Here is a 114,043-nt window from a genome sequence, read left to right as displayed (position 1 = left end):
CCGCCGCCATCCACCTGAGCCCCGAGGCGCTGGCCGACGGGCCCATCGCCCGCGTGATGGACGGCGACTGGATCACGCTCGACTGCGAGCGCGGCGTGCTGGAGCTGGAAGTGGACGCCGCCACCCTGGCCGCGCGCAGCGCCGTGCATCCCGACCTCAGCCACAACGCCCACGGCACCGGCCGCGAACTGTTTGGCCTGTTCCGCGCGCACGCGAGCACCGCTGAGTCGGGCGCGTCTCCGCTCTTCGGTGACCGCCCATAAATTGGACACAGACATGACCACCACCTGCTTCTCCCGCCCCGCTTTCCAGTCCCGCGTCGTGCCCGTCATCGTGCTCAGCGACCCGGCCCACGCCGTGCCGCTGGCCCACGCCTTGCTCGAAGGCGGCATCGACGTGATGGAGATCACCCTGCGTTCTGATGCGGCGCTCGCCAGCATCGAAGCCGTGGCCAAGGCCGTGCCGCAGATGCACCTGGGCGCGGGCACCGTCACGCGCGTGGCCGAGGTGCAGCGCGTCATCGACGCCGGGGCCACCTTCGCCCTGTCCCCCGGCGCCACCGATGCGCTGGTCGAAGCCGTCAAGGCCGCCAGACTGCCCTTCATCCCCGGCGTGATGACGCCCGGCGAGGTCATGCACCGCCGCGAGCAGGGCTTCAGTCTCATGAAGCTGTTCCCGGCCCAGCAGGCCGGCGGCCTGGGCATGCTCAAGGCGCTGGGCGCTCCGATCCCGGACGTGATGTTCTGCCCCACCGGCGGCGTCAGCCCCGAGAACCTGAAAGAATTCCTGAAGCTGCCCAACGTGGCCATGGCCGGCGGCAGCTGGCTCACGCCGGCCGAGGCGCTCGCCGCGGGCGACTGGAAACGCATCACACAGCTGGCGCGCGGAGCGACCGAACTCGCCGCGGGGTAATTCCCCCCCGCGCCGCTTCGGATCACCGCGATGCCAGCGGCCCGGCGAAGCCGGTTCCGCGGCATCCTGGCCCGTCTCGCTCCACCGCTGCCACGTTGAAAGCCGAACTGGCGAGCATGCGAAACTCAAACATCCACAGGGATCGCACATGACCAACCCCACCCAATTCCCCGTCTGGCAAAAGCTCGCCACGCTCGCCGCCGAACCCCAACCCCACCTGCGCGACCGCCTCGACGAGCCCGGCCGCGAACAGCAGATGCAGGCCAGCGCCGCCGGCACCGGCATCCGGATCGACTTCAGCCGCCAGGCGCTGGACGGCGCCGTGTGGGACGCGCTCATGGACCTGGCCCGCCAGGCCGGCGTGGAGCGCCAGCGCGACGCCATGTTCCGCGGCGACGTGATCAACACCTCCGAACAGCGCGCCGTGTTGCACGTGGCGTTGCGCGGCACGCCCGGCGCCAGCGGCAGCGATGCGCCCTGGGGCGATCACATCCAGCAACTGGTGCAAAACGAACTCGACCGCGTCTGCGCTTTCGCCGACCGCGTGCGCCTGGGTGTGGTCAAAGGCAGCACCGGCCTGGCCATCACCGACGTGGTGAACATCGGCATCGGCGGCTCCGACCTTGGGCCCCGCATGGCGGCCGACGCGCTGGCTCCGCTGTGCAGCGAGGGCAGGACGGGCGTGCGCGTGCACTTCGTCAGCAACCCCGACGCCTGGGCGCTGCACAGCACGCTGCGCGGTCTGGACCCGCTGACCACGCTGATCATCGTGGCCAGCAAGACCTTCACCACGCAGGAAACCATGACCAACGCCGCGTCCGCGCGGCGCTGGCTGACCGACGCCGGCATCACCGGTGCTGCGCAAAGCCCGCACCTGGTCGCCATCACCGCCTCACCACAGAAATCCGGCGCCGCCGGCTACCCGGCAGAACACACCTTCACCTTCTGGGACTGGGTCGGTGGCCGCTATTCGCTGTGGTCCGCGCTCGGCCTGCCGCTCGCGATCGCCGTCGGCTCGACAGCCTTCCGCGAATTCCTCGCTGGCGGCCAGGCCATGGACGCACACTTCCGCTCGGCCCCGCTGGGCAAGAACCTGCCCATCATCCTCGCCATGAGCGGCGTGTGGAACCGCAACTTCCTGCTCTGCCCCACCCAGCTGCTCTCCACCTACCCCAGCCGCCTGGTGCGCTTCGCGCCCTTCGTGCAGCAGATGGACATGGAAAGCAACGGCAAGCGCACCCGCAAGGACGGCCAGCCCTGCAACACACACACCGGGCCCATCATCTGGGGCGGCCTCGGCATCGACGGCCAGCACGCCTACTTCCAGCTGTTGCACCAGGGCACACACCGCGTGCCGGTGGAATTCGTCGGCGTGCTGAACGAAGACACGCCACTGCCCCTGGCCGCCGAACACCACCGCGTGGTCAACCTCAACCTGCGCGCGCAGGCACAGGCCCTGGCCGTTGGCCGCGACGAAGCCTCCACCCTGCAGGCGCTCATGGCCGAAGGCATGAGCGCCGAGCAGGCCGAAGTGTTCGTGAGCCAGCGCAGCTTCAAGGGCGACGTGCCCAGCAGCACCATATGGCTCGATGCCCTCACCCCGCACAGCCTGGGCGCGCTGATCGCGCTGTACGAACACAAGGTGTTCACGCAAGCCGCCATCTGGGGCATCAACGCCTACGACCAGTGGGGCGTGGAGCTGGGCAAGACGATGGCCAAACAAATGGAAAAACAGTGACCCCCAAGCGTCTCCCCGCCTTCGGCGTGGAACCGGGGCTCCGCCGCTGCGCGGGTCGCTGCCCCCCGGGGGGGCTGATCCGGCTTGGGGCGGCCCGGCGCCGGATCGCCGCAGGATGAATCACATGCGCATCGCCCTCATCGCCCACGACAAGAAGAAAGACGCCATCGTCGCCCTGGCCAGCGGGTTCGCGGCCCTGCTGCGGCAACACACGCTCATGGCCACCGGCACCACCGGCGGGCGCCTTCAATCCGAAGTGGGGTTGAACGTGGAACGCCTGCTCAGCGGCCCGCTCGGCGGCGACCTGCAGATCGGCTCACGCCTCGCCATGGGCGAGGTGGACATCGTGATCTTCCTGCGCGACCCCATGACCGCCCAGCCCCACGAACCCGACATCAGCGCGCTGCTGCGCGCCTGCGATGTGCACAACGTGCCGTGTGCGACGAACGTGGCGACGGCTCGGCTGCTGCTGGACGATCTGGCGCGGCGCTGAAGGCTCACGCCTGGCGTTGAACGTTGGTGGTTGAACGACCGGCCGCCCGGCTGAGTTGGGCCGCTTCCGAGACGAGGCGAATGGCGGTCTCCTGGAGGAAGGGCGTGCCCTCCTTCAGCTCCAGGGTGGCCATCTGGTATTTCCCGCCAGGCCTCAGGCGGGGCTCGATGTGCCGCAGGTGCTGCCCCTGCCAGAAGCCGAACAAGACGCGGGAGGGTTCCGCCCGAATGAGCAGCACCGGGCCGTGGGCGAAGTAGACGATGTGACCCCACTTCAGCCGCTCGTCCAGCTCGGGTGCGGCGTGGCGAACCACCCCGCGCAGGGCCTGCGCACAGCGTTGTTGCCAGCCGCTCAGACAGGCGATGTACCCATCGGGATCCGTCGCCGACGTCAGGACCATCTTCATCTTGTCTTCCCAGACCTCACACCCGAATCAAACCCCGGAAGCCCCTGGCCGCGTAGTACGACTGCACGCCGTTGTGATAGACGAACACCCGGCCATAACGCCGGTCGCCAAAAAGCGCCCCACCGAGCGCCCTGACCTCGGGCGGTGTCTGGAGCCAGCTGGAGGTCTTCAGATCAAACTCGCCGTGCACCTGCAACGCCCGGTACTGCGCTTTCGTCAGCAGCTCGATGCCCATCGCGGCCGCCATCTCGCCCGCGCTGTTCTCGGGCCTGTGTTCTTTTCGGGCGGCACGCGCCTCGCCGTCGTAGCAGGTGCTTCTGCGCCCTGTGGGGCTTTCCAGGGAGCAGTCACAGAAGATGACGTGGCCGGACTCCTGGGCCTCACCGATGACGTCCGGCTCACCCCCCGTGGCCTCCATCGCTTGCAGCGCCTTCAGCGCATCAGGATGGTCTTCGAGTCGGGCGAGCACGTCCGACCAAACCGTCCCGGCATGCCGGTGCATGTGCTTCTCGAAGCGGATCTTGAGCACCTGGATCAACGCTTCGCGTTCTGTGGTCTTCATGGTCACCCTGCTTTCTCGATCTTCGGCAACACACCCTCATGGCCCCCGGCAGCACCGGCGAGGCGCCCGGCCGTGGGCGAGGTAAACGGCGGCATCTTCCTACGGGAGCCCTTGGCCGCGCAACCCCGCGAGCCCGACACCAGCGCGCTGGTGCGGACCTTCGGCGTGCACCAGGTGCCGTGCGCGACGACTGAAACCCGAACCCGCTTGGCGCTGGAGGGCCCTCATCCCGGTTCGCGGTGGCTGTTGCTCGCCAGAAAGGCCTGGACCTCTTGCGCCAGCGCGTGGCCCAGCGCTTCGCGCCGACGGCTGTGATCGCGGAATTGTCCCGAACGGTGTTCCCACTCCGGGTGGGCACGCGCCTGCTGCAGCGCGCCCAGCAGGCCGAGCAAGGCCTGGCGGTACGAACTGGACGGTGCCAGGCGCAGCTCGATGGTGTCCTGGGCGGCATGGCCGCGAACCTGCAGCACCTGGCACAGATGCGTCAGACGATCGGCCAGCACCACAAGCACGTCGTTGTCGAGCGTCAGCTCCTCGACCCCCCGAATTCGGTTGAACACCATTCGCGGCGCCTGGCCCCAGCCCTGCCCCACCGCCCCGCCGATGGCCGCGCCCAGCGCTGTGGCCGCGCCCAGCGACAGGCCGGCCAGCGCGAGGTCGAGCGTCAAACCCACAGCCGCGCCAGCGGCTGCGCCTTTTCCCAGCAGGCGCCCGACCGTGGCCAGGGTCTCCGGGTTGAACAGGTCCGAGGCCCAGCGGTCATGGGTCCACGGCAACACCTCCAGCCTCGCGTCATCTCGCTCAAAGCCGTGCATCTGCAGCAGATCGTGCACGCAACGGCGCACGCCATCCACCAGTTCGCCCCGGAAGGCTTCGACAAAGGCTTGCCTGGCCCGCGGGTCGGCCTGTGTTTCAGGCGGGATCTCGCGCCGCATGGCCGCGGCGGAGATCAGTGTGTCGGCCACGCGCTGCGCGCAGGCGGTGCGGCGCTCGGCTGCCTGCCGATCCAGATCAAGCAGCACCGCCTGCAGCGTGGTCTTGTGCTGGCGCATGAGCACGCTCAGGTCCTCGTAGAGCTGGCGCTCAGCCCCGACAAAGGGCGCCACCGCGTCGAACAGCACCGCGGCGTGCAGGCCATAGGCGGCCAGCAACTCGCGCCACTCGGGTTCGCGGCTGTGCTCGCTGCGCACGAAGTTGAGCACCGGCATGATGGGCCGGGCACAGGTGTTGAGCACCTCGATCTCGCTGCGGTATTTCGGCAACAGGGGTTCGCGGCAGTCGATCACGTAGATGGCTGCGCTGGAGGCCAGCATCTGACGCAGCACTTTGGCCTCCTGCTCGAACACGCCGCGCGCCTCCGGCCCGCTGAGCAGGGCGCGCACACGCTCGGGCGGCGTGAGCGTCTCGGGCATCTGCTTGAGGTGGTACTGCAGTGCGACCGAGTCTTCCAGACCCGGTGTGTCGAAATAGCGCAGCACCGTCCGCCCACCGATGTCGAGGCCAATCGCCTCGACATGCCGGGTGGTGCCGGGCCGGTCGGACACCTGGCCAAAGTGCACCTGCCGCGTCAGCGTGCGCAGCAGCGAGGTTTTGCCTGCATTGGTGTGGCCTACAACGGCGATGTCGATCGGGCCAGGCGATCCGTTGCGTTCAACCACGGTGATGCTCCATCCACTGCCGCGCATCGGTCGCGGTGGCGCAGAAAGTCACCGCCTGCAGATCGCTCGCGGCCAGCCAGTCGGCCCAGCGCTGCGGCTTGTCCGCGGCACTGTTTCCCTCGCTGCCAAGGGGCAGCAGCGCGCAGCCAACCGACTCGGCGCAGACCTGGCGCAGAAAACGTCCGGCACCCCGATCCGGGCTTGCCGCCGCCGAACAGACCACCAAGGCGCGCACGCCGGGCGCTGCAGCCAGCGCGGTCAGCAAGCTCAGCCGCTCGGCCATGGTTCCTCGAATGGTGTGCACCTGATCGGCCAGCGCAGACAAGCCATCCGGTGGCCAACGCAGGCTGTCGGGCAGCTCAAACCCGATCAACACCACCGGCGAGGCCCGGCCGGGTGTGTGGGGTCGAAAGAGCGGGGTCTTCTGGTGCGGTGCAGCGTGTTCGGCGTCCACCACCGAGGCGGCAGCCATCGACGCAAAGCGGGTGGCGATCTGGCGAAAGTACGGGTCGCGCGTGTCTAGACCCAGATGGCGGGCGCGCCGCCGCCAGACGGCGGCACAGACCACCAGCGCAATCAGCCGGGGCAGCAGACCGTAGAGCAAGGCGCTGGCGAGCAGCCACCATGCAATGGCCTGAGAATCCGCTGCGCTGGGCGTGGCGTGCACGACCGCCTGCGCCGGCACCGAAAAGCCCAGCGCGCGCGGCAGCCAGCCGGTGACGCGCAGAAAACCGTCGAAGAAAGCCGGACTCAGGATGGTGGTTTCCCAGGTCAGCTGGTAGGCCTGAAACGAGAACAGCACCATCAGCGTAACCAGCGTCAAGGCAAACGCCAGCGCCCAAACCCCGTGGCTGATCGCCCCGAAGACACAGAGGGAGAGCCGCTGCTGGCGCAGCACGGCATTGGCGCCGCGCAGCAGGGCCAGCGAGTGGGGACCGTGCAGCCAGGGCATGCGGGCGGCCAGCGCCAGCATCATCTGGCCCAGCGACCAAGGTGCCGCTCCCTGACCGGACATCGCTGAACCCAGCGCCCACAGCAGCCAGACCAGCAACGCCAGCAACGGCACCCCCAGCATGGCGACGAAGGCCCACGCGGCGTTCAGCGTCTGCCCGCTGCCCACCGCGCGGGTGAGCAGGCCACCGGCCAGCAGATAGGCCAGCAGCACCAGCAGACCGGCCGCGATCCACAGCCCCGATTTCAGGCGCGCCCAGTCGTCCAGCAAGCCCAGGCGGCGCCCCAGCAACCGGGCGCGCTCCAGGATGCGGTCCTGCTCGTTGTGCTGCCGCACATGGGCCAGCGTCATCTCGCCGGCATCGTCGAGCGCGCCGGCCTCCTCCATCAGTTGCAGGGTGTGGGCGAGAGTGACATCGCGGAAGGAAGCGGGGGACGACATCAGGGTTTGCTGGCTGTGTGTTGTTATCCGCGCCGTGAACAATAGGCCAGTGCGGTGGGCTGGGGAAGGCGCCAGCCTTGCCGGGTTGGCGCAAAGCCTATGCTACCCGGCAGTTTGCTACCCATAGGCCTGCAATCACGCCAGAGATGCAGGACAACTTCAGGGCAACCGATATGGATGCGCTCGTGTGCCTGAGATCCTGGCCGCCGGCAGGCCCGTGTTCGGCGTCGTGGAGCGGGAGAAGTTCTTCATCCGGCGCACGCCGCTGGGGGCCCGACGGGCTCTGGTCTGACCCGTTGTCAGCGATGGTTCCGCATCGCAGGAAGCCGCTGATCCGGCAGAACCCCTGGCCAAGCGCCCACTCGGACACAGCCGTCGGGAGCGCGTCTCTCGTGGCGTTGCACTGACTGGGTGGAGAGGGCGGGCGCGCAGCCGGGAAGGGGCAGCGCCAGCAAGGCCCACAGCCAAGGTTCAAACATCGCGAACTCCCGCCCACCAGCCGCTCATCAACCCCTCGGGCTTTTCTCGGGCGCACACCCGGGCGCTGGATTCCCATGCCTCCATCTGCACATTCAGGCCGGCAAAGACGCCATACCCGGCGCCCGCCCGGATGGTCTCGAACGTGCTCAGGCTTTCGCCAGAGCGGATGGCACCCCGCGCCTGGATGGCCCCTGCGGCCTTGATGCCCCAACCCGCCTCCAGGTGCATGCCGCAATCGATCTCCGCGCCGGCCGAGATGCCGCCGCTGGCACGGACGCTGTCGACGGCCACCAGGCTGCCTCCGGCCACCAGGCCCTTCCCGCATTCGACAGGTCCTTGGACGAACACGTCGCGACCGACCGAGGCATGACCGCCCAGGCTCAGGCGCCCCCCGCAGCGAACATCCCAGGCGGCCTGAAGATCCGCCTTGACGGTGAGGTCTCCGCCCGTCTCGATGCCCCAGCCGGCCTTGAGGCGCCCGCCTGAAGCCAGCGTGCCATGGCTGCGGATGTTCCCGTCGCAGCGAATGTCGTCGCCCGAGACCAATGCCTCGCCCACGAGGATGCTGCCGCCTGAATGGATGCGCTGTCCGACCCGGACGACCGAGTCGACGTCGATGTTGCCGCGCACGCGCAGTGAACCCGCGAACACGATGGCGGCGGCGGAAACATGATCGACGGTCAGGGTCTCGTTGGTGGGGCCGAACTGTTCGAGCAGCCAGCAAGCGTCGTTGACGCGGCCCGCGTCGACCAGGGCGTCCAGCAGGTCCTGGTAGTTGCTGCCATCCTGGCAGTGGCGCAAGAACCAGCGGAAGCCATCGGCACAGGGCTGTTTGGTCTTGATGAAATGTTTGGTGAGGTCCATGGCGTTCTCAATGCTCGTTTTCTGTGTTCGTGGCACCGCGCGGTGGATCGAGTGGAGCGATCAGCACATCGCCGGCAGACCACCGGGCCAGGCGCTGGGCCACGCTGCCGGTGAAAAACTGCGCCCAGGGCGAACGGCGTCGCTGGCCCACCACGACCAGCTCGGCTTGTGTGGCCTGCTGGTGCAGTGCCGCCGAGTAGGCCGGGTCGCCATTGCCGACGTCGTAAGCCAGCGGGTGGCCCTGTGATCCAGGTGGGGGCGTGTCCAGCGCGCCGATGAGCTGTGCCAGGCGGTCCCTGGCCTGCCGGCGTGAGCCGAACCGGTGGGCCTGAATCGCTTCAGGCGAGACATTGACCGAACGCAGCCTGGTGTCTTCGATCGTGTCGACGGCGTGAAACAGTTTCAGCACCGTGGGCGTTGAAAACCGGCCCGCGAAGTCGATCAACGGCTTCGATCGTGGCGACAGGTCGATGGCCACCAGCACCCGCTCATACGGCCTGACCGGTGCCTGCTTGACCACCAGCAGCGGACTGACGCTGCCGTGCACCGCCTGGTCAAGCGTCGTGCCACGGTGAAACCGCTTCCAGCTGCGCTGCGACAGCGGCCCCATCACCAGCAGGGTGGAGGCACGGGCCTCGGCCAGCACCGCCTCCAGCGAAGCCGACTGCTCCATCGCATGCACCGCGATCTCGTGGCGCCTGGCCAGCTGGCGCGCCCGCAGTCCCAGGCGCGCGAGGGGGTCGGCAAGGAAGGTGTGCGAACCCTCGGCGAGGTGGATCAGCCGCAGCGTGATCTGGTGTTGCCGGGCAAGCAGGGCCGCGCGTTCCAACACGTGCGTTGACTGCGCCGTGAAGTCGGAGACGGCGAGGATGGAGTCGAATTTCATGGCAATTCCTGGACGAACGAAAGCCCGCCCCGCAGCACAAGGCATGCGGGGCGTGATCGGATGTGACGAAGCGGCTAGGTGGTGTAGTCGCCGCTGGCTTCGGGCTGGAACAGCAGCGCGGCGATCTCGGCCGCGCATTCGTCTCCATTGGGTGTTCGCCAGCGGGCGGTGGCGCCCACGCGCTGCCCGAGCAGGCTGGCACCCACCGGCGAAAGCACGGAGATGAAGCCCAGGTGCGGCTCGGCGTCAGCGGGGTAACAAAGGGTGAGCCTCTGTCGTTTTCCCGAGGCGAGGTCTTCCACGATGACCTGCGAATACATCGTGACCACGTCGGGCGGGATCTCGCGCGAGGGAACAAGGTCCAGCGAATCGAGCGTGTCGACCAGCTCGGGCGGGAATTGTGTGCCGCTCAGGTTGTTCAGGCGGGCGAAATCGATCTCGGTGAGCAGCCGCTCACCACCAAGGGTCTTGTGCATGTGGCACTCCAACTGGTGCAGACGTGCCGCAAAAGGCGACGCCCGCTATCGCGCTGGGCTTGGGGCCCGGCGATAGATGGATGCGCAGAAAGAAGGAAGGGGTATCGCCGGGCTCAGGAATGTGCGGCCGGCTGGCGCAGTCCCGCCGAACCCATCAGCTTGCGACCGGCCACGGCGTCACCTGCCACGAGGGGCAAGCAAGCTGCCGGGTGGGCAGTGATGGTCAGGGAGATAGCCATCCTTGCATTGTAAGGCGAGGTGCGGCGGGAAGCCAGCATGCCCCTACTTTTGCGCAGCGTGGGTTGCCGCCCGGACGCGGGATATCCAGAGGGGTTTGCCAGCTTTTTTTCGCTTGGCAGGCACGGTTGGCTGAGCAGAAATTGCTGGACCGGGGCGGATGGTGCCGCCCGACGCCGGGCTGTCGCCACCGCCACCGCTCCGCCTCGGGTTCACGCCCGGGCTGGACGGACTTCGGTGACGGTGGACCGGACAAACCGCCCTGCAGGGGCCGAGTGGTCCCAGCGCTCGATGAGGCAGCACCCGGGCCTGGTGCCAGCATCCCAGCGCAGCAGGTTCACCGACTGGGGCACCGCCGGGCGCACCCGCGACGAGACCGCCGTGCCCGCCTGCACGGCCCACAGGGGCCGCGCCAGGCCCTGAAGCGGCGCCACATAGGGCAGATGGATGTGACCACCCAGCACCAGGTCGGCGCCGGCACTGGCCCAGCGCTGCAGCGCCTCGGTGTGTCCGCGCAACCGGTGCACGGCGTCTTCGGCGCGCACCACCACCACTGGCTGGTGCACCACCACCACGCGCAACTGCGCAGCGCTCGCACCCGCCAGCTCGCGGGCCACGCGCTGAATCTGCGGGCCCGACACTTCACCGTGTTTGTGGCGCCAGGCGCGGGTGGTGTTGACCCCCACCACCAGCAGCCCGGCCGAGCGGTGCACCGGTTCGAGTTCGGCGCCGAAGGCCGCGGCATAACGGGCATAGGGCGCACTCAAGCGTGCCCAGAGATCGAACAGCGGAATGTCGTGGTTGCCGGGAATGGCCAGAACCGGCGCGCCCAGCCGGTCCACGAAGGCACGGGCGGCGCTGAACTGCGCCGGCCGCGCGCGCTGCGTGATGTCGCCCGACAGCACCACCAGATCGGGCCGCTGTTGCTCTGCCAGCTTCACCAATGCCTCGACCACAGCCGGGACTTCGGTGCCGAAGTGCGTGTCTGAAATGTGGAGGACGACGCTCACCGGTCCGCCTCACGGTCCGCGTCCTGGCCCGCGGGGGTCGCCGTGTCGATCGGCCTCGGTTTCATGAGGTACAGCGGTTGATCCAGCACCCGGAAATCCAGCGGTGCCCGCATGCGCGTGACCTCGCCATCAAAGGCCACTTTCACACCCCGGCGGCGGCCCGTGAAACCCGGGCGAACCACCAGGTGGCGGAATTCGAAGCGCTCCACGCTGTGTGCCTCGCCGAGCGTGCCCATGGCGCCGTGCAGCATGAGGCGCAGCATCGCCAGTGTGCCGATGGGTTTGAGCACCACGGCGGTGATGCGCTCGTCGAGTCGTGCTTCGGGGGTGTCGCTGTCACCCCGCACTGGCGCCGCCACACCGAGCTGCTCCAGCTGCAGCCGGTTGTTGCCGACGAACAGGGTCAGCGTGCGCAGGTCGCGGACCCGGTCGCCCAGCTCGATGTGCAGGCGCAGTTGCCGCTGCGCGCGCAGCAGCGTGACGGCCCCCGCCCACAGCGCGACCCAGCGGCTGCGGCCGAAACGGGCCTTGAAGGCCTCCCGGTCTTCCAGCAGATCGGGGTACAGGCCCAGGCTCGCGTTGACCAGAAACACGCGATCGTTGATGGCCGCCACCCGCACCGGCAAGGGCTGGGCAGACAGCAACACCGCCACGGCCTGCGCCGGATCGGCGGGAATGCCGTGCGTGCGCGCAAAGTAGTTGAAGGTGCCTTGCGGCACCACGCCGATCGCGCAGCCCACCGCGTGGGCGGCCTGCGCCACGGTGTTGATGGTGCCGTCGCCGCCGACGGCCACCACGGCGGTGTGCGTGGCGTGCGCCTTGTCGGCGGCCTGTCGCACCAGGCTGGCCAGCTGGCCCGCCTGGCAAAAGTGCAGATCACCACGGCGCCCGCCTGCATGCAGCCCAGCCTCGATGGTGTCACGCAAGGCGTCTGCGTCGCTGCTGCCCGCCGCCGCATTGACCACGAACTGGATCGCCGAGCCCGGGTCGATGACCGGGAGGTCGGGCATGGGGGACCGGTCTGGGGTCAAACGGGAGCACCGCCAGGGGCCAGCAGGGCCTTGGCCGCGTCGATGCGCAGGGCCAGCGCCACCGTGGGGTCGTTCATCACGTCGAGCAGGAAGCGGCGGGGGTCCTGGTAAGGACCGTTCAGGGCGGTGTGGGACGGGCTGGCGGCCGGCGGCTGCACCGGCAACGCAGCGGGCGCCACGGCCTGCAGTTGCGCCAGCGCCGCCTGCCACGCATCCGGCGGGATGCTCGCGAGGCGGCTGAGCTGCTCGGCCTGCGCGTCGTCCACTGGCTGGAAATCGAGCGAGGGATCGTCGCCAAAGACAGCGGGCAGGTCGGGCGCCACAAAGGCGGACCAGCGACCGGTGGCGGGGTGCAGTGCGGGAATGCGCGATGGATCTGGCGACGCCGATGGAACCACCGCGTCAGGCCAGAGCCGCAGGCGCGCGGGCTTAACGTCGGCCAGGTAGCGCAGGCGCAGGCCCTGCAGAAAAGCGGCCGCCTCGGCCACCGGCACCGGTTCGGCCAGCGAGAACCAGAGTTCAAACGCGTCGACCCCGTTGACGGCGATGGCCGGGGCCGGCAGCTCCAGGTCGGACTGCACGCCGCGCCACAGCGGCGAGAGCGCGTCCCAGTCGGCTGGTCGGCTGAGCGCGAGCACCAGGGCCCTGACGCGTCCGTCGGCGCCGATCAGGCCCGGGGTTTCGGCGCTGTCTGCGCTGGCTCCGGGTGGCAGGTAGAGGCGCTGGTATTCGGTTTGCAGTCGGGTCATGCGGGCATGTTACCCGCCGCTCAGCGCAGCACCGGGCTATGCAACAGCGCCAGAGCGCCGGTAGACCCGTATGGACCAGGAGTGTCCGCCATGATTGACCGCACGGGAGGCCTCTGCCAGGGTGTAGCGGCTGTCGAGCTGGCGCCAGATCTTGCGCGACTTCATCATGTCGAACATGGAGACCACAATCACGCCCTCCCCATTGAGGTAGGGTTCGTATCGCATCACCGTCGCCAGCGGATCCTTCAAGTAGTAGAGAACTTCGTTGAAAAGGATGACGTCGTAGCCCCCTTTGGGCTGAAAGGTCTCGACATTGCCTTGCTCGAATTGGCTCTTTTCGTCTGCTTTGCTCATCGCCAAAGCAATCGCATCATGCGACAGGTCCACGCCAAGGTATTGGGAGTAACGGGCCGCGTTGAGATGTTGTTTCAGGATGCCTTCACCGCAGCCGTGGTCCAGCACAGGGCCACCGAGTGAAAAAAAATGGCAAAAACTCGCGATGGTGCCGTAACGGGCCAGTTCACTGGAGCGGTTGAGATACGCCCAATGCCCTTCGGTGTATCCCTGGTTCCAGTTTGCCTGGCTGTGCACCTGAATCCGATAGGGCAACCGATCCACCACCCAATTCGGGGCGTAGGCAGCCAATGTGCATTTGAGGAGCCGTTTCCAACGCTTGATACGGGTGCTCATGGATACCGCTCTTCGCCCTGTTTGTTCGGTTGATACGAATGGATACCGCTGGCGGGAAATCGGAACTGATTCCCACGCCAGAAGGCGCCGATTGTCACATTGGAAAGGAACAGATGCCTCGAAAGTTGCGCCGAAGCAACTCTCTGCAAGACCCTATTGCAGAGGCCTGAAAGGGAAGGTCAGCCGTGTGTCTGATTGAGCTGGCGGGCGATGATGTCGTGGTTGAGCCAGAGCACCGGGCCGCCGGGTTCCGAACACTCGCGGAACATCAGGGCGCCCGAGGCTTCGATCACGAGCGCGCTGAGCAGGTCGGTGATGAGCGCGCTGCGCTCCTTGTGCAGCGCGACCATGTCGTCAGAGGCGCCGATCATCAGGTCGGCCAGGCCCTGGCTGTTGGGCATGGGCCAGGCGGCGAAGTCACCGTAGCCCTTCATCACATCGCTGGCGTAGAAGTCGGCGATGCGCTGCATCACCACGGCCAGGCCGGCCTCGCCGTCGTTCAACAAACCGGCGCAGGCGGCCCACTGGGCTTCGGCCCAGGCACCGCCGTTTTCCTTGCGCAGGGCGCGCAACAGCGAGAACAGGGGCAGCTCCACGCCGGCAAAGATGTCCGACGAGTTGGTGCGGATCTCGGGGCAGTTGAAGACGGTGGCGCGAACGCCCTGCTCCCACGCGGCCTGGGCGATGCGCTCCAGGCGCATCTTGGCGTAGCCCTGGGTGTAGTTGCTGTAGGTCTGCCACTGGTACTGATCGCCGATGAGGATGCCAGTGCCGTGGTAGCCGTAGGCGCTGTAACGCACCTGGCCACCGGTGCGCTCGGCGCGCTCGCGGATGGCAGCGCTGGCTTCGATGAGGTGGCCCAAGGTGTTGGCCGAGACTTCGTCGAAGTTCTGCAGGATGAGCTTGCCCAGGTCGCTGTCGAGCAGCACCTGCGAAGACTGGTGGCGCTCGCCCCGGCCCTTGTAGACGCGGTTGGCGATGGCGAGGAAGACCTTGGCCTTGGGGATGCCGCCGGCCATGGTGTGGGCGAAGAAGACGTTGCGGCCGTCGGGGATCATGCCGTCGAGCGTGGCCATGACCTGGGCCAGCGAGGTCTTGAAGCGCTCGACACCGATCTCGCGGCATTGGGCGATGTGGTCCCAGTCGAGCTGGTCTTCGGTCCAGGACTTGAGGGTGAGCTTGCCCAGCATTTCGGTGGGCGTGGGCGTGCCGGCGGGCGCGTCCATGTCAAACCCGGCCATCAGGGGCACGTTGATGATCTTGCCGCCCAGGTTGTCTTCGGCGGCGGCGAGCTCTTCGTCGTTGAGCGGGCGCAGCGTGCCGTCGGCCTCGCGGCGGCCCACGGTGATACCGATGATGCTCATGCCCGCCTTACGGGCTTCGTTGACGAGGCCGTTGGCGTAGCCGCGGCCGAAAAGCTCACCGAACAGCACGAACACGTCGCCGGCGCGAAAGATGTTTTTCTGGGGGAGTTGATTCAGGGCGATAGGACCGTTCATGTCGATTCTGTGGGTGTGTGAAGGGGGAACACCACGGCTGGGGCCGGGTCGGTCAGGACAGTCGGGAGCGGCCAAAGCCTCCCCCATAAAGAGGACCGTTCAAGGGGCGTACTCTACCGGAGAGCGGGCGCCGCCGTTTCCGGCCGGTTACCGACCCATCGGCAGAGGACGCTCAGGCGCTGAGCACCCGTTCCAGCTCGCGCCGCATCACGCCGCGGTCCACATCCACCCCGGTCCAGAGCCGGATCGCAATCGCGCCCTGGTTCACCAGCATGCCCAGGCCGTCGAGCACGGTGCAGCCCGCCGCCTCGGCGGTTCGGATCAGGTGGGTGCGGGGCGGGTTGGGGATGGCGTCGGCCACCACCATGCCGGGGCGCAGCGTGGACCAGTCCACGTCGAGCTGGTCGTCCACCGCCGGGTACAGGCCGATGGCCGTGGCGTTGACCACGATGCCGGTACCCGGCGGGATGGGCATGGCCGGGCTCCAGTGGGTGTATTCGGCGGAGGCGCCTGTTTTGGAGGCGATGAGATCGGCCAGTTCCTGCCCGCGTGGACGCGAGCGGTTGATCACGGTGATGTGCGCAGCGCCGGCCAGCGCCAGCTCCACGGCCACGGCGCGCGCCGCACCGCCGGCGCCGAACAGCGTCACGCGCTGGCCTTCGAGCTCACACACCGGGCGCAGCGCCTCCACGAAACCCTGGCCATCGGTGTTCTCGCCGATCCACAGGCCGTCGCGCATCACCACGGTGTTGACCGCGCCGATGATCTCGGCCGATGGCGCCAGCCCGTCCAGGTGCTCGATCACCGTCAGCTTGTGCGGCAGCGAGCAGTTGAACCCGGCCCAGCCCATGGCGCGCGCGCCGCGCACGGCCGCGGCCAAGTGCTCGGGCGCCACCTCGCAGTTGACGTAGCGCCATTCGAGGCCGTGGTGCCGGTAGGCGGCTTCGATCATGGCCACGGTCGGGTTCTCGGCGGCGGGCTGGGCAAAGGAGCCGGTGAGCGCGTGCAGGAAGTTCATGGCGGATCCTCGGGTGGGCGAAAAGGCGCCCCATCACAACAAAAAAGCCGGCCTTGGGCAAGGCCGGCTTTCCCGGGGTGGTGGGCGAGGGCTTATTTGCTGGCGCGCGCCTGGGCCACAGCGCCCTGCACCTCTTTCCACAGGCCTTCGCCCACGTTCGCCGAAATGCTGGCGTTGATGGCGCCCAGCTTGTCACGCATGCGGCCGGCTTCGGCTGGCGAGAGCTCGTTGACCTGCATGCCCTTGCCGCGCAGGTCGGCCAGGGCCTTGTCGGCTTCGGCGCGCGTGTCCTGGCGTTCGAAGTCGCGGCTCTTCTTCGCGGCGTCGAGCAGGACCTTCTGCTCGTCTTTCGACAGGCCGTCCCACCACTTCTTGCTCACCAGCACGATCCACGGGCTGTAGACGTGGTTGGTCACGGTCAGGTACTTCTGCACCTCGTAGAACTTGCTCGACAGGATGGTGTTGTAGGGGTTCTCCTGACCGTCGACCGTCTTGGTTTCCAGCGCGGTGAACAGCTCCGAGAACGGCAACGGCACGGCGTTGGCGCCCAGCGTCTTGAAGCTGTCGATGAACACGGTGTTCTGCATCACGCGCAGCTTGATGCCGTCCATGTCTTCGAGCTTGGTGACGGCGCGCTTGTTGTTGGTGAGGTTGCGGAAACCGTTTTCCCAGTACACCAGGCCCACCAGGCCTTTTTCCTGCAGCTTGTCCATCACCTTCTGGCCGACCGGGCCGTCGAGCACGGCATCGGCCTCTTTGGCGTTGTTGAACAGGAAGGGGGTGTCCCAGATCGCCATCTCCTTGGTGATGCCGACCAGCGTGGCGGTGGAGCCAACCATCATTTCCTGCGCGCCGCCGATCAGGGCCTGCTGCATCTGCACGTCCGAGCCCAGCGCGGCGGCGCCGATGGCGCGCACCTTCATCTTGTTGCCCGTGGCCTTGGCCACTTCGTCGGTGAACACCTTGGCGGCGCGGCCCTGGTTGGACACTTCGTTGAGGCCGTAGCCGAAGCGGATCAGGCGCGGCTTGATGTCTTGCGCCTGCGCGATGCCGGCACCGAGCGTGGCCAGCGTGAGGGCAGCCGTGAGCGCGAGTTGTCTGAATTTCATGAGGGATCTCCTTCTGGGTGGATGGGCACAAGGCCTCGGGGGTGAACGGAAAACAAACGGGAACGGGCGCGGCTCAGAACATCAGCTTGAGCGGGCCCAGCACGATGGACGGGAAGATGATCAGCAGGGCCAGCATGGCGAAATACACCGCCAGGAACGGCATCACGCCCTTGATCACGGGCTCCATGCGCAGCCGGCCCACGCCGGCCACCACGTTGAGCACCGTGCCCACCGGCGGCGTGAGCAGGCCCAGGCAGCCAACGAAGATGAAGACGAAGCCGAAATAGACCGGGTCGATGCCGGCCTTGGCGGCGAGCGGCGCCAGCACCGGCGCCAGGATCAGGATGGTGGGCGTGAGGTCCATCACCATGCCCACGGCCAGCAGGAACAGGCAGACCACGGCCATGAACAGCATGGGGCTCTGCAGCAGCGGGCCCATGCTCTCGGCGAGCTGGCTGGGCAGGTCGGCCAGGGTGATCATGTAGGACGCTGCCGTGGCCGCGCCGCAGAGGAACATCACCACGCCGGTGGTGCGCGCGGCGTCCACCATCACGCGGTACAGGCGCTGCAGGTTCAGCTCGCGGTAGATGAAGGTGGCCACCAGCAGCGCGTACACCGCGGCGACGACGGCCGCCTCGGTGGGCGTGAACAGGCCGAAGCGCAGTCCGCCGATGATGATCACCGGCATCATCAGCGCCCAGGCGCTCTCGCCCAGCACGCCGCGGCGCTCGGTCCAACTGCTCTTCTGGGCCACCGGCAGCTGCTTCTTGCGCGCAATGCCGCGCCACACCATCACCAGCGCCACGGCCATCAGGATGCCGGGCACGATGCCGGCCAGGAACAGCTTGCTGATAGAGGTGTTGGTCGTCACGCCGTAGATCACCATCGGCATGGACGGCGGCACGATGGGCGCGATGATGCCGCCCGAGGCGATCAGGCCGGCGCTCGACCCGTCGGGGTAGTTCTGCTTGCGCATCATCGGCAGCAGCAGCGTGGCCAGGGCGGCGGTGTCGGCGATCGCCGAGCCGCTCATGGACGCCAGCATCAGCGACGCTGCAATGGCCACGTAGCCCAGGCCGCCGGGGATGTGCCCCACCAGCGAGCGCGCCAGGTCGATGATGCGGCGGCTCAGGCCTCCGGCGTTCATCAGCTCACCCGCCAGGATGAAGAAAGGCACGGCCAGCAGCGGGAAGCTGTCAAACCCGGCCTGCACGTTCTGCGCCAGCAGCTGCGCGTCGAAGAAGTCCAGGTGCACCATGAGCGCCAGCGCGGTCAGCATAAGCGCGAAGGCAATGGGCACACCCACCGTCATGGTGGCGAAGAGCACCAGCAGGAAGATGGCGACGGTCATGCCTGCGCCCCTTCGTCGGTGTGCCCGGCGTCTGGCGGCGTGTGGCCACGCAGCTCGTTCCAGCTCTGCAGCAACAGCAGCACCGCCATGCAGCCGCCCATGACCAGCGTGCCCGCCGCCGCCACGGCCAGCGGGTAGTTCATCACCGGGCTGCGGCTGTCCATGCCCACCAGCACCTGCGCCCAGGAGCCGGTGATCAGGTAATACAGCGCGATGGCGATCAACGCCCGCGTGAGCCAGCGGAACACCAGCGCCTTGACGCCGGTCAGGCGCGCGGTCACGAGGTCGAAGCCCAGGTGTTTGCCTTCACCGAACGCGAGCGTGGCCGACAGGCACACCAGCCACACGAACAGCAGGCGCGAGAGTTCTTCCGACACCACCCAGCCGGTGCCCCAGAAGTAACGCAGCAGCACGTTGCCGAACACGGCGACCACCATGCCAAACAGGCACAGGGCCATCAGGCCTTCGACCAGGTGTTTGAGCGCTTGTCCCATGGTTTTCATGATTCAGGCCTCCGCAGATGAAACGGGTGCCGTGCCGCGCACCCAGCGCACCACGTCGCTCGTCAGCGCGTCAAGCGCGCGGGTGGCATCGAGCCGCAACACGCCGGGCTCGGCGCTCGGGTCTTCGAGCGTGGCGAACTGGCTCGCCACCAGGCTCACCGGAAACAGGTGCGCCGAACGGGCCGCCACACGCTCGCGGGCCTGGGCCTGCGTCAGGTCGAGAAACACGAACCGCAGGCCCGGTGCTGCGGCGCGCAGGCGGTCGCGGTAACGCTGCTTGAGCGCCGAACAGGTCAGCACCACGCCTTGCGGATGGGCCTGCAGCTGGGCCGCCAGCGTGTCAAGCCAGGCGGCGCGGTCGTCGTCGCTCAGGGGCGTGCCGCTGCGCATCTTGCCCACGTTGGCATCGGAGTGGAAATCGTCGCCTTCCAGCAGGGGGATCCCTAGCGCCAGGGCACAACGCTGGCCGAGGCTGGACTTGCCGCAACCGGCAACGCCCATCACGACCAGCGAGGCATTTTCAGGTGTTTCAGGCATATGGATAGCGCTATCCCAAACAAAACAAAAAAAGACCTTCGACTTCGAATCGGTACCCGTTTGAAAATGCCTTGTTGCAGCGCAAGGGCAGCGGGAGAATCAGGGTAAATTCGGGTGTCGACAGGCTATGGACAGCGCTATCCTAACGGCAACAAAACCCATGCAGATACAGGGAAAACCCTTGAAACCCATCGAACGCAAGCGCCGCCACAGCGGCCGAGTCACCCTCAGCACCGTCGCCCAGGCGGCCGGCGTCAGCCCCATCACCGCCTCGCGCGCCCTGCGCGGCGAACGGGGCGTGGCCGCCGATCTGGTGGAGCGCGTGAAGCAGGCGGCCGACCAGCTGGGCTATGTGCCCGACCCGGCCGCCCGGGCGCTGGCTTCGCAGCGCAGCACGCAGGTGCCGGTGCTGGTGCCGCTGCTGTCGAACGCGCTGTTTGTCGATGTGCTCGAAGCGGTGCACCGCACCCTGCTCCCGCACGGTTACCAGACGCTGATCGGCGTGACGCACTACGAGCCCGAGGAAGAAGAGCAGTTGCTGCGCAGCTACCTGGCTCACCGGCCGGCCGGCCTGCTGCTCACCGGCTTTGACCGCACCGAAGCCGCGCGCGCCCTGATCGCGGCCAGCGGCGTGCCCTGCGTGCACCTGATGGAACTGACCAGCGCACCCGGCGTGCACTGCGTGGGCTTCTCGCAGATCGACGCCGGCAGCGCCATCACCGAACACCTGCTGCAGCGCGGACACCGTCGCATCGCCTTCGTGGCTGCGCAGCTGGATCCGCGCACCATGCAACGGGCCGAAGGCTACCGCCGCTGCCTGCGCCAGCACGGCGTCTACGACGCGCGGCTGGAGCTGCTGAGCCCGCAGCCCTCCTCGATGCGGCTCGGTGGCGAACTGCTCGAAGACCTGCTGCGCACCCGCCCCGAGGTGGACGCCGTGTTCTTCTGCAACGACGACCTCGCGCAAGGTGGGCTGCTGGCCGCGCTGCGCCTGAAAATAGCCGTGCCCGGGCGCATCGCCGTGGCCGGCTTCAACGACCTCTCGGGCAGCGACCAGATGGTGCCGGCGCTGACCACGGTGCGCACCCCGCGCCGGGCCATCGGTGAGGCCAGCGCGCAGATGCTGCTGGGCCTCATGCGGGGCGAAACGCCGGCCCGCAACGCCATCGATCTCGGCTTCGAGCTGATGGTGCGCGACAGCAGCTGAGCCCCGCCGGCCCAACGCGGCCACCGAACGCATGATCGCGCACCGTGAACCTCGGATTGTGGCGTGCGGGCGGGCGTTGGCGCGATGGGCGCACCCGGGCGAAGGACGCTCGGGCGCTCAGCCCTTGCCCAGCGGCGGCCGGCCAAACAGGCTCGACGCGTTGCTGATCGGGCCCAGTTCGGCGGCCGCGGCCAGCAGGGCCGGCGCGAGTTCGTGCATGCGCGCCGATGTCAGGCGGATGCGGGGCCCGGCGATGCTGATGACACCGATGGCGTCCTTGCGCCGCAGCACGGGCGCGGCCATGGCGCTCATGCCGGGCGCGAACACCTCGTCGATCATCGCGTAGCCGCGCACCCGCGCCGCGTGCAGGTATCCCAGCAAGGCCTTGACGGTGGTCGGGGCCTTGGGGCCATAGTCCGCCGGGGAGCCGAAGCCCTGCCGGGCGACCCGTTCCATCGCCTTTTCATCACTCATGGTCAGCAGCCAGGCATGGCCCGAAGCGGTGCAGGACAGGCGCGCGTCCATGCCCATGTCGGGGTCGTAACGCAGGCCCTGGCGCATGCCCTGGGCCTTGGCGATCCAGGTCAGCCGGTCTTCGTCGACGATGGACAGCCGCACCAGTTCGCCGGACTTTTGGGCCAGACGTTCCAGCAGCGGCTCGGCGATGTCCACGATGCCCGCGTTGCTGAGGTACCCCAGCCCCATCGACACCACCTTGGTGGTGAGCACGTAGTCCCCCTGCTTGCGTGCCTGGCGCACGTAGCCGCGCCGCTGCAGGTCGCCCAGCAGGCGGTGGCAGGCGCTCAGCGGAATGTCCAGCTCCGAGGCCATCAGCGCCAGGGGCAAGCCACCGGGGTGAGCGGCCAGGTGTTCCAGCAGCGAAAGTCCGCGGTCCAGTGCAAGGCTCATGTTCGATGATTTTTCATATCAAGAAATTAATTTCCAATCTGGAAAGACTTTCTCATGGCGACCCAAGAATCGGCACATGGGAGGGTCCGTTCCATGGACCCGCCGGAACACCTGAGGAAGGAAATGTATGCGCAGCAGCCTGAAAGGGATAGGCCGATGGCTGGAGCACCGGCCATGAGCGACACCGTCTACATCCTCAACGGACCGAACCTGAACCTGCTCGGGGTGCGCGAGCCCCACCTGTACGGCAGCACCACGCTGGCGCAGGTCGAGCAGATGTGCCGGCGCGTGGCCGGTGAACTGGGCCTGGCGTGCGAGTTTCGCCAGTCCAACCACGAAGGCGTGCTGGTGGACTGGGTGCAGGAGGCGCGCGAGCGCGGTGCCGCGGTCGTCATCAACCCGGCGGGCCTGTCGTTCCGCTCGATTCCCCTGCTCGACGCGCTCAAGACCCTGGAGCGGCCGATCGCGGAAGTCCATGTCACCAACATCCACCGCCGCGATGCGCTCTACCAGCACTCGCTGGTTTCGCTCGCAGCCACCGGCGTGATCTGCGGCTTCGGCCCCTTCGGCTACGAGCTGGCGATCCGCGCGGTGGCGCAGCAACTGGCCACGGCGGCGCATGCACCCGCCTGACCGATCAACCCATTCCCCGGCGCTTTCACCTCACCCCACAACAGGAGACATCACCATGAACATCCCCACCAACCGCCGCGCCGCGCTCTGTGCCGGCGCCTCGCTCGCCGCTGCCGCCATGATGCCGGCCTGGGCACAGGCCCAGCCCACCCTGCGCTTCGCCGCCGTGTTCTCCGACAAGGACATCCGCGCCGACATGATGAAGATGTTCGCCAAGGACATCGAGGCCGACTTCAAGGTCGAGGTGTTCCTCAACTCCACCCTGTTCAAGCAGGGCACCGAGCTGGTGGCCCTGCAGCGCAACAACCTCGAAATGGGCAACATCGGACCGCAGGACATCTCCAAGCAGATCCCGGCCTGGTCGCTGCTCACCTCGGCCTACCTGTTCCGCGACGCCAACCACCTCAACAACTTCTTCGCCAGCGACATGGGCGCGCAGATGAAGAAGATGGTCGAGGACCAGCTCAAGATCAAGATCCTGGGCCCGACCTTCTTCGGCACCCGCCAGGTCGGCCTCAAGAGCAAGAAAAAGATCAACGTGCCCGCCGATCTGGCGGGCGTGAAACTGCGCATGCCGCCGGGCGACAGCTGGCAGCTGCTGGGCCGTTCCATCGGTGCCAACCCCACACCCATGGCCTACGCCGAAACCTACACCGGCCTGCAGACCGGCGCCATCGACGGGCAGGACAACCCGCTGCCCAACGTGCAGAACATGAAGTTCGACGAGGTGATGTCGCAGATCGTGCTGACCTCGCACCTGGTGGGCTACGACCTGCTCGCCGTCAACATGAAAACCTGGGACAGCATGACGCCGGCCAGGCAGCAGGCCTTCCAGGCCGCCGCCAGCAAGGCCATCGCCTGGAGCACCGCGGAACACCTGAAGCGCGAGGCGGAGCTCGCCAACGGCTTCAAGAGCAAGGGACTGGACGTGTACACGCCCAACGTGGCCGCCTTCCGCGAACATGCACAAAAGGTTTATCTGGCATCGGACGAAGCCAGGAACTGGCCGACCGGCATGCTCGACAAGATCAACGCCATGAAGTGAGATGCCCAGAACCCGCCTGTCTTCCCTGCACCGCGTGGCCGAGGCGGTGGCCGCCGGCCTGCTGGCCATCATCTTCGTCGCCTTCATCCTCCAGATCGTCCTGCGCTACGTCTTCAACTGGCCCGTGGGCTGGACTGCCGAACTCTCCGTGGCGGCCTGGCTCTGGCTGGTGCTCTGGGGCGCTGCCTTCGTGCTCAAGGACCACGAGGAGATCCGCATCGACTTCGTGTCGGTGCACGCCGGGCGGCGTGCGCGCATCGCCATGGGCATTGTGGGCTCGGCCAGCATGGTGGTGCTGTTCGGCATGTCGCTGCCCGCGGCCTGGGACTACGTGAGCTTCATGAAGGTCGAGAAAAGCTCGTACATGAACATCCGGTTCGATGTGCTGTTCTCGATCTACATCCTGTTTTCGGTGGCCGTGATCGCCCGCCACCTCTGGACCCTCGGCCAGCTCCTGCGCGGCAAAGATCCCGCCAACGTCGAAGCCCAGCCCGCCCCATGAACTTCACCAGTCCCTTCTCGCTGGCCCTCGGCGCCATCGTCGTGCTCAGCCTGCTCGGCGTGCCGATCGGCCAGGCCATGATCGGTGGCTCGGTGCTGTACCTGTACCTCAAGGGCATGGACATGGGCACCGCGGCCGAGCAGTTGCTCAACGGCACCTACTCCAGCTTCCTGCTGCTGGCGATCCCGCTGTTCATCCTGGCGGCCACCATCATGAGCACCGGCAGCATCCTGGACCGCCTGCTGCGCTTCTGCAACGCCATCGTCGGGCGCTTCCCCGGCGGACTGGCGCAGGTCAACGTGCTGCAGAGCATTGTGTTTGCCAGCATGTCGGGCTCCGCCCTGGCGGACGCGGCCGGCTCGGGCAAGATGATGCTGGCCATGATGACGCGCAACGGCCAGTACACGCGCGGCTTTGCCGCCGCGCTGACCGCCGTCTCGGCCGTCATCGGTCCCATTCTTCCGCCCTCGATCCCGCTGGTGCTGTATGCCCTGGTCTCGGGCGCCTCCATCGGCTACCTGTTCATCGCCGGCGTGTTGCCCGGCCTGCTGCTGGGCGCCGTGCAGATGGGCCTGATCTACTTCCTCGCCAAGCGCCGGAACTATCCGGTCGAGGCCAGGGTGGCCCTGCGGGAGATGCCGGCCATCACGCGCGCGGCGTTTCCGGCCCTGATGCTGCCGGTCATCCTGCTGGGCTGCCTCTACAGCGGCATCACCACGCCGACCGAGGCCGCGGGCCTGGCGGCGGCCTATGCCCTGCTGATCTCGGTGCTGCTCTACCGCAGCATCGGCTGGCGCGACATGTACGACGCCCTGCTCACCAGCGCGCGCACCAGCATCTCCATCGGCATGCTGATCGCTGGCGCCCTGGTCTTCAACTTCGTCATCACGGCGGAGAACATTCCCGCATCGCTCAGCGAGATCCTCAAGACCCTGGACCTGTCGCCACAGGGTTTCCTGTTGCTGGTCAACCTCATGCTGCTGGTGCTGGGCTGTTTTCTGGAAGGCTCCACCATCATCCTGGTGATCCTGCCGGTGCTGCTGCCCACGGCGACGGCGCTCGGCATCGACCCGGTTCACTTTGGCGTGGTGGCGGTGCTCAACATCATGATCGGGCTCGTGACCCCGCCCTACGGCCTGCTGCTGTTCATGATGACCCGGATCGCCGACGTGTCGCTCGTGGAACTGGTGCGCGAGGTGATGCCTTTCCTCGGGGTCATGCTGGGCGCACTGGTGCTGATCACGCTCTGGCCCGACCTGGTGCTGTTCCTGCCGCGCCTGGCGGGCTACTCGGGCTGAGCGATTCCGCTGGCTGAGTGCACCGTGCCCGACGCAGCATGTTGCGTGCTCGCGGCCAGCGCGTCTGCCACCAGTATCCCCTGTGCAGGGTGCTGCAACACCTGGGCTCGCTGAGGCGGTCATCCGGGCCCGCGCCAGCCGCCCGCTAACATAGCGCCAATGCCACCCGCTTACGCCCTCCACCGCCTGCTCGCCTGCACCGTCCTGCTGCTGGCACTGGCTTTCGTGGCGTGGCACGGCGGGGCGCAGGCCTCGAGCGGCGAGCAGGACGTGACGCTGCGGGCCCACTACTGGGTGGACCCGACCGGCGAGGCCGGCATTGACAAGGTGGCGCAGGCGCCGGCCACCCAGTTTCAGCCCATGGAGGGTCACCGAACCTTCAAGCTGGGCGATGGCGCACTCTGGATGCGGCTGGATCTGCCCGCCATGGACCCGGCCCAGCGCTGGTTCCTCATGCTCGACAGCTCCGCCTTCACCGACCACGCAAGCTTTTTCCAGCCCCGCCCCGGTGGTGGCTGGCGAGAGCAGCGCGCGGGCGACCACCTGGCGGTGTCGCAGTGGTCCAATCCCGACCGCTCGCCGGTGTTCGCACTGGACGACACCTCGGCACCGCTCAGCGTGTGGCTGCGGCTGGACAACAAACCCGCGCCGCTGAGCCCGCGCACCACCCTGCTGAGTGCAGCAGATCTGCAGCAGAAGCGCTCGTGGACACACCTGCTGGTGGGTGTCTACCTCGGCTTCGGCCTGCTGGTGCTGTTCCTTGGCTGGGTGCATGCGCGCCTGTACGGCGACCGCGCCTTTGTGGCCTATGTGGTGTACGTGAGCTGCATGCTGGGTTTCCAGGTGGCGTTCACCGGCATCGGGGGCCTGTTTTTCTGGCCCGACTGGGCGTGGTGGAACAGCGCGGCACCCGCGGTTTTCATGCTCTGGCTCACGGGCTCGGGCATCTGGTTCGTGCGCGAGGTGTGCGCCATTTCGCGCCACCACCGCGGGCTCGACCGTTTTGCGCTGGCGTGGTCGGTGTTCGGCCTGCTGTATCCGGTGGCCTACCTCACGCTGCAGAGCGCTGCGGCGCTGGCGGTGCTCAACCTGTACGGCCTGCTCTCGGTGCTGTTGAGCATCGGCCTGTGCCTGTGGGCCTGGCGCCAGGGGGAGCGTTATGCGGGCTGGATGGTGCTGGGTTTTCTGCCGGTGCACCTGGGTTACCCGTTTCCGGCGCTGCGCGCGGCCGGCGTATTGTCCGACAGTTGGGGCGCGCAGTACGCGGTGCTGATCGGCTCGGCAATCGAGATCCCGCTGCTGCTCTACATCCTGCACCGCCGTGCCAAGCACTTCAGCGAAAACCGGGCGCGCCTGCGGGCGCTCGATTCCACCGATCCGCTGACCGGTCTGACCAACGTGCCGGTGCTGGACCTGCGGCTGCGCGATGCGATCCGCCGCGCGCGGCGCTACGGCCACCACTGCGCTCTGCTGCTGGTGGAGCTGTCCAACCACGCCGACCTTCGCCTGCGCCTGGGGCAGGACACGGGTGACCGCGCGCTGGTGCTGGCAGCGGCGCGGCTCACGCGCGTGGTGCGCGATGTGGACACGGTGTGTCGCGTGACCGACACGCGTTTTGCGATCCTGGTGGAAGGACCCCAGCGACCGGAACACCTCAAGCTGCTGGCGCAGCACATTGTGGCCAAGGGGCTGGAGCCGGCGTCCATCCTGCCCGACGACGCCACGCTGCGGTTTCGCCTGGTCTCCACCCTGCTGCCGGCCGACCGCGAGATCGCCGCCGAAGAAGAGGAACGCGTGGAGTCCCGGCGCGCACTGCAACGCCTGCACCGCGCGCTGGACCAGCTGGCCGACGAACCCCGCAAAGCGGTGTGGCACCTGCCGCGTGAGCAGCCGGTGAACCCGGCGCTGGCCGGCACCCCGGGTCAGGGCGGTGCGGTCGGGCAGCCGCTGCCGGGCGCGGCCCCCAGATAAGGCATCAGGGTCGGCCCCATCGATCCCAGGATCTGCACCGGCAGGCCCGACGTGAAACGGTAGCGCGCGGCATCGGGACCGACCACATAGGCGGTAAGGCTGCCGAAATAGCGCGGACCGAGGTGAAAGACAAAGGTGGCGGTGCGGTTGAGCGCCAGCGTGGCGCGTCCGCGCACGACCACGCGGTTGTCGCCGGTGCCGGTCTTGCCACCGGGCGACAGGTCTTCGCCACCCGGGGTGCGGAAACTGCCGGCCAGGCGGCGCGCGGTGCCGCGCTCCACCACTTCGGACAAGGCTTGTTGCAGCGCCCGCGCCACCTCGGGCGCCATGACCCGCTCGCCCTTCACGGGCGTGTTCCCCAGCGCGGTGGCCCAGGGTGTGTCGCTGGCGAACTGCACGCCCGTGAGGAGGCGGGTGGGCAGTCGCACACCGTCGTTGAGGATGATGCCCATCAGCTCGGCGAGCGCCGCGGGCCGGTCGCCGGAGCTGCCCAGTGCGGTGGCCAGCGAGGGCACGAGGTGGCCAAACGGGTAGCCCAGCCGGGCCCAGCGCTGGTGGATGTCCAGGAAGGCTTCGACTTCCAGCAGGGTGTAGATGCGGATGTCTTGCGCGCTCTTGACGCGCGTGCGGAAGAGCCAGCCGTAGACCGCCTGCCGCTCGCTCTGGCTGGCGCTGATGGCCTCGCCCAGGGTTGCCTTCGGGTGCTGCAGGCGAAAGGCGACAAGCCAGAGTTCGAGCGGGTGTACGCCGGCCACATAGCCGCGGTCGGGCAGGTCGAGGGCGTCTGGCGCGTAGCGGCTGTAGAGGCTCTGCACGCGGGCCGTGTCGGGCGCTTTCTCGCCGATGCGCTCGCGCAGAAACCGGCCCAGCGCTTCGGGCGTTGCCGCTGGTTCGAGGTAGCGAAACACGGCGGTGAGGCGCTCGGGTGTGGGGCGCAGGCCTTCAAGCAGCACCGAACGCAACTCGTCGGTGCTGCGCCGATCGGTCTTGCGCCAGAAGCGTCGCAGGAAAGCCTGGCCCTCGCGGTCGGCGAAGCGGGCAAGGTAGGCCTCGCGGCGAGGGTCGCTGTCGTCTTCAAGCAGGCGCGCGGTGCTGCCGGGCACCTGGTACATGGTGTGGCGCACGACTTCGCGCAGCACGCGCACGAACGGCAGGTTGATGGAAGCCTGCATGGCTTCGCGCACGGTGGGCGAGCGGCCGTTGTCGCTGTCGTTGAAGTTGTTGAAGCTGTGCACACCGCCGCCGGTGAAGAAGCGCTCGCCGGGATCGGCCGAAAACCGGCGCTCCAGGGCGGCGAGCAGCATGGTGTCGAGGCTGCGGTCTTTGGCGCTGGCAAGGTGCTGTACGGCCCAGCGCGTGAGCGTGTCCTGCCGGTCGAAGGCGGTGGCGCGCAGGGCTTTCGGCTCCAGCGGGGCAAGTCGCGCATGCAGCTCGGCGACCAGCTCCAGATAGGTCGCCAGGACGCGCAGCTTGGCGGTGGAACCGAGTTCGAGCTTGCTGCCTTCGTTGATGTCCAGCGGCTGCGTGGTGGTGTCGGTCTGCACGCGCACCAGGTTGCCCAGGGGCGTGCGCTCCAGCAGGGTGAAGCTGTAACTCACCTTGCCAAGCGAGGCGGGCTGCAGCAGGCGCTCGCCGATGAGGCGCTGCGAGCGGGCAATGGCCGGATCGGCGAGGCGACCGAGGTAGTCGCTGACGGTGTCCTGCAGCTCACCGTGCAGCGTGGTGTCGACGCTGGCATCGAGCCGGTCGAGGCTGTAGAGCGAGGTGCCCAGCCACCCGGCCAGGCGGCTGCGCGCGGCGGTGCTGCCTTTGCCATGGCTGGTCGGCTCCAGCGGCGGGTAGCGGACCATGTCCCGGAACGCCAGCCGCTGCCGCAGGGCGGCATCGCGCCAGCCGGTGTCAATGATGCCCTCCGTGGCCAGCAGGCGCAGGTAGGCGTCGGTGGTTTCGTCGAGGTCTTTGCGACCCTGGGCGAGGTACCACGAGGGGCGGCGGTGCGCCACCATGAGGGCCACCACCTGGCGCAGGACCTGGCCGCGCTCGGTCTGGTTCTCGTTCAGGCTCTCCCCCGGCGTGAGCAGGAAGCGGGCGCGGTCGAGCTCGGTCCCGAACCACACCCACAAACCATCGGCCAGCCCGTGCACCTCGCCGTGCCGCGGCGCGGCCGACAGCGGAACGGTGTTGAGGTAGTCGAGCAGGATCTGGCGGCGCACCGGCAGCGTGTCCTCGCCCTGCTGGTAGGCGCGCACGGCGGCCGACACCATCTGGCGCAACTTCTCGCGCTCGTTGTGGGTGATGCCCCCGGGTGAATGGCGGAATTTTTCAATCTGGGTGGCCAGGGTGCTGCCACCGGGGGTGTCGAACCCGTCATTGATCCGGCTGCCGATCTGCCCGAGCACGGCGCGGGTGAAGCGCACCCAGTCAACGGCCGGGTTCAGGTGCGGCCGGTCGGGGTCGAGCAGGTCGCGGTTTTCGATGAACAGCAGCGCCTGAGCGACCACCGGGGGCACGCTCCCCAGGCGGTCGAACTGGCGGTGGGGGTAGCTGAAGCTGTGGATCGGCGCGCGGCGGCAATCGAACACGGTCAGGCCGGCCTGGGCCTTTTCGGCGTAAGGGGCGGACAGGCCGCGGTCCAGATGCACGAGCAGGGCCTCGCTGTGCCGGGCCTGCGCCGTGACCTCGTAGCCGCGGGATTGCAGGCTGGCAACGAAGGCGGGGATATGGGTGTAACCCAGGCGTTCATCAAACGGGCCGTGCTTCGGGAAACGGATGTGCTCGCTGGGCCCGGGAGCCACCTCAAAACCGAGCGGTGCGGCATAGCGGCCCAGCGCCCAGGTCTGCAGGCGGGACGTGCGTGCCTCGTAGCGCAGCAGGACCGCGGCTGCAGTGCCCAGCAAGAGCAACGCGGCGACACCCAGCCACCACAGGCGAAAGCGCCCGCGGCGCCCGGGCTCGGAGGCTTGGCCGCTGGAGACCGTGGGGTCGTTCTCCCTGAAGGGTTTTTCTGTCATGGGGGGCTCTATCTGCTGCGTCGCAGCAATTGTGGGCCGTCAAGCGAGAAACCAGTGTGTCGAGAACCATGATGGCACATTCGGTTACGCCCCGTTCATCTGCGGCATACCCGGGCACCGGATAATCCCTACCCATGTCATTGCGTCATTCGCGCCGCCTGTTTCTCAGCCTGGCGCTCATCATCCCTGCCCCGCTGCTGCTGACCGCGTCCGTGGTTCAAGCGTCCACTTTCGATCTGCCGCCGATCGACCGGATCGTCAATTACCAGCCCAAACTGCCGCTGCAGGTGTTCACCGCCGACGGCGTGGAGCTGGCACAGTTCGGTGCCGAACGGCGCGAATACGTGCCGCTCTCGCGCACCCCAAAGCGGCTGCAGGACGCCGTGCTGGCGGTGGAGGACGCGCGTTTTCGCGAACACTCGGGCGTTGACCCGAAGGGCATGGCGCGGGCGGTGGTGGCGGCGCTGACCGGGGGTCGCCGGCAGGGCGCCAGCACCATCACGCAGCAGCTCGTGCGCACCATGCTGCTGACGCGCGAGTTTTCGGTCGAGCGCAAGGCCAAGGAAATCGTGCTCGCCTTCAAGGTGGAAGACGCGCTCTCGAAAGACCGCATCCTGGAGATCTACCTCAACGAAATCTTCCTGGGCCAGCGCGCCTATGGTTTCGCGGCCGCCGCGCAGACCTACTTCGGCAAGTCCATGGACCAGCTCTCGCTGGCCGAAACCGCGATGCTCGCGGGCCTGCCCCAGAACCCTTATTACGCGAACCCGGTGGCCAATTTCGAGCGCGCCGTGCAGCGCCAGCGCGTGGTGCTGCAGCGCATGCTCGCGGTGGGCGCCATCACCGAGCAGCAACTGGCCGCCGCGCGCGCCGAAAAACTGAGCTTGCGGTCGCCCGGGCAACGCAGCGTGCACGCCGCCCACGTGGCCGAAATGGCGCGCCGCGTGGTGGTGGAGCGCTTTGGCACCGAGGCCTATTCCACCGGTCTGCGGGTCACGACCTCGCTGCGTGCGGCCGACCAGCGCGCGGCACACGACGCGGTGCAGCGCGGCGTGCTGGCGTTCGACCGGCGCGGCAGCTGGCGCGGACCGGAAGGCCAGGAAACCCTGCCGTCCGGCAACGGCGCCGAGCTGGAACGTGCCGCGGCTGAAGCACTGAAGGACCACCACGACGACGAAACGCTGCGCGTGGCCATCGTTGTGACGGCCAGCGCGAAAGAGGTGCGTGCCCAGCTGGCCACGGGCGAGCGCATCACCCTCCAGGGCGAAGGCCTGCGCTGGGTGCAGCGCGCGCTCCAGCCCGCGGCCAAGGCCCCGCTGAAGCTGCAGCGGGGCTCGGTGGTGCGGGTGGTCAAGAACGGCAAGAACTGGGCGATCTCACAATGGCCCGAAGCCGAGGCGGCGCTGGTGGCACTGGACACCCGCACCGGCCGCGTGCGCGCGCTGGTCGGTGGTTTCGACTTCACGCGCCAACCCTTCAACCACGTCACCCAGGGCTGGCGCCAGCCGGGATCGGCGATCAAGCCGCTGCTGGTGTCGGCCGCGCTCGAAGAGCGCGTGATGCCCGCCACCATCGTGGACGACCTGCCCTTCACCGCAGCCAACGGCTGGAGCCCGGACAACAGCAGCGGCGACTACAGCGGCCCGATCACGCTGCGCGAAGGCCTGGCGAAATCGAGCAACCTGGTGAGCGTGCGCGTGTTGCAGCATGTGGGCACCCAACGTGCACGCGACTGGACCACCCGCTTCGGCCTCGACGCCAACCGCCAGCCCGACAACCTGACACTGGCACTGGGCACCGGCCTCGTGACGCCGCTGCAGATGGCACGGGCCTACGCCACACTGGCCAACGGCGGCTGGCGCGTGGAACCGGTGGTGGTGGAGAAGATCACCGACGCGCACGGCAAGGTGCTGTTTGAAGCGCCGCCCCCGGCACCACTGACGGACGAAAGCCGCGCGATCCCCGGGCGCAACGCCTTCGTGATGAGCAGCCTGCTGAACGACGTGACGCGCACCGGCACCGCCGCCCGTGCCCAGGCGCAGCTGAAACGCAACGACGTCTACGGCAAGACCGGCACCACCGACGACGCGGTGGACGCCTGGTTCACCGGCTACCACCCCACGCTGGCCACGGCCGTCTGGATGGGCTACGACAAACCGCGCAGCCTGGGTGGCCGCGAATCGGGCGGCCGGGCCGCCCTGCCGATCTGGATGGACTACATGGGCGCCGCGCTCAAGGGTGTGCCGGAGACTGCGCCGGGCGAGACCCCCGCCGGGCTGGCGTACGCCAACGGCGACTGGCTCTACAGCGAATGGACCAACGGCGGCTGGGCCGAACGCATCGCCGACGACACGGGTGTGCAATACGCACAGCCACCGGGTTTGCTCGAATCGTTCCGCCCATCGTCCTTGCTGGAGCTGATCCAGAACGCGATCAGACCCTGATCCGGTCACGTGATCGCTCCATGCAAAAGGCCGACTCTGCAGTCGGCCTTTTTTGTGGGTGCAGGGGCTCAACCCATGCAGATGCGGGCCTTGGCCTCGGCGTATTCGCGCTTGAAGCGGGCCACCAGATCGGCCGCCGGCAGCACCTCACGGATCGCGCCGATGCCCTGGCCGCAACCCCAGATGTCCTTCCAGGCCTTGGCGGCGTTGGCGCCTTCGCCGGTGGAAAAGTTCATCTTGCTCGGGTCGCTCTCGGGCAGGTGGTCCGGATCCATGCCGGCGTTCTGGATGCTGCCCTTCAGGTAGTTGCCATGGATGCCGGTGTAGAAGTTGCTGTAGACGATGTCGTCCGAATTGCTCTCGGTGATCATCTGCTTGTAGCCGTCCACCGCGCGCGCTTCTTCGGTGGCGATGAAGGCCGAACCGATGTAGGCGAAGTCGGCGCCCATGGCCTGCGCGGCCAGGATCGCGCCGCCCGAAGCGATGGAACCCGAGAGCGCCACCGGGCCGTCGAACCACTCGCGGATCTCCTGCACCATGGCAAACGGGCTCTTCACGCTGGCGTGGCCACCGGCACCGGCAGCCACAGGGATCAGGCCGTCGGCGCCCTTCTCGATCGCCTTGTGTGCGAACACGTTGTTGATCACGTCGTGCAGCACCACGCCGCCCCAGCTGTGCACGGCCTGGTTCACGTCTTCGCGCGCGCCGAGGCTGGTGATGACGATCGGCACCTTGTACTTGGCGCACAGGCCCATGTCGTGCTCCAGCCGGTCGTTGCTCTTGTGCACGATCTGGTTGATGGCAAACGGTGCGGCCTTGTTGTCCGGGTTCGCAGCGTCGTGCGCAGCCAGCGCCTCGGTGATCTCGGCCAGCCAGTCTTCCAGCTGCGCGGCCGGGCGCGCGTTGAGCGCGGGCATGGCGCCGACCACGCCGGCCTTGCACTGGGCAATGACGAGCTGGGGGTTGCTGATGATGAACAGCGGCGAGCCGATCACCGGGAACCGGATGTTCTTCAGCACCGGGGGCAGGTAGCGTTGGCGGATGGTCATGTTGTCTCCGAATGTGTTCGAGAAGCTGGCTGGATTCTGGGTCAGCCAGCGTGGACACCCTGTCGCCGCAGCAACAGGGTGCAGCGGTTTCAGAAAGCCTCGACGGCCATGGCCGTGACCGCGTCGGCACCTTCGCAGATGCTGTCGCGCACGCCAGGCACGCGGCTCAGGATGTGGTCGGCGTAGAAGCGCGCGGTGGTGATCTTGGCCTGCATGAAGGCCGCGTCGGTGCCGGCGGCCAGCTGGTCTTCGGCCACCAGCAGCGCGCGCGCCAGCTGCCAGCCCGCTACCACGTTGCCCGCGAGCATGAGGTAGGGCACGCTGCCGGCGAAGGCGGCGTTGGGGTTGCTCCGGGTGTTGGCGGCGATGAACTCGACCACGTCCACAAAGGCCTCGCGCGCGGCGGTGAGGCGCTTGGCCACGGCCAGCGCATTCACGCTGCCACGCTGCACCAGCTCGGCTTCGGTCTTTTCAATCTGCGCCGCGATGGCCTTTGCATTGGTGCCACCGTCGCGCGACGTCTTGCGGCCCACGAGGTCGTTGGCCTGGATCGCGGTCGTGCCTTCGTAGATGGTGAGGATCTTGGCGTCGCGGTAGTACTGCGCCGCGCCGGTTTCTTCGATGAAGCCCATGCCGCCGTGCACCTGCACGCCCAGCGAGGTCACTTCCAGGCTCATCTCGGTGCTGTAGCCCTTGACCAGTGGCACCAGGTATTCGTAGAACGCCGCGTTGTCCTTGCGCGCATCGGCGTCGGGGTGGTGGTGGGCCGCGTCGTAGGCGGCGGCGGCCACTGCAGCCATGGCGCGGCAGCCTTCGGTGCTGGCGCGCATGGTCATGAGCATGCGCTTCACATCGGGGTGGTGGATGATGGGCGCGGCGGCGCTGAGCGAACCGTCGACCGGGCGGCTCTGCACGCGGTCCTTCGCGTAGCCCACGGCCTTCTGGTAGGCGCGCTCGGCGATCGCGATGCCCTGCACGCCCACGGCGTAGCGCGCGGCGTTCATCATGATGAACATGTATTCGAGGCCACGGTTTTCCTGACCCACGAGGTAGCCGACGGCGCCGCCGTGGTCGCCGTACTGCAGCACGGCGGTGGGCGATGCCTTGATGCCCATCTTGTGTTCGATGCTCACGCAATGCACGTCGTTGCGTGCGCCGAGCGAGCCATCGGCGTTGACCATGAACTTCGGCACCACGAACAGGCTGATGCCCTTCACGCCTTCGGGCGCGCCGGTCACGCGCGCGAGCACGAGGTGCACGATGTTCTGTGCCATGTCGTGTTCACCGTAGGTGATGAAGATCTTGGTGCCGAACACCTTGTAGCTGCCGTCGGGCTGGGGCTCGGCACGGCTGCGCACCGCCGCCAGATCGCTGCCGGCCTGCGGCTCGGTCAGGTTCATGGTGCCGGTCCATTCGCCGCTCACCAGCTTCTCCAGGTAAACGGCTTTGAGCTCGTCGCTGCCGGCGGTGATCAGCGCTTCGATGGCACCGTCGGTCAGCAGCGGGCAGAGCGCGAAGCTCATGTTGGCGCTGTTGAGGATTTCCCCGCAGGCCGCACCGATGGTCTTGGGCAGGCCCTGACCGCCGAAGTCCACCGGGTGCTGCAGGCCCTGCCAGCCGCCTTCGGCGTACTGTTTGAAGGCTTCCTTGAAACCGGGCGTCGTGGTGACCTTGCCGTCGTGGAAGGAAGACGGGTACTTGTCGCCCTCCCAGTTCAGCGGAGCGATCACACCTTCGTTGAGCTTGGCGCACTCCTCCAGCACGGCCTGCGCGGTGTCCAGGCCAGCATCTTCAAAACCGGGCAACGCGGACACCTGGTCGATGCGCGCCAGGTGTTCGATGTTGAACAGCATGTCCTTGAGGGGTGCGGTATAGCTCATGAAGGTCTCCTGTCTTCGAATTTGGATACAAAAAGGGCATCGCGAACGATGCCCTCGGCAGACGTGTGTGTCTTACAGCGCCTTGATCAGCTCAGGCACAGCGGTGAACAGATCGGCCTCCAGCCCGTAGTCGGCCACCGAGAAGATCGGGGCCTCGGGGTCCTTGTTGATCGCCACGATCACCTTGCTGTCCTTCATGCCGGCCAGGTGCTGGATCGCACCCGAGATGCCGCAGGCCACGTACAGCTGCGGTGCGACGATCTTGCCGGTCTGGCCGACCTGCCAGTCGTTCGGGGCGTAACCCGCGTCCACCGCGGCGCGGCTGGCGCCCAGCGCGGCGCCGAGCTTGTCGGCCAGCGGGGTCATGACCTCGTTGAACTTCTCGGCGCTGCCCAGCGCCCGGCCACCGCTGACGATGATCTTGGCGGCGGTCAGTTCGGGGCGGTCGCTCTTGGCGATCTCGCTGCCCATGAAGGTGCTCTTGCCGCTGTCGGCCTGGGCTGCCTGGGTTTCCACGGCTGCGCTGCCACCGGTGGCGGCGGCCGGGTCGAAACCGGTGGTGCGCACGGTGATGACCTGGGTGGCCTCGGTGCTCTGCACGGTGGCAATGGCGTTGCCGGCGTAGATCGGACGTTCAAACGTGTCGGCGGCGATCACCTTGGTGATGTCGCTGATCTGGCCCACGTCGAGCTGGGCGGCCACGCGCGGGGCGATGTTCTTGCCGCTGGCCGTGGCCGGGAACAGGATGTGGCTGTAGTTCGATGCGATGGCCAGCACCTGCGCGGCCATGTTCTCGGCCAGGCCGTGCGCGAGGTACTCGGCGTCGGCGTGGATGACTTTGGCGACGCCGGCGATCTGGGCCGCGGCTGCGGCTGCGCCAGCGGCGTTGTGGCCGGCGATGAGCACGTGCACCTCACCCCCGCACTGGGCGGCGGCGGTGACGGTGTTGAGCGTGGCGCCCTTGAGGCTGGCGTTGTCGTGTTCGGCAATGACGAGTGCGGTCATGTTCTGTGTTCCTCTGGATCGTTGATGTCAGCGGTCTTCAGATGACCTTGGCTTCGTTCTTGAGTTTTTCGACGAGCGTTGCGACGTCCGGCACCTTGATGCCGGCACCGCGCTTGGGCGGCTCGCTGACCTTCAGGGTCTTGAGGCGCGGTCTCACGTCCACACCGAGGTCTTCGGGTTTGACGATGTCCATCTGCTTCTTCTTGGCCTTCATGATGTTGGGCAGCGTCACGTAACGCGGCTCGTTCAGGCGCAGGTCGGTGGTGACGATGGCCGGCAGGCTCAGGCTCAGGACTTCGAGGCCACCATCGACTTCGCGGGTGACGTTCACCTTGCCGTCCACCACTTCGACCTTGCTGGCGAAGGTGCCTTGTGGCAAATCAGCGAGAGCGGCGAGCATCTGGCCGGTCTGGTTGCAGTCGTCGTCGATGGCCTGTTTGCCCAGGATCACGAGGCCGGGCTGTTCCTTGTCCATCAGGGCCTTGAGCAGCTTGGCCACGGCCAGGGGCTGCAGCTCTTCGGCGGTTTCCACCAGGATGGCGCGGTCGGCGCCGATGGCCATGGCGGTGCGCAGGGTTTCCTGGCATTGGGTCACGCCGCAGGAGACGGCGATGACTTCGGTGACCACGCCCTTTTCTTTCAGGCGCACGGCTTCCTCGACCGCGATCTCGTCAAACGGGTTCATGCTCATCTTGACGTTGGCCAGGTCCATGCCGGACTGGTCGGCCTTGACGCGCACCTTGACGTTGTAGTCCACCACGCGTTTGACGGGGACGATGACCTTCATATTCGGTTGCTCCTGAGGGTTGTGAGAACGAAAGGAAAAACGGGATTCGAATTGACGTATACGTCAATCTGCGGATTGTATGCCCGCTCCCATAGACAGACCGCCTGGATGCACAAAAGAACACAGCAACCAAAAAAACGAACGGTCGTGCTTTTTGTAGATTATAGGCGAGGCTTCCGGATGCGCCTACTCCTATCCTCCACAAACTGCCCGGCACCGCCGCCCGGGCGATTAACCAACCAAATGGTCGGCTAATTCGGGTAAGTCTGGAGAAGAAAAAGCCGGGTATTCGCCTATAGTGAATTCTGACTGATTTACTTATGTTTAGAAACCATATTCAACCACCGTCCCGAGGATACGCTTCATGAAACTTCGCCACGTTTTTGCCGCCGCCCTGTCCACCACGGTGCTGTCCAGCGGCCTGGTGTCCGCCCAGACGGTGTTCACCGTCTCCAGCTGGCTGCCACCCACCCACACAGCGTCGACGGTTCAGAAGAACTGGTGCGACCTGCTGGAAAAAGAAAGTGCCGGCCGCATGAAGTGCAACATCCTGCCCAAGGGCGTGGCGGCTGCGCCGGGCACCTTTGACGCGGTGCGCGATGGCCTGGCCGACATTTCCTACACGGTGGACGGCTACACGCCGGGTCGCTTCGTCATGACCCAGGTCGCAGAGTTTCCTTTCCTGGGCGACAGCGCTTCCGTCACCTCGGTGGCCTACCAGCGCATCTACAGCAAGTACTTCGCGCCCCTGGGCGAGCACCGCGGTGTCAAGGCGCTGGCGGTGTTCACCCATGGCCCTGGCATCATTTTCAACAGCAAGAAGCCGGTGACCTCGGCCGCGGACGCCGCATCGCTCAAGTTCCGCATCGGTGGCGGCAACATCAACGAACTCTCCAAAGCCATGGGCTGGAACACCACGCTGAAGGCCGCGCCCGAGTCGTTCGAGTTGATGTCCACGGGCGTGATGGACGGCACCTTCTTCCCCGACGAGTCCATCGCCTCGTTCAAGCTCAGCATGGTCAAGCACGCCACCACCTTCCCCGGCGGCCTGTACAACACCAGCTTCGTGTTCATGATGAACGAGGGCAAATACAAGGCGCTGTCGCCGCAGGACAAGGCCGTGGTCGACAAGCTTTCGGGCGAAGTGGCCGCGCGCATGTTCGGCGAGGGCTGGGACAAGGTGGACGCCGCCAGCCGCGACGGCGCCCAGAAGGCCCAGGGCGTGAACCGCATCAAGGCCGACCAGGCCTTCGTCAAGGCCGTGATGGAAAAACAGGACTACCTGGAAACCAAATGGGCCGCGAGCGCACAGGTCAAGGGTCTGAAGGATCCGAAGGCGGTTCTGGCCGAGTTCCGTGCTGAAATCGCCAAGGTGAAGTAAATCCCGGTCAACCGGCCGACAATGGCCGGCCAGCCCCCGTGGGCCGATGGAACAGCAACCCTGCTGCCCATCGGCCCACTTCACATGCAGAAAGCACAACATGCACAAAACACTTGACCGGCTGCTGTACTGGTCCACCGGCGTCATGGCCGCCATGGCGTTGTTTTCGCTCATGTGGCTCACCGTGTTTGACGTGATCGGTCGCAAGTTTTTCAACAACTCGATACCCGGCGGGCTGGAGCTCACCGAGATGCTCATGGTGGTGGTGATCTTCGCGGCGCTGCCCCTGGTGTCGTGGCGCGGCGAGCACGTGGTTTTTGACACGCTGGACGCGCTGATTCCCGACTGGCTGCGCTCGATTCAGGCCCGCGTGATCCACCTGATCTGCGCCGGCACCTTTGCCTTTCTCGGCCGCCTCATGGTGATGCGGGCCGAGCGCTTTGCCGAATACGGCGACACCACGGTGCACCTCGCGATGTCCATCGCCCCGGTGGCCTGGCTGATGGCAGGCCTGCTCATGCTCACCGGGCTGGCCCATCTGCTGCTGGTGTTCGTGCGTGCCCCCACCAGCGGCCACGTGCTGGTCGAAACCCAGGGAGCGTCCACATGATTGAAGCGCTGCTGGGTTTTCTGGCCGTCTTCGGCCTCGCCTTCCTGCGCGTACCGCTGGCCGTGGCCATGTCCATCGCCGGCCTGGTGGGTCTGGGCCTGATGCGCGGCTGGCAGCCGGCCTACGCCAGCACCAGCCAGGTGATTTTCGAAACCGGCTTCCACTATGTGCTGTCGGTGATCCCGCTGTTCGTGCTGATGGGCAACTTCGTCGCCCGCGCCGGCATGGCCAAGGAGCTGTTCACCGCCGCCAACGCCTTTGTGGGCCACAAGCGCGGCGGCCTCGCCATGGCCAGCATCATCGCCTCGGGCGGTTTCGGTTCCATCTGCGGCTCGTCCATCGCCACCGCCGCCACCATGACCCGCGTGGCCTACCCGGAGATGAAAGCCCACGGTTACAAGGACACGCTGGCAACCGGCGCCATCGCCTCCGGCGGCACGCTGGGCATCCTGATCCCGCCGTCCACCATCCTCGTGATCTACGGGATCATCACCGAGACCGACATCGGCAAGCTGTTCGTCGCCGGCATCCTGCCCGGCATCGTGGCCATCACCTGCCTGTGCATGGCGGTGGTGTTCGTGACCTGGCGCGATCCGTCCGCTGGCCCACCGGCCGAACGCTTCACGTGGGCCCAGCGCTTCGCCGCCATCCGCGGCATCTGGGGCGTGGCCATCCTGTTTGCGCTGGTCATTGGCGGCATCTACGGCGGCGTGTTCACCGCCACCGAAGGCGCCGGCGTGGGGGCGGCAGGCGCCTTCATGTTCGCTTTGCTGCGCGGCACGCTGCGCCCGCGCGTGCTGCTGGAGATCCTGGTGGAGAGCACCCGCACCACCGCCATGCTGTTCATGATCCTGATCGGCGCGATGATCTTCACCAACTTCATCAACTTCACCAGCATGCCGGGCGACCTGCGCGACTTCGTGCTGCAGTTCAGCCCCCATCCGATCATGGTGGTGGTGATGATGATGGGCATCTACCTGATGCTGGGCATGGTGATGGAAGAGCTGGCCATCGTGCTGCTGACCATTCCCGTGTTTTTCCCGGTGATCACCGGACTGGGCTTCGACCCGATCTGGTTCGGCATCCTGATCGTGACCATTGTCGAGATCGGCATGATCTCGCCACCGGTGGGCCTCAACCTGTTCGTGATCAGCTCGCTGCTGCCCAAGGTGAACCTGGGCACGATTTACCGCGGCGTCTGGCCCTTCGTGATGGCCGACATTGTGCGGCTGGGCATCCTGATCGCGTTCCCGGTCATTGCACTGTGGCTGCCCGGGCTGATGACGCGTTGACGCCGCACGCCGTCACTGCCCGGCTTTCATGTGCACCACGCGTTGCGGGTAGGGGATCTCGATCCCGTGCTCGCGCAAGGCGCGCAGGATCGCCAGATTGATGTCGGAGCGCAGTCCGAGCTGACCGTTTTCCGGGTCGGCGATCCAGTAGCCCAGTGTGAACTCCAGGCCATCGGCGCCAAACGCCGAGAGTGCGGCATGGGGTGCAGGCTCCTTGAGCACGCGCTCCTGCGCCAGTGCGGCCTCCACCAGCAGGCGCCGCACCAGATCCACGTCGCTGTCGTAGGCGACCGACACGACAGTCGACAGCCACACCCGTGGATCGGCCAGGGAGAGGTTCTCCACCCGGCTGGTGATCAGGATTTCGTTGGGCACGATGGACTCGCGCCCGGCGGGCGAGCGGATCAGGGTGTAGCGCGCCGTGATGTCGGTGATGCGCCCTTCGAAGTTGTCCACCCGCACGTTGTCCCCGATGCGCATGCTGCGCTCGGCCAGGATGACGAAGCCGCTGACGTAGTTGGCGGCCAGCTTCTGCAGGCCGAAACCGATGCCCACGCCGACCGCGCCGCCGAGCACCGACAGCGCCGTCAGATCGATACCCACTGCACTGAGCGCCAGCATCAGACCGACGAACATGAGCAGCGCACGCGTCGCATTGCTCAGTGCCTTTCGCAATGACAACTGGTCGCCCACGGCGGATCTGAGCAGCCGCGACTCGATGGCGGACGACACCCAGAGCGCAACGATCAGCACCGCGCCGGCCGTGAGCGCGCCTTCGATCATGGTGCGCAGACTCATGGGACTGGAGCCGAGCGTCCAGGTGATCTGATCCAGTTCGTGGAGCACCAGTGGCAACAGTCCGCTGACCCACAGCACCATGGCCAGCCAGGCCACCCATGAAATCGTGCGCTCCAGCACGCGCACCCAGGGCGCGCTGGCAAAAGCCACCTGCAACACTTTCACGCCCACACGGATGACCACCAGCGAAACCAGCACCGGAATGGCCACCTTGAACACCGCCAGAGGCATGTAGACCAGCAAGAGCGAACGCGCGATGTAACCCAGCGTCAACAACAGCAACGGGAACATCACGCCATCGATCAGGCTGCGACCAAACATCACCGACGAGCGCTCCTCGCGCATGCCCAGCGCCCGGCGCAACACCGCCGTGAAGGCCCAGGCCAGGAGCACACAGATCACCAGCGCGGCAAACTCGAACCACACCGTGAACTGGGTGAAGCCGGCGAGCCAGGCCTGCATGTCATCAATGGGGGGTGGCGTGGGGGAGAGCGGAACAGTCGATGTCATGCGTTGTCACTGAAAAAGAAAAGTCTTTTCCCAGAACACCGTGGAACCGCCCGTCGACAGGTTCAGGACGGGCCGCGGGTGTTGCTTACGGGGGGTTGTGCGGCTGCGCACAGCGAGCGAGCAACGTTGGCCTACCAGTTCGGCGCGCGCTTCTCGATGAAGGCCTGCACACCCTCTTGCGCCACGTCGTGCGCCATGTTGCAGGCCATGGTCTGACCCGCGAGCTGGTAGGCCGACTCCATGCCGGTTTCCAGCTGGCGGTAGAACAGCGCCTTGCCCATGGCAATGGCCTCGCGCGGTTTCGCCACGATGCGGTCGACCAGCGTGGCCACGCCGGCGTCGAGCGCGTCGGCCGCCACCACCCGGTTCACCAGGCCACGCGCCTTCGCTTCGTCGGCCGAAATGAAGTCGCCGGTGAGCAGCATTTCCATGGCCTGCTTGGGCAGCATGTTGCGCGAGAGCGCCACGCTGGGCGTGGCGCAGAACAGGCCGACGTCGATGCCGTTGACGCCAAACGTGGCTTCCTGCACGGCCACCGCCAGGTCGCATTGCGCCACCATCTGGCAGCCCGCCGCCGTGGCCAGGCCCTGCACCCGCGCGATCACCGGCACCTCCAGCTTGCGGATGCCCATCATCAGCTTCGAGCAGGTGGCGAACAGCGCCTGGTAATACGCCAGCTCGGGCCTGGCCTTCATTTCCTTCAGGTCGTGCCCGGCGCAGAAGGCGCGGCCGTTGGCAGCGATCACCACGGCGCGCGCACCTGGGTCGGCCGCCACCGCGTCCAGTGCGGACTGCATCGCGCCCATCATGGCTTCGCTCAACACGTTGAAGCTGCGTGGTGCGTTCAATGTGAGCGTGTACACGCCGCGCGCATCACGGTGCGTCAACAGCAGCTCGGGGGACATGGTTTCAGACATCGGCCAGCACCCTCAGATGCGCTTCCACGCTGCGCGCCAGCGCGCTCAGGTCGTACCCGCCTTCGAGGCAGCTCACGATGCGGCCTTTGCTGTGGCGCTGCGCCACTTCCTTGATGCGCTGGGTGATCCAGGCGTAGTCGTTTTCCACCAGACCCATCTGGCCCATGTCGTCCTCGCGGTGGGCGTCGAAGCCGGCGCTGATGAAGATCATCTGCGGCTTGTGGGCATCCAGCCGGGGCAGCCACATCATGTCGACCAGCTCGCGCACGTCCATGCCCTTGGTGTAGGCCGGCACCGGCAGGTTCACCAGATTGGCGGCCGTCGAATGCTCCCAGACCGGATAGAACGGGTGCTGGTAGAAGCTGCACATGAGGATGCGCTGATCACCGGCCACGATGTCTTCGGTGCCGTTGCCATGGTGCACGTCGAAATCGATGATGGCCACGCGTTTCAGGCCGTGGCGCTCCAGCGCGTATTTGGCGGCCACGGCCACGTTGTTGACGAAGCAGAAGCCCATGGCCTGGTTGCGCGTGGCGTGGTGGCCTGGCGGGCGCACGGCACAAAAGGCATTGGCCAGTTCGCCGGCCATCACCGCGTCGGTGGCGTCGATGGCAGCGCCTGCGGCCATCAGGATCGCGTCCCACGAGTGGATGTTGATGGACGTATCGGGATCGACCTGCGCATGCGAGGGACCGCCCGCGGCAATTTCGTCACGAAGGCCGTCCGACAGGCCCCGGAGGGCCGCGAGGTGCATGCGACCATGCGCGAGTTCCAGATCGGCCAGCGACGCGGCGGTGGCCTCGCGTCGATCGAGCGCGGCGTCGAGCCCGGTGATGAGCAGACGGTCTTCGATGGCGTCGAGCCGCGCCGGGCACTCGGGGTGTCCCGCGCCCATTTCGTGTCTCCAGCAATCCTTGTGGGTGAAATAACCTGTTGCCTGGCTCATCACATTTTTACGTTAAGGTTCACGGCATGCACGCCGACGAAAAAATCCACCAACTTCTGAATCAGCTTAACACGGTGATCGTGGGCAAAGCTCCCCAAATTTCCGACTGCGTGGCCTGCCTTCTGGCCGGTGGCCACCTGCTCATCGAAGACGTGCCCGGCGTCGGCAAAACCACGCTGGCGCAGGCGCTCTCGCGCTCCTTCGGCCTGCAGTTTTCGCGCGTGCAGTTCACCGCCGACCTGATGCCGAGCGACCTGGTGGGCGTGTCGATCTATGAACGCGGCCGCGAGGGCTTCGTGTTCCACCCGGGTCCGGTGTTCGCGCAGGTGCTGCTGGCCGACGAGATCAACCGCGCCAGCCCCAAGACCCAGAGCGCCCTGCTCGAAGCCATGGAAGAGAAGCAGGTCACGGTGGAAGGCGCCACGCGTCCCCTGCCCCAACCTTTCTTCGTGATCGCCACCCAGAACCCGCACGACCAGCTCGGCACCTACGCCCTGCCCGAGTCGCAGCTCGACCGTTTCCACATGCGGCTCTCGCTGGGCTACCCGGACCGGGCCGCCGAACGCGAGCTGCTGCGCGGCCAGGACCGGCGCGGCATGCTGGAGAAACTGCAGCCGGTGCTGACGCCAGCCGATCTGGCGCGGCTGCAGCAGGCGGTGGCCAGCGTGCACACCGCCGAACCGGTACTGGAATACCTGCAGGACCTGGTCGCCGCCACGCGCTCGGGCCGCTGGTTTGCGCAGGGCCTGTCCCCCCGCGCGGCTCTGGCGGTCGTGCGTTCGGCCAAGGCCCAGGCTTTCCTGAACGGCCGCGACTATGTGGCGCCCGACGACATCGCCGCCATCCTGCCGCAGACCGTGGCGCACCGGCTCATACCGGTGAGCGACGCTGGCCGAGGCGCGGTCGAACAAGTCCGCGCCATGGTGGAAGCCACCCCTTTGCCCTGACTGCACGGCATCGGCCAGTGAACACCACATCGCCACCCATGCCCCCGTCGGGGACCGCACCCGCGTGGCGCCACCCGCTGCGCCACTTGGGCAGCCGCTTCCAGCGCTGGTTTCACAGCCGCGCGTCACGCACCGACACGCTCACGCTGACCCAGCGCAACGTCTACATCCTGCCCACGCGCGCGGGCTGGATGCTGGGGATCACGCTGCTGGTGCTGCTGGTCGGCAGCATCAACTACCAGCTCAATCTGGGTTACCTGCTCACCTTCCTGCTCGCCGGCAGCGCCGTGGTGGGCATGCACGTGTGCCACAGCAACCTGCGCGGACTCACGCTGCACCTGGCTGCACCCGCACCAGTGCACGCCGGCCAGGCGGTGGCGCTGGACATCCGCCTCGTCAGCGAACGCCCGCGGACGCGCTACGGCATCGGCCTGGGGGTGATCGCCGACAGCCGACCGGGAGACACCCACCTGGCCTGGACCGACGTGCCCGCCCGGGGCAGCGCGGTGCTGCAGGTGGCGTGGGCGACATCCCGCCGCGGCCTGCACGAGCTGCCTCCGCTCACCGCGCTCACCCTTTTCCCGCTCGGCACCTTCCGCGTCTGGACCGTCTGGCGCCCGGCCACGCAGGTGCTGGTGTACCCGGCCACCGAGATCCACCCGCCGCCGCTGCCTCCCGGCGAACCGCAGGCCGGCAGCTCGGGCAGCGCGCGCGTGCAAAGCACCGGTGAGTTCGACGGCGTGCGCGCCTACCGGCGCGGTGACCCGCAGAAAACCGTGGTCTGGAAGAAGGCCGCCCAGGCCTTCGCGGCAGGGCGCGACGATCTAGTGAGCCGCGACGCCCTGTCCACCCAGCGCCAGCAGCTCTGGCTGGATGTCGCGCACACCGGCGCCGTCGACCTGGAAGCGCGCCTCTCGCGCCTGACGGCCTGGGTGCTGATGGCCGATCACCTGGAGCTGGACTACGGCCTGCGCCTGCCCGGGCGCGAGATGGCGCCGGACCAGGGCCCGGTTCACAAAGCCCGTTGCCTGGAGGCCCTGGCGCTGTGCTGAAGACGACTCGCAACGACGAAGCAAAGGGTTTCGCCGCCGGGCCGCCCCAAGGCGAAACCCGCCCGCTCGGGGGGCAGCGACCCGCACAGCGGTGGAGCATGGGGGCATCGTCTCTGCCCCGGGACACGCGGGACACGCTGTTCCTGCTCGCCGTCATCGCCTGGGTGGTGGCCATGCAGGTGGGCCACATCCCCTGGTGGTGCACGGCCCTCACGGCCGGCGTGCTGGCCTGGCGCACCACGTTGGCCCTGCGCGGCCTGCCCCTGCCCGGCTGGATCTGGCGCGTGGGCCTGCTGGCCCTGACTTTGGGTGCAACCTGGGCAACACACCGCACCCTTTTGGGGCGCGATGCGGGCGTGACGCTCATCGTGGTGCTGCTGGCGCTCAAGACGCTGGAGCTGCGAGCACGGCGCGACGCCTTCGTGGTGTTCTTTCTGGCTTTCTTCACCCTGCTCACGCATTTTTTCTATTCGCAGTCGCTGCTCACCGCCGCCGGCATCCTGATCGCGCTGCTGGGTCTGCTGACCGCGCTGGTCAACGCCCACATGCCGGTGGGCCGCCCGCCCCTGGCCCAGGCGGCCCGCATCGCCGCGGGCATGGCGGCCATGGGCGCGCCCATCATGCTGGTGCTGTTCCTGCTGTTCCCCCGGCTGTCGCCGCTGTGGGGCATGCCCGGCCAGGACGAGACCGGCCGCAGCGGCCTCTCCAGCAGCATGCGGGTGGGCCAGTTCACCGAACTGGTGCTGGACGAGGGCATCGCGCTGCGTGTCCGGTTCGACGACGCACCACCGCCCCAGGGCCAGATGTATTTCCGCGGCCCGGTGCTCAGCGACTTCGACGGTATCGAATGGCGCGCGCTGCGTTCGGGATTTCCGGCCTCGATGGCGCTGCCGAGCGACCTCAGCGTTTCAGGCGCGCCGGTGCGCTACGAAGTCACCATGGAACCGAACCGCCGCCCCTGGCTGTTCGTGCTGGAAGCCGCCACGCAGATCCCCGAGGTGCCGGGCACGCGCGCGCGCATGAACAGCGACCTGCAGTGGCTCACCCTGCGGCCCGTGGACACGCTGCTGCGCTACCGGGCCGAGAGCTACGTGAACTTCCGCCACGGCCCGCTCACCCCGGTGGTGGCTCTGCAAGACCACATCGAACTGCCGGGCCGGTACAACCCGCGCACGCTGGCACTGGCACAGGCGCTGCGCCGCGAGCACGGCACCGGGCCGCAGTCCAGCGCCGCGCTGATCGACGCCGTGATGGAGCGCCTGCGCACCGGCGGCTACACCTACACCCTCGATCCCGGCGTCTACGGCCAGCACACCGCCGACGAATTCTGGTTCGACAGACGCGAAGGCTTTTGCGAGCACATCGCCAGCAGCTTCGTGATCCTGATGCGCGCGATGGACATTCCCGCGCGCATCGTCACCGGCTACCAGGGTGGTGAACTCAATGCCGTGGACGGCTACTGGACGGTGCGCCAGCGCGACGCCCACGCCTGGGCCGAGGTCTGGCTGCAGGGCCAGGGCTGGGTGCGGGTGGACCCGACCTCGGCCGTATCGCCGGGCCGCATCGGCTCGTTGGAGCGCCTGCGTGCGCCCGAAGGTGCCATCGCAGGGGCCATCCGCAACCTCAGCCCCACGCTCACGGCCCAGATGCGCGCCTTCTGGGAAGCGGTGAACAACCGCTGGAACCAGTGGGTGCTGAACTACACCCAGGGCAAGCAGCTCGACCTGCTGAAAAACCTGGGCTTCAACAACCCGAGCTGGTCCGATCTGGCCTACGTGCTGATCGGCGTGGTGGTGCTGGTGAGCCTGGCCGGCGCGGGCTGGACGCTCTGGGAGCGCCAGCAACACGACCCCTGGCTGCGCCTGCTGCAGCGCAGCCGCCAGCGCCTGCGCCGCCTGGGGCTGGACAGCGGCGACCACACACCACCGCGTGAACTCGCCCGGCTGGTGGAGCGTCATTTTGGCGATGCGGAATTTGCCCGCGGTGTGTGCCAGTGGCTGTTGCGACTGGAAGCCCAGCGCTACAGCAGCCAGCCCGCCGCAACGCTGGCTACACTGCAACGCGAATTTCGCCAGCTTGCCTGGCCCAATAAGGACTCCTGTTGATCTTCAAGTCTGTGTTTTCGGTGTCTGGTGGTTTCGGCAACGGTGCCCTGACCGGGCTCGCGCTGAGCCTGCTCCTGCTGCCGGCAGGGGCGTCGGCTTCCAGCACCGCCAAACGGCGCCCGGCATCCTCGGCCCCGGTGGTCGCGCCCAGCGTTTATTACGCGGACCACGAAGCCGCGATGGTTTTTGCCACCGACCTGGCGCAGCGGCGCGACCTCGACCCCGACTGGGTCCGGCAGCAGATCGGTCAGGCCCAGCACCTGCCCCAGGTGGTGCGTCTGATGACCCCCGCGCCCAGCGGCACCCCAAAAAACTGGGCCGCCTACCGTGCCCGTTTCATCGAACCGACCCGCATCGAAGCCGGCCGGCGGTTCTGGCAAGACAACCGCGCGGCGCTGGAGCGGGCCGAGGCCGAATTCGGCGTGCCGGCCAGCCTGATCGTCGGCGTGATCGGCGTGGAAACGCTCTACGGCCGCCACACCGGCACCTTCCGCGTGATCGACAGCCTGACCACGCTGGCTTTCGACTTTCCGTCCAGCCACCCCCGCGCCCAGGCCCGCACCGAGTTTTTCCGCGCCGAGCTGGAGCAATTCCTCAGCCTGGCGCACCGCACCGGCATGAACCCGCAGACCACGCGCGGCAGCTACGCCGGGGCCATGGGCTGGCCCCAGTTCATGCCCAGCAGCTGGGCCAAATACGCCATCGACTACGACCGAGACGACCGGATCGACCTGTTCAACAGCACGATCGACGTGATCGGGTCCGTGGCCAACTACTTCAAGTCCTTCGGCTGGCTGCCCGGCGTGCCCACCCACTACCCCGTCAGGCTCGCGGGCGAAGCGACCGATCTGGACACCCTGCTCGCGCCCGACATCCTGCCCAGCTTCAGCGTGCCGAGCTTCACGGCCAAGGGCGCCGTGCTCGAAGGTGAGGCGCTCGAACACACCGGCAAACTCGCCCTGGTCGAGCTGCAGAACGGGGCCAATCCGCCCAGCTACGTGGCTGGCACCGACAATTTCTACGCCGTCACCCGCTACAACTGGAGCAGCTACTACGCCCTGGCGGTGATCGAGCTCGGTGAGACGGTGGAGGCCGGGTTGCCCTGGCGCTGATGGGGTGGCCCGGCAGCAGCACGTTCCAACGGCTGGCGCATGAAACAATATTGAAATTGCCGGCTCTGACCAGATGATCTGTCCCCGCCGGCTCGCCCCCCGTACTGCCCCATGAAAAAACGCCTCAAGGCCTGGCTGCCCTCCCCCGACAGCATCCGCAACAACCGCTGGTTGCGCTGGATGGGGCCGACCCTGCACCACCCCCGCCTCTGGCACTTCAGCCGCAAGGGCATTGCCATGGGGCTGGCACTCGGCATCTTCTTCGGGCTCCTGGTACCCGTGGCGCAAATGCCCCTGTCGGCTGCAGCCGCCATCATCCTGCGGGCCAATCTGCCGATGGCGGTGGCCAGCACCCTGGTGACCAACCCGGTGACGTTTGGCCCGGTGTACTACGGGTCCTACCGTGTGGGCAAGGCCGTGCTCGGTGAGCCGCAATTGACCGAGGTCCAGGCCAGCGCCTTGCTGGAGCGGGCCATGAAGACACAGCAGGCCGAAGGGTGGAAGGACCGTCTGGACGGCGCCATGCGGCGCCTGTCCACGGTGGGCAAACCGCTGGTGGTGGGTCTGGCCATCGTGGCCACCCTGAGCGGTCTGGCGGTGTATTTCATCATCAGCGCGATCTGGATCCTGCGCGTGCGCTGGAGCCGTTCGCGCCGCCTGAAGGCCCGTGTCACCCGGCTGAACCCGTCGACCGATCAGCCCTGAGTCCGGCCCGGGTCGTCCGTGTCGGCCCAGGGCCCGATGCGGATGTCCACCGTCATGGTTTCGTCACCCCCCCCGCGGCGCAGGCCCTTGACGGGCAGGCAGGCGGTGTAGTCGGTGGCCGCGGCCAGGCGGATATGGCGTTGATCCGTCGGGCAGCGGTGGGTCACGTCCAGGCTGATCCAGCGGCGGGTCGCTGGATCGAGGCACACGTCGGCCCAGGCGTGGCTGGCGAGGTCGGGTTCGTTGGCGGCGTAGAAATAGCCACTCACGTAGCGCGCCGGCAAGCCGATGCTGCGGCACACCGCCACCATCACGTGTGCCTGGTCCTGGCACACACCGAGTTCCCAGTCAAACGCCTCGAGCGCGGTGGTCTCCACGTCGGTGCGGCCCTTGCGGTACTGCACCTTGTCAGCCACGGCGCTGGCCAGTGCCACGAGATCGGCCACGCCGGGCAGATCGCCGCGCACGCGCGCGGCCATCAGCGCAGGCACCGTTTGCAGCGCCCACATGGCCATGCGCGGGTGCGGCTCGGCCAGGGGTGTGGAGCGCAGGTAGAAGGACGGGTGCGGCAGCGCCGGCGGATCGGTGAACTCGGCCACACCATGCGTCACCACCGTGCCCATGGCCGAGATGCTGTTGTCGCGCAGGTTCTGCTCGGGCCGGGCCACCAGGCTGAAGCTGTGCACACGGTTGCCTTCGGTGTCGGGCTGGCCGTGCAGGGTGCCGGGCGTGCGGATCTCCCAGTACTCCACGGTCTGGCAGGCACTGCTGACCGGCCACAGGTGCAGCGTCTGCACCGTGTAGAGCAGCGGCAGGCTGTAGCGGTAGCGGGTGTTGTGGTGGATGACGAGTTTCATGCGGGCACCCGATACAACCGGGGACCCGCATGGTACCTGTCCACGTCAATGCACCGTTGGAACGAGGAAGTCCTGGCTGATGCGGCCGCCGAGCTCGTTCACGCGGTCGAGGAACTGCGTCAGGAAGGCGTGCAGCCCGTTGGAGAGGATCTCGTCGATCCGGGCGTACTGCAGGTCGGCCTTGAGCTTGCCGGCGCGGCGCAGCGTTTCACCCGAGGCATCGTTGGCCACCACGGCCAGGTTGTTCACCACCTCGTTCATGCTGGCGGCCAGGCTGCGCGGCATGTCGGGGCGCAGGATCAGCAGCTCGGCCACGCGTTCGGGCGTGATCACGTCGCGGTAGACCTTGCGGTAGACCTCGAAGCCGGAGACCGAGCGCAGGATCGCGCTCCAGTGGTAGAAGTCGTACTCCTGATCCTCCTCGCTGGCGGCACCGAAGAAGTCGCTCTGCACCGCGTGGAACTTCACGTCCAGCAGGCGCGCCGTGTTGTCGGCCCGCTCCAGGAACGAACCCATGCGGTAGAAGTGGAACGCCTCGTCCTGCAGCATGGTGCCCACGGCCACGCCGCGCGAGAGGTGCGAGCGGTGCTTGACCCATTCGAAGAAGGCGCCTGGATCGCGCTCGAAATCCTTGGTCTTGAGGTAACCGGCCAGCTTGAGCCAGGTGGCGTTCTGGGTCTCCCAAAGCTCGGTGGTCAGCGCGCCGCGCACGGCCCGGGCGTTTTCCCGGGCTGCGCGCAGGCAGGAACCGATGCTCGACGGATTGGACTCGTCGCGCACCATGAAGTCCATGACGTTGCGCGGCGTGATGTCCTTGCCGTACTTGGCGGTGTAGGTGGGCATCAGCTCGCTGATGACCAGCAGGCCTTCCCAGCCCACCTGCGCCACGGCAGCGGATTGCGGCAGCAACGAGGTCTGGTAGTTGATATCGAGCATGCGCGCGGTGTTTTCGGCGCGCTCGGTGTAGCGGGACATCCAGAACAGATGATCGGCGGTGCGTGAAAGCATGTGTCAGTCCTCAAGTATCCAGGTGTCTTTTGTACCGCCACCCTGTGACGAGTTGACGACCAGCGAGCCTTCTTTCAACGCCACGCGGGTCAGGCCGCCGGGCACCATCTGCACCTCCTTGCCACTCAGCACGAAGGGCCGCAGGTCGATGTGGCGCGGCGCCACGCCACTTTCCACGTAGGTCGGGCAGGTCGACAGGCTCAGCGTGGGTTGTGCGATGTAGCCCCCGGGATGGGCCCTCACCACGGCGCGAAATTCTTCGATCTCGGCTTTGGTGGACGCCGGCCCCACCAGCATGCCGTAGCCGCCGGCACCGTGCACCTCTTTGACCACCAGCTCGGCCATGTTGTCAAGCATGTATTTCAGGTCATCCGGGTTGCGCCCCATGAAGGTCGGTACGTTGTTCAGGATCGGCTTCTGGCCGAGGTAGAACTCGATCATCTTGGGCACGTAGGGGTAGATGGACTTGTCATCAGCGATGCCGGTGCCCACGGCATTGCAGATGGTCACGTTGCCGCTGCGGTACACGCCCAGCAGGCCGGCGCAGCCGAGCGTGGACGAGGGGCGGAACACCAGCGGATCGAGAAAATCGTCGTCCACGCGGCGGTAGATCACGTCCACGCGGCGCGGCCCCTTGGTGGTGCGCATGTAGACGAAGTTGTCCTTGACGAACAGGTCTTGCCCCTCGACCAGCTCCACGCCCATCTGCTGGGCGAGGAAGGCGTGTTCGAAATAGGCGCTGTTGTACATGCCGGGCGTCAGCACCACCACGGTGGGTTCGGCCGTGGTGGCCGGGCTCACCGCACGCAGCGTTTCGAGCAGGAGGTCGGGGTAGTGCGCGACCGGCGCCACACGGTTCTGGCCGAACAGGTCGGGGAAGAGCCGCATCATCATCTTGCGGTCTTCGAGCATGTAGCTCACGCCGCTGGGCACACGCAGGTTGTCCTCGAGCACGTAGTACTCGCCCTCACCTTGAGCGTTGGGCGCACGCACGATGTCCACGCCGGAAATGTGCGAGTACACGCCGCCGGGCACGTCCACGCCCATCATCTCCGGGCGGAACTGCGCGTTCTGGAAGATCTGGTCGGCCGGTACGATGCCGGCCTTGATGATTTCCTGATCGTGGTAGACGTCGTGGATGAAGCGGTTGAGCGCACTCACACGCTGCACCAGGCCTTCTTCCATGCTGCGCCACTCATGGGCAGGAATGATGCGCGGGATCAGGTCGAAGGGGATCAGGCGTTCGGTACCGGAGCCGTCTTCGTCCTTGGCGCCGTACACCGCGAAGGTGATGCCGACACGGCGAAAGATCATCTCCGCCTCTTCCCGGCGAGCGGCCATCACCTCCGGGGGTTGCTGCGCCAGCCAGCGAGCGTAGCTTTCATAGTGCGCCCGCACCTCGGTGGGCGTGGCATTCATTTCGTCAAACATGGGTCGGCTCATGGGCTTTTTTCTCCTGATGACAGCTTAGCAAGGACTGGGCCAGAAACACCACTTGCAGCCCCAAACAGGTGCATCTTTCAGTGCGTGGGTACGGAAGCGTGATCGCCTTCGGGCACCGGCTCCAGCGCCGATTCGGCCGCCGGGCTGGCGTCGCCACGGTGGTGCCAGTACCGGCGCGCCGATTCGCGCTGGCAATGGACGGTGTCGGGCGCGTCGCTGCGCCAGGTGGCGGCACCACATTCGGGTGTCGTCATCCAGCGCATGTCCCGCTGGCGGTAGCGCTCCAGCACGGCGGGCGCGGGATGTTTGAATCGGTTGCGGTAACCCGCCTGCACCAGCACCCATTGCGGCGCCAGCGTGTTGAGCAGCACGGGGCTGCTGGACGTGAGGCTGCCGTGGTGCGGCGCCAGCAGCAGGTTCGCCCTCAGGTCCGGACGCGCCAGCGCCAGCCGGGTCTCCCGATCGGCGTCGAGATCGCCACTCAGCCAGACGCTCTGCCGTGCATGACCCACCCGCAGCACACAGGACATCGCGTTGCTCGACAGGCGCCCGGCGCCGTCGGGTCCGAAGTCTTCGGGGGACGGGTGCAGGATCTCGAAGTCCACCCCGTCCCAGCTCCAGCGCTGGCCGGCGGTGCAGCGCCGGCCCGGGTCGGCATCGAAGGACGACAACCAGCGGGCCTCGGGCCATTCGGTCTGCACCGCTGCGGAACCACCGGCGTGATCGCTGTCGCGGTGGCTCACCACCACCGTGTCGGGTCGCTCGCCCAGGGCGCGCAGCAGCGGCACCACGACACGCTGCCCGGCGTCGCTGGTGGGCGAATAACGCGGCCCGGTGTCGTACAGCAGGCTGTGCCCTGCCGTGCGCACCAGCACCGCGCTGCCCTGCCCCACGTCCAGCGCCATCACATCAAACTCCCCCGGCGCCGGACGCGGCGGCTGCCAACTCAGCACCGGCCACAACAGCACCAGTCCGGCCAGCCGGGTGGCCCAGGGCCAGCGCATCACCAGCAAGGCGCCGCCCAGCACCCCGGCGAGCGCCAGCGGCAAGGGCGGTATGGGCCGGAACACAGCGGCAGAAGGCCATTGCGCGAGCCAGGCCAGCCAGCCGCCCAGTCCCTGCACCGCCAGGGCGGCCAGATCCCAGAAGGCCGGTACCGCCACCCCCAGCATCGCCAGCGGCGTGATGACCAGCGTCACCCACGGGATCGCCAGCAGGTTGGCCACCAGGCTGACGAGCGAAAACTGGCCAAACAGCAACAGCGAGAGTGGCGCCAGGGCCACCGTCACCACCGATTGTTCGCGCAGCATGCCCAGCGCCGCAGCATTGAACCGCCGGGTGCGGGTGGGTGCCTCGTGCCCGGTCAACGGCGCTGCTTCAAAGCGCACTCGCCGCCCCGGGTCGGTCGCAAACAGGATCGCCACGGCCACGAAACTGAGCCAGAAACCGGGCTGCAGCAGCGCCCAGGGATCGAGCAGCAACACCGCGGCCATGGCAACCAGCCAGACCACGGGCCACGGCCATTGACGGGCCAGCAGGCGCAAGCCCACCACAACGGCCAGCATCAGCACGGTGCGCTGCGAGGGCACGCCCCAGCCCGAAAACAGGGCGTACGCCGCCGCCAGCGCCACGCCACCGAATCCGGCGGCCCACGGCACCGGCACCGCCAGCAGGGCTCGCGGCCAGACAAACGCCAGACGGCGCCAGAGGCCACCCACCAGCCAGATCGCAAGCCAGGCGAACATGGTGACGTGCAGACCCGAGATGCTCATGAGGTGGGCCACGCCGGTGGTGCGAAAGAGGTCCCAGTCGGCGCGCTCGATGGCGCTCTGATCGCCCACCACGAGGGCCGCTAGCACACCAGCGCTGCGGGGGTCGGCCACCTGGCCGGTGATGCGCTCGCCGACCGTCTGACGCACCGCCTCCAGCGGGTACCAGCTGCTGCCCCCCAGATACTGCGGGACCGGGTCGCGCGGTCCGTTGCGCACGTAGCCGGTGGCGCCGATGCCGTTTTCCCATAGCCAGCGCTCGCGGTCAAAACCATGCGGGTTGGCGTTGCCGTGCGGACTGCGCAAACGCACGCTGAAACGCCAGCGGTCCCCCGCGCGCCAGTCGGGGCCGGGGGCAGCCCCATCGCCTTTGGACCCCGCCCGACTGAACCAGCCCAGTTGCAGCAACGGGGGCAAGCGCACCGGCCGGCCGTCGCGGGCGGCGGACTCCACCGCCAGCTCGAAACGAGCACCGTCGGCCAGTCGCTGTGGCATCGAGGCGATGCGCCCGGTGACTTCGATGTCAAGGCCCTGCAGGGCCGGGTCGAGCGCCTGCGATGCAAAGTGGGCTGCGCGCAGGCCGGTCAGGCCCGCTCCCGCCCACGCACCGGCCGCCATCGCCAGCACCAGGACCCACGCCGACCGACGCCCACCCGGTGAGCCCCGCCACAGCAGCCAGGCCATCAGCAGCCCACTGGCGAACAGCAGCCCCCCGTACCCCTGCCAAGGCCAGAGCGCGACCTGCTGCAACTGCCAGGCAACCCCGAACACCCACCCGGGCAGCCAGGCCAACGCCAGGCCCGCCATGCTCAGCCCGGTACCCTGGGCCCGCACAGGGCAGCTTTGTCACACAGCCGTGGCGCAAGACTTGCTAGCATGGCAGCAAGCCGCGACGACCCTTTTCTCGTCCGCGGACCCATCGTTTTCTTCCCCCTGTTGAAAGACACCAGCATGGCCATTCATGTTGCCCTGAGCCACATCACCCATTATCGGTACGACCGCCTGGTCAAACTCGGTCCCCAGGTGGTGCGCCTGCGCCCCGCACCGCACAGCCGCACCAAGGTGCTGTCGTACTCGCAGAAGATCGAACCGGCGGGCCACTTCATCAACTGGCAGCAGGACCCGTTCGCCAACTACCAGGCGCGCCTGGTGTTCCCCGAGCCCACCACCGAGTTCAAGGTCACGATCGACCTGGTGGTCGAGATGGCGGTGCACAACCCCTTTGACTTTTTCCTGGAGCCGCGCGCCGAAGAATTCCCGTTCAGCTACGACGCCTCGCAGCTGCAGGAACTCGCGCCCTACCTGGCCACCGCGCCACTCACCGAAGACCTCAAGGCCTACCTCGCCCAGGTGGACCTGAAGAAGCGCCGCACCATCGACTTCCTGGTCGACGTGAACCAGATGCTGCAGCGCGACATCTCGTACACCATCCGCATGGAGCCGGGCGTACAGACACCCGAAGAAACGCTCAAGCTCAAGAGCGGTTCCTGCCGCGACACCGGCTGGCTGCTGGTGCAGATGCTGCGCCACCTGGGCCTGGCCGCGCGCTTCGTCTCGGGCTACCTGATCCAGCTCGCGCCCGATGTGAAAAGCATCGACGGCCCGAGCGGCCCCGAAAAAGACTTCACCGACCTGCACGCCTGGTGCGAGGTCTTCCTGCCCGGCGCCGGCTGGATCGGGCTCGATCCCACCTCCGGCCTGCTGGCCGGTGAAGGCCACATCCCGCTGGCCTGCACGCCGCAGCCGTCCAGCGCGGCGCCGGTGGAAGGCGCCATGGACAAGTGCGAAGTCACCTTCGAGCACCACATGGGCGTGACACGTGTCTACGAATCGCCGCGCGTGACCAAGCCCTACACCGAGGAGCAGTGGGCCAGCATGGTCACGCTGGGCCAGAAGGTCGATGCCGACCTGGTGAAACACGACGTGCGCCTCACCATGGGCGGCGAACCCACCTACGTGGCCGTGACCGACCGCGACGCCGCCGAGTGGAACACCGACGCGCTCGGCCCCACCAAACGTGGCTATGCCACCGAGCTGCTGGGCCGCCTGCGCGAGCAATACGGCCACGGCGGCTTCGTGCACATGGGCCAGGGCAAGTGGTATCCCGGCGAGCAGCTGCCGCGCTGGGCGCTCTCGATCTTCTGGCGCGCCGACGGCCAGCCCTGCTGGAACAACCCGGCCCTGCTGGCCGACGAACGCGATGTGGCGGCATACGACAGCGAAGACGCGCGCCGCTTCACGCAGGCCCTCGCGCGCAAGCTGGGCGTGTCCACACAATTCATCACGCCCGGCTACGAGGACACCTGGTATTTCCTCTGGCGCGAACGCCGCCTGCCGGTGAACGTGGATCCGTTCGACGCCAAGCTCGACGACGAGCTGGAGCGCGCGCGCCTGCGCCGCGTCTTCACGCAGGGGCTGGACGCCACCGTGGGCTACGTGCTGCCGCTGCAGGCCAACGACACCGGACAGCCTTCCAGCAACGGCAAGAGCAGCTACCACCGCGTTTCCGGCACCGTCTGGTCCACCGGCCCGTGGTTCTTCCGCGACGAGCGCATGTACCTCGTGCCCGGCGATTCGCCCATGGGCTACCGCCTGCCGCTGGACTCCCTGCCCTGGGTGTCGGCGGCCGACTACCCCTACCACATCGAGCAGGACCCGCACACCGCGCGCGACCCGCTGCCGCGCGGCGCCACCGTGAAACACCAGGTGTCGCCGCACCAGGTGGGCGGTGGTTTTGCCGAAGGTGGCATGGTGTCCATGCAGGGCATGGACTTTGATGCCCCCGGCCCGGCCATCGACGGCCTGCGTCCTGGCCAGCCCGGCCCGGGCGCCGCGCCCGCGCAGGCGCTGTCGTCCAGGTTCCCGCAGCGCCACGAATCGGCCGCCTGGCTCACGCGCACCGCGCTGGTGGTCGAGTCGCGCGACCCGCACCGCGCCAACGGCCCCAAGGCCGAAAAAGCCGGTGGCGGCAAGACGCAGCACCTCTACGTGTTCATGCCGCCCATGCAGCGCCTCGAAGACTACCTGGATCTGCTCTCCGCGGTGGAAGACACGGCCGAGAAGCTGGGCATGACCATCGTGCTCGAAGGCTACCCGCCGCCGCGCGACCCGCGCCTGAAGATGCTGCAGGTCACGCCCGACCCGGGCGTCATCGAAGTCAACATCCACCCCAGCAGCAGCTGGGACGAACTGGTCGAACGCACCGAGTTCCTGTACGAGGCCGCGCACCAGACGCGCCTGTGCGCCGAGAAGTTCATGACCGATGGCCGCCACACCGGCACCGGCGGTGGCAACCACTTTGTGCTCGGCGGCGCCACGCCGGCCGACTCGCCTTTCCTGCGCCGCCCCGAACTGCTGGGCAGCCTGGTCGCCTACTGGCACAACCACCCGTCGCTCTCCTACCTGTTCAGCGGCATGTTCATCGGCCCGACCAGCCAGGCGCCGCGCGTGGACGAGGCGCGCAACGACCAGCTGTACGAGCTGGAGATCGCACTGCAAGAAATCGCCAAACAAAGCAGCCGCTACGGGCAAGGACCCGCCGCCGGGCCGCCCCAAGGCGGGGCAGCCCCCTCGGGGGGCAGCGGACCTCGCGCAGCGGGGGAGCGTGGGGGCGACAGTTTCATGCCGCCCTGGCTGGTCGACCGCACGCTGCGCAACATCCTGATCGACGTCACCGGCAACACGCACCGCAGCGAGTTCTGCATCGACAAACTGTTCTCACCCGACTCGCCCACCGGCCGCCTGGGCCTGCTGGAGCTGCGCGCGTTCGAGATGCCGCCGCACGCCCGCATGAGCATCGCCCAGCAGCTGCTGCTGCGTGCGCTGGTCTCGCGTTTCTGGCAACAGCCTTTTACGCACAAGCTCACGCGCTGGGGCACCGAGCTGCACGACCGGTTCGTGCTGCCGACCTTCATCCGCATGGACTTCGAAGACGTGCTGGCCGACCTGACCGACTTCGGCTACCCGCTGGACATGGCCTGGTTCGAGCCGCACTTCGAGTTCCGCTTCCCGCTCGTGGGCGAGGTCTCGGCGCGCGGCATCGAGCTCACGCTGCGCAGCGCGCTGGAGCCCTGGCACGTGATGGGCGAAGAAGGCGCGCCCGGCGGCACCGTGCGTTACGTCGATTCGTCGCTGGAGCGCATCGAGGTGCGCGTGAGTGGCTACAACGACAGCCGCTATGTCATCACCTGCAACGGCCGCGCCATTCCGGTGCAGAGCACCGGCACCGTGGGCGAATTCGTCGCGGGCGTGCGCTACAAGGCCTGGAGCCCGCCGTCGGCGCTGCACCCGTCGATTCCCGCGCACGCGCCGCTCACCTTCGACATCGTGGACACCTGGATGCAGCGCTCGCTGGGTGGCTGCCAGTACCACGTGGCCCACCCCGGTGGCCGCAGTTACGACACCTTCCCGATCAACGCCTACGAGGCCGAAAGCCGCCGCATGTCGCGCTTTTTCCAGATGGGCCACACGGCCGGCAAGATGGACGTGGCACCCGCCACGCCGAGCCGCGAGTTCCCGTTCACGCTGGATTTGCGCCATTGACGTGAAGGACGACACGAGGCCTCCTCCGGATCGGGTTTCGCCCCAAGGCCCTGCGAGAGAAGCGAAGGCATACTCGGACCCCGTGAATACAGATGCCTCCGATTCCCTCTTCGACGAGCTCAGCCCGGATTCCCCCGGTGACTGGGCTTTGTCGCTTTCGGTGCCCGCCGACACCGGACACCGGGACGAGTTGCGTGGCGCGCCCGCCCCCGGCGCAGAAAGCGCCGAAGCGCTCAACCCCACCTGGTCGAGTTTCTTTGACCACGTCGGGACCGATGGCCTGGCCGACCTGAACCGCCGCAACGACAACCTGCAGCGCCAGATCCGCGACAACGGCGTCACCTACAACGTCTACGCCGACGCGTCGGGCCAGGAACGCCCCTGGGCGCTCGACCTGTTCCCCATGTTGATCGGCCCCGAGGACTGGGCCTGCATCGAGACCGGCGTGCTGCAGCGCACCCGCCTGCTCAACGCCATGATGGCCGACCTGTACGGCGAACGCGAGCTGCTCAAGCGCGCCCTGCTGCCGGCCGCGCTGGTGCAGGGCCACCCCGGCTACCTGCGCGCCATGCAGGGGGTGCAGCCCGCGGGCGGCACCTGGCTGCACATCGTCGCCTTCGACCTGGCCCACGGCCCCGACGGCCGGTGGTGGGTGGTGGGCCAGCGCACGCAGGCGCCTTCGGGCCTGGGCTATTTGCTGGAAAACCGCATCGCCATCGCGCGCCAGTTCCCCAAGGCCTTTGCCGGCCTGAAGGTGCAGCGCCTGGCCGCCGCCTACCGCGCGCTCATGGACGGCATCAAGTCCATGGCGCCCGAGGGCGAAAACGCCCGCATCGCCCTGCTCACGCCCGGCCCGTACAACGAAACCTATTTCGAACACGCCTACCTGGCGCGTTACCTCGGCCTCACGCTGGTGGAGGGCAGTGACCTCACCGTGCGCGACCAGCGCCTGTACCTGAAGACGCTCAGCGGACTGGAGCCGGTGCACGCGCTGATCAAGCGGCTCGACGACGAGTGGCTCGACCCGCTGGAGCTGCGCTCCGATTCGCGCCTGGGTGTGCCCGGCCTGCTGCAGGTGCTGCGTGCGGGCAACCTGCTGCTGGCCAACGCGCCCGGCTCGGCCCCGCTCGAATCGAGCGCGCTGCTGGGCTTCCTGCCCGCCATCAGCCGCCATCTGCTGGGTGAAGAGCTGGCCCTGCCTTCACTGGCCACTTGGTGGTGCGGCGAAGACGCGGCGCTGCGCGAAGTGCTGCCGCTGCTCAAGGGCAGCGTGATCAAGCCCACCTACCCCAGTTCGGGCCTCGATACCGCCATGGGCCAGAGCCTCAACAAGCGCCAGCTCGACGAATGGGCCGGCCGCATGGTGCGCCACCCCGACGACTACACCGTGCAGGCCTGGCTGCCGCTGTCGCAGACCCCCACCTGGACCGGCGAGCGCCTGCTCCCGCGATCGGCCATGCTGCGGGTGTTTGCGCTCGCCGATGGTCCGCAGTCCTGGCGCATGCTGCCCGGTGGCCTGGTGCGCCTCGCGCCGCGCGGTCAGCTCATCGCCGCCATGCAGCGTGGCGGCAGCAGCGCCGACTGCTGGGTGCTCACCAAGGGCGAGGTCGACCACACCAGCCTGCTGCAGTCTGCCCCCAGCACCATGGCGCTGGCGCACCAGACCCGCCCGGTCACCAGCCGCGCAGCCGAAAACCTGTTCTGGCTCGGCCGCTACACCGAACGCGCCGAGAACAGCATCCGGCTCGCGCAGATCGTGCTCAACCACGTGGGTGGCGAAGAACCCAGCTCGCGCCCGCTCATGGCCTGGCTCTCGGCCACTGCCCACGAAAACTCGCTGGTGCTGCCCGGCGTGCCCGCCGCCGAGCAGTCGACGCGCGTGTTTGCCCGCAGCCTCATGGCCAGCCTCTCGCCCGTGCCCGGCACACCGCTGGCCGAACAGTCGTACAGCGTGGGCTTCAACCTGCGCGCGCTCAAGGCCTCGGCTGCGCAAGTGCGCGAGCGCCTGTCGCAGGAACACTGGAACCTGATCGAACGCACCGAAGCCGGCTTTGCCCGCGACTGCGCCAGCATGGCGGCCGACGCCGAATACGCCACCACCGAGGCCCTGGCCGCGCTGCAGAACGCCAGCGAACTGCTGGCCGCCATCACCGGAGCGCAGACCGACCGCATGGTGCGCGACAACGGCTGGCGCCTGCTGTCGATCGGCCGCCACATCGAACGTCTGATCACCCTGTCGCGGGCGCTCGCGCTCAGCCTGGAACACGGCTGCCTGCACGACCAGGCGGGCTTCGAGGCCGTGGTGGCGCTTTTCGACAGCACCATCACCTTCCACGCCCAGTACCAGCAGCGCCGCGACATGGTCGCGCTGATCGACCTCGTGGTGATGGACCGCGACAACCCGCGCTCGCTCGCCTGGGTCGTGCAGACCCTGCGCTCGCGCCTGGCCAAGCTCTCGCAAAGCGCCACACCACAAGACGCCGAACTGGCCATGGGCCTGCCCGACCCCGACACCTGGGTGCTCGCCGACCTGAGCAACTGGCAGCGCAACCCCGAGGGTGAGCGCCACTGGGACGATCTGGAGACCCTGCTCGGCGACTGTGAAGCCGCCGCGGTTGAGCTTTCCGAAGAAATCACGCGCCTGCATTTCAGCCACGCCGACCGCAAGAACCAAACTTTGGGGGTCTGAGCATGCTCCTGAGAATCCTCCACCGCACCCGCTACCGCTACCGGGGCAGCATCGACATGGCGCAGCACATGGTGCACCTTTCGCCCAGAGCCACGCCCACCCAGCAACTGATCGAGCACACCCTGCGCATCACCCCCGAACCGGCCGCGCGCAGCCAGACCGTCGACGTGTTCGGCAACCTGCGCACCTTCTTCTCCCTGCAGGCGCCCCACGAGACCCTCACCGTGGAAGCCGACAGTCTGGTGCAGACCGAGGCCCCGCAACCACTGCCCGACAACGCTGCCTGGCGGCAACTGCGCTGGGAAGACGTGCGCCGGCATTTCCGCTACCGCGCCCACGCGCCTTACGACCCGGCCAGCGAATTCCTGTTTGCGTCCCCCTACGTACCGCGTGACGATGCCTTCGCCGCCTTTGCGCGCCCCGCTTTCACCGCAGGTCTGCCCGTGCTGGAAGCCACCCGCGCGCTGATGGAGCGCATCCACACCGAACTGACCTACGAAACGGACAGCACCGAGGTCAACACCCCCGCGCTGCAGGCACTGGAACAGGGCAAAGGCGTGTGCCAGGACTTTGCCCACATCATGATCGGTTGCCTGCGCAGCCTGGGCCTGCCCGCGCGTTATGTGAGCGGCTACCTGCTCACCCGGCCACCCGCCGGCAAGCCGCGTCTGATCGGCGTCGACGCCTCCCACGCCTGGGCGTCGATCTACGTGCCGCTGCCCAACGAAGCCCACCCGGATGCGGACCCGGAAGCCCCGCCAGCAGGCGCAACCGAAAACACCGCACCCGAGGGCGCCTGGTTCGACTTCGACCCCACCAACAACCGCTGCGGCTGGGGCAGCCCGGGCGAGGACTACGTGACCCTGGCCACCGGCCGCGACTTCTCCGATGTTTCGCCCATGCGCGGCGTGCTCCAGGGCGGTGCACGGCACAAGCTGGACGTGGCCGTCACGGTGGCGCCGCCAGAGGAAATCGCCGAACTGATGGACACCGACTGATCAGCGGTCCGGGTCGGCTTCAGCCTCTCTCGAACACCGGGTCCACCGGCACCTGCAGCGCGGTGGCGAGCTGGTTGGTCTTGGCCGCCAGGGCGACGATGGACAGCAGCTCGGCGTGCTGCTCGCGCGTCATGCCCTTGGCGGTGGCGGCCGCCGTGTGCGAGTGCACGCAGTAGCTGCAGCCGTTGATGATGGACGCCGTGATGTAGACCAGCTCCTTGGTCAGCGGATCGAGCGTTGACGGCGTGGCCATGATTCGCTTGACCTCGGCCCAGGTCTGCTCCAGCAGCGCCGGATCAAACGCCAGGTAGCGCCACATGTTGTTGATGAAATCCGTCTGGCGCGTGGTGCGGATGTCGTCGAACACGGCTTTCACGCGCGGATCGGCTTCGGGGTTGTCGAGGGGCGCAACGGTGGACATGCGGGGTCTCCTGGGGATGGGCTCAGCGGAATCAACGCGGTTTGGCGGGCTTGGCTGTCTTGGGTGCTTTGGCTTTGCGCTCCGGGCTGATGAGGCCCTGCTCGCGCAGTGCCTTCTTGCGCTCGGCGCGATCAGCGTCGGATTTCAGGCCGGCCTTCATCCAGCGCCCGAACTGTTCAGGCGTTTCCAGCGTGATGCGGCCGATGTGCTGACCGCGGAAGTCCGCGATCACCAGTTCGGCCGCCTTCTGCATGTTGACCTTGCCACCGCCCGCGAGCGCGCCGCGCTGGCGGCCGATGGCTTCGATCAGTTCTTCTTCGTGCGCCTGGGCGTAGGCTTCGGGCGCTCGGCCGAGCTTGTAGCGGGCTTCGAGCAGCGCCGGGTAATCGGCCTTGAGCAGGGCCATCAGCTCGTAGGCCACCTCCTGTTCGTCGTAGGCGTTCTTGCCCACCGCGCCACTGGCGGCGAGGTTGAAGCCGCTCTCGGGCACCACGATGCGCGGCCAGAGCATGCCGGGCGTGTCGTAGAGGTAGAAGTCGTCGGCCAGCGCAATGCGCGATTCGGTGCGCGTGACGCCCGCCTCGTCACCGGTCTTGGCGGCGCGCTTGCCCTTGAGCGTGTTGATCAGCGTGGACTTGCCCACGTTGGGGATGCCGCAGATCAGCACGCGCATGGGTTTGACCATGCCACCGCGCCGGGGCGCGAGTGCGTAGCAGGCATCGATGATGGCGCGCGCCGGAGCGGTGTTGCTCGCGTCCAGCGCAATGGCCTGCGTGTCGGGCTGCGCGTTGTAGTGCGCGAGCCAGAGCGCGGTGCGCGCGGGGTCGGCCATGTCCTGCTTGTTCAGCACCTTGAGCGTGGGCCGGCCGCTGGTGAGCTCGGCCATGAGCGGGTTGGCGCTGCTGCCGGGCAGGCGCGCGTCCAGCATCTCGATCACGACGTCGATTTCTTTCACACGCTCGCCGATCGCCTTGCGCGTGAGGTGCATGTGCCCGGGGAACCACTGGATGCTCATTGTTTGTTCTTTCAGTCAGACCGGGATTGTGCGCTGGGGTGTCTTCCCTATCGGTCCGGCGGGGTGCCGTGCCACAATGATTTTTCATTCCCCACACCCCAAGAGGAGACACATGAGCATCACCGTCAAGATCGATCTGGGTTACGAATTCGACGTCAAGGCCAAGGCCGCCGAGGTGTTCGACCTGCTCTCGGACGTGCCGACCTCGGTCAGCCATTTTCCCAAAGTCGAACAGCTCACCGACCTCGGTGACGGTGTCTACCAATGGGAGATGGAAAAGGTGGGCACGGCGCAGGTCAACATCCAGACCATCTACGCCAGCAAATACGTCAGTGACAAGGCGAAGGGCACGGTGAAGTGGACACCAGTCAAGGGCGTGGGCAATGCGCTGGTCGGTGGCAACTGGAAGATCGTGGACAACAAGAAGTCCACCGGCGTGACGCTGGCCATCCAGGGCGAGATCGAGGTGCCGCTGCCGGGCCTGATGAAGATGGTGGTGGCGCCCATCGTCGAAGGCGAGTTTGAAAAACTGGTCGAGAAGTACATCGACAACCTGATCAAACGTTTCGGCGGCGAAGCCTGAGGTTTGCGCTGGTCTTCCCCACCCGGCGATGTTGTCCAGCGAAACACTGGATAAGTTTGTGCATAACCCAGGGTCAACCGTGTACGGGGTGCGCAAGTGCTTGTGGCCCTAGGCGCTTCTTCAATCTGCCCAGCAAACAGGCACCCGGACAACGGTGGTTATCCACTTGTCCATCAAAATCTTGGACAAGCTTGTGCATAAGTCAGGACAAGCCTTGTACGGTCAAGCTAAGTGCTTGTTTCACAATGGTGTTCTTCAGATTGCCTGTTCAGAAGGCAGTGCCTGCACAAGCCCTGCACCATCCGTTGGCGCGGCATTGCGGTTAGATTTGTGCACATGAGCGCTCCACCTGCACCGACGGCCTTCCGCTTGCACCTGTCCGACACCGGCGAGATCTTCTCCGCACCGGTTGACGCGACGCTGCTGCAGACCCTGCTGCGCGCGGGCGTGGTGTGGCCCGCCTCGTGCCGCAACGGCAGCTGCCGCGCCTGCATCGGCCGGCTGGTGCGGGGCCGTGTGCGCTACGCGATCGAATGGCCGGGCCTGCTGCCGGAAGAAAAGGCGTCCGGCTGCGTGTTGCCCTGCGCTGCTTTCCCGCTGGAGGATCTGGAGCTGAGCGGTCCCGGCGCCTGACGCCGGCGGGTTGGGCCACATAGGCCTTCACCGTGCCGGAGCCCGAGGGTGAGGCAACGTCCACCACCTGCGTGCTGATGCGCGGATCGCCCTGTGGCACCACCTGCGCGACGGCGAAGTCGGGGCTGAGCGCGGCCAGCAGGCCCGCTGCCGTCACGCCGCCGACGGCGAACTTCGCGGCACGGTCCAGAAAGCCGCGGCGATCGATATCACCGTGCACATACGCATCAAACAGGATCAGCAGTTCCTGATCAAAGTCCGCGGTGGTCAGACGTGCCATGGCTGCCTCCTGGCAGGGAAAGCCCGGAGCTTATCGCCCACGTGGCGTTCGCAGAATACGCCTGACCCGGTTGTGGATTTCCAGGGGCAGGCGCAACAACGCCCGCCCAGCGCGTGTGCGTCGGCTCAGGCGGGTGCGATCGCGGACCAGTCGGGATGCCGCCCCAGGCGCGCGGGAGATGTGTATTCCTGCCGGTACACCTCGAACGGCATGGTGTCCGCGGCTTCGATGGCGCGCTGGGCTTCGAACGACAGGGTGGCCATGGCTTCAAACCGTGCCTGCTGTTTGGCGCTCCAGGGCAGTCCCAGCAGGTGGGCATGGGTCTGCTGCGACTGCTCGCGCACAAAACCGACGAAAGAATCGCTGTGTTCCTGCCGGATGGCGGCGAGCACGCGGGCCGATGGCAGCGTCTCGGGTGCGAGCAGCGAGGCTCGGGCCTGCGCCACGGCATCGCGGTGGTCACTGCCACCGTGGGTCGCGTCCAGGGTCGCAGCAATGGGCACCAGCTGATCGATCAGCTCGATGCCCCACTGTTGCAGGCCCACGCTTTCCCCCTTGCGCCACAGACAGAGGCCAGGCTCGCGTCCGCGCGCGGCGGTGAGGTGCTGGTTGTATTTGAGCTCGTGGATTTCGTCCGGTGTGTCGGGCGGGCTGTCGCTGAGCAGGCAGTGCATCAGGAACACGTCGAGAAAGCGCAACGTGGGCGCGCCGATGCCGATGGGCTCGAACGGGTCGAGGTCCATCAGCCGCACCTCGACGTATTCCACGCCGCGTTCGCGCAGCGCGTGCAGCGGGCGTTCGCCGGGGTAGATCACGCGCTTGGGCCGGATCGTGCCGTAGAACTCGTTTTCGATCTGCAGCAGCGTGGTGGCAAGCTGGTTGTAGTCGCCACCCGGGTTGCGGATGCCCACCGCCTCGTAGGCCGGCCAGGGGCGCGTGAGTGCGTCGTGCAGCGAGGCGGCATACCCTTCGAGCCCGTTGTAACTCACATCGAGCGTGGCCTGCGCCTCGCTCTGGTAGCCCAGACGACCCATGCGCAGCGAGGTGCCGTAGGGCATGTGCAGGCTGCCGCTGCTGCCCAGCGGCAGCAGTTCGTGCTGGCGGCCTTCCACAAAGCTGGAACACAGGGCGGGCGAGGCGCCGAACAGCGCGAGCAGCAAAAAGGCGTGCCGGCGGAAGTTGCGGATGAGCGCGAAATAGCCGTCGTTGTCGACGCCCGGCAGCGACCAGTTGTAGTGGATGCCGCTGATCGTCTGCATGCGCCGGCCGTAGCGGTGGCCCAGGCCCATGCGGTACACGCTCTTGGCGCGCCCGACGTTGGACGACCCATAACGCCCCAGCGGAATGGTCTCGTCGGTCGGCAAGCCACAGGGCATGCTGGAAGCCCAGAGCATTTCGTCCCCGGCCGCCTTGAGGCTGCGCACGGTGTACTGGTGCACCTCGGTCAGCTCGGTCAGGCAGCTTTCTACGCTGTCGTGCACCCCCGTGATCAGCTCCAGCTGCGACTCGCTGTAGTCGGTGGTGATGTGCGGGTGCGTGAGCGCGCTGCCCAGCGCCACCGGGTGTGGCGTGAGGGCCAGCTTGCCGTCGGGCTGGGCGCGCAGGCTCTCTTTTTCAAGACCGCGGCGCATGCCACGCAGGCGCTCGGCGCCCAAGTCTTGCAGCCGTTGTTCCAGTGAAATCATACAGGGGGTGGTTTTCGGGTCCGGGGCCGGAACTTAACACGGCTGGGCCAATTCCGCTGGCGGCACGGCCATGGCGTATTCGGGTAAGAAGCGGCGCGCAGCGGGCGCGACCGGCGTGACCACCGCTGGCGGCAGCGCCGTGTTGGCCTGCAACCAGGCATCGATCTGCGGCGGATCGTTGCAGCAGCGCAGCTCGTCGAACGCGGTCTGGGCCTCGGGATAGCGCTTGCGCAGGTGGTTGAGCCACTGCTTCAGGCGCCCGGCGCGGTGGCGGCGCTCGACACGGCCGCTCACCTGCTGCCAGAACACCGCCAGCAGCGGCGCCACCTCGCCCCAGGGCACGCCACCCTGCCCCTTGATGGCCAGCGCGAGACCGGGGTCGCTCACCATGCCACGACCGATCATGAGCGCATCACAGCCGCTCACTTCGCGGCAGCGAAGTGCCTGCTCGACCGTCCAGATCTCGCCGTTGGCGATCACCTGCATCGGCCCCACTGGCAACGATGCGCGCACCTGCGCGATGCGTTCCCAATAGGCGGGTGGCCGGTAGCCATGGGCCTTGGTGCGGGCATGGATCACCAGCTCGTTCGCTCCGGCTTCGGCGATCGCCAGCGCGCAGTCTTCGGCACGGTGATCGTCGTTGAAACCCAGGCGCATCTTGGCCGACACCGGCACATGGGCGGGCACCGCGCGCCGCACCGCGGACACGATGCGGCCGATCAGTTCGGGTTCGTCCAGCAACACCGCGCCGCCGCGGCTCTGGTTCACCGTCTTGGCCGGGCAGCCGAAATTCAGGTCCACCCCGAACGGGCTCAGCCCGGCAAGCCGGGCGGCGTTCTCGGCCAGGCAGGCCGGATCGGAACCCAGCAGCTGCGGCCGCACCGGCACCCCCGATCGCGTGCGCCCGCCATGGAGCAGCTCGGGCACCACGCGCACGAAGGCGCGCTCGGGCAGCAGCGTGTCGGTCACGCGGATGAATTCGCTCACACAGCGGTCGATGCCGCCCGTGCGCGTCAGCACATCGCGCAGCGTCGCGTCGAGCAGGCCTTCCATGGGCGCGAGCAAAAGGGTCATGGGTGCGGGGTGGGCAGCGGACCGGTTGAATCGGTGCGACAAGGCCATCTGTGGGCCATCTGTGCGAGCAGCATTTGATTCTATCGGGACCGACTTGCGGCCGCAGACGCGCGTCCATTACCATCGTTCATCGGGTATTTTTCGCCATCCGGAGTTGTTCATGTCGCCCTTTCTCGCCCTGCCACTGGTGACCAGCCTGCTGGCCGCGACGTCGCTCTGTTTCGCACAGGCGGTCGCGCCCGCAGTGCCCACGCAGCCCTTGCAGCCCTCGGCGCCCGCCGCCGCAGACACGGCCCGCATCGGCACGTTCAAGCAGATCGAAGGCGACACGCGCATGGGCCGCGCGGGCGAACAACGCACGCCCACGCCGGGAGAAGGCGTGAACGTCAATCAACGCCTGAGCACCGGAAAGAACGGCGCGGCCACCATCATCCTCAAGGACGGCACGGTCCTGACCATGGGACCCGACACCACGATGGACCTGAGCCGGTTCCAGTTCGATTCGACCACCCAGCAGGGCAACTTCGTGCTCGACCTGCTCCAGGGTTCCGTGCGCGTGGTCACCGGACTGCTGGCCCGGATCAACCCGGAGCTGTTCAAGATCAACACGCCGACCTCGGTGGTCGGCGTGCGTGGCACCGACTTCATCGTGGAAGCACAGACGGCGCAATGACCCAACCGACGCCCATCCGACAACGCCTTGCTGGCCTTGCCCTGACCGGGATCGTCTTGCTGACGGCTTGCGCGCCCGCCACCCGCGTCACCCTGCTGCCCCAGTCCAGCGGCAAAGCCAGCGCCGTTGAAGTGACCACCAGCCAAGGTACACAGCGCATCGATCAGCCCTATCAGGTGGCCGAGGTCGGTCGCAGCGGCGATCTGAGCCTGGACGTGACCACCGCCGAAGCGGTGCGCAAACGGCACCCCCGGCTGCTGGCGCTGCAGCCCCTGGCACCCGAACGCTTCACACTCGAGTTCGATCCCGGCAGCTCGACGCTGACAGCGGACTCTCTCAGCCGACTGGAGGCCGTGATCCGCAACGCGCAGTCCCGTGCGGGTGGCGAAATCATCGTGACCGGCCACACCGACCGCCAGGGCACGCTCGAAGCCAACGACGCGCTCTCGCTGGAACGTGCCCAGGCGGTGCGCGCGCTGCTGATCGAGCGGGGCTTCAACGCCGAACGGATCGAGGCCGTGGGCCGCGGTGAACGCGAACCCCTGGTGCCCACCGACGACGAAGTGGACGAACCGCGCAACCGGCGCGCCGACATCGAAGTGCGCTGAACCAGGCATGGCCCACGAACCCCGCCTCACCGCCGCGCTGCGCGAACTGCTCGCCTCGCAGCGCATCGCCGCGCTCGGCACGCTCGACGAAACCGGCGCGCCTTTCGTCTCCATGGTGCCTTTTGCCGTGTTGCCGCTGGTCGGCGAACTGGTGATCCACGTCAGCGGCCTGGCCGCGCACACGCGAAACCTGCAGCGCCAGCCGCGTGCCTCGCTCATGGTCTGCCAGGCCGAAGTCGCGGGCGAGCCGGTGCATGCGCTGCCCCGCGTGACGCTGGACGTGAACGCCCTGCCCTGCGAGCCCGGCAGCGCGGCGCACGGGGCCGCGCGCGAGGCCTACCTGGCGCGCTTTCCCGAGGCCGAACCCATGACGGCGCTGGGCGATTTCCGTTTCCTGCGCCTGGTGCCGGGCGGCGCGCGCCAGGTGGCCGGTTTCGGCGCCGCGCGCAGCATCGACGCCGACGAACTGCGCCAGGCGCTTGGCCCCGCACCGTGAGCGACACCGCCACCGCGCAGCCACCCGGCCCGCAAGCCACGCTGGCGGCGGTCCCGGCCGGGTTGCGTGTGCTGTACGCCGACGCAGCCCTGCTGGTGCTGGACAAACCCGCCGGGCTGCTGGCGGTGCCCGGTCGCGGTGAAGACAAGCAGGACTGCCTGAGCGCGCGCGCCCAGGCCGCCTACCCCGACGCGCTGGTGGTGCACAGGCTGGACATGGCCACCTCCGGCCTTGTGGTCATGGGCCGGGGCATCGAAGCCCAGCGCGCCCTCGGCCTGGCGTTCGAGCAACGCCGTGTGCACAAGCGCTACGTGGCGGTGGTCAACGGCCTGCTGGCCAACCCCCAGCCGGACAACGGCTGGAACACGATCGACCTGCCGCTGCTGCTGGACTGGCTCAACCGCCCGCGCAGCGCCGTGAACCATCCACACGGCAAACCCAGCGTGACACACTGGCGCCTCGCCACCGAGCCGGCACCCCTGCCGGGCACCACCCGGCTCGACCTCGAACCCGTCACCGGCCGCTCGCACCAGCTGCGCGTGCACCTGCAGGCCATTGACCACCCCATCGTCGGCGATCCGCTCTACGCGGCGCCCACCGGGGCGGTGGACCGCATGCTGCTGCACGCACAGGCCCTGAGCATCCCGCACCCGGTCACCGGCGCACAGATGCGTTTCGAATCATCCTGTCCTTTCTGAGGCCCTTTGCCATGCACGACCTCTTCATCCTCACCGGCGCCTCACGCGGCATGGGCCTGGCCATGGCCCGACAACTCATCGCACCGGGTCGGGTGCTGCTGTGCCTGTCGCGCCAGTCCAGCGCCGAACTCACCGAACTCGCGAGCCAGCGCGGCGCCACGCTGCTGCAATGGCGCATCGACCTGGCCGACACCGTGGCCGCGGCCGAGCGCCTGCAACACTGGCTGGCGCAACTCGACGCCCCCAGCCTGGCCAGCGCCACGCTGATCAACAACGCCGGCGTGATTCCGGCCATCGGACCGCTGGACGCCTGCCCGCCCGATCAGCTGGCCAATGCGCTGCGCGTCGGGCTCGAAGCCCCCATGCAGCTCACCGCGGCGTTCCTGCGCGCCACCGGCGCCTGGGTCGATGGCGGCTGGCGCGGTCCGCGCAAGGTGCTCAACATCTCGTCTGGCCTGGGCCGTCGCCCCATGGCCGCGCAGGCGCCGTATTGCGCCGCCAAGGCCGGGCTGGACCACTTCACCCGCTGCAGCGCGCTCGACGAAGCGCAGCGCGAACACGGCGCCAGGCTGGTCTCGCTCGCGCCCGGCGTGATCGACACCGACATGCAGGTGCAGCTGCGCGCGGGTGACCCGGCCGCCTTCCCCGACCGGCAGCGCTTCGTGGAACTCCAGCGCCAGGGCCAGCTCTCAAGTCCTCAGGACGCCGCCCGCCAGGTCCTGGCCTGGCTCCAGCGGCCCGACTTTGGAGACCAACCGGTGGCCGACGTGCGGGACTGAATCCGCCAGCGGCCGCCCTGCCGGGAGACCACCATGACCCAGCTTTCTCGCCGCCAGTTCAACCGCTCGCTGTTCACACTGGGTGCCGTATCCGGCGTTCCGATGCTGGCCATGGCGCAGGGCAGTGGCGACTTCTGGGCCCTGCTGCGCCGCGGCGGCTGCGTCGTGCTGATGCGCCATGCGTTGACCGAACCCGGCATCGGCGACCCACCGGGCTTCCGGCTCGACCAGTGCAGCACCCAGCGCAAGCTGAGCGAAGCCGGCCGCGAGCAGGCGCGCCGGGTCGGCGCGGCGTTCACCCGCGAAAGCGTGCCAATCGACGAAGTGCGCTCCAGCGCCTGGTGCCGCTGCACCGAAACCGCCGAACTCGCCTTCGGCCGCCACATGGTCTGGGCGCCGATCAATTCCTTTTTCAACGACGCCACCGGTCCGGCGCAGACCCGTGAGGTGTTGCATGCGGTGCGCGGGCTGGCGGCACCGAAGAACCTCATGCTGGTGACGCACCAGGTCAACATCTCGGCACTCACGGGAGCGTTTCTGTCCATGGGCGAAGTCTTCGTCACCCGGCCCGCTGCCGGCGACCGGCTGCCCGTGCTGGCGCGCCAGGTGTTCTGAACGCTCGCGACGGACTGGTGCGCCCGAGTTGACAGCCGACAAGCCCGGTGTAAGCCTGCCGCGCATACCATGTGGTGTTGATCCGGTGATCACCACCCTCCCGGGGCAGGTCACCATCCATCACACCCCACCACACACAGGAGATGAACATGAGCCGAGAAGTTGTTGTTGTCAGCGCTGCCCGCACCGCCATTGGTACCTATGGCGGCAGCCTCAAGGACACGCCGCCCACCGAGCTGGCGGCACTGGTCGTCAAGGAAACGCTGGCGCGTGCCGGCGTGGACGGCCAGGACGTCGGCCATGTGGTTTTCGGCCACGTGGTCAACACCGAACCCAAGGACATGTACCTCTCCCGCGTCGCCGCGGTCAACGGCGGCTGCGCCGAAGGCACGCCCGCGTTCAACGTCAACCGCCTGTGCGGCTCCGGCCTGCAGGCCATCATTTCGGCCAGCCAGGCGATCATGCTCGGCGACTGCGACATCGCCATCGGTGGCGGCGCCGAGAACATGAGCCGTGGCCCCTACGCCAGCCTCTCGGCCCGCTGGGGCGCACGCATGGGCGACACCAAGATGGTCGACATGGTCGTCGGCGCGCTGCACGACCCCTTCCACACCATCCACATGGGCGTGACCGCCGAAAACGTGGCTGCCCAGTTCGGCATCACGCGCGAGATGCAGGACGCCCTCGCCGTCGAGAGCCACAACCGCGCACAACGCGCCACCGAGGCCGGCTACTTCAAGGACCAGATCGTTCCGGTCATGCTCAAGAGCAAGAAAGGCGAAGTGGCCTACGCCACCGACGAGCATTTCCGCCCCAACTGCAAGCTCGAAGACATGGCCAAGCTCAAGCCCGTGTTCGTGAAGGAAAACGGCACCGTGACCGCCGGCAACGCCTCGGGCATCAACGACGCCGCCGCGGCCGTGGTGCTGATGGAAGCCGGTGCGGCCAAAGCCCGTGGCGCCAAGCCGCTGGCGCGCCTGGTGGCCTACGCCCACACCGGCGTGGACCCCAAGATCATGGGCATCGGCCCGGTGTCGGCCTCGCGCCTGGCGCTGCAGAAAGCCGGCCTCACCGTCAACGACATGGACGTGATCGAAGCCAACGAGGCTTTTGCCGCCCAGGCCTGCGCCGTGAGCAAGGAACTCGGCCTCGACCCGGCCAAGGTCAACCCCAATGGTTCGGGCATTTCGCTCGGCCACCCCATCGGTGCCACCGGCGCGCTGATCACCGTGAAGGCCTTGTACGAACTTCAGCGCATCAACGGTCGCTACGCGCTGGTGACCATGTGCATCGGCGGCGGCCAGGGCATCGCCGCCATCTTCGAGAGGGTGTGATCCATGCGATGGTCAGCGGCCATCGCGGAACTTGAGAAGGGCCTGCTGCAGCGCGACGTGGCGGCCCGCGCGCTGCTGTTGGCGGCGCTCGCGGGCGAGCACGTGCTGCTGCTCGGCCCGCCCGGCACGGCCAAGAGCGAACTCGCGCGCCGTCTGCAGCGCCTGCTGCCCGGCGCGCACTATTTCGAGCGCCTGCTCACCCGCTTCACCGTGCCCGAAGAGCTGTTTGGTCCGCTCTCGCTGCGCGCGCTGGAAGACGACCGCTACGAGCGCCTGACCGAGGGCTACCTGCCGAGCGCCGAAGTGGCGTTTCTCGACGAGGTGTTCAAGGCCAACTCCGCCATCCTCAACACCCTGCTCGGCCTGCTGCACGAGCGCCAGTTCGACAACGGCAGCCAGCGCCTGCCGGTGCCGCTGGTGTGCCTGGTGGGCGCCAGCAACGAACAGCCGCAGGACGACAGCCTGCTCGCGTTCTACGACCGCTTCCTGCTGCGCGTGCCGGTGCAGCCGGTGGACGACGCGCATTTCACCGCCCTGCTGCTGGCAGACGCGACAGCCGCAGGCGACACCCCGGCCGAGGCGTTGATCGACCCGGCCGTGGTGCAGGCCCTGCGCGAGCGCGCGCCGCAAGTCGCCCTGGGTGAAGCCGCGCTGGCGCTGCTGCTGCAGGCCCGGCAGCACGCGAGCCAGACCGCACAGACCGTGTCGGACCGCCGCTGGCGCCAGCTCGTGGCCCTGCTGCAGCTGCAGGCCGCCAGCCGCGGGGCCGGCGAGGTCAGCCCCTGGGACCTCTGGCTGCTGCCCTATGCGCTGGCCGCCGACCCGGCGCAGGTGCCGGCCTGGACCACGCTGTTCCTGCACCGGGTCGCCCAGACCGCGCCGCTGCCCATCGACGGGCTGGAGCGCGCGGTGCAGGCCTTCGAGTCGCAACTCGACACCGAGCGCCGCGCCCCACCCGACGCGCAGGACGACAGCGCGGGCAAGCTGGCGCTGGCGCGTGCCATCACCCGCCCGGGCGAAGAAAGCGAGATGGTGCGTTTCACCAGCGCGCGCGCCCAGCGCCACTACAGCCCCGTGCACATCGCCGCCCGCGTGGCGCAATGCGACGAACTGCTGGAACGGCTGCTGGCGCTGCATGATGAATGGCTGGCGGTGGCGCACGCGGTGCTGGCCGAAGCCCGGTCGCACGACTGGCTGCCCCCGAGCTGGCTGCTGCAGATCGAAGCCGCGCACGCCGAGCGTTGTGGTCAGCTGGCGGGCCTGTGCGCGCAACACCAGTCCACGCGCAACGGTTTTGCAGACCTGCCGGTGGACGCCGAGGCCACCGCCAACGCACCGGCACCGGTGCACTGGGAATCCCCGTGAAGGCGTCGACAGGCTCAGCCCGGGCGGGCGGGCCGGTCGACACCGTGCCCCCAGCCACCGTTCTCCCTGAGCCTGTCGAAGGGCAGAACTTTCCCGACCGGCCCTACCACCACCTGAACGCCCTGCCGCGCGAACTCTGGCGCTGGGCCGTGGTGTGCAGCAGCGGCCCGGCCACGCGCCGCCTGCCCGAACTGGCCCACTGGGTGCGTGCGCTCATGGACGGCGTCCTGCCCGACCCGGCGCACGATTTCGGCGACGCCGCCGCCACGCAGGCGCTGCGCCCGCTGCTGGCCGAGCTGGACCTGCTCACCCTCACGCGCCAGAGCGCACCGCTCACGCGGCAGGTGCTGCAGAGCCTGCTGTGGCACCTGGACAGCCTGATCGACCGCCCGGCCGATGAACCGCGCGCGCAGGCGGTGGCGCGCATGCAGGCCAGCTTCCGCGACAGCTGGGACGTGCAGCGTCAGGGCTGGGACGAGGTGCTGGCGCTGCTGCAGTCGCTGGGCGATCTGGCGCACCTGCGCTGGGACGACCTCGCCGGCCAGCTCAACCGGCGCGAGTGGCAGGAAGCGCGGCGCATCGGCCAGCTGCTGCAGCGCCTGCCGGCGCTGGCCAGTTTCATCGACGGCGTGGGCCGCCGCGACACACACCGGCAACGCCCGCCGGCGCGCACCGCCCGGCCCGATCCGGCGCCCGATGCGCAGGCCGCGCAGCGCCAGGCCGACGAAGAAGAACGACGCCCCGAGCCCACCGCGGTGGACGGGGTGCGCCGCTCGCGCAACCTCGCGCGCATGGCCGGCAGCGAGAGCCTGAACCTGACCCACCCGGTGCTGCACCGGCTCTGGCGCGCGCGCTTCGCCGAAGCCCAGCTGCTGACCTACGACGACCGCGCCCGCGAAACTTCGCGTCGGCCGCTGCCGTTGCCCGAACACCGGCCACACCGGCAGGCGCCCACCCACGCCGGGCACGGCCCGCTGATCATCTGCCTCGACACCTCGGGCTCCATGCGCGGCGCGCCGGAAAGCGTGGCCAAGGCCTGCGTGCTGCAGGCGCTGCGCAGCGCCCACGCCGGCCAGCGCCCCTGCCGGCTGCTGGCCTTCGGCGGCCCGAGCGAGTTGCTGGAGCGCGACCTGACGCTCGACGCCACCGGGCTGGAGCACCTGCTCGACCTGATGGGCCAGAGCTTCGACGGCGGCACCGACGTGCAGACGCCGATCGAGCGAGCCATCGCCCTGGTGCAGACCACCGGCTGGCACGAGGCCGACCTGCTGGTGGTGAGCGACGGCGAGTTCGGCGTCACGCCCGCCACGCTGCAGCAGCTGCGCGAGGCCAAGGAGCGGCTGGCCCTGCGCGCGCACGGCATCCTGATCGGCGACCGCGAGACCATCGGCCTGCTGGAGGTCTGCGACCACCTGTACTGGGTGCGCGAGTGGCGGCGCTACGGCAGCGGCGCCAGCGCCGTGGCCGACGACTTTTCGCCGGTGCACAGCCGCAGCCTGACGGCCCTGTATTTCCCCAACGCAATACGACGGTGAGGCCCCCCTGCGCCGCTGCGCGGCTTCCCCCCGGAGGGGGGACCACGCCCTGTGGCCCGGCGAAGCCGGTTCCACGGCGTGTGCTGGAAAACACGCGACCGTCCGTTCGTCTTGTCCGCGTGCCTGCACTCAGCGAACTTTGGCTTACCCCCCGCCTCCAACCCGTTCTGTCCTTGAAGAGGTGCTGCGATGTGGAAACGACTCTCGGTGATCTGGCTCGCTGTGCGCGGTGACGCGAAACGGCTCTGGTATGCGCTGGGCCATCCCGAATCGCCGGGCTGGCTCAAGGCCGGCGCGGCGGCGCTGGTGCTCTACCTCGTCTCGCCGATCGACTTCATTCCCGACATGCTGCCCGTGATCGGCGTGCTGGACGACCTGGTCATCGTGCCCCTGGCCTTGCGCTGGCTGCTTGCCCGCCTGCCGGCCCACATCCGTGCCTACGCCGAACAGCGCGCCGGTGGTGTGACGCCCACCGCACGCCAGGGCAACCACTGGGCCGACCGCTCCGTGCGCTGAGCCGCGGAGCCGGCGCAGCCGGCCCGCCGGACTGCCTGCGGGGTCACGGGACGACGGGGTCCGGGCGCGCTGACCGCCCGCCTCTGGCCTCCGTGTCCGCACCAGGCGACTGCAAACTGGCCATCAGCCTGCGCAGGTTTGGCACCGCCGCCTGGGCCTTGGCCCCGCTCAACCGCAACAGGTCCAGCTGGGCGGGGTCGACGGGACCGGCACCGTCCAGCAGCACGCCGACGGTGTTGAGTCGGCTGTTTTTCAGCCAGGCGTCAACCTGCGGCTGTTGCCGCCAGCGCTGGGCGTTTTTCAGGGTCACGGCCCACTGGACCAGCCAGTCGGACGGCCGCTCGGGCACCGGCACCGGTTCGCACAAGGCGTTCTGCTCGGCTTCATCGCTCACCGTGTTTTCAACCTGGGCGATCAGGGCCGCGCTGAACAGCGGCCGGCACCAGCTGACCATCAGCAGGTTGATCCGGTCGCCATCGAACACCGGCACCGATGGGGCTGGGTGCAGGGCCGCGGCGCTGCAATCGATGTAGAGCGTGTCCGCGTGGGCGCCGATCACACCCTGCTCCAGCACCAGATGCGAGCGCTCGACCGAGCGCAGCCGGCCGAGCCGCACCACGTCGTGGATGCGCCGCAACTGGGTCATCTCTTCGCGCGAGGCGATGGCGCAACGGAAGGTCGTCGGCTCCACCGCCGGATCCAGGCGCATCAGCACCCCACGCTGCTCCAGGCGCACCCACAGGTCGGGCAGCGAGGCGGCTTCGGCGATCGCCTCGAACTGGTCGATGGTGCGGCGCATGCTCAGCTCGAAGTGCTCCGGCCCCGGCAGCAAGTTGGCGCGGTCCTGCACCCAGGCGTCGCGGGGCATGATCCAGCGGATGCGCGACGCCGGTACCCCGCTGTCCAGCAGCCAGAGACAGGCGTCCATGCCGGTCTTGCCCGATCCGACCACCGTGTAGTGCGCACAGGTCCGCTGAAGCTGCGGCAACTGGCCGGGCGCGATGCAGTCCACGCCGTCGGCCAGCCCGTAGGCGGGCCGGCGCACCGACGGCACCTCGGTGCGGGCGTGGGTGGCGTCGACCCGCTTGCGGCGCACCTTCACCACCTGCTCCGCCCCGGTGGCCAGGCAAACGATGCGGTGCGAGCCATCGTCACCCTGGCGGTATTGATGGCTCGGGAACCAGCGCACCCGACCGGTGGGCAGGAGGCGCTCGCGCATCAGGCGTTCGAAATAGGCCAGCACCTCGGCGCCGGTGGCCCCGCGATCAAAGCCGGACGGGTCCGGCTCCGCCTCGTCCAGCCGGGTCGAAGCAACGCCGTACCAGACCGACGGCTGGTGCAGCCGAACGAACGGGTAGGCATCGTTCCAGTGGCCGCCGGGCAGCGGGTGCGGGTCCACCATCAGCACGGTGGCGTCGGATTGATCGATCAGGGTGTCGACAAAGGCCATCGCCATGGCGCCCGCGCCCACGACGAGGTAGTCGGTCTCGATGGTGTGGTGGTGCATGTCAGCTCCTTTCGTGCAAAAAGTGGTGTACGGGCAGCCGGTTCATCACGGTGCCTCCCGCAGCAGCTGCTCGACCGCCAGCTGGCCGACCTGGCGGCCCAGGGCCTCGCCGGCATCGGTGGAGAAGCGGTAGTGCAGGCCGCCGTGGATGCGGGCCTCGGAGACCTCGCGAACGAAGTCCTCGGTGCTCTTCCATTGCCGCACCGCACCCTTGGCGCTCGGGCTGGTGGTGCCCAGCACCGGCAAGGCGCGGGAACCAAACTCGGCGTCGATCACCGCGCCCACCGCGCTGGCCAGGCTGCTGTGCGCGCTCGGGTACTCGGGGTGCATCGGTGTATCGACAAGCGGCGCCCAGCCGGCCGCGCGTTCGGTTGCCGCGTGGCCGTCGAGGTCGCCATTGCGGATCGCGGTGACGGGGCGCCAGAAGTGGTGGTGGTACTTGGCGTCGATGACACCGATGATGGCGTCGTCCATGGCCTGCGCCACGGCGGCAAACAGACGGGCATTGCGGGCCGGATCGCGTCCGGGTTGTTCGGCGGCCGAGCGCACGACGCCGTGGTAGATCGCCGGCATCGAATAGGTCCAGAAGCGTGCGGCCTCGGTCTGCTCGGCGCTGCGCCGACCACCCGAGCGCTCGCCCAGCGACTTCACCTCGTTGTAGTCGCGTGCCCACTGCTCGCTGCCCAGGGACGGCGGCGGACCGGGACGGAACTGCGCCGCGCCCGCCATCAGCCAGGGCTTGCGCTGCGCCCATTGCGGTACGGCCGGCAAGGCGGTCGGCACATAGACGCCCGCGGTGGCGTGCGGCCGGTAGCTTTCGGCGCCGCCCGCGCCGTCGCCGGCGCGAGCGGCCAGCACGACCGCTGCGGCACGTTCGCCGGTGGCCATGCCGACAGCCTTGGCGGGACCGTCGGCAATGCCCGCCAGCGCCGCCTGGACGGCGGCATCGATCTTCGTCCGCTGGTCCGGCAGCAACTGCGTCAAGGTGGCCTGGTTCGCCACCGCCACCGCGGCGTCAATGGCCGGCTTCGCGGTGGCCAGCCGCGGCGGCAGACCATCGAGCGCCTGGTGCACCGCGGTCTGCACGATAGCCATGACGCGGATCGCCGGCGGCGTGCCGAGCGGCGACCCGGCCACCAGCGCGTTGGCCCGCAGGTTCCAGTCGGTGACGGTGTCGGCGTTCGCCTGCAGCGCTGCCGTCGCGACCAATGAAGCCAGCAGCGCGTGGCGTGAAAGGGGGGTGTTCATGCGGATCTCCAATGGCCAGGTTCATTGTTTGGTGATGACGACTTCGAGGTATTCGCTGGGCACGACCAGCGACTGCGGACCCGCCACGTTCAGCTCGTCCAGCAACGCGGTGATCGCGCGTTCGAGCGACTGCGCACCCTGGGCATCGAGCGCGGCAAAGGCCTTGTGCGTGGGGCCGTAGAGTTCGCGGAACACCTGCACCCAGTGCGCCGCCGAGTGGTAGCGGAAGTTGAAGTGGCGGTGCTCGCAACGGATCTGCGCCGCGTGTGAGCCGAACAGCTCGACGATGTGCGATTCGGTGCCCCAGAGCAGCGGCGAAGCCACCCCGGCCGGTGGCGGCACGTGGGCGCCGATGAGCCTGAACAGGCGGCCGATGAACCCGCCCGGGGTCCAGTTCGCCAGGCCGATGCGGCCACCGCTGCGCAACACGCGCAGCATCTCGCTGGCGGAGCGCTGGTGCTCGGGCGTGAACATCACGCCAAAGGTGGAGAGCACGGCATCGAAGCTGGCGTCGGCGAACGGCAGGGCCTCGGCGTCGGCGTGCTGAAACTGGATCGCCAGGCCCTCGGCGCGCGCACGGTCGTGGCCTTTGGCCAGCAGCGCCTGCACGTAGTCGGTCGAGGTGACGCTGGCGTGGCGCCGCGCGGCGGCCAGCGAGGCGTTGCCGTTGCCGGCGGCCACGTCGAGCACGCGCTCGCCAGCGCGCACGTCGACCGCTTCGGCGAGCGTTTCGCCGACGATCTGCAAGGTGGTGCCGATGACAGCGTAGTCGCCACTGGCCCAGGTGGCTTGCTGGCGCTGCTTGATGGCGGCGTAGTCGGGGGCGGGTTTTTCAAGAACGGTGTTCATGGGGTGGTCTCCTGAGGAAGTTGGTGGGGGTCGGCGCGGGCTTGCGGCGACGGGCCCATTCTTCGGGCAGTGGGGCATTGACGCTTTCCCGGACGTCCTTCAGACTTGTCTGTTCGTCCGTGATTGCGTCTGGCCTCCCGCGGCCCTGGCCGGGAATCCGCCGCGCTTGATCGCGACGCCAGACGTGGAGGTTCCCGCCATGAACCACGACCCCTTGTCCGACGTGCTGCGCAGCGTGCGCCTGCGCGGTTCGGTCTTTTATTACGTGAGCTTTGGCGACGAGTGGGCAGCGGAAACCCCCGCCTCACCCGATCTGGCGCGCGCCCTGATTCCGGGTGCCGAGCACGTGCTGGCCTACCACCTGCTCGCCCGGGGCAACGGCTGGGCCGCCACCGACGGCGAGCCGCCGGTGCGGCTGGCACAGGGCGACATCGTGATGTTTCCGCGCGGCGACGGACACGTCATTTCCAGCGCACCCGGCATGCATGCGCAGGAAGACCACAGCGACTGGCGCTTCACCACCCGCAACGACCCCAAACCCATCGCGGTGGCCTACCACCGCGGCGTGTTGCGCCCGGGCGCCGCGATTCCTGCCGAGGAGGCGACATCGGTGGTCGTCTGCGGCTTCATCGCCTGCGACCTGCTGCCCTTCAACCCCCTGATCTCGTCCCTGCCCCGCCTGCTGCATCTGGCGTCCGGCGGCCTGGGGTCGTGGGTGGCGCAGTTGCTGGACCAGGCGGTGTCGGAGTCGCGCGAGAGCCGCGCCGGCAGCGCCGCCGTGCTCGAACGGGTCGGCGAAATGGTCTTTGTCGACGCGGCCCGGCGCCACCTGGAGTCCTTGCCCAGCGACGCCTCGGGCTGGTTCGCCGCGCTGCGTGATCGCCATGTGGGGCGTGCGATCCACCTCATGCACGAGAAGCCGGCCCATCCCTGGACGATCGACGAACTGGGGCGCGAGGCCGGGCTGTCGCGTTCGGCCCTGCACGAACGATTCGTCGAACTCGCCGGCCAGCCACCGATGCAATACCTCACCAGCTGGCGCATGCAGCTGGGCGCCGGCCTGCTGCGCAACAGCGACAGCAAGGTCGCAACGATCGCGCAGGAGGTGGGTTACGACTCGGAAGCGTCGTTCTCCCGCGCGTTCAAACGCAGCGTGGGACAGCCGCCCGCGGCGTGGCGGCGCAAGCAGCGTGTGGGGGCCTGACGCAGCGCGGTATCAATCGCCCTGAAAGCCGCCCGAACGGTAGGTCAGCACCAGCGTGTCTCGCCAGCCCAGCTCGCCACCCACCAGCGGCTGGATCGGCGTGGTTTCATGGATCACACGCGCATCGTCCAGCAGCAGCAGCGACCAGGGCTCGGTCAGTGTGAAGCGCTGGCCGCTGGGGCCGTCGGCCTCGAACACGCGACTCTCGCCGCCCTTGATGCGGTGGCGCCCGAGCATGAAAACCGCCACCAGATCGACGCCGTCGCGGTGTGCGCCTTCGGGCGTGGGGCGGCCGATGCCGTCGGTGGTGTCGATGCGGAAGGGGTGCGCCTCGACAAACCAGGGCTGGCTGCCGCGCAAGGCCGAGACTGCCTCGCCCACCCGCGCCAGCAGGCGGTTCCACACCGGCAGCGCGACCTGCTCGGGCTGCATGGGCTCGAACCAGCGCTGCATGCCGCCGTGCAGGGCGTTGTATTCCAGCGGCTGCCAGTGGGCGCGGTGCGGCGCCTGATGCACCGCCTGGCCATCGACCACGAAGCAGCTGTGGCGGCGGCTTCGGTAGCGCCCACCGTCTTTCAGGTAGGCATCGGGCGGCAGGTGATCCCAGCCGGCGTGCAGCGCATCGAGTTCGGCCACGTCGGCCGGCAGCCAATGCCGCACATCCGCGGCAGAAATCAACGCAAAACCGTGCAAACGCAGGGCGGCATCCACCCCGTCAAGGGGCACACAAGGTGGCAAGAAAGCACTGGTGGTCATGGCGGGGCAGTGTAACTGCCGGCTGTGCCCGCGGCCGCATCCGGGTTCACCCGCAGTGGCACCCTGAGGAGTTTCTGCGCTGGATCAAAACGTGGCCGTGGGCGGGCTGTCAAGCTGAGCACGAAGCCAAGGAGGTTGTTATGAACACTGTTGAATGGTCCGATGCCCTGCAGCTGGACTACGAGCCCATGGATGCCGTACACCGCGAATTTGTGGACCTGCTGGCGCTGGCACAAAACGCACCCGACGCCACCCTGCCACTGGCCTGGGCCGCTGTCGTGGATCACACCGCGGAACATTTCGCCCGGGAAGACGAGTGGATGCGAAAAACCCGGTTTTCCGCCGCCGAGAACCACATCATCCAGCACCGGGTGGTGCTCCATGTGCTGCGGGAAGGCTTGGCGCTGGCGCGCGCCGGTCAGATGGATGCGGTCCGTGAAATGGCCGGTGAGCTGGCGGTCTGGTTTGCCAAACACACCCAGTCACTGGACGCGGCCCTGGCGCTGCACATGCGCCGCGAACCTGCTGGCGGTGGTGCGTCCAGGCGCGCAAGCGGGGGCAACCCGACGGTCCATGCGCACCTGTAGCAGGCCCCTCTGGAGCGACCCGGGCGAGGCAAAGGAGACAAGGCCCCGAACAACCCCAACGGGGATGGGGTAAACCATGTAAGCACAATATTCGGCCTTGTTTATATTGTTTCCCTAAAGGAGACAATCATGGCCGAAGCCATTCAAGCAAGCGCTGTCGAGGGCGAGAACCTGACGCGCGAAACCCCGGACGGTGATCAGCGCCCCAGAGACGCTGAGCGCGGGCCTTCGGTGTTCTCGCTCCAGCTCGCCACCCTGCGCCCGTCCGACCCGATTCGCTGGCTCCAGCTGGGCTGGCAGGACTTCCAGCGCTGCCCGCGCATCGGCCTGTTCTACGGTCTGTGTTTCTTCTCCATGGGCCACGCGCTGCTGGCGGTGTTCCAGAATGCCCCCGCCTATGTGCTGGCGCTGAGTGCGGGCTTCCTGCTGATGGGGCCGTTTCTCTGCCTGGGTCTTTACGACGCCAGCAAGGCCATGCAGACCCACGACCACCGGCCTTCGCTGCGTGCGTCCCTGCAGGCCTGGCAGCCCACCAAGGGCACGATGGGCATCTTTGCCGGCGTGCTGCTGATCCTGGAACTGCTCTGGGGCCGGGCTTCGCTGGTGGTGTTTGCCGTCACCTTCAACACCATGCCCTCGACCGAGAAGTTGCTGCCGCAGCTGGTCAACCCCGAGAACATCGGCTTCCTGATCACCTACACCATCGTCGGCGGGTTCTTCGCCGGCCTGATCTTCATCACCAGCGTGATCTCGATCCCGATGATCATGGACCGCAAGACCGACGCCGTCTCGGCCGGCCTCACCAGCATCCGCGCCTGCCTGCAGAATCCGGGCGTGATGCTGATCTGGGGCGCAATCATCACGCTGCTGATCGGCCTGGCCATGTTGCCGGTGTTCCTCGGCCTGCTGGTCATCGGCCCGGTGATCGGGCACGCCACATGGCACGCCTACCGCAACATCGTGCCGATGCAGACCGAAGGCAGCGCCTGATCTCAGCCTCTCAGGCGTTGACGTTCACCACCAGGCGCCCGCGCACCTGGCCCGCCAGGATCTCGCTGGCCGCGCCAATCGCTGCCTCCAGACCGATTTCGCGCGTGATCGACGCGAGCTTGCTGCGGTCCAGGCCAGTGGCCAGTTGTGCCCACGCGGCCTCGCGCCGGGCCAGCGGCGCCATCACGCTGTCGATGCCGTAGAGCGTCACGCCGCGCAGGATGAACGGCGCCACCGACGCCGGCAGGTCCATGCCCTGCGCCAGACCGCAGGCCGCCACCGCGCCGCCGTAGCGCGTGCTGGCACAGGCGTTCGCCAGCGTGTGGCTGCCCACCGAATCGACCACGCCGATCCAGCGTTCCTTCTGCAGCGGCTTGCCCGCGGCGCCCAGCGTGCTGCGGTCGATGACCTCGGCCGCACCGAGGGACTTGAGAAAATCCGCCTCGCCCAGCCGGCCGGTGGACGCCACCACCGTGTGGCCCAGGCCCGCGAGCAGCGCGATGGCGATGCTGCCCACACCGCCGTTGGCGCCGGTCACGAGCACCTCGCCGCTGCCGGGTTTCACGCCCGCCTCGGCCCAGTGCCGCTGCAGCGCCATCACGCACAACATGGCGGTGTAGCCCGCGGTGCCGATGGCCATGGCGTCGCGCGCATCCAGACCTTCGGGCAGGGCCACGAGCCAGTCGCCCTTGACCCGTGCCATCTGCGCCAGGCCGCCCCAGTGCGACTCACCGACGCCGAAGCCGTTGAGGATGACGCGGTCGCCCGCCTTCCAGCGCGGGTGTTCGCTGGCCGTCACGGTGCCCGCGAAATCGATGCCCGGCACCAGGGGAAAGCTGCGTACCACGGGCGACTTGCCCGTGATGGCCAGGCCGTCCTTGTAATTGAGGGTGGACCAGTCCACCCGCACTGTCACGTCGCCGCTGGCGGGCAGTTGCGCCTCGTCGAGTTCGGTGAGCGCGCAGCGGTAGCCGGCGTCATCGGTCTTGTTGATCAGCAGGGCTTTGAACATGGGAGTCTCCTTGTGAAGCGGGCGCGGTTTCGCGCCAGAGGCGGGCCAGCAGCCACCAGCCGGCCAGGGTATTGAGCAAGGCGAACAGGGTCAGCAGACCCCGCATCGCGCCGGTGGGCTGGATCACCATCAAAGCCGATGTCATGGCAGAAGACATCAGATTGAGCACGATCACCAGCCAGAAAAGGGGCATTCGCGGCTGCCAGAGCCGGCGCAGCGGGGAGAGGGTGTTGGTCATTCAGACGATTGTGCCGGGAGGCGCGTGCCCCCAGGTGCCACAAGCCCTTCAGGCCGCGGGTTCCTGCTCCTGCAGCAATCGCCACATCACCTTGCCGCTGCCACTCTTGGGCAGGGCCTCGACAAACTGCACCACACGCGGGCATTTGTAGACCGCCATGTTCTCGCGGCACCATTCCAGGATGTCCTGTTCGCTGGTCTGGCCGCGCGCGCTGTCGCGCAGCACCACCACGGCCTTCACGCTTTCGCCGCGGTAGTCGTCGCGCGTAGCGATCACGCAGGCTTCGGCGATCGCCGGGTGGCGGAACATCAGCGCCTCGACCTCGGCCGGCCAGACCTTGAAGCCGCTGGCGTTGATCATGCGCTTCAAGCGGTCGGTGATGAAGAAATAACCGTCTTCGTCCACCTTGCCGAGGTCGCCGGATCGGAAGTATTTGTCGCCATTGAAATCGATGAAGGCCGCCTCGGTGGCGTCGGGACGCTTCCAGTAGCCCGCGAACACCGACGGCCCGCGGATGATGATTTCACCCGCCTCGCCCACCGGCATTTCCTGCAGCGTCTCCGGGTCCACCACGCGCGCATCGGTGCTCAGGAACGGGATGCCCAGGCACTGCTGCTTGGGCGCATCGGGCGGGTTGTTGTGCGACGGCGCGGCGGTTTCGGTCAGGCCATAGCCCTCGGCGTAGCGCAGGCCGAACTGGTCAAACAGGCGCTGTGCCACGGCCTGCGGCATCGCCGCGCCGCCGCCGCCGATGAAGACCAGGCTGGAAAGGTCGTACTGGTCGAAGCGCGGGCTGGCCAGCAGGTCGATCACCATGGTGGGAATGTTGCTCCAGTGCGTGACGCGCCAGGCCGAGATCTGGCGCCCGGCAAGTTCGCGGTCCCAGCGCGGCATGATGACCAGCGTGGCCCCGGTGTACAGCCCTGAGTGCATGCCCACCACCATGCCGGTGATGTGGAACATGGGCACCACCACCAGCGACACGTTTTCCGGTGTGCCGCCGGTCCACAGGCTGCAGGCCACGGCGTTGTGCATGATGCTGGCGTGGGTGTGCATGCAGCCCTTGGGCAGGCCGGTGGTGCCGCTGGTGTAGGGCAGCACGCACAGGTCTGTTGGCTGGCGGTCGTGTGCTGGCGCGGTGTGTGTGCTGGCCAGGGCATCGGCCCAGTCGGCCACGCTGCCGCCCGGCAAAGCCGGCAGCGGGTGGCGCTTCGCCAGCCAGTCGGCCCACGCGGGCGGGATGTCGGCCTGCGGGCCGATGGCGTCGTGGTAGTGCGCCACCAACAGGTGCGACAGGCGCTGCGCTTCGGGCAGACCGGCGTTCGCCTTGAGCAGGTCGCCCGCGAGGTCGGCCGCGCAGACCGCGACCTTCACGTCGGGATCGGTGATGTAGTGCTTGAGCTCCTCGGCCCGGTTCATCGGGTTCACCGGCACCACCACCGCGTTGGCCCGCAGGATGGCGTAGTGCGCCACGATCCACTGCGGACAGTTCTGCATCAGCAGCACGACGCGGTCACCGGCGCGCACGCCCTGCGCATGCAGGTGGCCCGCCAGCCGCTCGGCCTGCGCCAGCAGTTCGCGGTAGCTGAGCTGCTGATCGAAGAACACCAGCGCCGGCTTGTCCGGGTAACGCTGTGCGCTCACCACCAGGTTGTGCCAGAGCGAGGTCACGGGCGGACTGATGCGGTGCGGCAGGCGCTTCGGCCAGAAGCGGTGGTGGGGGCGCGGCTGAACTTGCTCGACCATCGGCGTGGCGTCTGCAGGGCTCATCGGTTTGTCTCCTGGTGCTTTTTTTTCCAGTGCGAGCATACGGGGCCGCGCTGCAAAAAGACAAGCAGCCATGTCGCGCCTGGGACCGCCGGGACACGATGTGGGTGGCACGGAACGTGCTGGTACCAAAGCACGGGTTTTGGCGTGGGACGGAGGTGATACCGTGATACCTTTTACGCATAGTTTTCCCACGTAAACCCCGATGCCATGGCTCCTGCAGCGGTAATACAGTCCTTCTGCGGGCCAGGTATGCCTCCTTGTGGTGCACATTGCCCGAGTCATCAACATTTAGACCAGAACGGAGTTACCGATGAAATTGAATGCCCTGAAATTGACCGTGGTGGGAATGGGCGCAGCGGCTGCCCTGATGAGCCTGCCCGCTCACGCTGGCAAGACGGTGGACGCCATCAAGGCGCGCGGCCAGCTGGTCTGCGGTGTCAACGTCGGCCTGGCGGGCTTCTCCGCCGCCGACAGCAACGGCAACTGGACGGGTCTGGACGTGGACTACTGCAAGGCCGTGGCCGCCGCCCTGCTGGGTGATCCCGCCAAAGTCAAGTGGGTGCCGCTCACGGCCCAGCAACGTTTCACCGCGCTGCAGTCCGGCGAGGTGGACATCCTCTCACGCAACACCACCAACACCCTCTCGCGAGATGCATCGCTGGGCCTGCACTTCGTCGGCGTGAACTACTACGACGGCCAGGGCTTCCTGGTCAACAAAGGCAAGATCACCAGCGCCAAGCAGCTCAAGGGCGCCACGGTCTGCGTGCAGTCCGGCACCACGACCGAGAAGAACCTGACCGACTTCTCGCGCGCCAACAAGCTCAACCTCAAGGCCGTGGTGTTCGAGAAGCTGGAAGCCTCCACCGGCGCCTACTTCGCCGGCCGCTGCCAGGCCTACACCACCGACGCCTCGGGCCTGGCCTCGATCCGGGCCAAAGAAGCCAAGGTGCCGGCCGACCACGTGATCCTGCCCGACCTGATCTCCAAAGAGCCGCTGGGCCCGATGATCCGCCGCGGCGATGACGACTTCTTCGCTGTCACCAAATGGGTGCTCAACGGCCTGATCGAAGCCGAGGAGTACGGCATCACCCAGGCCAATGTGGACGAGATGAAGAAGAGCACCGATCCGCAAGTGGGCCGCATGCTGGGTTCCACCGAAGACCTCGGCAAGCACCTCGGCCTGGACAAGGAATGGCTGGCCCGCTCGATCAAGGCCGTGGGCAACTACGGTGAGAGCTTCGAGCGCAACGTCGGCCCCAAGACCGCCATCAACCTGCCGCGCGGCAAGAACAACCTCTGGAGCGCAGGCGGCTTCATGTACGCAGCCCCGCTGCGCTGATCCAGCTCCACCGGCACTTGGCCGTCGCAGGCACAAGTGTTCTATGAACTCCGTTTCGTAGGGCACTTGTGCCATTTTTTTAGCCCTTTCCTTCCTGGGAAACGACTCCATGTCCAACCAGTCCATGATTGAAGCTCGGCCGCTACCCGCCAAAAAAAGACGCTCGATTTCGTGGAACAGCCGCGAAGGCCGCAGCGTCATCTACCAGGTGGTGGCCATCGCCTCGGTGGCCACCCTCATCTGGCTGCTCGTGCGCAACACGCTGCGCAACATGCGCGAGCGCGGCATCCAGAGCGGTTACGACTTCATGGGCCAGCCCTTCGGTTTCGACGTCAGCGAAACCATGATCCCGTACGACGTGATGAGCACGTACTGGACGGCCTTCTCCATCGGCATGCTCAACACGCTCAAGGTTGCCCTGATCGGCATCGTGCTGGCCACGATCCTCGGCACGCTGATCGGCGTGGGGCGTTTTTCGCCCAACCTGCTGCTGCGCAAGATCTGCTACGGCTATGTCGAGTTCTTCCGCAACGTGCCGATCTACCTGCAGTTGCTGATCTGGTACATCGTCTTCACCGAAATCCTGCCCAGCTTCGAAGAAGCCTGGCAAGTCGGCCACTTCTACCTGAGCAAGGGCGGTTTCTCCTTCCCCTGGCCGATCTGGAAACTGGGGCAGACGCTCGCGCTCATCGGACTGCTGCTGGGCGCGGTGGGCTCCTGGCTGTATGCCCGCAAGGCCAGCAAACACTTTGACCTGACGGGTCAGCAGAAACCGGTGGTGCTGGTGTCGCTGGCACTGATCGTCGGCCTGGCGGTGCTGGGCTGGCTGGCCGGGGGTGCTCCCACCGGCTGGAGCCTGCCGGAGAAGGGCAATTTCCAGATCGAGGAAGGCGCCGCATTCAGCCCCGAGTTCCTCGCCCTGCTGCTGGGTCTGGTGCTCTACACCGCGTCGTTCATCGCCGAGATCGTGCGCTCGGGCATCGCTTCGGTCTCGCTGGGGCAGCACGAAGCCGCGGCCTCGCTCGGCCTGGGCAAGCGCCAGGCCATGCGCCTGGTCGTTCTGCCGCAGGCGCTGCGCGTGATCATCCCGCCGCTGACCAGCCAGTACCTGAACCTGACCAAGAACTCGTCGCTGGCCGTGGCCATCGGCTACCCCGATCTGGTCTCCATCGCCAACACCACGCTGAACCAGACCGGTCGCGCCATCGAAGCCCTCTCGATCGTGATGCTGGTCTACCTCACGCTGTCCCTCATCACCTCGGCGCTGATGAACTGGTTCAACGCCAGCGCAGCCATCCAGGAAAGGTAATGATGAAACACCCCCGCAGCGCTTCGCGCTACCCCCTCAAGGGGGCGACACCAGCCGTCCGGCAAAGCCGGCCCGGCGGTGCCTCCCGGCTGGACCGTTTCACGCGATTCGGATCGCACTCCGGCTTGTTGGAGAACTGATATGCAGCAAACCTATCAACCCGTCGACGCACGCCCGATGCCGGGCCTGAGCACGGGCGTCGTCGCCTGGCTCAAGACCAACCTGTTTTCCAGTCTGAGCAACAGCATCAAGACCCTGGTGGTCCTGGGCATTGGCTTGTGGGCGCTGTACGGCGCCATGGGCTGGACCGTGACCAACGCCGTCTTCGGCGCCAACCTCGAAGCCTGCAACAGCGTGCGCGGCATCGGCGCCTGCTGGGGCGTGGTGACCGAAAAAGGCCGCCTGATCGTCATGGGCCGCTACCCCGACACCGAACACTGGCGCCCGGTGATCGCCACCGCGCTGATGCTCGCCGTGGTCGGCATCAGCTGCATGCCCCGTTTCTGGAACAAGGCCTTGCCCCTGATCTGGGCGGCGATGCTGGTGGTCTATTTCATCCTCATGAAAGGTGGCGTGCTCGGCCTGACGCCGGTGGACACCGACCAGTGGGGCGGCCTGCCGCTGACCGTGATGCTGACCGTGGTGTCGATGACGATGGCCTTCCCGCTCTCGATCTTCGTGGCGCTGGGGCGGCGCTCCAACATGCCGGCCATCAAGACGCTGTGCACGCTCTACGTGGAGCTGATCCGCGGCGTGCCGCTGATCACGGTGCTGTTCATGGCCTCGTTCATGCTGCCCCTGTTCATGCCCGATGGCGTGAGCATCGACGTGTTGATCCGTGTCGTGGTGGGCATCACGCTGTTCTCGGCCGCCTACATGGCCGAGGTGGTGCGCGGTGGCCTGCAGGCCCTGCCCAAGGGCCAGACCGAGGCCGCGGCCACGCTGGGCCTGAGCTACTGGCAGACGCAGCGCAAGATCGTGCTGCCGCAGGCACTGTCCATGGTGGTGCCTTCGCTCATGAACACCTTCATCGGCATGTTCAAGGACACCTCGCTGGTCACCATCGTCTCGCTCTACGAACTGACCGGCGCGCTGGCCCTGGCGCTCAACGCCGACGCCGACTGGCGCCCGTTCAAGCTCGAAGCCTATTTCTTCATCACGCTGATCTATTTCGTGTTCTGTTTTGCCATGTCGCGCTACAGCCTGTGGGTCGAAAAACGCACCGCTGTCAGCAAAGTCCGCTGAGCACAGAACAACCCAAAATCAGAAAGCCTCTCATGTCCCCACAAGAAGCCCCCATCATCCAGTTCGACAACGTCAACAAGTGGTACGCCAGCAATGGCTACCACGTGCTGCGCGACGTCAACCTCAGTTTCGCCAAGGGCGAAAAAGTCGTGATCTGCGGCCCCTCGGGCTCCGGCAAATCGACGCTGATCCGCTGCATCAACGCGCTGGAGGAATACCAGCAGGGCAAGCTCACGGTGGACGGCACCGTGATCGGTGACGAACTCAAGGGCATCGACAAGGTGCGCCGCGAAGTCGGCATGGTGTTCCAGCAGTTCAACCTGTTCCCGCACCTCACCGTGCTGGAAAACCTGATCCTGTCACCCACCTGGGTGGCCAAGCTGCCGCGCAACGTGGCGATCGAAAAGGCCATGGTGCAGCTGGAGCGCGTGCGCATCGCCGAACACGCCAACAAATACCCGCTGCAGCTCTCCGGCGGCCAGCAGCAGCGCGTGGCCATTGCGCGCGCGCTGTGCCTCACGCCCAAGATCATGCTGTTTGACGAGCCGACCTCGGCGCTCGACCCGGAAATGATCAAGGAAGTGCTGGACGTGATGATCGGCCTGGCCGACCAGGGCATGACCATGTTGTGCGTGACGCACGAGATGGGTTTTGCCAAGGCCGTGGCCGACCGCGTGATCTTCATGGACCAGGGCCAGGTGGTCGAGCAGAACACCCCGGAAGAGTTCTTCAACAACCCGCAGACCGACCGCAGCAAGGACTTCCTGTCCAAGATCCTGGGGCACTGACGCGCGCTGCCCCGGAACCTTGGACTACAAACGGCGGGGCAGTGCGGCCTCGTCGGCTATTGCTTCGTTGCGCGTTCTTCGTCGTTGCCGCCCGCACTGTCGCTGAGGCTGCCGCCGACCGGGATGTCCACACCGGTCTGGTTGTAGGCGCTGTTCTCGTAAGACCAGACCGGACCCATTCCCTTCCCGTTCGCCACCGGGTTGCCGATCTCATCGCGCGGGGATTGGGCACGCACCTGTTTGCCGGTGTCGTAGGCCAGCAGTTGCAGGTCGCCGCCAGCGGAGAGCCGGGCGTTGCCCCCGGCTTAGATGCCGCCGCCGACAAAGACCATGTCGCCCCTGGCTTTCATGGTGAGGTTCTGGCGCGCGGCGATCTGGCCCAGGATGCTGGTGATGCCGCCCGGCAGATCGATGTTCTGCCCCTGCATCTGACGCAGCACGATGGTGATGCTATTGATCATCCGGCCCGATGAAGTAGAAACCGTTCGTTCTGAGCCTGTCGAAGGGCTTCGACGGGCTCAGAACGAACGGAAGTCAAGACTTCACCGGGCCGTACCTGTCAATAGATCAAAACTGAGGCACTTTAGGTGGCGAGTTGTCAACCCTGTAGGCACCCATTCTTCCTTGTGCGGTGGCATATTCTTTCACGGTTCCGATCAGCATATTAGTACCCCCGGCTCTTTCGAACAGCTGCGCCTCACAACTGTAATTGTCGTCCTCGTTGTCAAGTTCGACCTGAATCAGGTACTGCTTTCCTTGCACGGGCGAAAATTTAAATGGCGCGCTGCATGTGTAGAACTTGGTTATTCCCGCCTTGCTGAGATCCAGGGTAAAAAGCAAATTTTCACCAACCGGAACGACATAGTCCTGTCCAAAATCATCTCCCCGAATGTTGTAATACCCCACCGTGCTGGTTGCTGACGGGGTGGCGATCGTCGAAGGATTGGTTTCGAAGCCGAAATAGACAGTGCCCTTGTGAATCCCCCAGCCCTTGACAGTGGTTGTTTGAAGTCTAAAGAGTGCCGAAGACTTACCGGAGGGATGGGAATACTCTGGACGGGGGGTGGCACATCCACCGCAAAAGATGATCGCAAGGATGGAAAGGGTAGCAATGGATTTCATGTCAATCTACTCTAGTTGGTGAATCAGCTTTTAAAAAGATACCGCTTTTTTTGGACTTGAATATCAAGTATTTTCCTTGCTCTTCATTCATCAGAACTGCGGAGCCCTTCGACAGCAATAGTCCCCCCGCATAGATGTTCTTGAAACAAAATGGAGACAACTTAACCACATATGTCTGGCCGAGTTGGAATGAGCCAGAAACGTCTACCTCGGCCTGACGCCTCAATGCATAGGGATGATCCAACGAAATTACTCCGTTTGAAGGTTTACGGGTTTCAAATTTTTCTGAATCGTTGCAAATTCCGTCAAGTTTTAATGCTTTCGGGGTGGCTGTGAAAACATGAACTGAATACTCCTCCGAAGGAAGCATAGTGACCCTGTTGTTATCGAATCCATAACCCACTATTTTCCGATACGGCTTATCTCTGTCCTCTTGCATGTGGACGACAAAGACGACGATCTGATCGGGCCCTGCTCTGAATGGGAATTGGAACCCTGCAAGTGCTGTGCGCTCATTCTCCGGGGGTCCATGTGAACCGCGATGCGTTTGAAGCGACTGTGTTGCACAACCTGTCAGCAACAAAAGTGTTGCCGCAATGAGGGGCAATTTAGTACGGAATTTTCGAATTATCTTATTGTTCATATGTAGATTCTGCGAGGAGGAGAGTGCTCAATCTCCGTTGATGCCATTAACAGGTCATATGAAATATGATGCCAAAGGCTTTATATCAAATTTGGGATTTTCAGATCCTGCTGAAAAGATCGCTCTCATGTCGTTGACCGGCCCATACAGCTGGGTGCGGCCGTTACCACTAAAAGCGGTCAGCGCTTGCGAAACACGTACTCCAAAACCAAGTTGCTTGGGAAGCCATCTGCAGCCATTTGGTCGGGGTCTCCAACCGGATAGAACTGGCCATCCTTGATCATCGAAATATTGTTGCGAGGCGCGCTCCCGGATTTCGCAACCTGAAACATGTCGGCTGTGCCTTGGGGAACAGACTTCGAGCCAACGTAGGTGAGTATGGATGTCGATTCTCCCGATGGAATGCCTGTTCCGCTGCAATCTACGCTGGAATAGCGGGGGCCTTGAAATGCGGCAGACAAGCGCGTGTCATCCAGCTGGGTAATGGTAAATATCTGATGTTCGGAAATCGGACCGTCACTACCGCCCCCAGGACTGATCACGGTGCATTTGTCGATCCAAGTGCCGACATATTTACCCAACACGGATTCGTCTTCGGAGCCAGAGCTTCCACCTCCACAGCCGATCAGCAGAACCAGACTTGCGACGCAGACAGAGGTCAATCTCAAGGAAAATGTTTTCATCTTTAAGTATTAATGGGTGAAATTCAAACAAAATGGTTCAAACGATCAGATGCAGCGCAACACGACTTCATTGAAGCCGAATTTCGCATTCCCAGAGGTGGTCTTGCTACCGCTTTGAACCAGCGCGTCATGGGTCCATCCGGTGCCGGTCAAGACATGCAGGGTATTGCTGCCTGAGCAGGCGACGGTTTGGGTATTCTTGCCAAACTCCGTGAGACAGCCGTCTTGGGTGACCGAAACGTCATTGCCATCTCGGGCACAGGTCTTGGAGATGGTTCCGTCGGCAGAATCGCCGCTGTCACTGCCGCCACCGCAGGCGGTCAAGGCTGCGCTCAGGGTCAGTGCGGCTGCACCAAACAGAATGAACGATGCGGGGTGCTTCTTGGTTTTCATGGAGTTCCTCCTTGAGTTGATAAATTTGTTGGAATTACGTTGCCGCTTGGCGGCGTTTGTTGCACTTCAGACTTGAATCCGCCGAGAAATGGTTTAATCTTTGACCGTCATTAGCTCAGGCATCGCTCCTTCCGCACCTTGAAACGCATATATGGCTGATTTTTCAACACCCCAAACCCATTGGAGGAACGAAATGCGTTCATTGGCCTGCCCAGTAACCGTCGAAAAAAGAAGGCGTTCATTCTCTTCGGACCACCGTGGTGCCTTTGGAGAAACTGGCTGAATGACGCCTGCATCACCAGGGCTTGTAAATCGGCTCACCCCAAAGCTCAGGCATATGCGGGAAGTTCACGAAGTTGTCATCCACCCGCTGACGGTATTGACTCAAGTCGGCAGCTTGGTAGGTTGGTTCTCACGCGCGGCGATCAGGGAGAGGTGTTGCACTTGATTATTGATTCCGCCCTAAAAGTCCTCGTGTCGCAAAAGAGCAAAGCCACCACGTGCGTGCTCCACAATTTTTCTCAACTCTTCCGATCTCGAAGTGGCATTGATGTACAGCAGTGTTGGAAACTCTGGGAACTTCATTTCCACTGGATCACCGTCAAATGGGTCCGCGTTTTTCTTCAATTCAAAGTGTTCTCCGGCCTTACTGCCGGCCCTAAAGTACTCTCCATTTTGGTAGTCACTTTCTCTTGCCTCAAATTGCAACGTGAGTAATTCCTCCAAGATTCCCTTTGCTTCGACAGGAGATACTTTGCTTCCATAAAGAATGTATGTCGCCATAGCTTTACTACTTTCCGCCGGGTAGGCTGATACTGGGCGCTCTTTGCACGGCCACCGCAGGTGATTGATAGATCATGAAATTGACTTCGCGACCAGCTTGAGTGCTAATCTCAGAAGCAAATTTTGTAAGGCCAAGCGCTTCCAAGTCACGCGCAGAGAGAGGTCCGGTCCGGGTACCTCCAGAACGCACTCCAATACCCAGATCCTGGGCTCGTTGCAGTAAGGATGGGCTTGCAAGAGCCACATCAAAATCACTTACTCGTCCAACATCAAACGGTGCACCGGTTCCAAAACTTTTACCTGTAACAGCACTGCCTTGGAGAATTGGCTCGACATCTGGATACCCTGCACTTTTGAGTCCTCCACGGACATTGCCACCAAAATTCGCAAACTCGTTCGCATTCGCAAAGCCGCTTGGCACCGCTCCCCCATTCGCCCCAAGAGACACATTCTCAGCCACCTTGGTCGATGTCGACAGAGGCAACACCACCTTGCCAGAACCCACGCCCATGCTCTGGAACAGACTGGCCGTACCCTTGAGTGCCGCCGGGAGCGCTCCAATGGCGCTCATGTTCAGCATGAACTCCATGTCCGCTGCGGCCAACTGCACCTGCTCCAGATCGTGCTGGCTCAGTTGGCTGACCAGGCCAAGCTGCTCTCCTTCAATTTGCTGCACTCTGGCAGGGTTGTCCTGGTAGAGGGCCTTTTGCTGTTCCAGCGCGGTAAAGGCATTGCCCACGGCCGCTACTTTGCTCGCACCGCAACCGACGTCAGTGCCGCAAGTTCCTTGTTGACGCAGCACCTGTTCGGCCTTTTGGACTTGCTTGCTGCTCCAGGCCGACACATCGGGCGCGCCAAAGCGTGCTTGCTGCTCGGGCGTCCAGCTTCCGTCCGGATTTCCTCCCAGCAATGGGTTGGCCCGCTCGGACGCCGTGGTGTTGAGCAAATTGCTCGGGGCGTTCTCCGACACGAAACGAGCGGCCAAGGTGTCGGAGCGACCGGTGTTGCGCGCCGCATCGTCGGTCACGGCGTACTCAGCGCTTAGCAGCATCTGCTGGGCCTGCTCAATCGTGATGGTCTGGTCCGTCTCTGCTTGGTAGTAGTCGCGGAACTTGCTCGCGTTGCTCTCCGCCCACGCCCGCTCATCCGCATGCAACTGCCGGTTGTTCACCGCCGCGTTCTGCGCCGTGCCCATGGCGATCTGCATGGTTGAGGCGTCGCCGCCGATCAAGAGGGCTCCGCCAGCCCCTGTCAACTTGGCCAGCTCCGTCATGGTGTGGGTCACCACGGCCAGTTGCTGCTTGAGTTCTGCGCTGGCGTCGGGTTTGTTGGCGTCGATCTTGAGCTGGTCGTAGCCGCTGGCATCGGCGTACAGCCCCGCCACGATCTCCCCGATCACCGCGCCCGTGGCCCCGGGTGCACAGCCACTGCTGCTGCCCGCGTTGGCCGTGCCCACCGCGCAGCCCAAGAGCGCGTGCGCAATGGCTTTGCTGGTGTTGTCCAGATCGCCCGCTTTCACGCCGTCGCCGATGGCGTTGGCCCCTTTGGCCGCCACGGTGTTGATCAACGCGCCCTGCAGATTGTTCTTGAGCGCGTCTTCCAGGCTGGTGCCCATCACGGCGCTCTCCAGGATCGCGCTGGTGATGCCCTGGACGACCTGTTTGGCGAAGACCAGTTCGATGCTGCTGGCCGCGGTGACGCCGGCCAGCGTGCCGCCGTCGACCGGGATGGCGCTGAGCACGCCATGGGTCAGCCCGGCGGTGGCCATGGTCAGCAGCAGGCCCTGCAGGTTTTCTTTGGAGCCCAGTTCCTTCAAAGTGGCGCCGAGGTCGCCCTGGTTGTTGATCAGGCTGACCGCGGCGGTGGAGGCCAGGGAGGCGGTACCCGAGGCTGCCACGATACCCAGTCCTGCTTCGCTGGCCGCCCCATAGGTCAGGATCGTGACCACGATGGCCACGACGATCGCGGCCTCCTGGGTCATGTTCGATTTGCTGAAGTCCAGGCTCTTGTTCAGTTCCTCCACGCGCTGCCAGTCGATGTCGCTGCGGTTGCCCAATTCCTTGAGGTAGCCCTTGCCCGGCTCCTTGAACAGCATTTCGATGGCCGTGCGCACGCCAGATCCGGCCGGCAACTGAACACTCACCCCACCCGCCCCCTGGTAGGCGCTCATGTTGGCGGGCAGGCCGTGGATCTCGGGCATGTGCAGCGTCTGCTCGATGCTGCCCTTGCTTTTCGTGCTCTGCCACACCAGGCTGCTGGTGGAGACGCTGTCTTCGATGTGGCGCGTGTCCACGGCGGCCACGGCCGTGACCTTGCCCCCGGCCCTCACCGGGTCGACCTTGCCCTCACCACCCCGGATGATCGATCCCTCGATGAAGGCGTCGCCGCCAACGTCGCGCGTGACCGCGCCCGAGCCGGCGTTGATGTTCGTGACGATGGCCGTGCGGGTGCTGTCGACGTGGGTCTCGGTGTGCTTGGTGTCCTTGGTCGCCTTGTGGTAACCAAAGACGCCGCCCTGGGTGGCGTGCCCCTGCACACCTGCGATGTGCACGCCCAGCCCGCTGCGCTTGGTCGTCTCGATGTGGACGTTTTCTTTCACGTCGTAGGCGGCGCGCTCCTGGTAGCTGCCGCCGGCGCTGGCGCTGTAGCCCTGGCTGTTGATCTGCGCGCCCACCAGGGCGATGTTGCCTCCGGCCTGCAGGTTCACCGCGCCCCCGCTGCTCCAGTTGTTGCCGCTGTTCTTGAGATCGATGTCGCGGCTGTTGATGCGCTGGCTGATCTTGAGCAGGTCGCCGGCGCTTTTGTACTTGTTGTAGAAGTCGAAGCTGTTGACGTGGCCCCTGAGCGCGGTGGTGAGCTGCATGTCGCCGCCCGCCCTGAGGCTGGTACTGCCGCCGACGTTGGCGTTCACGCCCTGGGCCACGAGGTTCTTGCCCGCGCTGGCACTGAGGCTGCCGCCGACCTGGATGTCCACACCGGTCTGGTTGTAGGTGCTGTTCTCAAAGGACCAGACCGGGCCTTTGCCCACCGGGTTGCCGTTCTCATCGCGCGGGGACTGGGCGCGCACCTGTTTGCCGGTGTCGTAGGCCAGCAGTTGCAAGTCGCCGCCGGCGCTGAGCCGGGCGTTGCCCCCGGCTTTGATGCCGCCGCCGACGAAGACCATGTCGCCCCCGGCCTTCATGTTGAGGTTCTGGCGCGCGGCGATGTCGCCCAGGATGCTGGTGATGCCGCCGCGGGCGCGCAGGTCGACGTTGTTGCCCTGCATCTGGCCGAGCACGTTGGTGATGCTGCCGGCGTTGATGGCGAGGTTGTCTCGTGCGGCCAGCGTGCCCGAGTTGAACAGGCCGCCGGAGAGGTTGATGGTCGCGCCCTTGGCCGAGATCAGGCCGGGTTGCAGGGTGCCGGTTTTGCGGTCGACCAGGGCGTAGAGCTGGGGCACGAGCACGCGCTGGCTGCGGCCATCGGGCAGTTGCACGGTGCGCTCGACCAGCCAGACGATGTCGCTGGTCAGGAGGGCCATCTGCGCGCCGGTGAGCGCGATGCCGGGCTTGAGCTGGTAGGACTTCGCAAAGGCCACGCCCGCTTCGAGCAGGGCGCGGTACTGCGCTTCGTCGTTGGTGAAGGTTCCGAGGTAGCGCCGCCCGGTGAGCTGGGCGACCTGCTCGCGCACGAGCTTCTGTTCGTAGAAGCCGTCGCCCAGGCGCTGGGTCTGGGTGGCGGGGTCGTGGCCCAGCTGGGTGAGCATGTAGTCGCTGCCCAGCCAGCGGCGCTGCAGGGTGAACTCGGGGTCGGTCTCGACCAGGTAGCCCGCCGGCGCACCGATGCGAACCTGGAACAGGGCGTTGGACGGCAGGTCGATGGGTGGGGCGTTGACGGACGAGGCGGCGGTGGCACCGGAGCCCGTGACGTGGCCGCCGCTGCCCAGGCCCGCAGGCAGGGTGCGCACGACCACGCCCGGGCCGGGGCGGCCGAGCACGCCGCCTGGCGTGCCGCTCAGGCCTGCGGCCGTGGTGGCCGTGGGCGCGCTGGCGAGGCTGGCCACGGAGACGGCCTGTGCGGCCTGCGGGCGCGCGCTGCCGTGGTTGGGGTTGGTGTGGTAGGCCAGTTCGGCGGAGATGGCTTCGTACTCGTTCACAGGGGTGGACTCGCGTTCGCCTGCATCGCTAAGATAACGGCGCCAGTGCCGCTGGCCGCTGTACCAACCCCGCTCCGTGTAAGAGAACATGGATGTGCCGTTGTCTTCGGTGACGGTGCGCGAGCGGTAGCCGTCGATGTTCTGCAGGCTGCCGCCCGAGAGCAGGAAGTTGCCGCCGATGAGGATGCTGCTCTTGTCGTTGACGGTGCTGCCGGCGTTGACCGTCATGTGGCCGCCCACGCTGATGCGCGCGGGGTCGCGGCCGGAGCTGCCGCTTTCGGTGATGGTGCGGTCGTATTCGTCGATGCGCCACAGGTTGCCCCCGACATGGGGGCTGCCGTCGTCGAAGAGGTAGTGGGCCATGTACTGCTCGTCGTACTCCAGGCGCCAGTCCATACCGCCGGTGGCCTCGCTCAGGGGTTGCATGTACTGAGCGTGATCCTCGTCGAGCAGCAGGTATTCCTTGATGTGTTCGGTGGTGCTTCTCTCGTAGCTGTTGCCGTGTGCATCGACGTTCTGCACGCTGGCGGCGTTGACCGTGAGGTTGCCGAAGACCTCGACTTCTGCGCTGCTGTTGATGAAGGCGCCGGCGCTGCCGGTGGCCCGGGCGTTGGCGTCCAGGCTGCCGCCCACGCGGGTGTCGCCAAGGCTCAACAGCAGGGCGCCTTCGCTGTTGTTGAACGTGCCCACGCCCAGATCGAGGTCGCCACGGCTGGCGATGACGGGGTTGGTTCCCGCGCCGCCCTGGTTGTTCAACTGGTTGGCGGCGATCGAGATCTGGTCGCCGTAGATGCGGCCACCGCTGGAGTTGGTGACCGCGCCGGCCTGGATGAGGGTGAAACTGCCGTTGACCAGGCCCTGGTTGCTGAGGCTGCCGGCCTGCAGGTCGATCAGGCCGGCGCGCACGGCGCCTGTCGCCTGGTTGTGGATGCTGCCGGCAGCCAGGTGCAGTTCGTTCGCGGCTTCGAGCGTGCCGGCGTTGCTGGCGCTGCCCGCGGTCGCGCTCAGGCTGTCGGCGGCCTGCACGGAGCCGCCCGCGCGGTTGACCAGCGCACCCGACAGCGCGATGCGCAGCTCTCCGCTGCCGTCGCTGCCGTCGCCCGCGTTGGCGATGACACCGCTGTTGTCCAGGCTGCGGGCGTCGATGGCGGTAGCGCCGTTGGCAGCAATGACGCCGCCGGCGCCGTTGGTGATGGTCAGGGTCTTGGCGGCCGGGTTGGCCGCGGCTTGTGGGTCGGTGATGGAGAGCGTGCCGGTGCTCGACAGCAGGCCGCCGGTGTTGTCCAGCGTGCCGCTGGCGCTGACGGCCAGTTGGTTCTGCGCGAGCAGTGCGCCGTTGCGGTTGTCCAGGCTGTGCACGTCCAGGGTCGCGCTCTGGGCCTGGATGCCCTGGCTGGCGCCCGCTGTCTGGCTGTTGTTCACGGCGCCGCCGCGAAGGTCGAGCGCGCCGCTGGCGGCGATGAGACCGCCCTGGCTGTTGTCGACGGCGCCAGTGCCGGCATCGATCTGAAGGGCTGCCGCGCTCTTGATGTCGCTGCCCTGGTTGATCAGCCCCTGACTGGTGATGCTCAGGCCGGTGTTCGCCGCGATGGTGGCGCGCACGCCGCTGGCGCTGCGGTTGTCGACGGTGTCGCTGCTGGTGAGGGTGAGGGTGCCGCCGGCGAGGATCTGGCCGCCCTGGTTGTTGACCGCGCCGCTGGCGGCGATGCTGGCGTTGCCGCCGCCTTGCAGCACACCGCGCTGGTTGTCGATGGCGCCGCTGGCGATGTTCAGGTGGCGCGCGGAGAGGATAGCCCCGTCGGCGTTGCCCAGCGCACCACCTTGGGTGTCGATGCTGATGTCCTGCCCGCTGATCAGGCCCTGGGTGCTGTCGAGCGACTGGGCGCTGATGCCGATGTTCGCGCGCGACTGCACACTGCCTTCGCGCAGGCTGGCGACACCGGCGATATTGAGGGTGGCGCCGCCGTCGACGCCGACGAGGTCAGCCCTGTCCGCGCTGAGGCTGCCCGCGCGCAGGTCGAGCGCACCGTTGGCCACGAGGGTGGCTTCGGTGGCGGTCATGGCGCCCTGCACGTTCAGCTGGGCGTCGGTCTGCGCGCTGATCAGGCTGCGGCTGGCTTGCAACGCGGCGGCGTCGAGCTGCAGCGAGCCGCCGGTGCTCAGCAATGCGTCGTCGGCCACCACGGTCTGCGGGCCCTGGCTTTGCAGCACGAGCGCGCCGGTGCCGCTGTGGGTCAGCGTGGTGTGGTCCAGCTGCAGTTCCTGGCTGGACAGCGTGAGCGAGCCGGCGTTGACGGCCAGGGTGGCGCCGCTGGCGTCGATGCGCTGGCCCACCTGGATGCGCGCGTCCTGGTCGGCGGTACCGACCTGCTGCAGCTGACTGCCCCGCAGGTTCCATTCGCTGGCCGTGACGTCGAGCTGGGTGGCGCCCAGGGTGGCGTTGTCGGTGCGCAGCTCACCGGCTGCGTCCAGCCGCAGCTGCTGCACGGCCTGCAGCGAACTGCCTTGCGCCAACAGGTCGCCCTGGCTGGCCTGCAGGTCCATGCGCTGTGTCAACAGGTCCTTGCCGTCCAGGTTGAGGCTGCCGGCCTGGGCCTGGATGCTCTGGCCAGCCAGCGTCAGGCCCTTGAGGTCGATGGCGCCCGCGCTGCCGCCGTGCAGGCTCAGGCTGCCTTGGCCCAGCGGCACGGCGCCAGCGGGGTCCATGCCGGCGCTGAGCACCGAGCCGGCGGTGCTGTCAATGCGGCCATCGGCCGCCCGGGTTTCGAGCCGGATGTCGCCATGGGCGCCGATACGGCCTTCGTTGAGCATGGCCTGGCCGGTCTGGGCCTGCAGGGCGCCGCCCGCGTAGATCTGGGCACCGCTGTGGTTGTGGATGCGCTGGCCGCTTTCCAGCTGCATGCTGCCGTCGCCGACGATCAGGCCGTGGTTGTGAATGGACTCGGTGGCGCTCAGCGTGGTCTGCGCGCCGCTGAGGATGTGGCCCCGGTTCTCGATGACTTGCGGGGTCTGGATGCTCACGCCCTGGTCGCCCATGAGGCTGCCGGAGTTCGTGACGGTGGTGCCGGCCTGAACGGCGAGTGCGCCGTCGGCCACCACGCTGCCGCTGTTGACCACTTCGGCGCCCGTGCTCAGGGTGATGTCTTTCTGGCTCTGGATGCTGCCGGTGTTGGCCATGCCTTGCGGAGCCACCAGCTGAACCGAGCCCTGCACCACGATCTCGCCCTCGTTGTCGAAGCGTCCGGCCGAGTTCAGGGTCAGCAACTGGCCGGCGTTCAGGCTGCCGGCGTTGGACAATTGGGCGCCTTGCAGGCTGAGGTGGGTGCCCGCGCTCATGCCGCCCGTGTTGTCCAGCCGGCCACCGGCGACGAGGGTCGCTTCGGTCCCCGCGCCGATCTGGCCGCTGTTGGCCAGGTCGGCAGCAGTCTGCAGCGTCAGCGCCCCGCCACTGCGGATCTGGCCGCTGTTGGTGACCGTGCCCGTGCTTTGCACGTTCAGCGCTGCAGCGGCGCTCAGGCTGCCGCTGTTGTCAAAGCGCCCTCTGCTGTTCAGGCTGGCGCTGCCTTGCGAAGCGAGGCTGCCCTGGTTGACGAGGTCGCCGTTGGCGGAGAGGCTCAGTCCGCCACTGCCGGCCTGCACGCCGCCTGCGTTGCGCACGCCCACACCCGCTTCGGTAGCCAGCAGCGTGATCTTGCCGGCGTACATGCCGCCGAGTTGCGAGACGTCCAGCGCGAAGCTGGGCGCCGGGCCGCTGCCGGCGGTGGGCGCAGCGCCCGGGCCGTCGGCCTCGATCTGGTTGGCGCCGGTGACGATGTTGAGCTGGTTGGCGCGCACCGGGCCGTTGACGGCGACGGCGCGCGCCAGGATGCCGGTGTAGTCGGTCAGGCTGGCATCAAAGCCCTGGCTGCCGATGGTGATCGTGCCGCCCCGCACGGTGTAGCCGCTGACCCCCGCGTCATGGAGGTTGACTTCGCCGGTGGTGAGCGTGGCGCGGCTGGCGTTGATGAAGCCGCTGCCGTTGACGTTCAGGCCGGCGGGGTTGGCGACGATGATCTCCGAACGCTGGCCGGCGATCTCGATGAAGCCGTTGATGCGGCTGGGGTTCTGGCTGTTGACTTCCAGCAGGATCACGCGCGCCTCGCCGGTGGCCAGCCAGGGGTTGCCCTGGACCCAGCCACCGATCTGTGTGGGTGTGTGGGTGCGGCTGTTGTTGACCACGGCGCCGCGGCTGTCCACGTCCATCTGCGAGAGCCGGCTGCGCGAGACACCGGCGGCGCTGGGCGTGGTGATGTTGACCTGGGGCAAGCCGTTGCCGGTGCTCAGCACGGTGGGGCGCTGCGCGCCGGGGGCGGTGTTGTCGGCGCGGATCTGCGCCACCGCCTGCAGGGGTTGCAGCAGGCTCTGGGTGAGCATGGCCGACAAGGCCAGGGTGTTGACCAGGCGTACGGTGCCCGAGGCGCCGCCCACCGGCGCACGGCTGCGCTCGCCGCGTGCGCCACCGCCCTTGCCCTGCCCTTTGGCCGCTTCGGCCACCACCATCAGGCAACCCCGGATCTTGCTGAATACCCAGCGTCCACAATGTTTGTTCATTTGCTCACTCCCTCCATCGATATCGTTGTTGGCCGGTCCTTGCCGGTGGCTGGCGCCGGCGGGTCAGAAGCCGCGGTGCAGCATGAAGCCCCAGGTGCTGGACGAAGCCTTGAGTTCGGCCGGCTTGCTGATGGGTTTGCCCCAGAAGCAGTCGTACTGGAATCCGCCCAGCAGGCCTCTGACGCCCAGGACGGCACCGACCAGGGTGGTGCCCGGCAGATTGACCGTGGAGGGGCCGGAAACCCGCCCCATGTCCCAGCCGAGGTAGGGCGACTGCCCGAGCGCCCAGCCCGGAGACCAGTTCAGTTCGTTGCGCCAGACCACACCGCTTTCGGCCACCAGCGAGGCCTCGTTGTCGAAGCCGCGAACGGTGTAGCGCCCGCCGATGCTGAAGCGATCCTGCGGCGTCAACCGGGTGTGGTGTTTTTGCAGGCGCACGGTGGCGCTGTAGCGCCAGGCGCTTCCCAATGCCTTCCAGGGCACCTGGGCATTCAGGCTGGCGGTCGTCAGGCGGTAGCGGCTGGTGCCCTCGTCAAAGGCATCTTCCGGGGCCGGCAGGGTGCCCAGCCCGCTGAGGCCTTGTTTGAACGTGAAATCACCCGCGAGGATGGCAGGACCCCAGTACATCCGGTGCGACAGTCCCCAGACCAGCGACGCAACGGCCCGCCGCTGCACGAGAACCTCGGTATCGTCGATGAAGTTGTTCGATGTCCGGCGTTGCAGGCTGGCATGGGCGGTCGTCACATGCTGGTTGTTGCGCCAGAGCACGCGGTCGACATTGAGTTCGATGTGGTCGCTCTCGCCCGAGTAGCGGTAGTTGTCGAAGGCGCCCTCCACGGTCTGGTGGTAGTGATGGCGGCTGAGGTTGAGGCTGTAGAGCCAGTAGCCCCAAGGCACCGAGTAGTGCGCAGCGAGGGCCTGGCTGCCCTTGGGTGAAGGGCCTTCGCCGCCACCCAAAGCCCGGGTGTAGCTGATGTAGGCCAGGTCGCTCAGGCCCAGGAGGTTGTCGGCCGATGCGGTGGTGGTGCCCTGGAACTTGCCGGTGCTGTCGCTGCCGGCATCGTCGAGCGACACGCCCAGGCGCCAGCGCCGGTCCTGCGTCCAGTTCAGTTGCAGGTCGCTCAGACCCGCCTCCTGGCCCGGTGCGATCTGCAGATCCGCCTGGACCGTGGGCACCCGTTGCAGGTTTTCCAGGGCCTGCTCCACATCGCGCAGGTTGAGCAGATCGCCTGGACCCGCGGGCAGCGCCGCTGCCGCATGGATGTGATCGCGCGCTGCGTCAGGCACCACGACCTGGGCGAGCCGCCCGCCGATGGGGTGAAAGCTGAGCACCCCGCTGGCGATGTTCTGGTTCTCCACGATCACCCGCGTGGTGACGTAGCCCCGCGCCATGATGGCGTTTTGCAGGCGCTTCTGCACCAGGTTGATGCCTTGCACGCCGAGGCAACGGCCCTGGGGTGGGTCGTCTCCCTGCGGCCCTGCGAGGTCTTTCAGCGCCCAGTTGAATGCGGCCGCATCGGGGCCAACCAGGCGCAGTGCCTGGATGTCGAAGCAGGGCGACTCGCCTTCCGGCAATCGCTCACCCTCTTCGGCTCGCAGGTCCTTCGGGGCCAGCCGGTCGGTGGGCATGACCAGCGCGCGCCGGGCAGCCTCGTTGTCTTGCTGACGCCGCAACTCCACACTCGGATCCGGCAAGGCCTGCTGGGCAAAAGCACTGGGCGTGGCCGCCAGCAAGGCGCAGATCAAACTGTCCAGCGCCCTGCGACGCAGACCTCCCTCGTATTCACTTTTCATTCTTTTGAACCACCCACAACAAAGCGCGCGAGTCTAAGGTAGTTCAATGGACCTCTATTTTTGACACCTGCCGATTTTTTTCAACCGTGACAAATTGCACACCTCACCGCCAGCGGCTCACGCCGTTCAGACGTGGCGCCGTGGCCCAGCCACCGCGGGCTCGGGCAGCGCCGCATCGGCCCGCTGGTGCAGGGCTTCGATGATGTGGCAGTGGTCGTCCGAGCCGTCGCAGCGCTTGCGCAGCGCAAGCAGGTCTTTCTCCAGCGCGCGCAGTTCGGCCAGGCGCTGCCGCACATGGCCCAGGTGTTCGTTCAGCGCCGCGCTGGCGGTGGCGCAGTCGGCCTTGTTGTTGAGGTCGAGCCCGAGCAGGGTGCGCACCTCGTCCAGCGACATGTCCATCGCCCGGCACTGGCGCACGAAACGCAGCCGGTGGATGTCCGATTCGCTGTAGAGGCGGTAATGATTGTCGCCCCGCGCCTGCGGCTGCAGCAGGCCCTCGCGCTCGTAGTAGCGGATGTTGGCCGCGCTCACGCCAGACCGCCGGGCGGCCTCGCCGATGCGGTGCTGTGGCGTCGTGGACAAAGCTGCTGCCGTCATGCTTGACCTTCAAGTGGCTTCAAGGTTTCCAATCATGACACGCCGCCTCTCCCTCCCACACCGAAAGCCCCTTTCATGGCCTGCACCTCCTGCCATTCCAGTTGTTCCACCGACGCCACCCCCTCCGCCCAGACCATCGACCCGCGCTGGCGCAAGGCGCTGTGGATCGCGCTGGCCGTCAACGCCACCATGTTCTTCGTCGAACTCATTGCCGGGCTGCAGGCCAACTCGGTCTCGCTGCTGGCCGATGCGGTGGACTTCGCGGGCGACGCCGCCAACTACGCGCTCTCGCTGGCCGTGCTCAGCATGGCGCTGGTCTGGCGCAGCCGCGCCGCACTCGTCAAGGGCGTGACCATGTTCGCCTACGGCGTCTTCGTGCTGGCCCGCGCGGGCTGGATGCTGCACGCCGGCAGCGTGCCCGAGCCGCTCACCATGGGCGTGGTCGGCTTCATCGCGCTGCTGGCCAACGCCGGCGTGGCCGTGCTGCTGTATGCCTTTCGCACCGGCGACGCCAACATGCGCAGCGTCTGGCTGTGCTCGCGCAACGACGCGTTGTCCAACCTGGCGGTCATGCTCGCCGCGCTCGGTGTGTTCGGCACCGGCTCGGCCTGGCCCGACCTGTTCGTCGCCGGCGTGATGGCCGCGCTCGCCCTCACGGCGGGTGTCACGGTGGTGCGGCAGGCACGCGGCGAACTGGGCGGCCTGCAGGCGCACGGTCACGCCCACTGAGCGGCCGGCCACCGGGCGGGCCGGGGCCCGGCAGGGTTCTTGGCGGGAACTTCCCCCCGCCTGCCCGTATCATGACCCTCCATGCGCCATTTCCTCATCGCCCTCATGATCGCCCTGCTGCCTGTGCGCGGCTGGGTCGGCGAGGCCATGGCGTTTTCCATGCCGGGCGGCCCCGCCGCCACCGCGTCACACGCCGGTTGCCCGGACCATGCGGCGCCAGCCCAGGCGGCCGATAGCCAGGAGGCCTTGGTGCCGTTGGTCGACGCCAGCACCACAGACGACGGCGCCCACCAGCACAGCCTGTGCGATGTCTGCAACGGCCCGGCGCTGGCGGCCTCGCTGCCCGGCCTGGGCACCCAGCCCCTCACCCACATCCAGCACACCGCCCGCCTCGAGAGTTTCGCTAGCTCCGAGCCGCGGCAAGGCGTCAAGCCACCCATTTCCTGAAGACCACGCCACAGGTGCGTCCGCCGCTGCCCTATCCGGGCGTGTTGGCTGGCGCAGTTCCGGGTTTTCAGGAGATCTTCATGCGCGTTTTCCGGCAGCCTCTGCCGCCCCGGCCAACCCCGGCCACCCGAACCCCTTTCGCGGCCCTGGCCTTGGCGCTGGCGGTGGCAGGGCCCGCCCTGGCGCAGCCGTCCCGTCCGTCCGCCCTCGTCGCGGCCGACCCCCAGACACCTTCGGCACCCGTTGCCGCAACCCCTGCACCCGTGCCCGACGCCGGTCCCGCGCCCGAATGGCCCACCGACATCGAGCGCGCGCGGGCCATCTGGCAGCAGGTCAACCAGCGCGTGGCCGCTTTCCCGCGGGGCCACATCGACCTGTTGCGCTGGGAAGCCCGGAACGCCAGCGCCACACCGGCCCCGGCACCTGCCGCGGCCAGCCCGCTGGACTTTTCCACCGCGCTGCGCGATTCGCTGCGCCTGCGGCCCGGCCTCTTTGCCCACCCCACCCTGAACGAGCTGGAGCGCAACCGCGTGCAGCGCGCCTACGCGGAACACGTGCGCGAGCTGCACCGCGCCTGGGCCGAAGCGGTCACGGCGCGCCAGAGCCTGCGTCTGACGGGTGAGTCGCTGGAGGCCGCCGCCACCGGCGCCGAACTGGGCCGCCGCATGGCGCAGGCCGGCAACTGGAGCCAGGCCCGCCTGCAGCGCGAACAGCTCGTCGAGGCCCAGGCCCGGCAGGACTGGCGCCGCACGGCCCAGGCGCAGACCGCTGCGGTCGAGCGGCTGGCCCGGCTGCTCGGCATCTGGGACGCCACCGCGGTGGCGCAGTTGCTGGCGCGTCTGCCGGACGAGCTGCCCGAGCCACCCGCGCAGCCCAGCCCCGGAACGGGTTTGCTGCCCGCGGACGTCGAATCCGCCGCGATCCGCAGCCTGCCGGCGCTCGCGCAGCAGCGCCTGCGCACACAGCGCGCGCTGGAGGCCGTGAGCGCCGAACGCCGGGCCGCCTGGGACCGAGCCACCGCCGCGGCCCTGCAGGACGCACCGACCTGGACCGCGCCCCAACTGGGCGATCTGCGGCTGGCGCGCGACCACACACTCGAAGCCGCCGTGCAGGCCGAGTCCGCTCTGCTGCTGGCCGCCACCGAACGCCGCTCGATGGCGCGCGAGGCCTGGTCGCAGCTGCAGACGCAGCACGCCAGCGCCCACCACGCGCAGGACGTGGTGCTCCGCCTGCAGACCGCGCAGCAGCAGGAAACCCTGCTGCGCTACAACGGCATGCTGCAAAGCAGCTGGGACCTGCTGGCCAGCGCACGCGAGCGTCTGGCAGCGCTGCACGACGCGGTGCAGGCCCGGCGCGATTTCTGGCTCGCCCAGGCCGACTGGGACGCCCTGCTGGCGGGTGCCGACTATGTGGCCGCCGGTGCGCCATCGGGCAGCGACAACAACAACCGTGCCGCCGCGGGAGGACACTGAACATGACAAGCCCGCTCAACCGAAGGCACTTCTTTGCCGGCGCCGCCACGGCCGTGGCCGCCGCCAGCGTGAGCCGCGTCGCGCTCGCGGCCCTGCCCGAAGCCTTGCAGCAGACCTCGCCCGAGACCGCAGCGCCCTGGACGCCACCCGGCGTCACCGGCGCGGGTCGGCCGTATAACCCGGTGGTCACGCTCAACGGCTGGACCCTGCCCTGGCGCATGAAAGACGGCGTGAAAGAGCTCCACCTGGTGGCCGAACCCGTGGTGCGCGAAGTGGCGCCCGGCTTCCTGGTCAACATGTGGGGCTACAACGGCCAGAGCCCGGGCCCGACCATCGAGGTCGTGGAGGGTGACAAGGTCCGCCTCTTCGTCACCAACCGGCTGCCCGAACACACCACCATCCACTGGCACGGCCAGCGCCTGCCCAACGGCATGGACGGTGTGGGCGGCCTGAACCAGCCGCAGATCCCGGTGGGCAAGACCTTCGTCTACGAGTTCGTGGCGCGGCGCCCTGGCACCTTCATGTACCACCCGCACGCCGACGAGATGGTGCAGATGGCCATGGGCATGATGGGCTTCTGGGTCACGCACCCGAAGGCAAAGCACCCGCTGATCGACGACGTGGCGCGCGACTATTGTTTCCTGCTCAGCGCCTACGACGTCGAGCCCGGCAGCCTGACGCCGCAAGTCAACACCATGCTGGAGCAGAACATCTGGACCTTCAACAGCCGCGTCTTCCCGGGCATCAGTCCGCTGGTGGCGCGCCTGGGCGAGCGGGTGCGCGTGCGCGTGGGCAACCTGACCATGACCAACCACCCGATCCACATCCACGGCATCGAGTTCGAGGTGACGGGCACCGACGGCGGCCCGGTCCCGAAGACCGCGCGCTGGCCCGAGGTGACTACCGATGTGGCCGTGGGGCAGATGCGGCAGATCGAGTTCATCGCCGACGAACCCGGCGACTGGGCCATGCACTGCCACAAGAGCCACCACACCATGGGCGCCATGGGCCACGGCGTGCCGACCATGATCGGCGTGGACCACAGCGGCCTGGTCGGCAAGCTGCAGAAAGCGGTGCCCGACTACATGGTCATGGGCGAACGCGGCATGGCCGACATGGGCGAGATGCAGATGGAGCTGCCGCACAACACCTTCCCCATGATGACCGGCACCGGCCCCTACGGCCCGATCGAAATGGGCGGCATGTTCACCACGCTCAAGGTGCGCGCCGACCAGAAGGCCGGCGACTACAGCGACCCGGGCTGGTACAGCCTGCCGCCCGGCACGCAGTCGCGCGAAGTCGCCACGCCCGTGGCCAGCCCCGCGAAGCCGGCCGCCAGCGTTGCGCCCAACCCGCCCGCACCCAGCGCCACCGTCCGCAAGCCCCAGGGCAGCGGCGGCCACGCGCATTGACTTCCATGTACACAGCCAAGGACTCCACCCCCATGACACACGCCCCACCCACCCGTCGCCGTTTTCAGCAACTGCTGGCCCTGGCGCCGCTGGCCGCCTGGCTGGGTCACCGCCCGGCCGGCGCCCACGGAGAAAACCACCCGGGCGGCGCTGCTGCGGCGCCGGTCGTGAAAGAACAGAAGCCCTGGGGCATCGCCGCCGATCCGAAGGAAGCGAACCGCACCATTCAGATCCGCATGACCGACAACATGCGCTTCACGCCCAGCCACCTCGACGTGCGCGAAGGCGAGACCCTGCGCCTGCGCGCGGTCAACAGCGGCCAGTTGCTGCACGAGATCGTGATCGGCACGCCCGACGAACTGCAGGCGCACGCCGAAATGATGAAGAAGCACCCCGGCATGGAGCACGACGAGCCCTACATGGCCCACGTGCCGGCCGGGAAACGCAGCGACATCACCTGGACCTTCAACCGCGCGGGCGACTTCGAGTTCGCCTGCCTCCTCCCTGGCCACTTCGACGCGGGCATGCGCGGCACCATCCGCGTCAAGCCCCAGGCCTGATCCATCCCTTTTTTCTGGAGCAAACCATGCAACGACGTTCCCTTCTCCTCACCGCCCCGGCCCTGCTGGCCGCCGCCACCCTGCCCGCCTGGGCTGCCCAGCCATCGGCCCAGGCGCTGCCCGTGCTGCAGGTCTGGAAAGACCCGAACTGCGGCTGCTGCAAGGACTGGATCAGCTACCTGCAGCGCGACGGCTTCCAGGTGCAGGTCTTCGAGACCGGCAACACCGCGGTGCGCAAACGCCTGGGCCTGCCCGAGAAATACGGCTCGTGCCACACGGCGCTGATCGCGGGCTACGTGGTCGAGGGCCATGTGAATGCGCGTGAAATCCGCCGCCTGCTGGCCGAGAAACCCAAGGCCATCGGCATCTCGGTGCCGGGCATGCCGGTCGGCAGCCCGGGCATGGACGGCCCCGAATACGGTGGCCGTCAGGACCCCTACGACGTGGTGCTGGTGCTGCCCGACGGCAGCGCCCGCGTCTACCAGTCGTACTTCCGCAGCTGATGCACCCCACACACCGGAGAACCCCATGCCCCAACACGCCAAACACCGCCGGCCAGGCCTCGTCACCGGCCTGGCCGCCATCGTCCTGATCGGCAGCACGGCCATCGCACACAGCCAGACCGCCGCGCCGGCCCCCGCACCTCCGGCCGCGTCCAGCGCGGCCAGCCCACCCCTGGTCGAGGCCGAGGTGCGCAAGGTGGACCTGCGCGCCGGCAAGGTCACCCTCAAGCACGGCGACATTCCCAACCTCGACATGCCACCGATGACCATGGTGTTCCAGGTGCAGGACCCCGCCCTGCTCGATCAGCTCAAGCCCGGCGACAAGATCCGCTTCCGTGCCGACAAGCTGTCCGGCAGTTACACGGTGATCGAACTCCAACGCGACACCGCCCGAACCCCGTGAGAGGCCATCAACAAAGCCGTTCTCTGGTTTTTGAAACTTGAATACGAGCAAACCCGACAGAAACCCCTGATCCGGCCGTGAGCAGATCTTGCGTCTGAGCGACCAGTCCGGCCACGGCCACCGGTGACCGCCACCGGCGTGCAGCAGCTGCGTGCTAAGGTAGCGCAATGTCCCAAAACATCCGCTACACCCTGCTGTCGCTGCGCGATCTGGCGGTCTCCATCGGCCCGTTCGCGCTGCTCACGCTGGCGCTGCTGGCCTTCACTTACTGGTGGCTCGACCCCAATCCGCCGAAGCGCGTGGTGCTGGCCACAGGCCCGGCGCAAAGCGCCTACGACGAGTTCGGCAAGCGTTATGCCACGGCCTTGGCGCGTTATGGCATCACCGTCGAGCTGCTGCCCACGGAGGGCTCTTCGGCCAACCTGGAACTCCTGCGCTCGGGCCAGGCCGATATCGGTTTTGTGCAGGGTGGCAGCGCAGACTTCGGCTACGACGAGGAGGAATCCATCGTCTCGCTGGGCAGCCTCTTCGTCGAGCCACTGTGGCTCTTCTACCGCGAAGACGCTGCGCAGCGCCTGATGCAGAAGCCCACCATCACCAACCTGAGCGAGCTGCAGGGTGGTCGTGTCAACGTGGGCACCCCCGGCAGCGGTGTGCCCCGGTTGTTTGCCACACTGCTCGACGTCAACCGCCTCGACCGCCAGAAAATGCAGCTGAGCGAACTCGAACAGACCCCTGCCACTGTGGCCTTTCTGGACGGAGATCTCGATGCCCTGGTGTTCGCCTCGGCCCCCGAGTCGCTGATGGTGCAGATGCTGCTGCAGTCGCCGGGTGTGCACCTGCTCGACTTTGCGCAGAGTGAGGCCTATTCACGCCGCTTTGCCTACCTCACGCCGGTGGTCATGCCGCAGGGTGTGGTGGACCTGTCAAAGAACGTGCCGGCGCAGGACGTGCGTCTGGTGGCGTCCACCACCAGCCTGCTGGCCAGCGCCAAGACCCATCCGGCGATCCTGCAGCTCTTCGCCCAGACCGCGACCGACCTGCACGGCGGCGGCGGCTGGTTCAGCCGGGCGCGCGAATACCCCAGCCTGGAGCACAGCGAGGTGCCGCTCTCACCCGAAGCGGTACGCGCCATCAAGAACGGACCCCCGTTTCTGCAACGCTACCTGCCTTTCTGGCTGGCCAACCTGGTCGAACGCATGTGGCTCGCCATGGGCCTGATCCTGGCGCTGGCCCTGCCGCTGTCACGCGTCGTGCCACCGCTCTACGCGTTCCGCATCCGCTCGCGCGTGTTCCGCTGGTACGCCCAGCTGCGCAGCATCGAACAGCGCAGCCAGGACAACGATGGCCCGCTGCCGCTGTCGGAACTGCTCGAACAGCTCGACGCGCTGGAGGAGAAGGTGGAACAGGTGGTGGTGCCGCTGTCCTACACCGACGAGCTGTACGCCCTGCGCAACAACATCGCGCTGGTGCGGCAGAAACTGCTTCAGCGCGCCTGAGCAGCGACCCGCGCAGCGGCGGAGCGCGGGGGCCATGGATCCGGCGCCGGGCCGCCCCAGGCCGGATCATCCCCCTCGGGGGGCAGCGACCCGCGCAGCGGC

100 protein-coding genes and 1 pseudogene (1 of these 101 running past the window's edge) are annotated in these 114,043 nt (G+C 67.2%); 49 read left to right on the top strand and 52 right to left on the bottom strand.

The window, feature by feature from the left end; all coding sequences use genetic code 11:
* From edd to AC0GNO_RS06565, 4 genes are all read left to right on the top strand, one after another.
* Positions 1-263, top strand: the 3' end of a protein-coding gene (edd, locus tag AC0GNO_RS06580) for a phosphogluconate dehydratase (RefSeq protein WP_472903405.1). It extends 1,570 nt beyond the left edge of the window; the window shows 263 of its 1,833 coding nt (coding positions 1,571-1,833); its start codon lies off the left edge, out of view; its stop codon occupies positions 261-263.
* A gap of 13 nt (positions 264-276) precedes the next feature.
* On the top strand, positions 277-912 hold the full coding sequence (locus tag AC0GNO_RS06575; protein WP_472903404.1) for a bifunctional 4-hydroxy-2-oxoglutarate aldolase/2-dehydro-3-deoxy-phosphogluconate aldolase: 636 nt from the start codon (positions 277-279) through the stop codon (positions 910-912).
* 148 nt (positions 913-1,060) lie between these two features.
* On the top strand, positions 1,061-2,650 hold the full coding sequence (gene pgi / locus AC0GNO_RS06570) for a glucose-6-phosphate isomerase (protein ID WP_472888145.1): 1,590 nt from the start codon (positions 1,061-1,063) through the stop codon (positions 2,648-2,650).
* 115 nt (positions 2,651-2,765) lie between these two features.
* Positions 2,766-3,143 (top strand): methylglyoxal synthase, encoded by a 378-nt coding sequence (locus AC0GNO_RS06565; RefSeq protein WP_472888144.1) that lies wholly within the window; start codon positions 2,766-2,768, stop codon positions 3,141-3,143.
* A gap of 4 nt (positions 3,144-3,147) precedes the next feature.
* On the opposite strand, the gene AC0GNO_RS06560 is transcribed toward AC0GNO_RS06565, so the two are convergent.
* The 17 genes from AC0GNO_RS06560 to AC0GNO_RS06480 all read right to left on the bottom strand — a co-directional run bounded on the left by AC0GNO_RS06560 (position 3,148) and on the right by AC0GNO_RS06480 (position 19,602).
* Positions 3,148-3,549, bottom strand: a complete 402-nt coding sequence (locus AC0GNO_RS06560) for a DUF1801 domain-containing protein (RefSeq protein WP_472903403.1) — start codon at positions 3,547-3,549, stop codon at positions 3,148-3,150.
* A 16-nt stretch (positions 3,550-3,565) separates the two neighbouring features.
* Positions 3,566-4,111 (bottom strand): DUF4256 domain-containing protein, encoded by a 546-nt coding sequence (locus AC0GNO_RS06555; RefSeq protein ID WP_472903402.1) that lies wholly within the window; start codon positions 4,109-4,111, stop codon positions 3,566-3,568.
* Between the two features lie 224 nt (positions 4,112-4,335).
* Positions 4,336-5,769: a GTPase/DUF3482 domain-containing protein gene (locus tag AC0GNO_RS06550; RefSeq protein WP_472888141.1), complete on the bottom strand. Its 1,434-nt coding sequence runs from the start codon at positions 5,767-5,769 to the stop codon at positions 4,336-4,338.
* Positions 5,762-7,162 carry a DUF2868 domain-containing protein gene (locus AC0GNO_RS06545; protein WP_472903401.1) on the bottom strand — a complete coding sequence of 467 codons (1,401 nt, stop codon included), beginning with the start codon at positions 7,160-7,162 and terminating at the stop codon, positions 5,762-5,764. Before AC0GNO_RS06545 ends, AC0GNO_RS06550 begins: the two co-directional genes overlap by 8 nt.
* Positions 7,163-7,633: 471 nt before the next feature.
* Positions 7,634-8,506 carry a hypothetical protein gene (locus AC0GNO_RS06540; protein ID WP_472888139.1) on the bottom strand — a complete coding sequence of 291 codons (873 nt, stop codon included), beginning with the start codon at positions 8,504-8,506 and terminating at the stop codon, positions 7,634-7,636.
* A 7-nt stretch (positions 8,507-8,513) separates the two neighbouring features.
* Entirely contained in the window at positions 8,514-9,392 is an 879-nt protein-coding gene (locus tag AC0GNO_RS06535) for a universal stress protein (protein WP_472903400.1), read from the bottom strand.
* A 74-nt stretch (positions 9,393-9,466) separates the two neighbouring features.
* The gene (locus AC0GNO_RS06530; protein WP_472903399.1) at positions 9,467-9,868 is read right to left on the bottom strand and encodes a GreA/GreB family elongation factor; all 402 of its coding nucleotides are present in this window, start codon (positions 9,866-9,868) and stop codon (positions 9,467-9,469) included.
* 449 nt (positions 9,869-10,317) lie between these two features.
* The gene (locus AC0GNO_RS06525; protein WP_472903398.1) at positions 10,318-11,115 is read right to left on the bottom strand and encodes a metallophosphoesterase family protein; all 798 of its coding nucleotides are present in this window, start codon (positions 11,113-11,115) and stop codon (positions 10,318-10,320) included.
* Positions 11,112-12,125 (bottom strand): diacylglycerol/lipid kinase family protein, encoded by a 1,014-nt coding sequence (locus AC0GNO_RS06520; protein ID WP_472903397.1) that lies wholly within the window; start codon positions 12,123-12,125, stop codon positions 11,112-11,114. The genes AC0GNO_RS06525 and AC0GNO_RS06520 overlap by 4 nt, the downstream gene beginning before the upstream one ends.
* A gap of 17 nt (positions 12,126-12,142) precedes the next feature.
* A complete protein-coding gene (locus tag AC0GNO_RS06515) occupies positions 12,143-12,895 on the bottom strand; it encodes a hypothetical protein (protein WP_472903396.1) in 753 nt (250 codons plus the stop codon).
* A 36-nt stretch (positions 12,896-12,931) separates the two neighbouring features.
* Positions 12,932-13,585 carry a class I SAM-dependent methyltransferase gene (locus AC0GNO_RS06510; protein ID WP_472903395.1) on the bottom strand — a complete coding sequence of 218 codons (654 nt, stop codon included), beginning with the start codon at positions 13,583-13,585 and terminating at the stop codon, positions 12,932-12,934.
* A gap of 179 nt (positions 13,586-13,764) precedes the next feature.
* A complete protein-coding gene (locus tag AC0GNO_RS06505) occupies positions 13,765-15,084 on the bottom strand; it encodes an enoyl ACP reductase FabMG family protein (RefSeq protein WP_472903394.1) in 1,320 nt (439 codons plus the stop codon).
* Between the two features lie 172 nt (positions 15,085-15,256).
* Positions 15,257-16,102, bottom strand: coding sequence for a shikimate dehydrogenase (gene aroE / locus AC0GNO_RS06500; protein WP_472888131.1), 846 nt, complete (start codon positions 16,100-16,102; stop codon positions 15,257-15,259).
* A 92-nt stretch (positions 16,103-16,194) separates the two neighbouring features.
* Positions 16,195-17,211 carry a TRAP transporter substrate-binding protein gene (locus AC0GNO_RS06495; RefSeq protein ID WP_472903393.1) on the bottom strand — a complete coding sequence of 339 codons (1,017 nt, stop codon included), beginning with the start codon at positions 17,209-17,211 and terminating at the stop codon, positions 16,195-16,197.
* 73 nt (positions 17,212-17,284) lie between these two features.
* Positions 17,285-18,562, bottom strand: coding sequence for a TRAP transporter large permease (locus tag AC0GNO_RS06490; RefSeq protein WP_472888129.1), 1,278 nt, complete (start codon positions 18,560-18,562; stop codon positions 17,285-17,287).
* Positions 18,559-19,065, bottom strand: a complete 507-nt coding sequence (locus AC0GNO_RS06485; protein ID WP_472903392.1) for a TRAP transporter small permease — start codon at positions 19,063-19,065, stop codon at positions 18,559-18,561. Before AC0GNO_RS06485 ends, AC0GNO_RS06490 begins: the two co-directional genes overlap by 4 nt.
* A gap of 3 nt (positions 19,066-19,068) precedes the next feature.
* Entirely contained in the window at positions 19,069-19,602 is a 534-nt protein-coding gene (locus tag AC0GNO_RS06480; RefSeq protein ID WP_472903391.1) for a gluconokinase, read from the bottom strand.
* A 181-nt stretch (positions 19,603-19,783) separates the two neighbouring features.
* Here AC0GNO_RS06480 and gntR point away from each other — a divergent pair, with 181 nt between their 5' ends.
* Positions 19,784-20,809: an HTH-type transcriptional regulator GntR gene (gene gntR, locus AC0GNO_RS06475; protein WP_472903390.1), complete on the top strand. Its 1,026-nt coding sequence runs from the start codon at positions 19,784-19,786 to the stop codon at positions 20,807-20,809.
* Positions 20,810-20,926: 117 nt separating this feature from the next.
* Here gntR and AC0GNO_RS06470 read toward each other — a convergent pair whose 3' ends face one another.
* Positions 20,927-21,718, bottom strand: coding sequence for an IclR family transcriptional regulator (locus AC0GNO_RS06470; RefSeq protein WP_472888125.1), 792 nt, complete (start codon positions 21,716-21,718; stop codon positions 20,927-20,929).
* A 174-nt stretch (positions 21,719-21,892) separates the two neighbouring features.
* On the opposite strand from AC0GNO_RS06470, the gene AC0GNO_RS06465 reads away from it, so the two are divergent.
* The 5 genes from AC0GNO_RS06465 (at position 21,893) to AC0GNO_RS06445 (ending at position 27,167) form a co-directional block, all read left to right on the top strand.
* Positions 21,893-22,351 carry a type II 3-dehydroquinate dehydratase gene (locus AC0GNO_RS06465; protein WP_472888124.1) on the top strand — a complete coding sequence of 153 codons (459 nt, stop codon included), beginning with the start codon at positions 21,893-21,895 and terminating at the stop codon, positions 22,349-22,351.
* 55 nt (positions 22,352-22,406) lie between these two features.
* Positions 22,407-23,396 (top strand): TRAP transporter substrate-binding protein DctP, encoded by a 990-nt coding sequence (gene dctP, locus AC0GNO_RS06460; protein ID WP_472903389.1) that lies wholly within the window; start codon positions 22,407-22,409, stop codon positions 23,394-23,396.
* 1 nt (position 23,397) lies between these two features.
* A complete protein-coding gene (locus AC0GNO_RS06455) occupies positions 23,398-23,898 on the top strand; it encodes a TRAP transporter small permease (RefSeq protein ID WP_472903388.1) in 501 nt (166 codons plus the stop codon).
* Entirely contained in the window at positions 23,895-25,196 is a 1,302-nt protein-coding gene (locus tag AC0GNO_RS06450; RefSeq protein WP_472888121.1) for a TRAP transporter large permease, read from the top strand. Before AC0GNO_RS06455 ends, AC0GNO_RS06450 begins: the two co-directional genes overlap by 4 nt.
* 159 nt (positions 25,197-25,355) lie before the next feature.
* The gene (locus tag AC0GNO_RS06445; protein WP_472903387.1) at positions 25,356-27,167 is read left to right on the top strand and encodes a sensor domain-containing diguanylate cyclase; all 1,812 of its coding nucleotides are present in this window, start codon (positions 25,356-25,358) and stop codon (positions 27,165-27,167) included.
* Here the strand turns inward: AC0GNO_RS06445 and AC0GNO_RS06440 are convergent.
* Entirely contained in the window at positions 27,119-30,178 is a 3,060-nt protein-coding gene (locus AC0GNO_RS06440) for a transglycosylase domain-containing protein (protein WP_472903386.1), read from the bottom strand. The genes AC0GNO_RS06445 and AC0GNO_RS06440 overlap by 49 nt on opposite strands.
* 134 nt (positions 30,179-30,312) lie before the next feature.
* On the opposite strand from AC0GNO_RS06440, the gene AC0GNO_RS06435 reads away from it, so the two are divergent.
* Positions 30,313-32,622 carry a penicillin-binding protein 1A gene (locus AC0GNO_RS06435; RefSeq protein WP_472903385.1) on the top strand — a complete coding sequence of 770 codons (2,310 nt, stop codon included), beginning with the start codon at positions 30,313-30,315 and terminating at the stop codon, positions 32,620-32,622.
* Between the two features lie 68 nt (positions 32,623-32,690).
* Here the strand turns inward: AC0GNO_RS06435 and AC0GNO_RS06430 are convergent, their stop codons facing one another.
* From AC0GNO_RS06430 to AC0GNO_RS06415, 4 genes are all read right to left on the bottom strand, one after another.
* Positions 32,691-33,671, bottom strand: coding sequence for an NAD(P)H-dependent flavin oxidoreductase (locus tag AC0GNO_RS06430; protein ID WP_472903384.1), 981 nt, complete (start codon positions 33,669-33,671; stop codon positions 32,691-32,693).
* 89 nt (positions 33,672-33,760) lie between these two features.
* Positions 33,761-35,551, bottom strand: a complete 1,791-nt coding sequence (locus AC0GNO_RS06425) for an acyl-CoA dehydrogenase (protein ID WP_472903383.1) — start codon at positions 35,549-35,551, stop codon at positions 33,761-33,763.
* Between the two features lie 72 nt (positions 35,552-35,623).
* Complete coding sequence (locus AC0GNO_RS06420) at positions 35,624-36,556, bottom strand: electron transfer flavoprotein subunit alpha/FixB family protein (protein WP_472903382.1); 933 nt, start codon at positions 36,554-36,556, stop codon at positions 35,624-35,626.
* A 37-nt stretch (positions 36,557-36,593) separates the two neighbouring features.
* Positions 36,594-37,343, bottom strand: coding sequence for an electron transfer flavoprotein subunit beta/FixA family protein (locus AC0GNO_RS06415; RefSeq protein ID WP_472903381.1), 750 nt, complete (start codon positions 37,341-37,343; stop codon positions 36,594-36,596).
* A gap of 364 nt (positions 37,344-37,707) precedes the next feature.
* Between AC0GNO_RS06415 and AC0GNO_RS06410 the strand changes: the two genes are divergently transcribed.
* From AC0GNO_RS06410 to AC0GNO_RS06400, 3 genes are all read left to right on the top strand, one after another.
* The gene (locus tag AC0GNO_RS06410) at positions 37,708-38,724 is read left to right on the top strand and encodes a TRAP transporter substrate-binding protein (protein WP_472888113.1); all 1,017 of its coding nucleotides are present in this window, start codon (positions 37,708-37,710) and stop codon (positions 38,722-38,724) included.
* A 100-nt stretch (positions 38,725-38,824) separates the two neighbouring features.
* A complete protein-coding gene (locus tag AC0GNO_RS06405; protein ID WP_472888112.1) occupies positions 38,825-39,334 on the top strand; it encodes a TRAP transporter small permease in 510 nt (169 codons plus the stop codon).
* Positions 39,331-40,626 carry a TRAP transporter large permease gene (locus AC0GNO_RS06400; RefSeq protein WP_472903380.1) on the top strand — a complete coding sequence of 432 codons (1,296 nt, stop codon included), beginning with the start codon at positions 39,331-39,333 and terminating at the stop codon, positions 40,624-40,626. Before AC0GNO_RS06405 ends, AC0GNO_RS06400 begins: the two co-directional genes overlap by 4 nt.
* 12 nt (positions 40,627-40,638) lie before the next feature.
* Here AC0GNO_RS06400 and AC0GNO_RS06395 read toward each other — a convergent pair whose 3' ends face one another.
* The 3 genes from AC0GNO_RS06395 to AC0GNO_RS06385 all read right to left on the bottom strand — a co-directional run bounded on the left by AC0GNO_RS06395 (position 40,639) and on the right by AC0GNO_RS06385 (position 43,797).
* A complete protein-coding gene (locus AC0GNO_RS06395) occupies positions 40,639-41,934 on the bottom strand; it encodes a mechanosensitive ion channel family protein (protein ID WP_472903379.1) in 1,296 nt (431 codons plus the stop codon).
* A 131-nt stretch (positions 41,935-42,065) separates the two neighbouring features.
* Complete coding sequence (locus AC0GNO_RS06390) at positions 42,066-42,851, bottom strand: enoyl-CoA hydratase (protein WP_472903378.1); 786 nt, start codon at positions 42,849-42,851, stop codon at positions 42,066-42,068.
* Positions 42,844-43,797, bottom strand: coding sequence for a histone deacetylase family protein (locus tag AC0GNO_RS06385; RefSeq protein ID WP_472888108.1), 954 nt, complete (start codon positions 43,795-43,797; stop codon positions 42,844-42,846). The genes AC0GNO_RS06390 and AC0GNO_RS06385 overlap by 8 nt, the downstream gene beginning before the upstream one ends.
* 26 nt (positions 43,798-43,823) lie before the next feature.
* On the opposite strand from AC0GNO_RS06385, the gene AC0GNO_RS06380 reads away from it, so the two are divergent.
* From AC0GNO_RS06380 to AC0GNO_RS06360, 5 genes are all read left to right on the top strand, one after another.
* Positions 43,824-44,744 (top strand): AAA family ATPase, encoded by a 921-nt coding sequence (locus AC0GNO_RS06380; RefSeq protein WP_472888107.1) that lies wholly within the window; start codon positions 43,824-43,826, stop codon positions 44,742-44,744.
* Positions 44,745-44,782: 38 nt separating this feature from the next.
* Complete coding sequence (locus AC0GNO_RS06375; protein WP_472903377.1) at positions 44,783-45,796, top strand: DUF58 domain-containing protein; 1,014 nt, start codon at positions 44,783-44,785, stop codon at positions 45,794-45,796.
* Positions 45,797-45,894: 98 nt separating this feature from the next.
* A complete protein-coding gene (locus AC0GNO_RS06370; protein WP_472888105.1) occupies positions 45,895-47,901 on the top strand; it encodes a transglutaminase TgpA family protein in 2,007 nt (668 codons plus the stop codon).
* 47 nt (positions 47,902-47,948) lie between these two features.
* Positions 47,949-49,013 (top strand): lytic murein transglycosylase B, encoded by a 1,065-nt coding sequence (mltB, locus tag AC0GNO_RS06365; protein ID WP_472903436.1) that lies wholly within the window; start codon positions 47,949-47,951, stop codon positions 49,011-49,013.
* Between the two features lie 111 nt (positions 49,014-49,124).
* Entirely contained in the window at positions 49,125-49,718 is a 594-nt protein-coding gene (locus tag AC0GNO_RS06360) for a DUF2062 domain-containing protein (protein WP_472888104.1), read from the top strand.
* Here the strand turns inward: AC0GNO_RS06360 and AC0GNO_RS06355 are convergent.
* From AC0GNO_RS06355 to AC0GNO_RS06340, 4 genes are all read right to left on the bottom strand, one after another.
* Complete coding sequence (locus AC0GNO_RS06355; RefSeq protein ID WP_472888103.1) at positions 49,709-50,575, bottom strand: transglutaminase family protein; 867 nt, start codon at positions 50,573-50,575, stop codon at positions 49,709-49,711. The two genes, AC0GNO_RS06360 and AC0GNO_RS06355, sit on opposite strands and share 10 nt — an antisense overlap.
* A gap of 45 nt (positions 50,576-50,620) precedes the next feature.
* Positions 50,621-51,583, bottom strand: coding sequence for an alpha-E domain-containing protein (locus AC0GNO_RS06350; protein ID WP_472888102.1), 963 nt, complete (start codon positions 51,581-51,583; stop codon positions 50,621-50,623).
* A gap of 3 nt (positions 51,584-51,586) precedes the next feature.
* A complete protein-coding gene (locus tag AC0GNO_RS06345; RefSeq protein WP_472903376.1) occupies positions 51,587-53,026 on the bottom strand; it encodes a circularly permuted type 2 ATP-grasp protein in 1,440 nt (479 codons plus the stop codon).
* A 77-nt stretch (positions 53,027-53,103) separates the two neighbouring features.
* Positions 53,104-55,602 carry a DNA internalization-related competence protein ComEC/Rec2 gene (locus AC0GNO_RS06340; RefSeq protein WP_472903375.1) on the bottom strand — a complete coding sequence of 833 codons (2,499 nt, stop codon included), beginning with the start codon at positions 55,600-55,602 and terminating at the stop codon, positions 53,104-53,106.
* Positions 55,603-55,746: 144 nt separating this feature from the next.
* Here AC0GNO_RS06340 and AC0GNO_RS06335 point away from each other — a divergent pair, with 144 nt between their 5' ends.
* The 3 genes from AC0GNO_RS06335 to AC0GNO_RS06325 all read left to right on the top strand — a co-directional run bounded on the left by AC0GNO_RS06335 (position 55,747) and on the right by AC0GNO_RS06325 (position 63,024).
* Positions 55,747-59,337 (top strand): transglutaminase family protein, encoded by a 3,591-nt coding sequence (locus tag AC0GNO_RS06335; RefSeq protein ID WP_472903374.1) that lies wholly within the window; start codon positions 55,747-55,749, stop codon positions 59,335-59,337.
* Positions 59,338-59,419: 82 nt separating this feature from the next.
* Positions 59,420-62,026, top strand: a complete 2,607-nt coding sequence (locus AC0GNO_RS06330) for a circularly permuted type 2 ATP-grasp protein (RefSeq protein WP_472903373.1) — start codon at positions 59,420-59,422, stop codon at positions 62,024-62,026.
* Positions 62,027-62,028: 2 nt separating this feature from the next.
* Positions 62,029-63,024 (top strand): transglutaminase family protein, encoded by a 996-nt coding sequence (locus AC0GNO_RS06325; RefSeq protein WP_472903372.1) that lies wholly within the window; start codon positions 62,029-62,031, stop codon positions 63,022-63,024.
* Positions 63,025-63,043: 19 nt separating this feature from the next.
* On the opposite strand, the gene AC0GNO_RS06320 is transcribed toward AC0GNO_RS06325, so the two are convergent.
* Positions 63,044-63,445 carry a carboxymuconolactone decarboxylase family protein gene (locus tag AC0GNO_RS06320; protein ID WP_472903371.1) on the bottom strand — a complete coding sequence of 134 codons (402 nt, stop codon included), beginning with the start codon at positions 63,443-63,445 and terminating at the stop codon, positions 63,044-63,046.
* Positions 63,446-63,476: 31 nt separating this feature from the next.
* Entirely contained in the window at positions 63,477-64,460 is a 984-nt protein-coding gene (gene ylqF / locus AC0GNO_RS06315) for a ribosome biogenesis GTPase YlqF (protein WP_472903370.1), read from the bottom strand.
* Positions 64,461-64,572: 112 nt separating this feature from the next.
* Between ylqF and AC0GNO_RS06310 the strand changes: the two genes are divergently transcribed.
* A complete protein-coding gene (locus tag AC0GNO_RS06310; RefSeq protein WP_472903369.1) occupies positions 64,573-65,043 on the top strand; it encodes an SRPBCC family protein in 471 nt (156 codons plus the stop codon).
* A gap of 336 nt (positions 65,044-65,379) precedes the next feature.
* A complete protein-coding gene (locus AC0GNO_RS06305; RefSeq protein WP_472903368.1) occupies positions 65,380-65,676 on the top strand; it encodes a 2Fe-2S iron-sulfur cluster-binding protein in 297 nt (98 codons plus the stop codon).
* Positions 65,677-65,860: 184 nt separating this feature from the next.
* On the opposite strand, the pseudogene AC0GNO_RS06300 reads toward AC0GNO_RS06305, so the two are convergent.
* The 3 genes and pseudogenes from AC0GNO_RS06300 to AC0GNO_RS06290 form a co-directional block, all read right to left on the bottom strand.
* Positions 65,861-65,956 (bottom strand): annotated as a pseudogene (locus AC0GNO_RS06300) (dienelactone hydrolase family protein); the annotation flags it as partial.
* 125 nt (positions 65,957-66,081) lie between these two features.
* Positions 66,082-67,641, bottom strand: coding sequence for a glutamate--cysteine ligase (gene gshA / locus AC0GNO_RS06295; RefSeq protein WP_472903367.1), 1,560 nt, complete (start codon positions 67,639-67,641; stop codon positions 66,082-66,084).
* A gap of 33 nt (positions 67,642-67,674) precedes the next feature.
* Entirely contained in the window at positions 67,675-68,715 is a 1,041-nt protein-coding gene (locus AC0GNO_RS06290; protein WP_472903366.1) for a tRNA-dihydrouridine synthase, read from the bottom strand.
* 160 nt (positions 68,716-68,875) lie between these two features.
* Between AC0GNO_RS06290 and AC0GNO_RS06285 the strand changes: the two genes are divergently transcribed.
* The 10 genes from AC0GNO_RS06285 to AC0GNO_RS06240 all read left to right on the top strand — a co-directional run bounded on the left by AC0GNO_RS06285 (position 68,876) and on the right by AC0GNO_RS06240 (position 77,334).
* Entirely contained in the window at positions 68,876-69,388 is a 513-nt protein-coding gene (locus tag AC0GNO_RS06285) for a FecR family protein (RefSeq protein WP_472903365.1), read from the top strand.
* Positions 69,385-69,996 carry an OmpA family protein gene (locus AC0GNO_RS06280; protein ID WP_472903364.1) on the top strand — a complete coding sequence of 204 codons (612 nt, stop codon included), beginning with the start codon at positions 69,385-69,387 and terminating at the stop codon, positions 69,994-69,996. Before AC0GNO_RS06285 ends, AC0GNO_RS06280 begins: the two co-directional genes overlap by 4 nt.
* Positions 69,997-70,003: 7 nt before the next feature.
* The gene (locus AC0GNO_RS06275; RefSeq protein WP_472903363.1) at positions 70,004-70,492 is read left to right on the top strand and encodes a HugZ family pyridoxamine 5'-phosphate oxidase; all 489 of its coding nucleotides are present in this window, start codon (positions 70,004-70,006) and stop codon (positions 70,490-70,492) included.
* Complete coding sequence (locus AC0GNO_RS06270) at positions 70,489-71,190, top strand: RluA family pseudouridine synthase (protein WP_472903362.1); 702 nt, start codon at positions 70,489-70,491, stop codon at positions 71,188-71,190. The genes AC0GNO_RS06275 and AC0GNO_RS06270 overlap by 4 nt, the downstream gene beginning before the upstream one ends.
* A gap of 11 nt (positions 71,191-71,201) precedes the next feature.
* Positions 71,202-71,969: an SDR family NAD(P)-dependent oxidoreductase gene (locus tag AC0GNO_RS06265; RefSeq protein ID WP_472903361.1), complete on the top strand. Its 768-nt coding sequence runs from the start codon at positions 71,202-71,204 to the stop codon at positions 71,967-71,969.
* Between the two features lie 33 nt (positions 71,970-72,002).
* The gene (locus tag AC0GNO_RS06260; protein WP_472903360.1) at positions 72,003-72,584 is read left to right on the top strand and encodes a histidine phosphatase family protein; all 582 of its coding nucleotides are present in this window, start codon (positions 72,003-72,005) and stop codon (positions 72,582-72,584) included.
* 149 nt (positions 72,585-72,733) lie between these two features.
* Entirely contained in the window at positions 72,734-73,918 is a 1,185-nt protein-coding gene (gene bktB, locus AC0GNO_RS06255) for a beta-ketothiolase BktB (protein ID WP_472903359.1), read from the top strand.
* Positions 73,919-73,921: 3 nt separating this feature from the next.
* Positions 73,922-75,283, top strand: a complete 1,362-nt coding sequence (locus tag AC0GNO_RS06250) for an AAA family ATPase (RefSeq protein WP_472903358.1) — start codon at positions 73,922-73,924, stop codon at positions 75,281-75,283.
* Positions 75,284-75,327: 44 nt separating this feature from the next.
* Entirely contained in the window at positions 75,328-76,818 is a 1,491-nt protein-coding gene (locus AC0GNO_RS06245; RefSeq protein WP_472903357.1) for a VWA domain-containing protein, read from the top strand.
* 189 nt (positions 76,819-77,007) lie between these two features.
* Entirely contained in the window at positions 77,008-77,334 is a 327-nt protein-coding gene (locus AC0GNO_RS06240; protein WP_472903356.1) for a YkvA family protein, read from the top strand.
* Between the two features lie 43 nt (positions 77,335-77,377).
* Here AC0GNO_RS06240 and AC0GNO_RS06235 read toward each other — a convergent pair whose 3' ends face one another.
* Genes AC0GNO_RS06235 through AC0GNO_RS06225 form a run of 3 tightly spaced genes read right to left on the bottom strand, consistent with a single transcriptional unit; the run spans position 77,378 to position 80,938 of the window.
* On the bottom strand, positions 77,378-78,841 hold the full coding sequence (locus AC0GNO_RS06235) for a hypothetical protein (protein ID WP_472903355.1): 1,464 nt from the start codon (positions 78,839-78,841) through the stop codon (positions 77,378-77,380).
* Between the two features lie 45 nt (positions 78,842-78,886).
* On the bottom strand, positions 78,887-80,089 hold the full coding sequence (locus tag AC0GNO_RS06230; RefSeq protein WP_472903354.1) for a vanadium-dependent haloperoxidase: 1,203 nt from the start codon (positions 80,087-80,089) through the stop codon (positions 78,887-78,889).
* A 21-nt stretch (positions 80,090-80,110) separates the two neighbouring features.
* A complete protein-coding gene (locus AC0GNO_RS06225; RefSeq protein WP_472888078.1) occupies positions 80,111-80,938 on the bottom strand; it encodes a class I SAM-dependent methyltransferase in 828 nt (275 codons plus the stop codon).
* Positions 80,939-81,137: 199 nt separating this feature from the next.
* Here AC0GNO_RS06225 and AC0GNO_RS06220 point away from each other — a divergent pair, with 199 nt between their 5' ends.
* The gene (locus AC0GNO_RS06220; protein ID WP_472888077.1) at positions 81,138-82,142 is read left to right on the top strand and encodes an AraC family transcriptional regulator; all 1,005 of its coding nucleotides are present in this window, start codon (positions 81,138-81,140) and stop codon (positions 82,140-82,142) included.
* A gap of 12 nt (positions 82,143-82,154) precedes the next feature.
* Here the strand turns inward: AC0GNO_RS06220 and AC0GNO_RS06215 are convergent, their stop codons facing one another.
* A complete protein-coding gene (locus AC0GNO_RS06215; RefSeq protein WP_472903353.1) occupies positions 82,155-82,898 on the bottom strand; it encodes a 2OG-Fe dioxygenase family protein in 744 nt (247 codons plus the stop codon).
* Positions 82,899-83,038: 140 nt separating this feature from the next.
* Between AC0GNO_RS06215 and AC0GNO_RS06210 the strand changes: the two genes are divergently transcribed.
* A complete protein-coding gene (locus AC0GNO_RS06210) occupies positions 83,039-83,485 on the top strand; it encodes a bacteriohemerythrin (protein WP_472888075.1) in 447 nt (148 codons plus the stop codon).
* A 129-nt stretch (positions 83,486-83,614) separates the two neighbouring features.
* Positions 83,615-84,475 carry a DUF2189 domain-containing protein gene (locus tag AC0GNO_RS06205; protein ID WP_472903352.1) on the top strand — a complete coding sequence of 287 codons (861 nt, stop codon included), beginning with the start codon at positions 83,615-83,617 and terminating at the stop codon, positions 84,473-84,475.
* Positions 84,476-84,485: 10 nt separating this feature from the next.
* On the opposite strand, the gene acuI is transcribed toward AC0GNO_RS06205, so the two are convergent.
* The 3 genes from acuI to AC0GNO_RS06190 are packed head-to-tail and all read right to left on the bottom strand — an operon-like array spanning position 84,486 to position 87,495.
* Entirely contained in the window at positions 84,486-85,487 is a 1,002-nt protein-coding gene (gene acuI / locus AC0GNO_RS06200; RefSeq protein WP_472903351.1) for an acrylyl-CoA reductase (NADPH), read from the bottom strand.
* Positions 85,453-85,725 carry a hypothetical protein gene (locus tag AC0GNO_RS06195; protein ID WP_472903350.1) on the bottom strand — a complete coding sequence of 91 codons (273 nt, stop codon included), beginning with the start codon at positions 85,723-85,725 and terminating at the stop codon, positions 85,453-85,455. The genes acuI and AC0GNO_RS06195 overlap by 35 nt, the downstream gene beginning before the upstream one ends.
* Before the next feature lie 48 nt (positions 85,726-85,773).
* Positions 85,774-87,495 carry a long-chain fatty acid--CoA ligase gene (locus AC0GNO_RS06190; RefSeq protein ID WP_472903349.1) on the bottom strand — a complete coding sequence of 574 codons (1,722 nt, stop codon included), beginning with the start codon at positions 87,493-87,495 and terminating at the stop codon, positions 85,774-85,776.
* Positions 87,496-87,805: 310 nt separating this feature from the next.
* On the opposite strand from AC0GNO_RS06190, the gene AC0GNO_RS06185 reads away from it, so the two are divergent.
* From AC0GNO_RS06185 to AC0GNO_RS06170, 4 genes are all read left to right on the top strand, one after another.
* Positions 87,806-88,834, top strand: a complete 1,029-nt coding sequence (locus AC0GNO_RS06185; RefSeq protein ID WP_472888070.1) for an amino acid ABC transporter substrate-binding protein — start codon at positions 87,806-87,808, stop codon at positions 88,832-88,834.
* Positions 88,835-88,943: 109 nt separating this feature from the next.
* The gene (locus AC0GNO_RS06180; protein WP_472888069.1) at positions 88,944-90,143 is read left to right on the top strand and encodes an amino acid ABC transporter permease; all 1,200 of its coding nucleotides are present in this window, start codon (positions 88,944-88,946) and stop codon (positions 90,141-90,143) included.
* A gap of 141 nt (positions 90,144-90,284) precedes the next feature.
* Entirely contained in the window at positions 90,285-91,388 is a 1,104-nt protein-coding gene (locus tag AC0GNO_RS06175) for an amino acid ABC transporter permease (RefSeq protein ID WP_472903348.1), read from the top strand.
* 32 nt (positions 91,389-91,420) lie between these two features.
* Positions 91,421-92,176 carry an amino acid ABC transporter ATP-binding protein gene (locus AC0GNO_RS06170; protein ID WP_472903347.1) on the top strand — a complete coding sequence of 252 codons (756 nt, stop codon included), beginning with the start codon at positions 91,421-91,423 and terminating at the stop codon, positions 92,174-92,176.
* A 56-nt stretch (positions 92,177-92,232) separates the two neighbouring features.
* Here AC0GNO_RS06170 and AC0GNO_RS06165 read toward each other — a convergent pair whose 3' ends face one another.
* From AC0GNO_RS06165 to AC0GNO_RS06120, 10 genes are all read right to left on the bottom strand, one after another.
* Positions 92,233-92,412, bottom strand: coding sequence for a hypothetical protein (locus AC0GNO_RS06165; RefSeq protein ID WP_472903346.1), 180 nt, complete (start codon positions 92,410-92,412; stop codon positions 92,233-92,235).
* Between the two features lie 69 nt (positions 92,413-92,481).
* Complete coding sequence (locus tag AC0GNO_RS06160; protein ID WP_472903345.1) at positions 92,482-92,637, bottom strand: hypothetical protein; 156 nt, start codon at positions 92,635-92,637, stop codon at positions 92,482-92,484.
* Positions 92,638-92,743: 106 nt separating this feature from the next.
* Positions 92,744-93,298 carry a hypothetical protein gene (locus AC0GNO_RS06155; protein ID WP_472903344.1) on the bottom strand — a complete coding sequence of 185 codons (555 nt, stop codon included), beginning with the start codon at positions 93,296-93,298 and terminating at the stop codon, positions 92,744-92,746.
* A 1-nt stretch (position 93,299) separates the two neighbouring features.
* Positions 93,300-93,941, bottom strand: coding sequence for a hypothetical protein (locus AC0GNO_RS06150; RefSeq protein WP_472903343.1), 642 nt, complete (start codon positions 93,939-93,941; stop codon positions 93,300-93,302).
* A 179-nt stretch (positions 93,942-94,120) separates the two neighbouring features.
* A complete protein-coding gene (locus tag AC0GNO_RS06145; protein ID WP_472903342.1) occupies positions 94,121-94,624 on the bottom strand; it encodes a hypothetical protein in 504 nt (167 codons plus the stop codon).
* Between the two features lie 45 nt (positions 94,625-94,669).
* Positions 94,670-95,017: a hypothetical protein gene (locus AC0GNO_RS06140; RefSeq protein ID WP_472903341.1), complete on the bottom strand. Its 348-nt coding sequence runs from the start codon at positions 95,015-95,017 to the stop codon at positions 94,670-94,672.
* A gap of 462 nt (positions 95,018-95,479) precedes the next feature.
* On the bottom strand, positions 95,480-95,800 hold the full coding sequence (locus AC0GNO_RS06135) for a hypothetical protein (RefSeq protein WP_472903340.1): 321 nt from the start codon (positions 95,798-95,800) through the stop codon (positions 95,480-95,482).
* A 7-nt stretch (positions 95,801-95,807) separates the two neighbouring features.
* Positions 95,808-104,525 (bottom strand): two-partner secretion domain-containing protein, encoded by an 8,718-nt coding sequence (locus AC0GNO_RS06130; protein ID WP_472903339.1) that lies wholly within the window; start codon positions 104,523-104,525, stop codon positions 95,808-95,810.
* 63 nt (positions 104,526-104,588) lie between these two features.
* On the bottom strand, positions 104,589-106,319 hold the full coding sequence (locus tag AC0GNO_RS06125) for a ShlB/FhaC/HecB family hemolysin secretion/activation protein (protein ID WP_472903338.1): 1,731 nt from the start codon (positions 106,317-106,319) through the stop codon (positions 104,589-104,591).
* Between the two features lie 126 nt (positions 106,320-106,445).
* Complete coding sequence (locus AC0GNO_RS06120; RefSeq protein ID WP_472903337.1) at positions 106,446-106,916, bottom strand: Cd(II)/Pb(II)-responsive transcriptional regulator; 471 nt, start codon at positions 106,914-106,916, stop codon at positions 106,446-106,448.
* Positions 106,917-106,991: 75 nt separating this feature from the next.
* Between AC0GNO_RS06120 and AC0GNO_RS06115 the strand changes: the two genes are divergently transcribed.
* From AC0GNO_RS06115 to AC0GNO_RS06080, 8 genes are all read left to right on the top strand, one after another.
* The gene (locus tag AC0GNO_RS06115) at positions 106,992-107,645 is read left to right on the top strand and encodes a cation efflux transmembrane domain-containing protein (RefSeq protein WP_472903336.1); all 654 of its coding nucleotides are present in this window, start codon (positions 106,992-106,994) and stop codon (positions 107,643-107,645) included.
* An 81-nt stretch (positions 107,646-107,726) separates the two neighbouring features.
* Positions 107,727-108,092 carry a hypothetical protein gene (locus tag AC0GNO_RS06110; RefSeq protein WP_472903335.1) on the top strand — a complete coding sequence of 122 codons (366 nt, stop codon included), beginning with the start codon at positions 107,727-107,729 and terminating at the stop codon, positions 108,090-108,092.
* Between the two features lie 80 nt (positions 108,093-108,172).
* Complete coding sequence (locus tag AC0GNO_RS06105; RefSeq protein WP_472903334.1) at positions 108,173-109,564, top strand: TolC family protein; 1,392 nt, start codon at positions 108,173-108,175, stop codon at positions 109,562-109,564.
* A 2-nt stretch (positions 109,565-109,566) separates the two neighbouring features.
* Positions 109,567-110,976: a multicopper oxidase family protein gene (locus AC0GNO_RS06100; protein WP_472903333.1), complete on the top strand. Its 1,410-nt coding sequence runs from the start codon at positions 109,567-109,569 to the stop codon at positions 110,974-110,976.
* Between the two features lie 32 nt (positions 110,977-111,008).
* Entirely contained in the window at positions 111,009-111,536 is a 528-nt protein-coding gene (locus AC0GNO_RS06095; RefSeq protein ID WP_472903332.1) for a cupredoxin domain-containing protein, read from the top strand.
* Between the two features lie 26 nt (positions 111,537-111,562).
* Positions 111,563-112,039: a DUF411 domain-containing protein gene (locus tag AC0GNO_RS06090; RefSeq protein ID WP_472903331.1), complete on the top strand. Its 477-nt coding sequence runs from the start codon at positions 111,563-111,565 to the stop codon at positions 112,037-112,039.
* Positions 112,040-112,064: 25 nt separating this feature from the next.
* Complete coding sequence (locus AC0GNO_RS06085) at positions 112,065-112,442, top strand: copper-binding protein (protein ID WP_472903330.1); 378 nt, start codon at positions 112,065-112,067, stop codon at positions 112,440-112,442.
* Positions 112,443-112,609: 167 nt separating this feature from the next.
* Positions 112,610-113,941 carry a TAXI family TRAP transporter solute-binding subunit gene (locus AC0GNO_RS06080; protein ID WP_472903329.1) on the top strand — a complete coding sequence of 444 codons (1,332 nt, stop codon included), beginning with the start codon at positions 112,610-112,612 and terminating at the stop codon, positions 113,939-113,941.
* Positions 113,942-114,043 lie beyond the last annotated feature (102 nt).

This window comes from Hydrogenophaga sp. L310 (assembly GCF_055703065.1).
This window is presented reverse-complemented; position numbering and strand designations above follow the sequence as displayed.

Bases quoted from the DNA above. Each gene is read 5' to 3' on its own strand.
- AC0GNO_RS06125 (WP_472903338.1), bottom strand. From the start codon at position 106,319: ATGAAAAGTGAATACGAGGGAGGTCTGCGTCGCAGGGCGCTGGACAGT.
- AC0GNO_RS06225 (WP_472888078.1), bottom strand. From the start codon at position 80,938: ATGAACACCGTTCTTGAAAAACCCGCCCCCGACTACGCCGCCATCAAG.
- AC0GNO_RS06215 (WP_472903353.1), bottom strand. From the start codon at position 82,898: ATGACCACCAGTGCTTTCTTGCCACCTTGTGTGCCCCTTGACGGGGTG.
- aroE (WP_472888131.1), bottom strand. From the start codon at position 16,102: ATGAACTTCCTGCACGCGCTCACCGGCTCCTTTGCCCAGCCCGCCGCC.
- AC0GNO_RS06260 (WP_472903360.1), top strand. From the start codon at position 72,003: ATGACCCAGCTTTCTCGCCGCCAGTTCAACCGCTCGCTGTTCACACTG.
- AC0GNO_RS06090 (WP_472903331.1), top strand. From the start codon at position 111,563: ATGCAACGACGTTCCCTTCTCCTCACCGCCCCGGCCCTGCTGGCCGCC.
- AC0GNO_RS06325 (WP_472903372.1), top strand. From the start codon at position 62,029: ATGCTCCTGAGAATCCTCCACCGCACCCGCTACCGCTACCGGGGCAGC.
- AC0GNO_RS06560 (WP_472903403.1), bottom strand. From the start codon at position 3,549: ATGAAGATGGTCCTGACGTCGGCGACGGATCCCGATGGGTACATCGCC.
- AC0GNO_RS06340 (WP_472903375.1), bottom strand. From the start codon at position 55,602: ATGGCGGGCCTGGCGTTGGCCTGGCTGCCCGGGTGGGTGTTCGGGGTT.
- acuI (WP_472903351.1), bottom strand. From the start codon at position 85,487: ATGTTCAAAGCCCTGCTGATCAACAAGACCGATGACGCCGGCTACCGC.
- AC0GNO_RS06445 (WP_472903387.1), top strand. From the start codon at position 25,356: ATGCCACCCGCTTACGCCCTCCACCGCCTGCTCGCCTGCACCGTCCTG.
- AC0GNO_RS06455 (WP_472903388.1), top strand. From the start codon at position 23,398: ATGCCCAGAACCCGCCTGTCTTCCCTGCACCGCGTGGCCGAGGCGGTG.
- AC0GNO_RS06535 (WP_472903400.1), bottom strand. From the start codon at position 9,392: ATGAAATTCGACTCCATCCTCGCCGTCTCCGACTTCACGGCGCAGTCA.
- AC0GNO_RS06080 (WP_472903329.1), top strand. From the start codon at position 112,610: ATGTCCCAAAACATCCGCTACACCCTGCTGTCGCTGCGCGATCTGGCG.
- AC0GNO_RS06485 (WP_472903392.1), bottom strand. From the start codon at position 19,065: ATGAAAACCATGGGACAAGCGCTCAAACACCTGGTCGAAGGCCTGATG.
- AC0GNO_RS06405 (WP_472888112.1), top strand. From the start codon at position 38,825: ATGCACAAAACACTTGACCGGCTGCTGTACTGGTCCACCGGCGTCATG.
- AC0GNO_RS06310 (WP_472903369.1), top strand. From the start codon at position 64,573: ATGAGCATCACCGTCAAGATCGATCTGGGTTACGAATTCGACGTCAAG.
- AC0GNO_RS06100 (WP_472903333.1), top strand. From the start codon at position 109,567: ATGACAAGCCCGCTCAACCGAAGGCACTTCTTTGCCGGCGCCGCCACG.
- AC0GNO_RS06465 (WP_472888124.1), top strand. From the start codon at position 21,893: ATGAGCGACACCGTCTACATCCTCAACGGACCGAACCTGAACCTGCTC.
- AC0GNO_RS06490 (WP_472888129.1), bottom strand. From the start codon at position 18,562: ATGACCGTCGCCATCTTCCTGCTGGTGCTCTTCGCCACCATGACGGTG.
- AC0GNO_RS06170 (WP_472903347.1), top strand. From the start codon at position 91,421: ATGTCCCCACAAGAAGCCCCCATCATCCAGTTCGACAACGTCAACAAG.
- gshA (WP_472903367.1), bottom strand. From the start codon at position 67,641: ATGATTTCACTGGAACAACGGCTGCAAGACTTGGGCGCCGAGCGCCTG.
- AC0GNO_RS06440 (WP_472903386.1), bottom strand. From the start codon at position 30,178: ATGACAGAAAAACCCTTCAGGGAGAACGACCCCACGGTCTCCAGCGGC.
- AC0GNO_RS06305 (WP_472903368.1), top strand. From the start codon at position 65,380: ATGAGCGCTCCACCTGCACCGACGGCCTTCCGCTTGCACCTGTCCGAC.
- AC0GNO_RS06180 (WP_472888069.1), top strand. From the start codon at position 88,944: ATGTCCAACCAGTCCATGATTGAAGCTCGGCCGCTACCCGCCAAAAAA.
- AC0GNO_RS06480 (WP_472903391.1), bottom strand. From the start codon at position 19,602: ATGCCTGAAACACCTGAAAATGCCTCGCTGGTCGTGATGGGCGTTGCC.
- AC0GNO_RS06190 (WP_472903349.1), bottom strand. From the start codon at position 87,495: ATGAGCCCTGCAGACGCCACGCCGATGGTCGAGCAAGTTCAGCCGCGC.
- AC0GNO_RS06415 (WP_472903381.1), bottom strand. From the start codon at position 37,343: ATGAAGGTCATCGTCCCCGTCAAACGCGTGGTGGACTACAACGTCAAG.
- AC0GNO_RS06420 (WP_472903382.1), bottom strand. From the start codon at position 36,556: ATGACCGCACTCGTCATTGCCGAACACGACAACGCCAGCCTCAAGGGC.
- AC0GNO_RS06400 (WP_472903380.1), top strand. From the start codon at position 39,331: ATGATTGAAGCGCTGCTGGGTTTTCTGGCCGTCTTCGGCCTCGCCTTC.
- AC0GNO_RS06410 (WP_472888113.1), top strand. From the start codon at position 37,708: ATGAAACTTCGCCACGTTTTTGCCGCCGCCCTGTCCACCACGGTGCTG.
- AC0GNO_RS06145 (WP_472903342.1), bottom strand. From the start codon at position 94,624: ATGAAAACATTTTCCTTGAGATTGACCTCTGTCTGCGTCGCAAGTCTG.
- AC0GNO_RS06555 (WP_472903402.1), bottom strand. From the start codon at position 4,111: ATGAAGACCACAGAACGCGAAGCGTTGATCCAGGTGCTCAAGATCCGC.
- AC0GNO_RS06355 (WP_472888103.1), bottom strand. From the start codon at position 50,575: ATGAAACTCGTCATCCACCACAACACCCGCTACCGCTACAGCCTGCCG.
- AC0GNO_RS06375 (WP_472903377.1), top strand. From the start codon at position 44,783: ATGCCCCCGTCGGGGACCGCACCCGCGTGGCGCCACCCGCTGCGCCAC.
- AC0GNO_RS06370 (WP_472888105.1), top strand. From the start codon at position 45,895: ATGGGGGCATCGTCTCTGCCCCGGGACACGCGGGACACGCTGTTCCTG.
- AC0GNO_RS06380 (WP_472888107.1), top strand. From the start codon at position 43,824: ATGCACGCCGACGAAAAAATCCACCAACTTCTGAATCAGCTTAACACG.
- AC0GNO_RS06335 (WP_472903374.1), top strand. From the start codon at position 55,747: ATGGCCATTCATGTTGCCCTGAGCCACATCACCCATTATCGGTACGAC.
- AC0GNO_RS06510 (WP_472903395.1), bottom strand. From the start codon at position 13,585: ATGAGCACCCGTATCAAGCGTTGGAAACGGCTCCTCAAATGCACATTG.
- AC0GNO_RS06205 (WP_472903352.1), top strand. From the start codon at position 83,615: ATGGCCGAAGCCATTCAAGCAAGCGCTGTCGAGGGCGAGAACCTGACG.
- AC0GNO_RS06115 (WP_472903336.1), top strand. From the start codon at position 106,992: ATGGCCTGCACCTCCTGCCATTCCAGTTGTTCCACCGACGCCACCCCC.
- AC0GNO_RS06545 (WP_472903401.1), bottom strand. From the start codon at position 7,162: ATGTCGTCCCCCGCTTCCTTCCGCGATGTCACTCTCGCCCACACCCTG.
- pgi (WP_472888145.1), top strand. From the start codon at position 1,061: ATGACCAACCCCACCCAATTCCCCGTCTGGCAAAAGCTCGCCACGCTC.
- AC0GNO_RS06130 (WP_472903339.1), bottom strand. From the start codon at position 104,525: ATGAACAAACATTGTGGACGCTGGGTATTCAGCAAGATCCGGGGTTGC.
- AC0GNO_RS06160 (WP_472903345.1), bottom strand. From the start codon at position 92,637: ATGATCAATAGCATCACCATCGTGCTGCGTCAGATGCAGGGGCAGAAC.
- AC0GNO_RS06345 (WP_472903376.1), bottom strand. From the start codon at position 53,026: ATGAGCCGACCCATGTTTGACGAAATGAATGCCACGCCCACCGAGGTG.
- AC0GNO_RS06285 (WP_472903365.1), top strand. From the start codon at position 68,876: ATGTCGCCCTTTCTCGCCCTGCCACTGGTGACCAGCCTGCTGGCCGCG.
- AC0GNO_RS06155 (WP_472903344.1), bottom strand. From the start codon at position 93,298: ATGAAATCCATTGCTACCCTTTCCATCCTTGCGATCATCTTTTGCGGT.
- AC0GNO_RS06360 (WP_472888104.1), top strand. From the start codon at position 49,125: ATGAAAAAACGCCTCAAGGCCTGGCTGCCCTCCCCCGACAGCATCCGC.
- AC0GNO_RS06175 (WP_472903348.1), top strand. From the start codon at position 90,285: ATGCAGCAAACCTATCAACCCGTCGACGCACGCCCGATGCCGGGCCTG.
- AC0GNO_RS06095 (WP_472903332.1), top strand. From the start codon at position 111,009: ATGACACACGCCCCACCCACCCGTCGCCGTTTTCAGCAACTGCTGGCC.
- AC0GNO_RS06105 (WP_472903334.1), top strand. From the start codon at position 108,173: ATGCGCGTTTTCCGGCAGCCTCTGCCGCCCCGGCCAACCCCGGCCACC.
- AC0GNO_RS06135 (WP_472903340.1), bottom strand. From the start codon at position 95,800: ATGGCGACATACATTCTTTATGGAAGCAAAGTATCTCCTGTCGAAGCA.
- AC0GNO_RS06470 (WP_472888125.1), bottom strand. From the start codon at position 21,718: ATGAGCCTTGCACTGGACCGCGGACTTTCGCTGCTGGAACACCTGGCC.
- AC0GNO_RS06565 (WP_472888144.1), top strand. From the start codon at position 2,766: ATGAATCACATGCGCATCGCCCTCATCGCCCACGACAAGAAGAAAGAC.
- AC0GNO_RS06390 (WP_472903378.1), bottom strand. From the start codon at position 42,851: ATGTCTGAAACCATGTCCCCCGAGCTGCTGTTGACGCACCGTGATGCG.
- AC0GNO_RS06290 (WP_472903366.1), bottom strand. From the start codon at position 68,715: ATGACCCTTTTGCTCGCGCCCATGGAAGGCCTGCTCGACGCGACGCTG.
- AC0GNO_RS06575 (WP_472903404.1), top strand. From the start codon at position 277: ATGACCACCACCTGCTTCTCCCGCCCCGCTTTCCAGTCCCGCGTCGTG.
- AC0GNO_RS06275 (WP_472903363.1), top strand. From the start codon at position 70,004: ATGGCCCACGAACCCCGCCTCACCGCCGCGCTGCGCGAACTGCTCGCC.
- AC0GNO_RS06435 (WP_472903385.1), top strand. From the start codon at position 30,313: ATGTCATTGCGTCATTCGCGCCGCCTGTTTCTCAGCCTGGCGCTCATC.
- AC0GNO_RS06235 (WP_472903355.1), bottom strand. From the start codon at position 78,841: ATGCACCACCACACCATCGAGACCGACTACCTCGTCGTGGGCGCGGGC.
- AC0GNO_RS06540 (WP_472888139.1), bottom strand. From the start codon at position 8,506: ATGGACCTCACCAAACATTTCATCAAGACCAAACAGCCCTGTGCCGAT.
- AC0GNO_RS06210 (WP_472888075.1), top strand. From the start codon at position 83,039: ATGAACACTGTTGAATGGTCCGATGCCCTGCAGCTGGACTACGAGCCC.
- AC0GNO_RS06515 (WP_472903396.1), bottom strand. From the start codon at position 12,895: ATGACCCGACTGCAAACCGAATACCAGCGCCTCTACCTGCCACCCGGA.
- AC0GNO_RS06140 (WP_472903341.1), bottom strand. From the start codon at position 95,017: ATGAAAACCAAGAAGCACCCCGCATCGTTCATTCTGTTTGGTGCAGCC.
- ylqF (WP_472903370.1), bottom strand. From the start codon at position 64,460: ATGAGCATCCAGTGGTTCCCCGGGCACATGCACCTCACGCGCAAGGCG.
- AC0GNO_RS06185 (WP_472888070.1), top strand. From the start codon at position 87,806: ATGAAATTGAATGCCCTGAAATTGACCGTGGTGGGAATGGGCGCAGCG.
- AC0GNO_RS06495 (WP_472903393.1), bottom strand. From the start codon at position 17,211: ATGAAATTCAGACAACTCGCGCTCACGGCTGCCCTCACGCTGGCCACG.
- AC0GNO_RS06085 (WP_472903330.1), top strand. From the start codon at position 112,065: ATGCCCCAACACGCCAAACACCGCCGGCCAGGCCTCGTCACCGGCCTG.
- AC0GNO_RS06520 (WP_472903397.1), bottom strand. From the start codon at position 12,125: ATGCCCGACCTCCCGGTCATCGACCCGGGCTCGGCGATCCAGTTCGTG.
- AC0GNO_RS06150 (WP_472903343.1), bottom strand. From the start codon at position 93,941: ATGAACAATAAGATAATTCGAAAATTCCGTACTAAATTGCCCCTCATT.
- dctP (WP_472903389.1), top strand. From the start codon at position 22,407: ATGAACATCCCCACCAACCGCCGCGCCGCGCTCTGTGCCGGCGCCTCG.
- AC0GNO_RS06250 (WP_472903358.1), top strand. From the start codon at position 73,922: ATGCGATGGTCAGCGGCCATCGCGGAACTTGAGAAGGGCCTGCTGCAG.
- AC0GNO_RS06195 (WP_472903350.1), bottom strand. From the start codon at position 85,725: ATGACCAACACCCTCTCCCCGCTGCGCCGGCTCTGGCAGCCGCGAATG.
- AC0GNO_RS06505 (WP_472903394.1), bottom strand. From the start codon at position 15,084: ATGAACGGTCCTATCGCCCTGAATCAACTCCCCCAGAAAAACATCTTT.
- AC0GNO_RS06320 (WP_472903371.1), bottom strand. From the start codon at position 63,445: ATGTCCACCGTTGCGCCCCTCGACAACCCCGAAGCCGATCCGCGCGTG.
- AC0GNO_RS06430 (WP_472903384.1), bottom strand. From the start codon at position 33,671: ATGACCATCCGCCAACGCTACCTGCCCCCGGTGCTGAAGAACATCCGG.
- AC0GNO_RS06120 (WP_472903337.1), bottom strand. From the start codon at position 106,916: ATGACGGCAGCAGCTTTGTCCACGACGCCACAGCACCGCATCGGCGAG.
- AC0GNO_RS06230 (WP_472903354.1), bottom strand. From the start codon at position 80,089: ATGAACACCCCCCTTTCACGCCACGCGCTGCTGGCTTCATTGGTCGCG.
- bktB (WP_472903359.1), top strand. From the start codon at position 72,734: ATGAGCCGAGAAGTTGTTGTTGTCAGCGCTGCCCGCACCGCCATTGGT.
- AC0GNO_RS06395 (WP_472903379.1), bottom strand. From the start codon at position 41,934: ATGACATCGACTGTTCCGCTCTCCCCCACGCCACCCCCCATTGATGAC.
- AC0GNO_RS06265 (WP_472903361.1), top strand. From the start codon at position 71,202: ATGCACGACCTCTTCATCCTCACCGGCGCCTCACGCGGCATGGGCCTG.
- AC0GNO_RS06385 (WP_472888108.1), bottom strand. From the start codon at position 43,797: ATGAGCCAGGCAACAGGTTATTTCACCCACAAGGATTGCTGGAGACAC.
- AC0GNO_RS06110 (WP_472903335.1), top strand. From the start codon at position 107,727: ATGCGCCATTTCCTCATCGCCCTCATGATCGCCCTGCTGCCTGTGCGC.
- AC0GNO_RS06350 (WP_472888102.1), bottom strand. From the start codon at position 51,583: ATGCTTTCACGCACCGCCGATCATCTGTTCTGGATGTCCCGCTACACC.
- AC0GNO_RS06220 (WP_472888077.1), top strand. From the start codon at position 81,138: ATGAACCACGACCCCTTGTCCGACGTGCTGCGCAGCGTGCGCCTGCGC.
- AC0GNO_RS06240 (WP_472903356.1), top strand. From the start codon at position 77,008: ATGTGGAAACGACTCTCGGTGATCTGGCTCGCTGTGCGCGGTGACGCG.
- AC0GNO_RS06450 (WP_472888121.1), top strand. From the start codon at position 23,895: ATGAACTTCACCAGTCCCTTCTCGCTGGCCCTCGGCGCCATCGTCGTG.
- AC0GNO_RS06425 (WP_472903383.1), bottom strand. From the start codon at position 35,551: ATGAGCTATACCGCACCCCTCAAGGACATGCTGTTCAACATCGAACAC.
- AC0GNO_RS06530 (WP_472903399.1), bottom strand. From the start codon at position 9,868: ATGCACAAGACCCTTGGTGGTGAGCGGCTGCTCACCGAGATCGATTTC.
- AC0GNO_RS06280 (WP_472903364.1), top strand. From the start codon at position 69,385: ATGACCCAACCGACGCCCATCCGACAACGCCTTGCTGGCCTTGCCCTG.